Below are 93,240 nucleotides of genomic sequence, written 5' to 3'. Positions count from 1 at the left end.
TGGTCAGGCCGCTGCCTTGCGCTTGCATCACGCGCTTACTGGTGTAGTTCTCCGACGCGATCAGCTCGATGTGATCTTCCTGACGTTGCTCCTCGGCATTCATCGCCGCCAGCAGTGCATCGTCGTAGCCCTGGATCTGGTCGTGCTTGCTGAACATGGTGTGGTCCTCGTGTGGAAGGGTTGGGCTTCAAGCGTCGGCGTGCTCTGCGGTCAGGCGTTCGTAGGCGTCTTGATCGAGTAAATCGCTCAGCGCCAGGGCATCGACCGGTTTGAAGCGAAAGAACCAGCCTTCGCCCAATGGGTCTTCGTTGACCCGTTCCGGGGTGCTCTCCAGCGTGGCGTTCACCTCAACTACTTCACCGTCCAACGGCATGCCGATGCTGCTGGCGGCTTTCACCGATTCCAGCACCGACACTTCAGCGCCCGCATCGAAGGCGCCCAGTTCAGGCACCTGAACGAACACCACATCCCCCAGCGCCTGCTGGGCAAACGCGGTGATGCCGACGGTGATCAGGCCATTGCTCTCAAGGCGTAACCATTCGTGATCGACGGTAAAACGCAATTGGCTCATCTCAACTCCTTATTGTTTTAAGGCTCGTGGCGGGGCGACGAGCGGGGTTGCAGGAGTGATAGCAAGGGCGGTGCCAATGTTGATTAGTTGTTTTAAATCAACGGCTTGATGTGTTTGTATGAAGTGCGAAAGATTTCATTCGTATTGAAATCAATACAGACAAGCAGGGCTGTGGGCGCAGACGCTGTAAATGCGGGGTGGGAAAGGTTTTGTCTTGATTTCGCTACGCTGTATCGATTTGCAGACAAAGAATTCAACAGCAACACTGACCCCCCTGTGGGAGCGAGCTTGCTCGCGATGAGGGCGTGTCAGTCAATATCAATGTGTCTGTCATACGGCAATCGTCGGAACGCCGCCCGGAGCAAGCTCGCTCCCACAGGGGGAATGTAGTGTCGGTGAGAAAGTGTTCCGGCAGATCACTCAGGGCTTGGCGGGAATCCCGTATTTGCGCAAGCGAATCGCAATCGCGCTATGGGACGTCTGCAACCGCGCCGCCAGCAAACGGCTGGACGGATAGCTGCGATAAAGCTGTTCCAGCAGGTTCTTCTCAAAGTCGCCCACAGCCTCTTCCAGGCTGCCGACTTCGCCGTCGTTCTGCCGCTCCACCGCGGTGCGGGCGATGTCTAGGTCGTCGATGTCCACCAACGGGTTTTCGCAAATCGCCGCCGCGCGAAAGATCACGTTTTGCAGTTGCCGCACGTTGCCCGGCCAGCGGTTGCCGAGCAGGGCGCTGAAGGTGCTCGGTGCCAAACGACATGCCGGTCGCTGGATCTGCGCACAGGCCTGCTGCATGAAGTGATTGGCCATCAGCAGGATGTCGTGCCCGCGCTCGCGCAGCGGCGGCACTTGCAGGTTCAGCACGTTGAGGCGGTAGAACAGGTCCTCGCGAAACCGTCCTTCGGCGACCATTTTTTCCAGGTCACGGTGGGTGGCGCTGAGCACCCGCACATTGACCCGCACTTCCTTGTCGCCACCGACCCGGCGGAAGCAGCCATCGCTCAAAAAGCGCAGCAACTTGGCTTGCAGATAGGGCGACATTTCCCCCACTTCATCGAGGAATACCGTGCCCTGATCGGCCAGTTCCAGCAGGCCGAGCTTGCCGCCCCGTTGCGCGCCGGTGAAGGCACCGGGGGCGTAGCCGAACAGCTCGCTCTCGGCCAGGCTCTCCGGCAGCGCGGCGCAGTTCAGGGCCAGGAACGGCGCATCGTGCCGTGGGCTGATGGCATGGCAGGCACGGGCCACCAGTTCCTTGCCGGTGCCGGTTTCACCCTGGATCAGCAATGGCGCATCAAGGGCCGCCACCCGTTGCGCGCGGGCCTTGAGCGCGCGGATCGGCGGTGATTCGCCGAGCAGCGCATCGAAGCCTTCGGCATGGTCATGGTGCAGGGCCGACAGGCGTTCGCCGATGCGGTTGGGTTGGTACAGGGTGAGCAGGGCGCCGGCGTCAGTGATCGGCATCGCGTCGAGCAGCAAGGTCTGGCCGCCGAGACTGACCTCGTGCATCGGCAGGCGGAAATGCTGAGCGATCAGGGTGCGCTGCAATTGGGCATCGTCGAACAGCGTGGTCAGCGATTCACCGGCCGGTTCGCGCCCGCAGAGGGCGATCAGCGCCGGGTTGGCCAGCAGCACATGGCCGCGATCATCCACCGCCAGCACCGGGTCGGAACTGGCGGCCAGCAGGGCGTCCAGTTGCAGGCGCCGCCGCTGCCCCGGAAGGATGTCGACCAGGGTCACGGCCTGCACGCCGTGCACGCCGAAAAGCGCCTCGCGCAACTCTTCCAGCACCTCGGCACCGAGGGTCGGCGCATCGATGTAGACGTTCGGCGGCACCATCTCCACGGCGTCCAGGTTGAAACTGCGACCACCGAGCAGGGCCAGCACTTCCTGGGTGATGCCGACGCGGTCGATGAAGGTGACGTGGATGCGCATGACGGGCCTGCAAGGTTGGCGAACCGAATCAGTATGCCCGGCAAAATTTGGATTTGGCGAGCGTCACATCACGGCTGGCCGGTTTTACGGGCGCTGGCGGCAAGGTCCTCGAGGAACGCCTGGAGGATCGGTGGCGGTGCCGTGCCGCGTCGGGTGATCACGTCGAACGGCGATTTCAAACGCAGACTCCCGGGGGCCAACTGGTGCATCTCGCCGCTCTTGACCCACTGGGCGGCGAAGTGCTCCGGCAGAAAACCCAGATAGGCGCCGGAAATGATCAGGATCGCCGTGGCTTCGATGTTGTCCACGGTGGCGGCCGCCTTGCTCACGCCCAGGTGTTCGAGGTCGTATTGCTGCATGTAGCCGCGCACGACGATGCGCCCGGCAGCGACTTCTTCGAGCAGTTCCTCACCTTCGGCGTGGCTGCCATACAACGGGTGACGCCGCCCGCAATACAAGCCCAGCGCTTCCTGGTACAGCGGCGTTTGCAGTAACCCCGGCACATGGATCGGAAAGTGCCCGATGGCCAGGTGCAGGCGACCGTCGAGCACCCGTTCTTCGAGTTCCGCCGGGGTGCCGACGTACACGTTCAGGTGCACGTCATGCCCGCGGGAGACGAAGCGCTGGGTGGTGCGCGGAATCGGCGAGTCGGGGTCGGTGATCGTGGTGTCGATGATCCCCAGGTTGAGCTTGCCACTGATGTGCTGCTTGAGCACGTCGGCGTCCATGCAGAAGTTTTCCACCGCCGACAGCAGGCGCTGGGTGGCTTCATGAATCGCCACCCCTTGTTCGGTCAGGCGGAAGCCACTGCGCCCGCGCTGGCAGAGCTTTACCCCCAGGCGGGTTTCCAGATGGGTCATCTGTTCGCTGATGGTCGACTGCCCGGCATTGAGCGCCGCCTGCGCGGCCGAGAAGCCGCCGCAGCGGACGATCGTGGCGAACACCCTGAGCAGTTTCAGGTCGACATCGTGCAGCTGGATCATCTTGGACCTCCGGCCTGTGGATGCATCGGGAATACCGATATGAGTATCTGATGTTTAGCATTTTTTCCACGAAAACCTGCGCCCATAGTCTTTCCAACGGCGGTCGCCTTGCAGTCCGTCAAGCCGATAACAAGAAGTGGAGAGGCTAGAAATGTCGAACAACGGTTATGAATCCGGTCGCCTGAACCTGCCATTCGTGGGTCATTGCACCTTTGGCAAATCCCCGGTGTGCACCGATTGGGATGCCCTGGATGCCGACGTCGCGGTGCTCGGCGTGCCCAACGACATGGGCACCCAGTGGCGCTCCGGCGCACGCTTCGGACCACGCGGGATTCGCGAAGCATCGACGCTGTTTTCCTTCGGCCACGCCGGCGCCTACGACCACGAAGATGACGTGATGTACCTCACCGCATCGGATGTGCGCATGGTCGACGTCGGTGATGCCGACATCGTCCACACCGACATGGCCACCAGCAACAAGAACACCGAATACGCCGTGCGCAAGATCCTCGATGCCGGCGTGATGCCGGTGGTGCTCGGCGGCGATCACTCGGTGCACGCGCCAGTGATCAAGGCCTTCGAAGGCCGCGGCCCGATCCACATCATTCACTTCGATGCGCACCTGGATTTCGTCGACGAACGCCACGGCGTTCGCTACGGCCACGGCAACCCGCTGCGCCGCGCATCCGAAATGAACCACATTGTCGGCATGACCCAGATGGGCATCCGCAACGTGTCGTCGTCCAACCGCGACGACTACGAAGCGGCCCACGAAGCCGGCTCGAAAATCCTCTCGGTGCGTGACGTTCGCCGTCTTGGCGTCGAGGGCGTGCTGGCGCTGATCCCGCAGAACATCAACTACTACATCACCATCGACATCGACGGTTTCGACCCGTCCATCGCCCCCGGCACCGGCACCCCGAGCCATGGCGGCTTCCTCTACTACGAAGTGCTGGAAATCATCCAGGCCCTGGCCAAGCGCAGCAAAGGCAACATCGTCGGCATGGACCTGGTGGAGGTTGCACCGGTGTACGACCCGACCGGCATGACTTCGATCCTCGCCGCGCAACTGCTGCTCAACAGCATCGGCTTCATCTTCCACGAGCGGGGCAAGGTGCGGGCCGCCGCCGAGAGCGAAACCACTCCAGCCTGATCATCGAAACCACATAACCCGGCAGTGCCTGACTGCCGGGCAGAGAGAATAAAAATGGACACGATCGTCAAGAATTACCTGCAAAAATTCGGCGTCAGCGAAGCCACCCAGACCTTCCTCAGCAAGGTCCAGAAGATGTTCATCGGCGGCGCCTGGGTCGAAGCCAGCGACGGCCAGACTTCCGATGTGATCGAACCCTCGACCGAAGGCCTGATCACCCGCATTCCCATGGGCACTGCCGATGACCTGGACCGCGCTGTGCAAGCAGCCCGCGCGCAGTTCGACGGCGGCGCCTGGCGCCAGGCCAAACCGGCCGAGCGCGAGCGCATGATGCAGCGCCTGGCCGACCTGATCGAGCAGAACGCCGCTGAACTGGCGGAAATCGAATCCATCGACATGGGCAAGTCCGTGGCCTTCGCCAAGGACGTGGACATCCAGGGCACCGTCGATACCCTGCGTTACTTCGCCGGCTGGGCCACCAAGCTGCACGGGCGTACCGTCGAACCTTCGCTGCCGGGCAATTACCTGGCCTATACCCGCAAGGAAGCGGTCGGCGTGGTCGGCGCCATCGTGCCGTGGAACTTCCCGCTGCAAACCATGGCCTGGAAGCTCGGCGCGGCGCTGGCGACCGGTTGCACCGTGGTGGTCAAGCCCGCCGAGCTGACTTCGTTGTCGGCCCTGCGTTTCGCTGAGCTGGTGCAGGAAGCGGGCATTCCGGATGGCGTGATCAACATCGTCACCGGGCGCGGCAGCGTGGTCGGTGCGGCCATGGCCACCCACCCTGGCATCGACAAACTGACCTTCACCGGCTCGACCCCGGTCGGCCAGACTGTCGGCCGCGCAGCGCTGGATGACATGAAGCGCCTGACCCTCGAACTCGGTGGTAAATCGCCGGTCATCGTCTGTGCCGACGCCGACATCCCGGCCGCCGCCCAAGCGGTCGCCAACGGCGTGTTTTTCAACTCCGGGCAGGTATGCGACGCCGGTACACGGGCCTATATTCATAGCGGTGTCTACGACGAATTCCTGCGTGAGCTGATCGCCTACACGCGCACCCTGAAAATGGCTCCGGGCCTGGACCCGGACTGCTTCATTAGCCCGCTGGTCTCGGCCCTGCAAAAGCAGCGCGTGACCGAGTACATCGAAACCGGCAAGGCCGAAGGCGCCGAACTGGTCTACGGCGGCCAACCGGTCGAAGGCCCTGGCTTTTTCGTCGAGCCGACCATCTTCGCCAATTGCCGCAACGACATGCGCATTGTCCAGGAAGAGATCTTCGGCCCGGTGCTGGTCACCGCACCGTTCGACGATGAAGAAGAGGCACTGGCCCTGGCCAACGACTCGCCTTACGGCCTGGCGGCGGCGCTTTATTCCAACGACCTGGGCAAGGTGCACAGCCTGATACCACGTTTGAAGGCAGGCTCGGTCTACGTCAACGCCCACGGCACCCTCGATCCGTCGATGCCGTTCGGTGGCTACAAGCAGTCCGGATTCGGCAAGGACCTGGGCGCCGAGCAGCTCGACTACCTGCTCGAAACCAAGGCGGTGTGGATCACGCTGCCGGGCTGATGTTGATCAGATAAGACAAGGAACAATGCAATCCCTGTGGGAGCGAGCTTGCTCGCGATGACGGTTGCACATTCAACATGTGTGTTGCCTGACCCGCCCCCATCGCGAGCAAGCTCGCTCCCACAGGTTTTGCATCTTCCAATAAGGCATCTGCAACAACGCCAGGTAGGCACGGGTAACACTGGACCTGTGGCCCTTGCCACAGGGGAGTCGTTCACCCGAAAGAACGCGGTTATCTCGTCATGATCTTCCAACAATAAGAGTCCATCATGAACACTAACGCCAAGTCCGCCACGAGCGTGTCCAGCCTCGACGAAAAATCCGTCGTCGAGGGGCATTCCATTGACTTCATCCCCGAGAACGAGCGCACCGACAAACTGTCGAGCCAGGGCCCGTTCTGGTTCCTCGGCAATTTCACCTTCTTCACCATGACCATCGGCTTCGTTGGCCCAAGCGTCGGCCTGACCGCGCTCTGGACCACGCTTGCCGGTACGCTGGGCATCATGTTCGGCACGCTGTTCATGGCGTTTCACGGCTCCCAGGGCCCGCACCTTGGCCTGCCGCAGATGATCCAGTCCCGCGCGCAGTTCGGTTATCGCGGGGTGATCCTGGTGCTGCTCGCCACGCTGTTCGTGTTCGCCGGCTTCAACATCGTCAACCTGGTGCTGATGATGCAGGGGCTGCACACGCTGTTCGGGTTCAACCCGGCGGTGATCGCGGTGGCGGTGACCATCCCGGCGGCGGTGCTGGCGATTCTCGGCCATGACTGGATGCACCGCAGCTTCAAATGGGCGTTGTACCTGTCGTTGCCGCTGTATGGCCTGGTGACCGTGGCCGTGGTGATGGGCTGGGTGCCGGATGCAGTGCTGCCGGCACTCGCCGAGGGCGAAGTGGCCCGGGAGCCGCTGGGTTTCAACTGGACCGGTTTCATCGCGCAGTTTGCGGCGGCCGCCAGCTACAACATCGCCTATGCGCCTTATGTGTCGGACTACTCGCGCTACCTGCCGAAAAACACCTCCAGCGGCAAGCTGATCGCCGTGGTGTTCCTCGGGGCCTCGCTGTCCGGTGCGTGGATGATTTCCGTGGGCGGCTGGCTGGCCGATCACCTGCACTCCACTGATGTGCTGGTGGCCCTGGGGCAAGTCGGCAACACCGTGTCGCCGCTGGTGGGCACAGCGGTGGTGGTGGTCACCATCCTGGCGTTCCTGCCGGTGATCGCGATGAACATCTACAGCGCAAAGCTGACCACGCTGACCTGCGTCGACTCGATCAAGCACATCGAACCGACCCGCAAGGCACGCATCCTGGCCATCGGTTTCGTGATCCTGCTGCAATTGGGCGTGGCCCTGAGCATCCAGAGTTCCGGCAAAGGCCTGTCGGTACTGGGGATCTACCTGGTGGTGATGCTGTACTTCCTGGTGCCCTGGACCTCGGTCAACCTCACTGACTACTTCTTTGTGCGCAGGGGCCGCTATGCCATCCCGCACTTCTTCATGCCCCACGGCAACATCTACGGCAGCTGGGGGCTGCGCGGCATCGCCGCCTATGCCATCGGTTTTGTCTCGATGATCCCGTTCTTCTACATCTTCGACGGCGTTGAACAGCGCGAAGTGTATGTCGGCCCGCTCGCCAAGGCGCTGGGCAGCATCGACATCGCCTGGCTGGTCGGGTTGATCGTATCTGGCCTGGCGTACTACTGGCTGAGCCGCTCGATCGATCTGAAACGCGAAGAAGCGGTGATCCAGCAGATCGAGAAAAACTCCCCGCAATACACCACCGGCGACACGCTGACCCACAAACAGCAGCCACCGCGGGTATTCACTGAATCGACGGTCGGGAGATAGTCATGACCACGCAAAGAATGACCACGCAAAAAATGGCTACGCAAAAATACGACTACATCATCATTGGCGCAGGCTCGGCGGGTTGTGTGTTGGCCAACCGGCTGAGCGAAGACCCGGCCACCTCGGTGCTGGTCCTGGAATTCGGCGGCAGCGACAAGAGCGTAGTGATCCAGATGCCCAGTGCCTTCTCGATCCCGATGAACACCAAGAAATACAACTGGCGCTACGAGACCGAGCCAGAGACCCACCTCAACGGCCGGCGCATTCACTGCCCACGGGGCAAGGTGCTGGGCGGATCGTCGTCGATCAACGGCCTGGTGTACATCCGTGGCCACGCGCTGGACTTTGACGAGTGGGAGTCCCTGGGTGCCGAAGGCTGGGGCTATCGCAACTGCCTGCCGTACTTCAAGCGTGCCGAAAGCTACGAGTCGGGCGGTGACAGCTATCGCGGGCAGACCGGGCCGCTGCACACCACCAACGGCAACCACATGAAAAACCCGCTGTACGGCGCCTGGGTCGAAGCCGGCGCGGAGGCGGGCTACATCAAGACCGAAGACTGCAACGGCTACATGCAGGAAGGTTTCGGTGCCATGCACATGACCGTGAAGAACGGTGTGCGTTGCTCCACCGCCAATGCCTATCTGCGCCCGGCCATGGGCCGTCCGAACCTGACGGTGATCACCCATGCGATGACCCGCCAGATCATCCTCGAAGGCAAGCGGGCGGTGGGGGTCATGTATGACCACGGTGGCCAGACCCACCAGGTGTATTGCAACCGCGAAGTGCTGATTTCGTCCGGCCCGATCGGCTCGCCGCACCTGCTGCAACGCTCCGGCATCGGCCCGGCGGACGTCCTGCGCAAGGCCGGGATCGGCGTTCGCCACGACCTGCCAGGAGTGGGGGAGAACCTGCAGGATCACGCCGAGGTGTACATCCAGTTCGGCTGCAAGGAACCGGTGACCCTCAACAGCAAGATGGACCCATTGAGCAAGCTGATGATCGGTCTGCGCTGGCTACTGTTCAAGGACGGCCTGGGCGCCACCAACCATTTCGAGGCCGGTGGATTCATCCGCTCGGAGAAGGGCCTGCGCTGGCCGGACATCCAGTTCCACTTCCTGCCGGCGGCGATGCGCTACGACGGCAACAAGCCGATCAAGGGCCATGGCTTCATGGTGCTGACCGGGCCGAACAAGCCGAAAAGTCGTGGTTATGTCCGGGTTCGCTCGACTGATCCGTACGAGCATCCGGAAATCCGCTTCAACTACCTGGAGCGCGAAGAGGACCGCGAGGGCTTCCGCCGCTGCATTCGCCTGACCCGCGAGATCATCGGCCAGAAAGCCATGGACCGTTTCCGCGACGGCGAAATCGCCCCGGGTGCGCAGGTGACCAGCGATGAAGACCTCGACGCCTTTGTGCGCGACAACCTGGAAAGCACCTACCATCCCTGCGGTTCGTGCCGCATGGGCGAGGACGACATGGCGGTGGTCGATTCCGAACTGCGCGTGCGCGGCATCGCCGGTCTGCGGGTGATCGATTCGTCGGTGTTCCCGACCGAGCCGAACGGCAACCTCAATGCGCCGACCATCATGCTCGCCGAGCGGGCGTCGGATCTGGTGCGTGGCGCACAGATGTTGCCGTCAGCGGATGTGCCGGTGGGTCTGGTCGAAGGCTGGGAAAACAGCCAGCGGACCTCCTTGCCAGGGCGTAACGTGCGGGTCTGACCACAATCCGCGATCCAATGTGGAAATCTAATGTGGGAGCGAGCTTGCTCGCGATTGCGGTGGATCAGTCGGCTTCAATGTTGAATGAAATACCGCTATCGCGAGCAAGCTCGCTCCCACAGGAGTCTCGGTGCTTTCAGGAAAATAGTGCGTCGCTGTTGCCTCGCCATTGCTAGTCTGTAACTCCCTGAGACCACAATGGAGCACCCTCATGGCTATTCAGGCCCTGCGCGCCGACGCCTCGCACATCGACCAGATCGCCCCCTTGTTTGACGCCTACCGGATGTTCTACCAGCAGCCGTCGGACCTTTCGCAATCGCGCGCCTTCATCGCCGAGCGACTCGCCCGGGATGAATCGGTGATTTTTCTTGCCCGGGACAGCGACGGTGAAAACCTTGGCTTCGTCCAGTTGTTCCCGACTTTTTCCTCTATCGGCGCCCATCGCACCTGGCTGCTTGGTGATCTGTTCACCACGCCCGCCGCCCGGGGCAAAGGCGTCGGTACTTTGCTGATGAACACCGCCCGGGATTTTGCGAAGCTGGCCGGCGGCAAAGGCATGACCCTGGAAACCGCCACCGACAACTTCACCGCCCAACGCCTGTATGAGTCCCTGGGCTGGGTGCGCGACCCCGGTTACTACACCTACTGCCTGGATCTGAAAAAAGACTGACTCAGCGATCCTGCTCGCCAAACACCGGCCGCATGAATGAACGCTCGTAGCTGAGGATGAACTTCCTCTCTTCGGCGTACTTGAACGCCGCGATGCACTCCGGATCGCTCATCGATTGCTGCCGGTAATGTTCGTACGCTGCCAGGCTCGGAAAGGTGAACAGCGCCAGGGCTATATTGTTGGCGCCTTCCGAAGGCAAAAAGTAGCCGTGGTGCTGGCCGCCGAATTTTTCTACCAGGGGTATCCACAACTTGCCGTAGTGCTCGAATGCGTCGAGCTGGTAGGGGTCGAGTACGTATTTCAGGTAGCAAGTCACCATTGTTTCGTTCCTTGATCAGGTTTTGAGAGCAGTTGCCACTGTAGTCAACCGTGGGCGCCCGGCACAGACGCTTGTTCGACATTGACCGGTAAGTTTACGCCAGAGGCATGCACTGGCGCCCCCACACTATCGGTTCAGTCAATAGTCACCATCAAGAATCGCAAGTTCTGTTTTTTGCGCAAAGGCGGAAAATCGCCTGCATTGAACACGCTGCTCAAGGAACCTGCGCGATGAAAATCTTGACCCGACTGGCTGTGATTGCCCTGTTGCTGGGCAGTGTTGCATCCACCGCATCGGCCTACGCCGAGGACGCACGCGCCTGCCATCTGCCGCCCATCACCGGAAGCCAGGGCGGGTTGCAATACGGGCAGACGGTCGGAGTGCTCTACAGCGAGAACACCGTGGAAAACCTGCAATACCTTGAGCAATACCACTCGGTGGCCGTGAATGGCGCGAAAAACGCACTGGATGCGCGGATTCGCCAGGCGTTCGTCAACAGCTCCGATCCGGACCTGGCCATCGACTGGCTGATGACTTCGTTGCACCACACCTTTGTGTCGGTGACGGTCTACGACAACCTCGATGCCCTGGTGCAGGCCCATCCGGATGTGGTGGTGATGCTCGATACCCACAACCAGTTGCTGACCCAGCGTAACGATCGGGTCGAGGCACGATTCGCCGCGCGGTTCTACGACGCCAACCTGCAGTACATCGGCAAGGCCGAAGGCGCGGTGGAAAAACAACTGCCGTCGGTGTGGGTGCATGACAAGACCGCCCCCGAGATTGCCGCGCAAATCGAACGGCAACGCGACCTGCAACTGACCGCGCTGAAACAGTTCGATGCGTCGTTGAAGGCGCTGGTAACAGCCGGATTGACCGCAGCAACCAATTAATCAGCCCGATCCATCGTCGATTTCTTTTCAGGACCTGATTCATGCGCACTTTTTTTGCCCCGACCCTGGCCTTCGCCTCACTGCTGCTGGCCGGTTGTGCCACACCAAACGATCCTACGCTGACCTTGCAGACCAGCAAGTCGCCCGAGGAGTACACCCATTGCGTGGTGCCGAAGTTGCAGCACGATGCGCTGGCGCCCACGGTGTCGCAGACCCAGCGCAGCTACCGGATCGTCGTATCGAGCAAAGTGGCGGCGGACAACGTGCTGGAAACCTACAAGGCCTCGAACGGCGGCAAGGTGTTCCTGTACGAGCGCAAGCTGCTGGCCTCGGCGTTCGTGCCGTCGACGTTCGAGCGAGTGGCGCAGGAATGTCTGTAAGCGCCATTTCAGGCAAAAAAAAGCTGCCGGGAGTGGCAGCAGAAAGTTAAAGCACGCATTGAATGGCTTGAGTATGGCGCCCGGTTCATGACGATTCGATGACAGGCAAGCAATTGTGTTGAGCCTTGGGGTGCCATCAGTCAGCGGCGCTCGGAAAAATCTTCGAACACTGTCTACCCTCATCGGTCACAACCATCATGATGAGGGTGCAGACAGTGATGAAAACGGACAAGGTGGACTCAAACCAAGCCTCGATGCTGATTGACGAGCGAATCCGCGAACTGGCTGACTGGCGCGGTGAAACCCTGGCCCACATCTGCCAGATCATCCGCCAGGCCGATCCTGAAGTGATTGAAGAGTGGAAGTGGCGCGGCGTGCCGGTGTGGTCCCATGCCGGCATCATCTGCACCGGCGAGACCTATAAGCAGGTGGTGAAGATGACCTTCGCCAAGGGCGCTTCACTGGACGATCCGTCGAAGCTGTTCAACTCAAGTCTTGAAGGCAATACCCGGCGTGCCATCGATATTCGCGAGGGCGAGCAGATCGATGAAAAGGCACTGACAGCGTTGATTCAGGCGGCTGTTGCGCTCAATGCCTCGCGCAGCAAGTCAAAAAAATAAGCCACTGCACAGAACCCCTGTAGGAGCTGGCTTGCCAGCGATGGCGTCCTTAATGCACCGCTTTACTTGAAGGCCTCTTCGCTGGCAAGCCAGCTCCTACAAGAATGCACACGGCTGGCGGACATGTTCCAATAGCGAGCAATCGCAGACTGGAAACGGAACATGAAGAAAATCGCCGCACTGACTTTCGCTTCGCTACTCACCACAGGCCTGTTCAGCACACCATCCCTTGCGGCCGGCGATGTACAAGCCGGGGAAAAGCTGTTCAAGCGCCTCTGCAGCGGCTGCCATCAGATCGGCGAGTCGGCCCGTGCGTCCTTCGGCCCGCAACTCAATGGCGTGATCGGTCGTCAATCTGCCGTCACCACCGACTACGTGTATTCCGATGCGATGAAATCCGCCAACCTGGTCTGGAACCGCGAAACCCTGATCGCCTACCTCGAAGCGCCGAAAAAGGTCGTCCCCGGCACCCGCATGATTTTCTGGGGCCTGAGCGATCCGGAAAAAATCGAAGACCTGCTTGCCTACCTGCAAACCTTCCCGGCGGAATAATTCTACCCGGAGTGCAAGGTGGTGCAGCTCGACATCGACGCGATCTCCGCGGGCGGGGGCGGGATTCGCTGCGTGACCAGTCACCAGCCGATGGTCCAACGGTTCGCCCCCGATTTCAGGCTAAACACAAAACCTGTGGGAGCGAGCTTGCTCGCGATAGCGGTGGATCAGTGAACAAGACGTTGGCTGACATTCCCTCATCGCGAGCAAGCTCGCTCCCACAGGGATTTTGGGTGAGTCAGATAAATCAGCCCTTGCTGGCCTTCAGATAAACCCCCAACCGCCGCCCCATTTCCTCACCCAACGCCTGCAAGCCACTCAGCGGCCGCACCATCACTTCAAACTCGACAATCTTGCCCTGTTCGTTGAAGCGGATCATGTCGATGCCCTTGAGCTCTCTCTCGCCGACCCTGGCGCTGAATTCGAGACTCACGTTCAAGCCATCCGCCGTCGCCAGTTCGCGGTGATAGGCAAAATCCTCGAATACGTTCATGACTGTGTTGAGGATCATCGACACCACCGGCGCCCCGGGATATGGCGTGTGTGCCATCGGCGAACGGAACACCGCCTGCGGATCGAGCAATTCAGGCAAGCCGCTCAAGTCGCGGTTGCCGATCATCCCGTGCCACTGCTTCAGGGACGCTGCGACATGGGGGTTCAGGTTCAGCTCAGACATCTTCAACTCCTGTTTTTATTGTTGTGGTGCCGGCTTGTGTATCACAAGTGCGGCCGTGGAACGACAGGTTGCGCAGGTTTCAGGCCAGCAGCCGTTCAATCTGTGCCAGTTCCCAGGTACTGAGCAAATTCACCGGGTCGGTGCCAAAGCGTTGCCTATTGTCGAACACATATTCACGGCCATCGGGGCTTTGGCCATGCAGGCAGTGGCGCAAGTGGCCGGCGTCTACTTCCAGCGTCAGGCCCCAGCCATCGATGTCGACCCGTACATGGCTGGACTCGCCAGCGTCGTCGACTCGCTTGAAGGTGCAAATGCCTTGGGCGGCGTCACGCAACAGCTGGTAAACCTCGCGGGCGGTGAGGGTGGGCACAGGTATCTCCGGGGTGAAATCGGGGAGGCACAGGATAATTGATCTGCGTGCAAAAAAGCCCGGCTTGGGCGAGTCCATTGAATTACAGGCGGCCGTGAAAGGCCGCGTCGAAAATCTTTGCCACGCCGTCCCGGGTCAATGGCAGCGGGTTGCCGCCGGCGGAAGGGTCGACAATCGCCATGTCCGCGATCAGGTCGGCCTGCCGGTCATCCACACCCAGTTCCACCAGGGTATGGGGCACACCGATGTCCTTGCGCAGCTTGAGCACGAAGGCCATGAAACTGTCGAATCCGGGGGAGGGCAGGCGCAGGTATGCCGCCAGGCGGGTGATGCGCTCTTCGATGGCGGAGCGATTGAACTGCAGGACATAGGGCATGAAGGTGGCATTGGTCATGCCGTGATGGGTGTCGTACAGCGCGCCCACCGGATGCGAGAGTGCATGCATCCCGCCCAGGCCTTTCTGGAATGCCGTGGCGCCCATCGCCGCCGCCGCGAGCATTTGCGCGCGCGCCTCGAGGTCCGACGGCATGTGTACCGCCTTCACCAGCGAATTGGCCACCAGGCGCATGCCTTCCACGGCAATGCCGTCGGCCAGGGGGTGAAAACCGGGGGCGCAGTACGCTTCCAGGCAATGGGATAATGCGTCCATGCCAGTGCCGGCGGTGACCTTGGCGGGCATGCCGACGGTAAGGGCCGGGTCGCTGATCACCACGCGCGGCATCATTTTCGGGTGGAAGATGATGCGTTTGGTGTGGGTGCGCTCGTCGATGATCACCGCCGCACGACCGACTTCGGAACCGGTTCCCGCCGTGGTCGGCACGGCAATGACCGGGGCGATGCGGCTGTCGTCGGCGCGGGTCCAGTAGTCGCCGATATCTTCGAAATCCCAGACCGGGCGGGTCTGGCCGCTCATGAAGGCAATCAGCTTGCCCATGTCCAGGCCACTGCCGCCGCCGAACGCGATCACGCCGTCGTGCTGGCCGGCACGCCAGGCGTCGAGCCCGCCGGCCAGGTTGGCTTCCACCGGGTTGGGCTTGAGGTCGCAAAACAGCGCGACACCGAGACCGGCGGCGCGCAACGCGTCCAGCGCCGCCGTGGTGATCGGCGCGCGCGCCAGGCCGCTGTCGGTCACCAGCAAGGGGCGCTCGATACCCTGGCTGCGACAGACGTCGGCCAGCTCAGCGATGCGCCCGACACCGAACCGAACGCTCGTGGGGTAGCTCCAGTTTCCTGTCAGGTTCATCGTCTACACCTCGTGACGCAAATGAAAGGATTTGGCCCGGGTCAGGTGCTCGTAGCCCAGTGGCGACAGGGTGACGCCGCGCCCGCTGTTTTTTACGCCGGTCCAGGCCAGAGCCGGGTCCAGGTAATCGCAGCGGTTCATGAAAACCGTGCCGGTGGCGATCTCGTTGCCCAGGCGTTCGGCCGTCGCGAGGTCCTGGGTCCAGATGGAAGCGCTGAGCCCGAACTCACTGTCGTTCATCAAGGCGATGGCTTCTTCATCGCTGGCCACCGGCATGATGCCGACCACCGGGCCAAAGCTTTCGTCGCGCATGACCGACATTTGATGGCTGACATCGACCAGGACCTGCGGCGCGAGGTAGGCGCTGCCCGGTACGTCGGCGGCAAATGCCTGCGAATCGATCAGCGCCGTCGCGCCCTGGGCCAGTGCTTCGGCGATCTGGCCACGAACGAAGAAGGCGGCGCCCGGTGTCACCAGCGGGCCGAGGGTGGTGGCTTCGTCCAGCGGGTTGCCCAGTACGTACTGGCGGGTCAATTCGGTGAAGCGCTCGACAAACACCGGGAAAATTTTCTGGTCGACATAAATGCGTTCCACGGCACAGCAACTCTGCCCTGAATTGAAGAAGCTGCCGTCCACCAGATTTTCCACCGCCTGTTCAAGGTTGGCGTCTGCCCGGACATAGGCCGGGTCTTTTCCGCCGAGCTCCAGGCCCATGCCGATAAATTGTCCGCTGGCGACGCTTTCCATGACCTTGCCAGCCTCCACGGAACCGGTGAAGTTCACTTGCTGCACGCGCCCGCCAGCAATGATCGCCCCGGTCGACACATGGTTGAGCAGTAGATTCTGGAACAGCCCTTCGGGCAGTTTGGCGCGACGCATGGCCTCGGCGAAACGCTCGCCCACCAGCAGGGTTTGCGACGCGTGCTTGAGGATCACGCTGTTGCCGGCCATCAGCGCCGGGATGATCGTGTTCACTGCTGTCAGATAGGGGTAGTTCCACGGGGCGACCACCAGCACCGTGCCCAGCGGCTCGCGTTTGATGTAGCGTCGAAAACCCGCCTTGGGTGCAGGCTCTACAGCGGCCAGGGCCTGTGGAGCGATGGCGATCATGTGTCGGGCGCGTTCGGCAAAACCGCGCAGCTCGCTGGCGCCGTAACGCACCGGGCGACCCATCTGCCAGGCCAGCTCCGGCACGATGTCCGCCTGCATCGACAGCATCGCATCCACCGCGGCACTGCAATAGGCCGCACGCTCGCTCAGTGAGCGGCGTTGCCATGACGCCTGTGCATTGGTAGCGGCCGTCAGTGCCTGCTCGATCTGCTGCGCATCGGCCACCTCGCGTTCGACGTACACCCGGCCATCGACCGGGGAGATCAGTTGTACCTTCTCAGTCATGATGTTCTCAATAGCGCTCGAAACCGCGCTGCAATTCCCAGTCGGTGATTCGCCGGTCGTACTCCTTCTGCTCCCACTCGGCGGTATGCACGTAATGGTCGACCACCTCATCGCCGAACGCCTCGCGCAACATACTGGAGGTTTTGAGTGCGGCGCTCGCCTCGCGCAGGGTCTTGGATACTTCTGGCAAATGCTCGTCGAGGTAGGCATCGCCTTCGAACGGCGGCGCCAGATCGAGCTTCTCGTCGATACCCGCCAAACCTGCCGCGATCAACGCGGCGAAGGCCAGATAGGGGTTGAGATCGGCACCACCGATACGGCATTCGATGCGGATGGACTCGCTGCCCTCGGCACACAGGCGAAAGCCGGCGGTGCGATTGTCGCGGCTCCACACCGCTCGCGTCGGCGCAAAGGTGCCAGCCTGGAAGCGCTTGTAGGAGTTGATATAGGGCGCGAGAAAACAGGTGATGTCGTTGGCGTACTTGAGTTGCCCGGCGACCCAGGCCCGCATCAGTTTCGACATGCCGAACTCGGCTTTCGTGTCGAAGAACAGCGGTTTTTTGGCGTTCTTGTCCCACAACGAATTATGGATGTGACTGCTGGAGCCGGCGGCGTCGTAGCGCCACTTGGCCATGAAGGTGATCGCCTTGCCCTGCAACTGCGCGATCTCCTTGCAGGCGTGCTTGATGATGACGTGGTGGTCGGCCATGGTCATGGCATCGGCGTAGCGAATGTTGATCTCTTCCTGCCCCGGGCCCCATTCACCCTTGGAGTTTTCCACGGGTATGCCCGAGGCCTGCAAATGCTTGCGAATCGCCCGCAGCACCGGCTCTTCGCGGGTGGTCTGCAGGATGTTGTAGTCCTCGATGTAATGGCCGGCGGTTTTCGGTTTGTGATAGTTGCGCTTGTGGATCGCCTCGTAACTCTCATCGAACAGATAGAACTCGAGTTCCGAGGCAAACATGCCGGTATAGCCGCGCTCGCGCAGGCGCTCGACCTGCTTTTTCAGAATCGCCCGCGGGCTGTGGGGCAGGTCCTGGCGATGGTGGTGATCGAGCACGTCACACAGCACCAGCGCCGTGCATTCCAGCCAGGGCACGCGCCGCAGGGTGGACATGTCGGGCTTGAGCACGAAATCGCCGTAGCCCTTGCTCCAACTGGCCGCGGCGTAACCCGGCACCGGCTCCATGTCGATGTCATCGGCCAGCAGGTAGTTGCAGCAGTGGGTTTCTTCGTGGCCGCTGTCGATGAAAAACTCGACCTGGAAGCGCTTGCCGACCAGGCGTCCCTGCATGTCGACCATGCAGACCAGCACGGTATCGATTTCGCCGGCAGCCGCGGCGCGCTTGAGTGCATCAAAGCTGAGGAGGGGCTCGGTCATCACGGCAATCCTGCGTGAAAGGTTGGGGCCTGTCTGGGATAGCTGTTGCAGACGCTCTCCAGAAAAACCCAAAACCTGCAGAACCGAGCATCATGAGCAACGAGTTGCTCAAAGCTTAGCCTACGCTGTAGGAGCTGGCTTGCCAGCGAAAGCGGCCTGCCAGCCAACCAATCTCTTGCAGGCATACGCCGATCCACTGTAGGAGCAAGCTCGCTCCCACAGGGAAAATGAAGTGTTCTGACAGCCCTGTTTAAAAGCCGTCAGCTTCTATTCCCGAAAGCCACACCGCCTTGCGTCGTTGCCTACAACTACGCCAGAATCCGCCGGCTTGTGAGTCTTGGCCCTGATCTCTAACGTTCTCCACGTCGCTGCCCATGCAGCGATCGGGTTTAGCAGCTCGGTAAATTTCAAGGCTCGCCAGTGTCATCTTCAGATCGGTCCGATCTGCAATTTGGTGGCTGTGCGTGGGGCACTTCGGTGCGCCGGGTTCCTTGATCCCTGGTCTGCTAACCCGCGTACAGCCGCCACCCGACTCGTTTAGCAGCGACCTGCGGCGGCTCCATTGATCAAGGAGCTTGACCATGTGTAAACCCAGCCCCAATCCCCCGAAAGACCCGGCACCACCACACAAACCCAGCACGATGTTTGTCATCGCCCCCGACATCAATACCGAAACGCTATTGGCCCACGCCTGCGAATCCCTGGCCTCGGCCAGCATCATGGCCAGTGACCTTGCGGGGTTTCTGCAAAGCCCTCATCGCAATGCGCTGCTTGGCATTGCGCAGATCATCATGTTGGGCGAACTGGCGGTGAATCGGGCGCTGGATAATCTCGACCCGCAGGAATAACTCGGTAGAAGCAACAACAAATAAACCTGTGGGAGCGAGCTTGCTCGCGATGGCTGCATCACATTCAGCATGGATGTCGACTGTCCCGCCGCCATCGCGAGCAAGCTCGCTCCCACAAGGTTCTATATCGTTTGGCCGATCTCGGTCTTCCCGCAAACAGAGCACGTACATTCAATTTTTCCTGCTCCTTACCCGGCACTATCGAATCCAGTCCCGGTGCATCGACGCCGGTGGTTTTTCATTTGTATGGGTAGGCCATGGACGCTTCGCGACGCGATGATCGGGCGCAAGACTGGGGGCTGCTGTTTCTGCGGGTCAGCGGCGGGTTGTTCCTGTTGTGGGTGCACGGTTTGCCCAAGCTGCTGCACTACAGTGCCGAGTTGCAAAACATCGAAGACCCGTTCCACCTGGGCGCGAACCTGACGCTGGTGCTGGCGATTTTTGCCGAGGTCGTGTGCCCGCTGCTGATCGTCGGCGGGTTGCTGGCGCGTCTGGCGTGTTTGCCTATTCTGTTTGTGCTGTGGGTATCGATGTTGATCGTGCATCCGCAGTGGACCCTCTTCGAAGGCCAGTTCGGCTGGCTGTTGCTGATTGTCTTCACCAGCATTTTCATCGCCGGGCCGGGACGGCTGGCGCTCAATGTCCGTTTCGCCGGAGCCTTGCGTTATGTCTGAACTCAATCGCCGTGAACCGGCAAGTCCCGGGCCTGATGAGGTGGTGACCCTGATCGTCAAACACCGGGTCAAGGCCGGTTTCGAAGTGCCGTATGAAGCCTGGCTGCGCAACATCGTCAAGGTGGCCGCGCAGAACGTCGGGCATTTGGGCGTGGATGTGGTGCGCGGCAAGCACGCCGGCCTCGACACCTACACCTGCGTATTGCGCTTTTGCTCGACCGAAGCGATGCAGAACTGGCTCGATTCACCGCAACGCCAGGCACTGGTCGACGAAGCCGCGCCGATGCTCGCCGATGGCGACCAGACCGAAGTCAATCCGGTCAATGAGTTCTGGTTCTCGCCCCAGGCCGAAGCCGGGACGCCACCGCCGCGCTGGAAGCAGGCCGTGGTGACGCTGCTGGTGATCCTGCCGCATACCCTGCTGGTGCCGCTGCTCTGGGGGCCGCTGCTGCGGCTCAACGCCTGGCTCTCCAACTATGTGGTTGCCACGTTCCTGATCACCCTGACCATCGTGCTGTCGGTGGTTTACATCTTCATGCCCATGGCGACGCGTCTGTTTGCGCCCTGGCTGTCTCCCGCTACTTTGCACGAGGAACCGTGATGAACGCCGATCTGATTTTGTTCAATGGTCAATTCCACACCGTTGACCGCGAAAAACCGCTCGCCAGCGCCGTGGCGATCAGCGACGGGCGTTTTGTCGCGGTCGGCAGCGACGCCGAGGCCATGGCCCTGCGTGGCTCGAACACCCAGGTGATCGACCTCAAGGGTCGTTGTGTGATCCCCGGGCTCAACGACTCCCACTTGCACCTGATCCGTGGCGGCTTGAATTACAACCTGGAACTGCGCTGGGAAGGTGTGCCGTCCCTGGCCGATGCCTTGCGCATGCTCAAGGACCAGGCTGACCGTACGCCGACGCCGCAGTGGGTGCGGGTGGTCGGGGGCTGGAACGAATTCCAGTTCGCCGAAAAGCGCATGCCGACCCTGGCGGAACTCAACCAGGCGGCACCGGATACGCCGGTGTTCGTATTGCACCTGTACGACCGTGCCTTGCTCAACCGTGCAGCGTTGCGCGTAGCCGGTTACACCCGCGACACGCCGAACCCGCCGGGTGGCGAGATCGTGCGCGACGCCAACGGCGAGCCGACCGGCATGCTGGTGGCGCGACCCAACGCGATGATTCTGTACTCGACGCTGGCCAAGGGGCCGAAACTGCCGCTGGAGTATCAGGTCAACTCGACCCGCCAGTTCATGCGCGAACTCAATCGCCTGGGCCTGACCAGTGCCATCGATGCCGGCGGCGGTTTCCAGAACTACCCGGACGATTACCAGGTGATCGAACAGTTGGCCAAGGATGAGCAACTGACCGTGCGCATCGCCTACAACCTGTTCACCCAGAAGCCCAAGGAAGAGTTGACCGACTTCAAGAACTGGACCGGCAGCGTGAAGCTGCACCAGGGCGACGATTACCTGCGGCACAACGGCGCCGGTGAAATGCTGGTGTTCTCGGCGGCGGACTTCGAAGACTTCCTCGAACCGCGTCCGGACCTGCCGCAAACCATGGAAGCCGAACTGGAGCCGGTGGTGCGCCATCTCGTCGAGCAACGCTGGCCGTTCCGTTTGCACGCCACATACAACGAATCCATCAGCCGCATGCTCGACGTGTTCGAGAAGGTCAATCGCGACATTCCGTTCAACGGCTTGCCGTGGTTTTTCGACCACGCCGAAACCATCACCCCGCAGAACATCGAGCGGGTCAGGGCGCTGGGTGGCGGCATTGCGATCCAGGATCGCATGGCGTTCCAGGGTGAGTACTTCGTCGAGCGTTACGGTGCGAAAGCGGCCGAAGCCACGCCGCCGATCAAACGCATGCTGGCCGAGGGCGTACCGGTCGGTGCCGGTACCGACGCCACGCGGGTGTCGAGCTACAACCCGTGGACCTCGTTGTACTGGATGGTCAGCGGCCGCACCGTCGGCGGCATGGAGCTGCACGCCGAAGGCCTTTCACGCCTGACGGCGCTGGAACTGTTCACCCACGGCAGCGCCTGGTTCTCGTCGGAACAAGGCAAGAAGGGTCAGATCAAGGTCGGGCAATTGGCCGACGTCGCGGCCCTCAGCGCCGACTTCTTCAGCGTCGATGAAGAGGCGATCAAGTGGATCGAGTCAGTGCTGACAGTGGTCGGTGGCAAGGTGGTGTACGGCGCCGGTGACTTCGAGAAGCTCGGGCCGGCCAGTGTGCCGGTGCTGCCGGACTGGTCGCCGGTGGTGAAGGTGCCGGGCCACTGGCGCCCGACATCGCCGATGCAGGCCCAGGTTCACCATTGCAGCGGCCCGTGCGCGGTGCATTCCCACAGCCATGAACGGGCGCGCCTGTCGAACGCGCCGGTCAGCGATTTCGCGGGTTTCTGGGGCGCCTTTGGCTGCTCGTGTTTTGCCTTCTGACCCATTTTAAAAAGCGCCGGCCGAACAGGTCGGCGCTGACTGCAACAACCATCCATCAAGGAGTTTCCGATGAGCAACGTACCTTACAAGCGCCTGAACAAAGACGATGCCGTGGTATTGCTGGTCGACCACCAGACCGGTCTGATCTCGCTGGTGCAGGATTTCTCGCCCAACGAGTTCAAGAACAACGTGCTGGCCCTGGGTGACATCGCCAAGTTCTTCAAATTGCCGACCATCCTCACCACCAGTTTCGACAGCGGTCCGAACGGTCCGATCGTGCCGGAGCTCAAGGCGCAGTTCCCGGACGCGCCGTTCATTGCACGCCCGGGCCAGATCAACGCCTGGGACAACGAAGACTTCGTCAAGGCGATCAAGGCCACCGGTCGCAAGCAACTGATCATCGCCGGTGTGGTGACCGACGTCTGCGTGGCGTTCCCGACCCTGTCGGCCATTGCCGAAGGCTTTGAGGTGTTTGTGGTGACCGACGCTTCCGGCACCTTCAACACCACCGTGCAACAAGCGGCCTGGGCACGCATGTCGGCCGCCGGTGCGCACCTGCTGAACTGGTTCTCCGTGGCCTGCGAGCTGCAGGGCGACTGGCGCAACGACATGGAAGGCCTGGCCAACCTGCTGTCTGAACGCCTGCCGAACTATCGCAACCTGATCAATAGCTACACCAAGTTTACGGCCAAATAAGACCACTCAGTCGCTCCCACAAGGGATCCAGGCCGTTCACAGTATTTTGTGAATGACCCGGATCCAGTGTGGGAGCCTGCTCGAGATGGCGGCGACGCGGTTTGCCGCGTCACCGGTTCAAGGCGTGACGATATTGAACTGCGGCGCGAAGGTATCGAGGCTGCTCATCAACTCCCCAAGCTTCTTGCCATTGCCTTGCAACTTGATCAGGCCTTTCTGGATCGCCGTCGGGATATCCAGTTGCTTGAGGCTGATCTGTTCCAGGGTGGCCCTGGTCATGTTCACACTGGCGTCCGCCTGGGGATTGAGCCCGGCGCGGTGGGTCAGCACACCATTGCGCAGGGTCAGGTTGAAGTCCTTGTTCTGATCCTCGAAGGTCCAGTTCAGGGTCAGGTCATGGCCTACGGCCTTTTCACTGTCCAGACGCACCGCCAGGAAGTCGAAGAACATCTGCGGGCTCATCGCCCGCACCATGTCCACCGATACCGAACTGCTCGCTTGGGGCGGCACGCCGTTGCGCAGTTCCATGGCGCCGGTCAGGTACATGTTGCGCCAGGTGGCGTTTTCACTTTGATAGCCCATTTGCTCCAGCGCCTGGGCCTGGGCTTTGCGTGCATCGCCGTTGTCCGGGTTGGCGAACAGCAACTGATTGCCCAGTTGCGCGGCCCAGCGGTATTCACCCTTGGCCATTGCCGCCTGCATTTTCCCCAGCACGGCCGCGTCGCCGCCCATGGCTTCGACCGAACGCCTGGCCGTTTCTACCGGTGGCAGTGGATTGAGGTTGGCCGGGTTACCGTCATAGAAACCCATGTAGCGCTGATACACCGCGCGGGTATTGAAACTCAGCGAGCCGTAGTAGCCACGGGTGTACCACTTCTGGTCCAGGCTGCCGGGCAGTTTCTTGATCGAGTCGGCGATTTCCAGCGACGTCAGGCCCTGGTTCAGCAGGTGCAGGGTGCGGTCGTTGAGGAAAGCGTACATGTCGCGCTGGTCGGCGAGGAAGGTGCGGATGCGTTCGCCGCCCCAGGTCGGCCAGTTGTGCTGGGCGAACAACACATCGCTCTTGTCGCCGTAACGCGCCAGGCTGCCGTCCAGGTACTCGGCCCAGGCCTTGGCGTCCCGCACCTGCGCGCCGCGCGGGGTGAGGATGTTGTGCATCATTTGCGTGGCGTTTTCCGCCATGCACAGGGCGCGCAACTGCGGCAGGTACAGGTTCATTTCCGCCGGTGCTTCGGTGCCCGGGGTCAACTGGAACTCCACGTCGAGGCCGGCGATGGTGCGGGTTTCCAGTTCCTTTTCGATCAGGTCGGTGGGCGGGATCAGGGTGACGGTGCCGCCGCTCGGTGCGCTCTTGCCCAGGCCTGCATCGACCTGGCCTTTTTCGCCACGGGGCAGCAGGCTGCCGAACTGGAACTGCGCGCGGCGACTCATGGCGTTGCCGGCGTAGACGTTCTCGCTCATCACGTGTTCCATGAACCCGGCGGGGGCGAACACCTTGACCTTGCCGGCCTTGACGTCGGCCTCGTCGATCACCCCGCGCACGCCACCGAAGTGGTCGACGTGGGTGTGGCTGTAGATCACCGCCACCACCGGTTTGTGCGGCCGGTTCTGGTAGTACAGGTCCAGTGCTGCCCTGGCGGTTTCGGCCATGGTCAGCGGGTCGATGATGATCAGCCCGTCGTCACCTTCGATGATGGTCATGTTGGCGAGGTCAAGGCCGCGCACCTGATACAGCCGAGGGCTGACTTCGAAGAGTCCTGCGTGGGCGCTGAGCTGGGCCAGGCGCCACAGGCTCGGGTTGACCGACTCCGGGGCCTGATCCTTGCCGAGGAAGTCATAGGCCTGGATGTCCCATATGACCTTGCCCGAGGCGTCCTTGACCTGGCCCTTGAAGGGCGCGATCAGGCCCTTGGTGACCGACTCGTAGTCGGTGCGGTCGGTGAAGGGCAGTTGTTGCAGCACGGCGGCGTTACTGGCCGTGGTTTGCGGGCTGGCCGCGGCCGGTCCGTCGGCGGCGACCACCGATTGGGCAAGGCAGGCAGTGATCAGGCAAGCGAGCAGCCCACGAGGGCTCAAGGTGAAACGAGGCATGGCGTCTCCGTTTTTTATCGTTATGGTCAGACCGGCTTCGAGAGTAGGGCGATGGTCGGCCAGGACGATGAGCGTCAGCGGACAAAAACCATTCAGGGCCGCTATCCTTGGGCCACACATACCCAGCAGGTTGACCCATGCTTGAAGTCCATGGCGTTTTCAAAAGCTACGCCACACCGCAGGGGCCGCTGCCGGTGCTGCAAGGCGTCGACCTGACGCTCAGGCCCGGCAGCAGCCTGGCGCTGATGGGCGAGTCGGGCAGTGGCAAAAGCACCTTGTTGCACCTGATCGCCGGGCTGGACCGGATCGATCGCGGCAGCATTCGCAGTGGCGGGCATCGTCTGGAACAGATGAATGAAGGGCAACTGGCGAACTGGCGTCGTACGGAAATCGGCCTGGTGTTCCAGCAGTTCAACCTGATTGGCAGCCTGCGGGTCGAAGACAATCTGGCGATTCAGGCGCGTCTGGCGGGGCGCCATGACCCACACTGGCAGGCGCATCTGGTGCGGCGCCTGGGCTTGGGCGAGTTGCTGCGGCGCTACCCGGAACAACTGTCCGGCGGCCAGCAGCAACGGGTTGCGCTGGGCCGGGCGCTGGCGTCGCGCCCGCCATTGCTGCTGGCCGACGAGCCCACCGGCAGCCTCGATGAAACCACCGGTGCCGAGGTGTTGCAGTTGCTACTGGAATTGCTCGACGACAGCCCCACCAGCCTGTTGATGGTCACTCACAGCCCCGGCGTGGCGGCGCGGCTGGCGGAAAAAGCGCTGCTGTCTGGTGGTCGTCTGGCCAGTGCGGGTGAACGCTGACATGCGCATTTTCAGCGAAACCCTGCGTGCGCTGCTCAGCCACTGGCGGCAGCATCCGGTGCAGTTTTTCAGCGTGCTGACCGGGTTGTGGCTGGCCACCGCTCTGCTGACCGGCGTCCAGGCACTCAACAGCCAGGCCCGCGACAGCTATGCCCGGGCCAGTCAGTTGATCGGCGGCGAACCTCAGGCCAGCCTCAGTGCGCCCGGTGGCGGCACGTTCCCTCAGCAATGGTTTATCGATCTGCGTCACGCGGGGTGGCCCGTGTCACCGGTGCTGCAAGGCCGGGTTATGCTCATGGGCCATGAAGAGCAGCGCTTGCAGTTGATGGGCATCGAGCCGGTGTCGCTGCCGGCGGGCGCGGCGGTGGCCGGGCAGGCCCTGGCGATTGAGCAGGTGGTCGATTTTTTCAGCCCGCCGGGCACTACCTGGATATCGTTGCAAACCTTGCAGGAACTGGGTTTGCGTGAGGGTGACCGGCCCTTGAACCTGGCTGGCGTGGCACTGCCGCCGTTGCACGTGCAGGCCGACATGGCGCCCGGTGTGCTGCTGGTGGACATCGGTTTTGCCCAGCAGATTCTGGGAATGCCGGATCAGTTGTCGCGACTGCTGTTACCGAAGGATTTCACCGCACCGTTGCCGGATTCGCTCAAGGGCCAGTTGCAACTCAAGCGCGCTGGCGAAGAAAACAACCTGACGCGCCTGACCGAAAGCTTTCACCTGAACCTCGATGCCCTGGGGGTGCTGTCGTTCGTGGTCGGCCTGTTTATCGTGCACGCCGCCATCGGGCTGGCGCTGGAGCAACGCCGAGGCTTGCTGCGGACCCTGCGTGCCTGCGGCGTGAGTGCGCGGATGCTGATCGCTTGTCTCGCCGTCGAATTGGGCGGGCTGGCCCTGGTCGGCGGTGTAGCCGGGGTGGTCAGCGGCTACCTGCTGGCCGGTGTGCTGTTGCCCGATGTCGCCGCCAGCCTGCGTGGCTTGTACGGCGCCGAAGTGGCGGGGCAGTTGAGCCTCAGCCTGACCTGGTGGTTTAGCGGTATCGGCCTGAGCCTGATCGGCGCGTTGCTGGCCGGTGCCAGCAGCCTGCTGCGGGCGGCGCGCTTGCCCTTGCTGGCGTTGGCCGACCCGCAGGCCTGGCATCAGGCCCATGCCCACTGGTTGCGACGCCAGGGCGGGGTGGCGGCAATGGCCGGGGTGATCGCGCTGCTGGCGTTGACCTTCGGTGACAGCCTGGTCATTGGCTTCGTGTTGATGGCGGCGCTGTTGATCGGTGCCGCGCTGGCCTTGCCGGTGGTGCTCAGTTCACTGCTCAGTCTCGTTTCGCAGCGCAGTCGCTCGGTGCTCGGCCAGTGGTTTGTCGCCGATTGCCGCCAGCAACTGCCGGCGTTGAGCCTGGCCTTGATGGCGCTGCTGTTGGCCATGGCGGCGAACATCGGTGCCGGCAGCATGACCGCAGGCTTTCGCCAGACTTTCAGCGACTGGCTCGAGCAACGGCTGACGGCCGAGCTTTACCTCAATCCCCAGAGCCCGGCCCAGGCCAGGGAGCTGTACGGCTGGCTCGTCCAGCAGCCGCAACTTGCAGCGGTGTTGCCCAACTGGCAGGTGTCGATCCAGTTGCAGGGCTGGCCGACGGACCTGTCCGGGATCATCGACCACCCGACCTATCGCCAGCACTGGCCGTTGCTCGAGGCCTTGGGCGACACCCCTTGGGAGCGACTGGCCAAGGACGATGCGGTGATGCTCAGCGAACAACTGGCCCGGCGCCTGCGCGTGCAGCTCGGCGATCACCTGTCGCTGCCGACGCCAACCGGCCCGTGGTCGCCGCGGATCGTCGGAATCTACGCCGACTACGGTAATCCCAAGGGCCACATTCTGGTCAATATCGATCACTTGCTGCGCGGCTGGCCGCAATTGGCACCGAGCCGCTTTAACCTGCGCATCGAGCCGGCGTCGATCCCGACGTTCGTCACGGCGCTGCAGGCGCGTTTTACCCTCGACGACAGCCGCATCGTCGATCAGGCGCGGCTCAAGGGCTGGTCCACGCAAGTCTTCGAACGCACCTTCGCCGCCACCGCCGCGCTCAACAGCCTGACGCTGTGCGTGGCCGGGGTGGCACTGTTCATCAGTCTGTTGACCCAAAGCCAGAGCCGTCTCGGGCAACTGGCGCCGCTGTGGGCACTGGGTGTGACTCGTCGGCATTTGATGTTGCTCAACCTCGGGCAAACCTGGCTGCTGGCGCTGCTGACCCTGGTGCTGGCGTTGCCGCTGGGCATCGCCCTGGCGTGGTGCCTGGACACGGTGATCAACGTGCAGGCCTTTGGCTGGCGCCTGCCGTTGCGGGTGTTTCCATGGCAACTGTTGCAGTTGATGGGGCTGGCGCTGGTGGCGACGCTGCTGGCCTCGGCCTGGCCGTTGTACCGTTTGTACCGCACGCAACCGGCGGACCTGCTCAGGACGTTCGCCCATGAAGATTAAGCTCGGCGTCTTGCTCCTGGTGCTGCTGGCGAGCGGTTGTGATCAACCGGCACCGGCGGAAAAGGGTTTTGCCGGGCTGGGCAACCAGGCCGCTGCGTTCACCAAGGTGGTGCCCGGTCGGGTGTTCAGTTTTCCGGCGGATCACGGCCCGCACGACGGCTTTCGCATCGAATGGTGGTACGTCACGGCCAACCTGAAGGACGATCAGGGGCATGAGTTCGGCGCGCAATGGACGTTGTTCCGCAGTGCCTTGAAAGCCACCCCTGAGGTGGCGGGTTGGCAGAATCAGACGATCTGGCTCGGTCACGCGGCGGTGACGTCGGCGACGGTGCATTACGCGGCAGAGCGCTATGCCCGGGGTGGTGTCGGTCAGGCCGGTGTCAGTGTCGCGCCGTTCAATGCGTGGATCGACGACTGGCAGTTGCGCGGTCAGGCGACTGCCGACGACCCATTGGCCGACCTGCAGCTCAGTGCTCGTGACTGGCGTTTCAGCTACCGGCTGCGGTTGACCTCGACAGGTCCGCTGGTGCTCCAGGGGGATAAGGGATTCAGCCGGAAATCCGAGCAGGGTCAGGCCTCGTATTACTACAGTCAACCGTTTTTCCAGGCCAGCGGTACGCTGGACATCGACGGCCAGACCTTTCAGGTCAGTGGCCCGGCCTGGCTTGACCGCGAATGGAGCAGCCAGCCCCTGACAGGCAGACAGACCGGTTGGGACTGGTTCTCCCTGCACCTGGACAGCGGCGAGCAGGTGATGCTGTATCGCATGCGGCAAAAGGACGGCGAGCCTTACCTCACCGGCACCTGGATCGACGCCCGGGGCCAGACACAATTGCTGCACGCCGGCGACATCAGCCTCACGCCACAAGACACCGTCCGCGTGGCAGGACGCGAGATGCCTGTGCGCTGGTCGATCAAGATCCCGGCCAGGCATCTGGATATCGCCATCTCCGCGCTCAATCCCCAGGCCTGGATGGACTTGCGCATACCGTATTGGGAAGGCCCGGTGCGCCTCAGTGGCAGCCATGCAGGGAACGGATATCTGGAAATGACCGGGTACTAGGAAAATCACCGCCCCGGCGCGACCATTCGCCGAACAGCGTCTATGCTCTGCGCACACACGGCGTTGAACCCGGTTTCAACGCCGTTTGCTGCCATCAATCACAGGGAAAGTTCTGTCTATGAAACGCCACGCACTGACCAAAGCCATCACTCTCGCCACCTTGCTGTCTGCCGCCAGTTTTGGCGCAGTTGCCGCCGATATTCCGCTGTCCGAAGTCGTGGTAGCTGATCAGGTCACCACCACCGTCGTTTCGGTCGATGCCGCGAATCATTCCGTGGTCCTTAAAGGCCCTCAGGGTAATGAGTTCCCTGTACAACTGACCGACAAGGCGAAAAACCTCGGCAATCTCAAGGCCGGCGACTCAGTCGACATCAGGGTCACCAGCGCCGTTGCAGCCTACCTCGATACCGATATCGACAAAGGCCTGCCCGGCACCGCTGAAGCCATCGGCGAAATTCGCGCAGCGCCAGGCAGCGCCAACCCTGGCGGCGAAGCTTATCGTCAGGTGAAAGTGCAACTGAAAATCACCCACATTGACGTGAAGAAACACCAGGTGACCTTCGAAAACCCGGAAGGCCAATCCAAGACTGTCGACGTCAAACGTCCTGAAGTCCAGGCCAAACTCAAGGACTTGAAAGTCGGGCAAAGCGTGAACGTGGTTTATACCGATGTATTGACGGTGACCAGCAGGCGCTGAACCGGGCTCTAAACGGGTTGATTGTTTTTGTGCAGGTTTTGTATGGGAATAATCAACTCGCATGGTCGAACTGGTGAGTTCGTGGCTCGTTACGGGATAGAATTTAAGTCGACATTTTATTACATATCGTGTCGATAAATTTCATCTTTAGCCCACGGACATATTTAGCCACTTCTACTAAAATACTTTCCGTTCGCCCAGTGCAAGGCTCTTTACCAGTGCATGGATTGCCGAGGCCAGTGCACTGGGCGAACACTTTTTTGCTGTATTGAAAGATTCGGATATAAAAAAACGGGCGACCTGTTGGTTAATGCCGATCAGTTAAGCGAAAGGGAATCACTGTAGGAGCGAGCTTGCTCCTACAGAGTCCTTAACTGATAGGCATTAGACCTGTTGGTCGCCCGTTTTTTTATTGAGCAGCGAGAAGTGGTTCAGTCATGTTTTTTATTGACTTGAACAACATCGGCCAACGTCGCGAAACATTGCTCGATCGAACGGCGCTGGCTGTCGGCATACAGTTGCAGTTCATCGATCGTCGGCCGCCCCAGGGCCTGTTCGAAGGCTTGCTGGTTGGCGTGCACTCCGTAACGGGTCTGCGCCGCATCCCCAAGGTTCGACTGGAAAATCCCCGCCGCGCTGACTGGCAGGAAGTCTTCGTACACCAGCGGTTCAACCCGCAGGCAACCGCTGTCGAGCAGGTCTTCCAGGTCGGCGTTTGTCAGGTCACCCGCCGCCAGGCCTTTTTCCGTCACGAAATAGCGAAAGTAAGCCAGGCCCTGTTGGCGCATGCCTTCCCAGGTGTCAGGGAATTCGCTGAAGTGCTGCGCCATGAGCGCGTTGTAACGCGCGGCGTTGGCTTCGTTGGGAAAGTCCTTGAGTTCGTCCCGTGCGGCATTGAGCAAGCGGTCGTACAGTGCCCGGCCTTTGGGCGTTAGGGCGGCACCGCGCTGTTCGATCTCGCCGAAACGGGCGCTATGACTGCCACGAGCCTCGCTTTGATCGGTGAAGGCAATCGGCTCGTCCAGGGCCTTGAAGCTGGTCTGGCGCAACAGGATCGGGCATTGGCGGCGGGGCGGGCCTTCGATCACCGCCTTGGGGGTGATGCCATGGGCCGGCATTTGCGCCTGGACGATGTCGATGTCCAGGGTCCGTGGTGTCAGGTGGTTGATGTGCGGGCCCTTGAACGCCACCACGTCGGCGATCAGACGATGTTGGGCGCTGAGTTGTCGATACTGCTCGGCAGTGACGGTGGCGCTGTGGTGCCAGCGAAACGTTTCCAGGGCCTGTTCGACGAACTCGAGGGCTTCCTGCTCGGTCAGGCCACCCCGGGATTCGGCACGTTCGATCAGGGAGAGGGCCGTAGGGGTGAAGATCGCGCGCTGGTCGAGCATCGACTGGGCGAACGCTCGCAGCTCCAGGTCTTCGATCAGCTCCAGGCGCAGCAACGAGGTGAACACCCGGAACGGGCTGACCTGCAACGATGCTTCGTGCACCGCGCGAAAAGCCGTGGAATGCACCGGCACGCCGGCCGGTGTCAGGTCGTAGTAACCCACCGGTTGCATGCCCATGACCGCGAACAGGCGGGCGAGGGTTGCCAGTTCAGCGGCCGTACCGACGCGGATCGCCCCATGACGTTCCAGGTCCAGGCGCTCGATTTCGCCGGTGCTCGTGAGCTGTCGGGCGACCTGTGGATCGCTGTCCAGTACATGACGGTTGGTCTGCTCCACCAGTGCCATCAACGCGCCGTACAACGGCACTTCCTCGCGATACATGTCGGACATCGCTTTGGAGAAGCGTTGGCGGATCAGGTCTGGGCTGACGAAGTTCGGGTGGTTCATGAACAGGATTCCTGGCGCGGTGACGTAAAGGATGGACGAAAGATCGCAGCCTTGCGCGACGCCGACAAACGAAGTTTCTGACGAACTTCATTCTGCAAAGGACTGCCAGGGGGGATCTCCCTAGTGCAGTCGTTGATCCTGTGGGCTCTCCGAGCGCAGCGATGCCAAAAACTCCCGATACAGCCGCGCCGTACCGGTGGGGGCTTCGACCATGGGCATGTGCCCGACGGCGTCCCAGATATGCACGCGCAGGTCGGCGATGCCCTTGCTCCAGACGGCCACGCTGCTGACATCGATCAGCCGGTCCTTGCGCCCCCACAGCAACAGGGTCGGGGCGGTGATGTCGGGCAGGTGCGGTTCCATCGGCGGGCTGGCGCGCATTTCGCGGAAGATTTCTTCCAGCTCCTCGCGGGACTGTTCATAGCGCTGGGCGACAGCATCGAGAATCAGCTTCGGTACCCAGGGTGGCGACGCCATGGTCATGGCGTAGAAGCGCTGGAATTCTTCGCGCGAGTGAATCAGAAACGGGTTGTGGCCCTTGGCCAAATGCCGCTCGAGGTCGCTGGGCTCGGGCGCGGTGACACCCGCCGGGTCGATCAGCGCAACGGACACAATGCGCTCGGGGTAGGTGGCCGCCAGCCATGCGGCCATGTAGCCGCCCATGGAATGGCCGATGACGTGGACTTTCTCCACCCCGCACACGTCCAGCAACTGGATCATGCGCTTGGCCTGTAGCGGGATGTCATAGCCGCCGCCGGCCTTGAAGCCGGTTTCGCCATGGCCGGCGATGTCCGGGATGATCACCCGGTGGCTGCCGACAAAATGCCGGGCGAAACGCAGCCAGAGGTTCTTGTCAGCGCCGAAGCCATGGAGCATCAGCACATTGCTGGTGGCCTCGTACGGCCCGCCTTGCCAGGTCGAGACGGTCATCTCGGGGATGGGCACGACGATTTTGTGCAGCCGGTACAACTTGGCCTCGGCGGCCATGTTCAAGTCATAGAGCCAGTAGCCGATGGCCGGGTAGGTCAGCCAGCTCCAGGCGACGAACACTGCGAGAACGACGAATAACAAAAGCATCATGCGTCTCCCTTGTATCTGCTCAGGACAAAATGTGATCGGCGGGTTTCAGCGCTCGGGTCAAGCGGTGAAAGCTGAAGCTGAACCCCGGAAACATGGCGATCACATGACCGCTCCTGCTTTGATACCAACTGTGGCAGCCACCGGACTTCCACACGGTGCGTTCCATTTCCCGGTGGATCATTTCAGTGTAGGTACGTTCCGCCTCATGGCGAACTTCGATGCTGTGTAAACCTTGATCCTTCAAGGTGCGAATGCAATCGAGGATGTAATTCATCTGGGATTCGATGATAAACAGCGCCGACGTGTGGCCGATGCCGGTGTTCGGCCCGGTGACGATGAACAGATTGGGGAAGTCGGGCAGGGCGGTGCCGAGATAGGCCCGCGGATATTGTGCCCAGACCTCCTTGAGGCAGATGCCGTTTTTGCCCTTTACCGGGTAGCAAATCACCCCGTCGGTGGCATCGTAGCCGGTGGACCAGACGATCAGGTCCACGTCGATGTGTTGACCCTCCAGGGTAACGATGCCGGTTTCATCGATGGACGCGATGCCTTGTTCGCGGCTGTGCAGCGTCACGTTGCGGCGGGCCAGGGCCGGGTACAGTGTGCTGGACAGAATCACCCGTTTGCAGCCCATGGTGTAGTCCGGCGTCAGTTTGCGCCGCAGTTCGGCGTCCGGCACCTGGAGCTTGAGCAAGCGCAGGGCCCGGCGCTGAACCCTGTGCACGGCCGGCTTGGAATACTTGAAACCAAACACCCGGGTTTCAAATTGCCAGTAGATACCCCAGCGCAGCAACTTGTAGGCGGGTTTGAGCCCCAGCAGCCAGCGCTGGAAGCGGCCAAACCGGTGATCGGCCCGGGGCAATACCCAGTGGGGTGTGCGCTGGAACACATGCAAGTGCCCGACGTCCGGGGCAATGGCCGGAATCACCTGGGCCGCACTGGCGCCGCTGCCGACGATGGCCACGGATTTTTGCCGGTAGTCGTAGCCGTGATCCCAGTTGTTGGTGTGAAACGTCTTGCCCTGAAAGCGTCCCTGGCCGTCGAAGCACGGTACCACCGGTTGACTCAACGGCCCGGTCGCGTTGATCAGGAACTGCGCGCAATACGTGCCTTTGCCGACGGTGTAAACCGTCCAGCGCCTGTTGGCGTCGTCCCATTCGATGCGCTCGACATTCGCGTCCAGTTCCACCTTGTCCCGCAGGCCGAAGTGTTCCACCACATGGCGGGTGTAGCGGCGTAGTTCGGTCTGTTCGGCGAACATTTGTGTCCAGCGATAAGGGGCGAAAGACAATGAGTAAAGCGGCGAGGGCACATCGACTGCCGCGCCGGGATAAGTGTTCTGGCACCAGGTGCCGCCGAAAAAATCCCGGCGCTCCAGCAGGCGGAAATCGTCGATGCCGGCCTTGAGCAAATTGATTGCAGCACATTGGCCTCCAAAACCGCTGCCGATGATCAATACTTGAAAGGTCTGCATGGGCCTCCTCTTATGGTCATCGATCAACTCTTCTTTCATGTATAGCCGTTTCTGGAGACGAGGCTTTTGCTTTTATGCGAGCGTGATATCGCGATACTCAGCCTGTCAGTCGGTGGTGGCTATTTGATTTCACCCTGATAGACTCCAGCACACAGGCACAGGCTGTTATCGCATTCCGTCGAGTGGCACAGAGGCCCTATGGCAAAAACGGGAGGAAAGGGATCTTCATTGGCCAGGAGGCTCTACACATCGCGAATCCTGGGGGTGGCCCTGGGACTGGTGTGTGTGAGCGCGGCGATGTATCCACTCGATCCGGCGCCCTGGGTCTGGGGATTCATGTGGTTCAACGGCCTGGTCTGGCCGCACCTGGCCTACCAATGGGCGCGCCGGGCCAGGACGCCCTATCATGCCGAACACCGAAATCTGCTGATCGATGCCTTTCTCGGTGGCTTCTGGATTGCCGCCATGCAATTCAATCCACTGCCCAGCGCGACCACCATCTCCATGATGGCCATGCATAATGTGGCCATCGGCGGTTTGCGCTTCCTGCTGGCCGGGACGGCCGCGCAAGTGCTGGGCCTCTGCGTAGGCTTGCAGATTTTCGCCCCGGCGTTCATTCCTGCTACCAGCCCGGTGCAGCTCTATGCCTGTTTGCCATTGCTGTGCCTGTATCCGTTGGCGCTGGGCTGGTTCTGCTTCCGCCAGGCCCATACCCTCGGCCGTCAGAAGCGTGAACTGCTGGCACTGAGCCGCACCGACAGCCTGACGGGCCTGCTCAACCATGGCTCCTGGAAGGACCAGCTGGAGGTCGAGTTCCAGCGTTGCACACGTCAGCAAAAAGGCGGGGCGATTGCACTGATCGATATCGACCATTTCAAAGCCATCAACGATACCTACGGCCATGTCGCTGGGGACATCGTCCTGCGTCAGTTGAGCAAAATGCTCAGGCACAGCCTGCGAGCGACCGATGTGGCGGGGCGCTACGGCGGTGACGAGTTCTGCGTGATCCTTCCGGACCTGCCCCTGAACCGCGCCGCCGCCGTCATGGAAGCCCTGCGCGATCGCTTCGCCACCTTGGGGGACGAGCAGAACCCGGCGCTGAAAGTCAGCCTGAGCATTGGCCTGGCGTCATTCAACCCGGCCCACCCCGACGCGACGTTTTGGCTCAACGACGCCGACCATGCGCTATACGAAGCCAAGACCACCGGGCGTAATCGAGTGATCTGTTGCGGCAATGGCAAACCCCATCGCGAATTGCTCGATTCGGTGTGATCGTCCAGCGCAAAGTCTGTAGGAGCCGGTATTCCCCGCATCGGCGTTTGGCCGCAGTCCCTCTGTAGGCGCTGGCTTGTCGGGTCGCCGCATCGCAGCGAAGGCGTTCGATCAGCCGGTATCCACGTTGCTGACACACCGCTTTCGCTGGCAAGCCAGCTCCTACAGGTTTTTTGGATGAACGCAGTTTTTTGTACGCAAAAAAAACCTTGTTGGAGCGAGCCTGTTCGCGAGTGCGTCGATTCGGGCTAGACCGTCATTCCTTCACGCTCATGAATTCTTCCGCGTAGCGGATGTATTCCTCCGGTTGCGTGTAGGTGTGGGTCAGCTCGGTCGCGTTCAGGTCCGAGGTCTGGGTGAGTATCTGGCGTTGCTCACGCAGGCTGTCGTAGGTCGCCTTGATCGCGGCGAAGTACGCGCCATGGCCGTCGATGGTCACACGAACGCCCAGTTCCGCCAGGCGCTTGTCATCGCGTAGCAACGGGTTGCCGTAGGTCACCAGCATCAGCGGCACGCTCAGGTGCTCGGCGATCTGCTCCAGATGGTCGAAGTCCTTGACGCCCACCATGCAGATACCGTCGGCCCCGGCGCGCTGGTATTGCCGGGTGCGGCTGATGATTTCCTGCACCGGCGCAATCCCCGCATGGGTGCGGGCGATGATCGCCATTTCCTTGTCGCAGCGCGCTTCCAGTGCCGCGCGGATCTTGCCGACACCTTCGGCGACCGTGATCAGGTCGGTGGATTTGCGGCCAAACTGCGCAGGCAGCAGGGTGTCTTCGATGGTCAGCGCGGCGACGCCGGCCCGTTCGAGTTCGACGATGGTGCGCATGACGTTGAGCGCATTGCCGTAGCCGTGGTCGGCGTCGGCAATCACCGGCAACTGGGCGACACGGCCGATGCGGGTGGCCTGCTCAGCGAATTCGCTGAGGGTGATCAGGGCAAAGTCAGGGGCGCCCAGCACTTGCAACGAGGCGACCGAACCGCCAAGGATCCCGACTTCGAAGCCCAGGTCGGCGGCGATGCGGGCCGACATCGGGTCGAAAACCGAGGCTGTGTGGTAGCAAGTGTCGGAGGCGAACAATTGGCGAAAATTGCGGCGCAAATCTTGATGGGAAAGCCTGGACATATGAGTTCCACCAATGGAATGGAGGGGCTTGAGCAAAAGTGTCAACGCCTAAGAAATAAAAGGCTATCACGCGCGCAGGGGGACAATGATGACGAATTTGCCGGATCAGGCAGATTGATGTCGCAACGATGGAGCGGATAGGTCACGCCGCCTCGGCCTGTTGCCGTTGGTCAAGCAGCGGCACGGCGCGCACCGAGTCGCCCGGTTGCAGCTGCAAGCGCTTGGCGGTAAGGCGGTCAACCACCAGGCTGTTGCCCAACTGTCGTGCCGGGGCGCAGGTAATGCGGCAGTTTTCCAGGCGGCGGTTATGGATCAGCCAGAGGGGCGCTTTATCGTCCGGCGAGCCGATGGCCAGTGCCAGCGGTTGACTGTCGCGCACGGTGCGGATCCCGCAAACCGGGGCTTCAAGGACCGGTCCGCCGTCGAAGATATCGATGTAGCCCTTGTGGGCAAACCCTTCGGCGCTGAGGATTTTCAGGGCCGGCTCGGTATTGGGGTGGGCCTTGCCGATCACCGCCTGGGCCTGCTCGGTAAGCAGGCAGGTGTACAGCGGCTGGCGCGGCATCAATTCGGCGATGAACGATTTGTTGCCCAGCCCGGACAAGTGATCGGCGTAGCTGAAATCCATCTTGAAAAAGTGCCGGCCGAGGCTGTCCCAGAAAGGCGAGCCACCTCGTTCGTCGGCACTGCCGCGTAACTCGACGATGAGCCGGTTGCCGAACAGCTGCGTAAATTCGGCCACAAACAACAAACGCCCGAGCGAAAGCAAACGGCCGTTGCTGCCCTGGCGCTGATCGGGGCGCAGGTACAGCGAGCAGACTTGCGATTGCCCGGTCAATTCATTGCTCAGGAACAGGGTCGGGATCTGGCGCTCGATACCCAGGTCCGGTGCCGCACTGACCGTCAGCCCGACCCGGTAGTTGTACCAGGGTTCGCGCAGGCCGACGCCACCCGTCAGGGCGCTGACGCCCAGCACTTGCTGCTCGTCGTCCTCGAGCACGAACAGATAATCGGCATCGGCCCGATCGACCTGCCCGGCGAAAGTGCGTTGGGCCCAGCGGATCCGGTGGGCCAGGCGTTCTTCGTCGGCCGGCAGTCTGGTAAGTCCCGGAACCGCCTGACGCACCAGCGTGAGCAGGGTGGGCAGATCGGTGATCTGGACCGGACGGACAATCATGCGGCTGTTCCTTGTTCGTGTGTGCTCGGGCGGTGACGTCGCTGGCGGGTATTCACAGGGCTATCAGCCTGATCGTGCTGCCCTCGGTCACCTTCAGCGCCTTGCACATGGCTGCGTCCAGCGTGACGGGTTGCCCGGGGATGTAATCAAGATCGGCGACGATGGCCCGGTAATCCTTCAAGGAATCGTTGCTCACCAGAAAGCTGCCGCGGGCATCGATCACAGGTCCCGGCCGCGCGATAGCGCACTGGCTGTGGGCGATGGAACGAATGCCTGACGTGCGTGCATACAGGGTCGGGCCCCCATCGAACAAATCGATGTAGCTGTTGGTTTCGAAGCCTTCACGCTCGAGGATATCGAAGGCTTCCTGGCCGTCGGGGTGGATGCTGCCGATACAGTCCTGTGCCGCCTGGGGCAGCATGGGCACATAAATCGGATACTGCGGCATCAGTTCGGCGAGAAAGGTGCGGCTCTGCAGGCCGCAAAGCCGTTCGGCCTCGACGTAGGGCAAGTTGAAGAAATGCTTGCCCACTGCATCCCAAAATGGCGAGTGGCCTTCATCACTGCTGTAGCCGACGATTTCGGTGATCACCGTTTCGGAAAAACGCCGGGTGTGGGCGGCAATGAACAACAGGCGCGCCCGCGACAGCAGTTCGGAATGCGCGCTGCGCACAAGCGCGGCATCGATATGGAAGCCCCGCAACAAGGTGTGGCCACTGAGGTCGTGGCACAACGACAAGGCCGGTACACCGTGCTCGATGTTCAGTTCCCTGGAGGCACTGGTGAAGTGCCGGTTGCGCAGGCTGTAGAACGGCTCGTTGAACCCCGCCGTGGCGAGGATTTCCGAGCAGCCGACCAGGTGCTGCGTCGTCAGGTCTTCGAGCACAAAAAAATAGTTTTCCGGGCCATGACCCGCGACGTCCTTCTCGAACGAGGCACAGGAATCGAGGATTTTTCCGTGTAACCGTTCGCTATCGTCGGGCAGGGATGTAACGCCCACGAGGCTTTCACGAGCCAGCCTTTGTAACTGGGGCAGGTCGGCTGACTCGACTGGACGCAAGACCAGCATGGAGACACTCCTGTATCAAACGATTCGACGGTTTAGGCCGAACCTGACTATCACTGTCGGTTTTTCCACACATTCAACCGGTGGTCGTCTGAACGTTGTCAGGCGCCACTCTTTTTCTTGTCAGATGTTTATTGGAATGGACCGCATTAAACAAGAAATTGGCGATTCGGCGGCAGGCGATGCCTGGCCAGGTGCGTTGATCGGGTATTCGAGAAAGGGTGTCCGGGCTCCTGCTGGATGAGTGTGGAACATGATTTAACAGTCCGTTGAAAGGAGTATTTAATTATCGCGTCCTGCCTGTCTAGTGAATTTTCGCGCGGTCTGGCCGTGCCCGAAAAAGGGGCGAAGTGCCTGTACCAAGGGACTACGCCGATGTCGTAAAGTCTTGTAGGCAATTGCCTGAGTTGCGGTCAGACATCACAGGAAACCTGGCAGGAAATGACTGAAGGATCCGTTTCAAGCAGGAAAACTAAACACCCCCCGAGTCTGCTTTCTTGCGGCACAATTGCGCAATGGCGGTCACCTGACGCTGTCGTTCCTTTCCATTCATAGAGTGATTGCCGGTGCAGGCGACCCGTTTAACCCTGATTTGCCACGCTCGAACCGTTGCACAGAAATTGGCGCGGTTTCCTCTGGACGAACCGCTGGAGATGGATTGGCAAGCGCTCAGGCTTTCCCGTTGCAAGCAGTTCAAGGGCGCTGTGCGCCTTGTCTGCGGCCCGGAATCGCGTACGCGGCAAACCGCTGAACTGTTCGGCAGCGCGCCGCAGATTGTCGACGCACTGAAGGACTGCGACTTCGGGTGCTGGAACGGAATACGCATTAGCGATCTGCAAAAAAACGATTCCGAGGCGCTCCAGCACTGGCTGGGCGACCCGGCTTCGGCACCCCACGGTGGCGAGTCACTGGTGCAACTGGGCGAGCGGGTGGGCGCGTGGTTGACCGCGTTGCAGTCGACGCCGGGGCACATCGTTGCCATTACCCATCCATTCGTCATTCGCGCCGCGCTGACGCAGGTGTTGCAGGGGGGATCCTCCAGCCTGATCGACGTCGAACCCCTGTCCGCGGTCGAGTTGAGGTTCCATGGCCGCTGGCGGCTACGCTTGCCGGGCTCCGACGCCGAGGATTTGTCGTGATGAAAAAGCTCCTGGTTATCGGCATCGGTGCTGGCAATCCCGACTACATCACGATGCAAGCGGTGAAGGCGCTGAATCAGGTCGACGTTTTTTTTCTCATGGACAAGGGCGAGAGCAAAAACACACTCATCGATTTGCGACGCGAAATCTGCGAACGCTACATCACTGGCCACGATTACCGTTTTGTCGAGGCCCACAGCCCTGAACGCGAGCGCGGTGAGGTGGACTACAAGACCAGTGTCGACGACTTGAACCTGGCCAAACAGCAGACCTTCGAACGGTTGATCGACGAGGACATGTCCGACGGCCAGTGTGGAGGTTTTCTGGTGTGGGGCGACCCTGGGTTGTACGACAGCACCATTCGTATCCTCCAGGCCATTCAGGCTTCAGGCGCCTGTGCATTCGAGTTTGAGGTGATCCCCGGCATTACCAGCGTCCAGGCGTTGGCGGCACAGCACAAGGTGCCGCTCAACCAGATTGGCCGCTCGGTTGAAATCACCACGGGCCGGCGTCTGGCGGCAGGGCAGGTGAGCGATGCCGACAGCCTGGTGGTGATGCTCGATGCTCAGGATGCTTACCGTCAGGTGGTGGATCAGGACACCGAGATTTGCTGGGGCGCCTATTTGGGGACACCGGATCAAATCCTGATCCGCGGCAAGCTCAGGGATGTGGCGGATGACATCGAACGGGTGCGCAAGGCGGCGCGGCTGGCCAATGGCTGGATCATGGATACCTATTTATTGCGCAAGCCTTGAGTACTGAATTGCCCGGTCTGACGCCTTCGCGGGCAAGCCCGCTCCTACAGGGTTCGTGCAATCCTTGTAGGAGCGGGCTTGCCCGCGAAGAGGCCCTCGAGAACACCTCAAAAACCGGCATTACCCCCACGCCCAAACCGCTCCCGATACACCGAAGGCGGCACGCCAACCACCGTGCGAAAGGCCACCCGGAAGCTTTCCACCGAGCGATAACCACAACGTTCGGCGATCTGTTCGGTGTTCTGGTCGCTGCTTTCCAGCAGTTCGCGGGCACGCCCCAGACGTTCGTGCTGCAACCAGGTTTTCGGTGACTGGCCACTGGCTTCGGTGAAGCGGCGCAGGAACGTGCGTTCGCTCATGGCGGCTTCGCTGGCCAGGTCGCGCACCTCCAGTGGTTCGTGCAAACGTTCACGTGCCCACTGCATGACGCGGGAAAGATCGCTGCGCGGTGCAGGACTGACCGGCGTCGGAATGAATTGCGCCTGGCCACCACTGCGTTGCGGCGACATGACCAGGCGTCGGGCTACGGAGTTGGCCACCTGCGTGCCGAAATCCCGTGCCACCAGATGCAGGCAGGCATCGATGCCTGCCGCGCTGCCGGCCGAAGTGATCAATTGGCCGGAATCGACATACAGCACGTCCGGGTCCACCAGGATGCCGGGAAACCGTTCGGCCAGTTCCGAGGTATAGCGCCAGTGCGTGGTCGCGCCGCGGCCGTCGAGCAAGCCGGTAGCGGCGAGGACAAAAACGCCGGAGCAGATCGACAGCAACCGCGCACCCCGCGCATGGGCCTGGCGCAGAGCGGCGATCAGCTGCGCCGGTACTGCGGCGCTACGGTCGCGCCAGCCGGGGATGATGATGGTCCGCGCGTCGGCGAGCATTTCCATGCCGCCATCGGCCAGGACCTGGATGCCGCCCATGGCACGCATCGGGCCTTGATCGACGGCGACGATACGATGCTCGTACCACGGGAAATCGAATTCAGGGCGTGGCAGGCCGAAGATCTCCACGGCAATGCCGAACTCGAACGTGCAGAGGCCGTCGTAGGCCAGAATCGCAACCATTCCTGGGCTGGGGTGCATTTGGCGGAAAGTTCCCGGTGAGTGTCTTGTACGCCACTGTAGCTGCAAGTGGCTGGCGGATAAAGTCTTCCTGCACCCACCGATACCTTGGAGTACACAACATGAGCAGTCTGGTACGCGAAATTCCTGCCGCCCCATCGGCCATCGCCCTGATGCATTTCAGCAACCGTCTGACGTTCGAAACCGATTGTTCCGACGTCTACGGCAGCCAGCAGGCTGGCGAAGTCGATTTCATTCTGGTGGATGTTCGGGGGCCGCTGGCGTTCGAACGCGGGCATGTGCCGGGAGCGATCAACATTCCCGGGCGCTTGTTGAGCGCCGAAGGTTTGGCGGGTTATCCGAAAAACAGCCTGTTTGTGGTCTATTGCGCCGGGCCGCACTGCAATGGTGCCAACAAGGCTGCAGTGAAACTGGCGGCCCTGGGTTATCCGGTCAAGGAGATGATCGGCGGCGTGACCGGGTGGCTGGATGAGGGGTTTGAGTTGAGTGTCGCCGAGCAACGACCAGCCCGTGACATGATTGGCTGTGAATGCTGAGGCCCAAACACCATTGATCATTGTGGCGAGGGGGCTTGCCTGTGGCGAGGGAGCTTGCTCCCGCTCGGCTGCGAAGCAGACGCATTTTTTTGGGGCCGCTTCGCGACCCAGCGGGAGCAAGCTCCCTCGCCACAAGAGTGGTGTTACACACGGATCAGTGTTCGTTAGCGGCCGCCCACCACTCATCCAGTGTCGCCTGCAACCATGCCAACACATCGGCGTAGGGCGCATCGTCCTGCGGCCCCCGTGGCAATGGCGACTCCTCGCCAAAATGCGCATTGAGCAGGGCCACCGACTCGGCGTTCCATTCCGGGTGAAACTGCAACCCCAGCCGCGTCGGCCCGGCGCGGTACATCTGCTGTGCACATAACGCACTGCTGGCCAGCAGTTGCGCGTTGGGTGGCAGGTCGATGGCGTCTTCGTGCCACTCCAGCACCTTCAGCGTTTGCCCATCGATAAAGGTCACGCGGGTCCATCCGGTTTCGGTCTGCTCCATCCGCCGTACATTCCCTCCGAGACTCAACGCCAGCAACTGTGCCCCCAGGCATATCGCGAATACGGCCCCACCCAGTTCCAGACTGCCGTCAAGCCATTGCCGTTCGGCTTCCAGCCAGGCCGGACCGGCATTGGATTCATAAGGCCCGCCCAACAGGATCACCGGGTCGGCGCTGACGGGCGGCAATTGGCCGAGGTCGGCGCGAAATACGTTCAGCGCCACCCCTCGGGATTCGGCCCAGATGGCGATGGCACCCGGACCTTCGGCGGGGTGGTGCTGGATCAGGTTCAACGTGGGCATCGCGTTACTCTCGATGGGATGCAAGGGCGCTCAATGTGCCGCAAAACATCCGGCACCGCCAGTCGGCTCATTGGGTCGGATGAAGCCGCAAACGCTGCAGGTTTGTGCTGAAAACGCGACTTGTCTGACAGACTTTGCCCCGTGATGGCGCGTGCATCTCAATACCTCCATCCTGCCGCCACTTTTCTATAAATATTTGTCGCTTCGGCGTAATTTGCCCACCTGTAGCCGCTCTAGACTGCCGGCCACTTCGGCTTCCGCTCACGAAGCGATGACCGAACGCTGCCAATCGAAGCTGCCAATAAAAGCCTCCGCACACAGGAGTTATAAATGAAGAAGCTAGTGATGTTCGGTGCCCTGGCACTGTCGATGTTGTCCCTGACCGCCGTGGCCGCAGACGCCAAGCCGATCCGCATCGGTATCGAAGCCGGCTACCCGCCGTTCTCGATGAAAACCCCAGACGGCAAACTCACCGGTTTCGACGTGGACATCGGCGATGCCCTGTGCGAGCAGATGAAGGTCAAGTGTACCTGGGTCGAGCAAGAGTTCGACGGCCTGATCCCTGCGCTGAAGGTCAAGAAAATCGACGCTATCCTGTCGTCCATGACCATCACGGATGATCGCAAGAAGAACGTCGATTTCACCATCAAGTACTACCACACCCCGGCGCGCTTCGTGATGAAGGAAGGCAGCGACGTCAAGGACCCGCTGACCGAGCTCAAGGGCAAGAAAGTCGGTGTCCTGCGCGCCAGTACCCACGACCGTTTCGCCACTGAAGTACTGCAACCGGCGGGGATTGTCCTGGTGCGTTACGGCTCCCAGCAGGAAGCCAACCTGGACATGGTCTCCGGCCGCATTGACGCGTTGCTGGCCGACTCGGTCAACCTGGACGACGGTTTCCTGAAAACCGACGCCGGTAAAGGTTTTGCCTTTGTCGGCCCTGAGTACAACGATCCGAAATACTTCGGTGGCGGCGCCGGCATTGCCGTGCGCAAGGGTGATACCGCCCTGGCCGAGCAATTCAACACAGCGATCACCGCAATCCGCGCCAACGGCAAGTACAAGCAAGTGCAGGACAAGTACTTCAAGTTTGACGTATACGGCGAGTAAGCGTGCGGGTTGAAAAAGTGGCAACCGTTGACGCGGTTGCCATTTTTTTTGTGTTCCTGATTTATCCTGCCTGACACATATCCCAACTGTAGGAGTTTCCCATGCAACGCATCGACCACAAGCTTCCCTGGAGCCACCTGGGCACCGAGCGCACCCTGAGCGTGTTTCGTTATGGCGCGGGCACGCGCAAGGTGTATATCCAGGCCAGTCTGCACGCCGACGAATTGCCGGGCATGCGCACGGCCTGGGAGTTGAAGAAACGCCTGACCGAACTTGAACAGCAGGGGCAATTGAACGGTGTGATCGAACTCGTGCCGGTGGCCAATCCCATTGGCCTCGATCAGCACTTGCAAGGCAGCCACATGGGGCGTTTCGAGCTGGGCAGCGGCAAGAACTTCAACCGCTCGTTCGTCGAACTCAGTGCGCCGGTGGCCGGGTTGATCGGTGATCGCCTCGGCAGCGATGCCCAGGCCAACATCGCGCTGATTCGCCAGACCATGGGTCAGGTCCTCGACGACTTGCCAGCCGCGCCATCGCAACTGGAAGCGATGCACCGTCTGTTGCTGCGCCATGCCTGCGACGCCGACATCACCCTTGACCTGCATTGCGATTTCGATGCGGCGATCCACCTCTACGCCTTGCCGCAGCACTGGCCGCAATGGCAGTCCCTGGCGGCGCGTTTGAAGGCCGGCGTGGCGCTGCTGTGTGAAGACTCCGGCGGCAGCTCGTTCGATGAATCCTGTTCTGCGCCATGGTTGCGTCTGGCCAGAGCGTTCCCGACGGCGGTGATTCCACTGGCCAACCTGGCGACCACCCTGGAGCTGGGCAGCATGGGAGACACCCGCGTCGACCAGGCCCAGGCCAATTGCGAGGCCATTCTCGGGTTCCTTGCCGAGCAGGGATTCATCTCCGGCACATGGCCGGCGGCACCGGCCGAATGCTGTGAAGGCATGCCATTGGAAGGCACCCAATACCTGTTCGCACCGCATCACGGCGTGGTCAGCTTCCTGCGTGAAGCCGGGGAGTGGGTGGAGAAGGGCGATGCGCTGTTCGAGGTGGTCGACCCGTTGAACGACAAGGTCACCACCGTGCAGGCCGGCACCAGCGGTGTGTTGTTCGCCATTGACCGTGGGCGTTACACCCAGCCGGGGACCTGGCAGGCGAAGGTTGCCGGGCGCGAGGCGATTCGGGTGGGGAAGCTGGTCAACGACTGATCCTGGATTTTCCTTGTTTGTAATGGCCTCTTCGCTGGCAAGCCAGCTCCTACAACGGATTTGTGGCGTTCACTAAACCTGTAGGAGCGGGCTTGCCCGCGAAGACGGCTTCAGCTTCACCCGAGATGTTCCTGCCTGATTCACAGTGTTAGGCTCTTCCCCGAATCCTGCATTCCGTGAAGGAAGACCCATGTTGAAGATTCTCGCGCTGCTTACGCTTCTGGCATCCACTGTCGTCCACGCCCAAACCCCGCTGCAAACCGACTTGCCGCTCAAATACCTGGAGCAGGCCAACGCCGATTCGATCCATCAACCCCTGGTTATTTTCCTCCACGGTTACGGCAGTAACGAGCAGGACCTGTTCGGCATCAAGGATGACTTGCCCGAGTCCTACACCTACTTGTCGGTACGGGCACCGATTGTGACGCAGGAGGGCAGCTATCAGTGGTTTCGCAAGAAGGGCGAAGGGGCTTACAACGGCGAGACCGATGATCTGAAGTCCAGCGGCCAGTTGCTGCTGGACTTCGTTACACAGGCCACGAAGAAATATCACACCGAACCGGAGAAGGTGTTCCTGGTGGGGTTCAGCCAGGGTGCGATCATGTCCTACGAAGTGGGTCTGCGGCATCCCGAGGCGCTCGGTGGCATCGCCGCGTTGAGCGGACGGATTCTGCCGGTGCTCAAGTCCGGGCTTGTACCGGATGAAAAACGCCAGTCGCTGGCAATTTTCATCGGTCATGGCGAGCAGGACAAACGCCTTCCCTACAGCGACGGTACGGAAGCCAACAGCCTGTTGCAGAGCGTGTCACTGGAACCGGAGTTCCACGGCTACCCCGGTGTCGGCCACAACATCAGCGCCGACGAGATCCAGGATTTGAGCGCCTGGTTGCAGCGTCTCAACCCCTGAGCCTTATTTTCCGCTGACGATCTGTTTGATCAGGGTTTCGTGGGCCGCCATGTCGCCGGGACGGGAAATCACCTGGATCACCGCCATGCGGGTGCCGGACGCGGCCATCAGCGTGGTGGTGAGGGTCATGCCGCCGCCCCGGGTGGCAGTACCATCGACCTGGCGCAGGCCCAGCCCGGTTGTCCGGGTCAGGCTTTTCTCGCTCAGTTTGTTGTAGTCGGGCAGGGACTTGTGTTGCGCCGAATCGAAGTCAGCCACTGTGCCATCGAGGAACCCGCCGTCGTTGTCCTTGACGCTGACACCGTTGGGCAGGGTGTTTTCAGCGGCGATCACCACGGTCCTGGTGGTTTCATTGCTGTACAGGGTGCCACTGGCACCGTCCGGGCTGGCCGGCAGCGGGTTGGCGCTGAAACCCTTGGGCAGGTTGAAGGTAAACTTGCCGCCGAGCATCGAGACTTTCCGGGTTGGCGCGTTATCGCTGGACGGGGCCTTGGCGGCCTGCGCATTCAAAGCCCCAAGGCCGGTAGCGGCTGCCAGCAGCAGGACGAGGGCTTTTTTACTCAACAATGACATCGGAATCTCCAGGGATGGGCGCGCGGTGGGGCGCGATCATCCCATGGAGGTTGTGATGCATTCCAGCGTGCTCTACCCAGCGGTCACCTTGGCCGAGCACCCACCTCTGCTGAGGACAGCCCGATGAGCCGATACGGGCTAGCGTTTGATGGCAGCTCCTTCAGTGTCCGTCGTCGGGCCGGCCGGCCGCGCCAGCAGGCGTTTGGTCACGCCCAGCATGGCCACCGATACCGCGATGCCCAGCACAAAGGCGTTCATTCCCATCGTCGGCAGGGCCAGCGCCAACACCAGGCAGAAGGCGGCGAACGAGTACATGCCGGTGGCGGTGGCGCGCAGCAACGCGGCGGTAAAGGCCGGGCCACGGGTTTGCTGGGAGAACACCGCCATCACGCTACCCAATACCGGGAACACCGCCAGCAGGCCGCTCCAACGGTCGCCGACAGTGCTGGCCAGCAGGGTTACGACCAGCGTGAGCAAAGCACCGGCCAGCATTCGCAGCAGGAGCTTGTCGGATTTCGGTGCCGGGCCATTGAGCACCGGTTGCACGGCGGGAAACAGGTACGGTGCGGCGAGCAGCGCGGTGGCGGCGGCGCACACCGAAAACACCAGGGAGGCCGGGATCAGCGACAGGGCGATCGCCACCAGCGCCCAGACCGACAGCGAGATCAGCAACGCCAGCGGCCAACCGGCCCGTTGTGCGACCTGAGCGTAAGTCACGCAAAACGCAATCATCGCGAACATGGCCGACAGCGCAGCAGTGGCCGATTGCGCAGCGAACGCTTCGCCTTGTTCAAGGGCGAGGAACAACAGAATCGGCCCGACCACCACCGGCAACCCCGACAACCAACCGGCCACGCTCGGCCCCCAGCGTTTGCCAGCCAGGGAAATCAGTAGCAGGAAGCCTGGAATCACCAGCAGTTTAAGGATCAACACGCGCACGTCTCCGACCTGAGTGAGGTGGCAACGGTAGCATTAATCCCGAGTTGCGCCGGCAGTTGCTGGGCGCGGCCCCGTAAACTTTGCGATGATCACCACAGTTTTGCCTGCCTTCCCACCTTTTGATGGATCATCGTGTGAAATTCAGTTTTCTGCCCAAGACCGCCACTGCGCCGTTTTGCCCGCCGGAAGTGGCCGGTAGCGTCGCCGTCGACCCCCGCGCGTCGTTCTTCAAGCGTGTCCTGCGTTTTGCCGGGCCGGGGTTGCTGGTGTCCATCGGTTACATGGACCCGGGCAACTGGGCGACCGCCATCGAGGCCGGCTCGCGGTTCGGCTACAGCTTGTTGTTCGTGGTGTTGCTGGCAAGCCTGTCGGGGATGGTCGTGCAGTGCCTGTGTTCGCGCCTGGGCATTGCCACCGGGCGTGATCTGGCGCAGTTGTCCCGAGAGCGCTACAGCACACGCACCGCTCGCACCCAATGGTTTCTGGCGGAGATTTCCATCATCGCCACCGACCTGGCCGAGGTGCTCGGCTGCGCCCTGGCGTTCCATTTGTTGCTCGGTTGCTCGCTGACCTTCGGCATCACCCTGACGGCATTCGATACCCTGTTGGTGCTGGCCTTGCAGAACCGTGGATTCCGCCGACTCGAAGCAATCATGCTGGTGCTGGTCGGCACCATCGGCGTGTGCTTCTTTGTCGAGTTGCTGCTGATCAAACCCTACTGGCCCGATGTCGCCCGCGGCTTCACGCCGTCGCTGTCGGCCATCGGCGATGCGGCGCCACTGTACCTGGCCATCGGCATCCTCGGGGCCACGGTGATGCCGCATAACCTGTACCTGCACACGTCCATCGTGCAAACCCGGTTGATCGGCAAGGACCTGGCCAGCAAGCAGGACGCGGTCAAACTGGCGCGCATCGACACCATTGGCTCTCTGGCGCTGGCACTGCTGGTCAACGCGGCGATCCTGATTCTGGCGGCGGCAGCTTTCCATCAGTCCGGTCACGCCGATGTCGTGGACATCCAGGATGCCTACCACTTGCTCGACCCTCTGGTGGGCGGGGCGTTGGCCAGCGTACTGTTTGGCGTGGCGTTGCTGGCCTCGGGGCAGAGTTCGACCTTCACCGGCACCATCGCCGGCCAGGTGATCATGGAAGGTTTCCTGAACCTGCGCATTCCCTGCTGGCAACGACGCCTGATCACTCGCGGGCTGGCGTTGATCCCGGCGTTCATCGGCGTGTGGCTGATGGGTGACGACGCCATCGGCAAGTTGCTGGTGTTGAGCCAGGTGGTGTTGAGCCTGCAATTGCCGTTCGCGCTGTACCCGCTGATTCGCATGACCAACGATCATGCCCTCATGGGGCCACTGGTGAACCGGCTGCCGACACGGGTGTTGGCGTGGGGGTTGTTCGGGGTGATCAGTGGGGCGAACAGTTGGTTGATTTTGCAGTTTCTGGGGTGAGAGAACCGGGCTCATCGCGGTCTACCTGAAAAAGCGTAGGCAAAAAAGAACCCGGGATGTGGCGAGGGGGCAAGCCCCCTCGCCACAGTTTTCCAGACGGTCACGGATCTTCGTGGGTCCCCGCGCCATCTGTTGAACGCTGTTGGCTTACGCCCGCTCGAGCGCCAGCGCCACGCCCTGACCACCACCGATACACAAGGTGGCGAGGCCTTTTTTGGCGTCACGCTTGAGCATTTCATGCAGCAGGGTCACCAGCACACGGCAACCCGAAGCCCCGATCGGGTGACCGAGGGCAATGGCGCCGCCGTTGACGTTGACCTTGTTCAAGTCCCATTCCAGGTCCTTGGCCACCGCCAGGGATTGCGCGGCGAAGGCTTCGTTGGCTTCGATCAGGTCCAGTTGGTCGATGTTCCAGCCGGCCTTGTCCAGGCAGCGGCGGGTGGCCGACACCGGGCCGATGCCCATGATCGCCGGATCGACGCCTGCGTTGGCGTAGGCAGCGATTTTCGCCAGCACCGGCAGGCCCAGGGCCTTGGCTTTTTCAGCGCTCATCAGGATCACGGCCGCGGCACCGTCGTTCAGCGTCGAAGCATTGCCGGCGGTTACCGAACCGTCTTTCTTGAAGGCCGGCTTGAGTTTGCCCAGGGATTCGGCGGTGGTGCCGGCCCGTGGCTGTTCGTCGGTGGCGAAGGACAGCGGGTCGCCCTTGCGCTGCGGGATCAGGATCGGGGTGATTTCATCGACGAAGCGCCCGGCTTCGATGGCGGCCACGGCTTTCTGTTGCGAGGCGGCGGCGAATGCGTCCTGCTGCTCGCGAGTCAGGCTGTACTTCTCGGCCAGGTTCTCGGCGGTGATGCCCATGTGGTAATCGTTGAACGCATCCCACAGACCATCGCTGATCATGGTGTCGACGATTTGCGCATGGCCCATGCGCAGGCCGGTGCGGGCGCCGGGCATGACGTAGTTGGCCAGGCTCATGTTTTCCTGGCCACCGGCGATGATCACCTCGGCATCGCCGCAGCGAATCGCCTGGGCGCCCAAGTGCAGGGCCTTGAGGCCCGAACCGCAGACCTTGTTCAGGGTCATGGCCGGTACGGCGAACGGCAGGCCAGCCTTGATCGCGGCCTGGCGCGCAGGGTTTTGCCCGGCGCCGGCGGTCAGCACCTGGCCCATGATCACTTCATCGACCTGCGCAGGATCCAGGCCGGTTTGCGCCAGCAATTGACGGATCACCGCAGCGCCCAGGTCAACGGCAGACACATTGGCCAGGGATCCCTGGAAGCTGCCGATCGCGGTACGCGTGGCGGCAACAATGACGACTTCTTGCATGGAATGATTCCTCACTGGGCAGCGAACTGCATTTGCGGCACATGGTCCGGCACGATCAGTTTACCGGCAGTCTTGGCGACGATCTCTTCGACGCTGACACCCGGTGCGCGCTCTTTCAGAATGAACGCGCCGTTTTCGATTTCCAGGTAAGCCAGGTCAGTCAGCACGCGCTTGATGCAACCGGCGCCGGTCAGCGGCAGGCTGCATTGGGACAACAGCTTGGACTCACCATCCTTGGACGCGTGGGTCATGATGACGATGATGTTGTCGGCGCCGGCAACCAGGTCCATCGCGCCGCCCATGCCCTTGACCAGTTTGCCGGGGATCATCCACGAGGCGATGTTGCCCTGCACGTCCACTTCGAACGCGCCCAGCACGGTCAGGTCGACATGGCCACCGCGGATCATCGCGAAGGATTCGGCGGAGGAGAAAATCGACGCGCCGGTACGTGCGGTCACGGTTTGCTTGCCGGCGTTGATCATGTCGGCATCGATGGTTTCTTCAGTAGGAAAAGGACCCATGCCCAGCAAGCCGTTTTCCGACTGCAGCATGACTTCCATGCCTTCGGGGATGTAGTTGGCGACCAGGGTCGGAATGCCGATACCCAGGTTCACGTAGAAGCCGTCCTGCATTTCGCGGGCGACGCGTTGAGCCATTTGTTCGCGGGAAAGTGCCATTGTCGTTATTCCTTCATTCGGTCCGGGGGGCAGGGGATCACTTGCGTACGGTGCGTTGTTCGATGCGCTTCTCGAACGTGCCGCAGATGATCCGGTCGACGTAGATGCCAGGGGTGTGGATCTGCGCCGGGTCCAGCTCGCCGGGTTCGACGATTTCTTCGACTTCGACCACGGTGATCTTGCCGGCGGTGGCCGCCAGCGGGTTGAAGTTCTGGGCGGTGTGGCGATAGATCACGTTACCGAAATGGTCGGCTTTCCAGCCTTTGACGATGGCGAAGTCGCCGGTGATGGATTCTTCCATCAGGTACTTGCGGCCATGGAATTCGCGGACTTCCTTGCCGTCGGCGACAGGCGTGCCGACGCCGGTGGCGGTGAAGAAGGCCGGGATGCCGGCGCCGCCTGCGCGCATTTTTTCAGCGAGGGTGCCTTGCGGGGTCAGGATGACTTCGATTTCGCCGTTGAGCAGTTGCTCTTCGAACAGCTTGTTTTCGCCGACGTAGGACGCCACCACTTTGCTGATCTGGCGGTCGGTCAGCAGTACGCCAAGGCCGAAACCGTCGACGCCGCAGTTGTTGGAGACCACGGTCAGATCGCGAGTGCCCTTGCGCTTGATCTCGTTGATCAGGTTTTCCGGGATCCCGCACAGGCCGAAGCCGCCAGCGATCACGGTCATGCCGTCTTCAAGACCTGCCAACGCTTCCTCGTAGGAACTCACGCGCTTGTCGAAACCTGCCATATGCACCTCTTTTATTCTTTGTGGGCGGCTGGCTAGCCGAATGGGATGGAGTGTCTCGCTGGAGTATTGATTTGTTAAGTTGTTTTTTAAGGTTGATTAATAGATAAAACTCAACAATATGTAGGAGCTGCCGAAGGCTGCGATCTTTTGGATCAAGATCAAAAGATCGCAGCCTTCGGCAGCTCCTACAATAGCCGGGAGAAATCGAGTATGACCGTCAAGCAGATCCGCGCCTTTCTGGCCGTGGCCCAGAGCCTGAGCTTTGCCGTGGCCTGCGAGCGCCTGCACCTGTCGCAATCGGCCCTGAGCCTGACTATCAAGGCGCTGGAGGAAGGCTTGGGCGGGCGCTTGTTCACCCGCAACACGCGTAACGTGGCGCTCACCGCCGAAGGCGAAACCCTGGTGCCGCTGGCGCGCCGCTTGATCGCCGACTGGGACAATGCCGAGGATGAGTTGCGCCAGCGCTTCACCCTGCAGCGCGGTCGCGTGACCCTGGCGGCGATGCCGTCGTTCGCCGGCAACCTGCTGCCGCCGATCCTCAAGACTTTCCGCGCCCGTTATCCGAACGTCAACGTGACGGTCAATGACGTGATCAACGAGCAGGTGCTGGAAATGGTCCGTGACCGCCAGGTGGAACTGGGGGTGGCGTTCGAGCCGACCATGAGTTCGTCGCTGCAATTCACGCCGTTGTACATCGACCGATTCGTCGCAGTGGTGCCCCTGGATTCGGCACTGGCCGAGCTCGATGACATCGACTGGCAGACCCTGCTCAAGGAACCGTTCATTACCTTGCAGCGGCCGTCCACCGTGCGGGTCATGCTAGAGGAGCATTTGCAGGCCCGCGGGATGAAACTGCCGGTGGAGTTTGAAAGCCATCAACTGGCGACGGTCGGGCGCATGGTCGCCAGTGGCCTGGGCGTGAGCGCGGTGCCGGCCTTGTGTGCCGGGCAGATGCGTGAGCTGGGCGCGCGTTGCATTACCTTGCGCGATCCGGTGGTGGAGCGGGCGCTGGGGGTGTTGACGTTGCCCGGGGGAGAGCTGTCGGCGGCGGCGCAGGCGTTGTTTGATGTGCTCAAAGAGGAAAACCTGGGCGAGCGACTGACTTGAATTGAACGGACCCTGTAGGAGCCGGCTTGCCGGCGAAGGGGCCGGTACATTAAACATGGTTGCTGGCTGACAGACCGCCTTCGCCGGCAAGCCGGCTCCTACAGGTTTTTGGGGTCAGGAAGAGAGGCGTTGAGCCAGTAACGGCAACAACCGCTCGCACGCGCCCTCGATCTTCAAATCCAGCATCTCATCGGCCCGGGTCTTGCCCAGGTTGATCGCGATCAACGGCTTACCCTGATCCACCACCGCCCGGCACAAGCGAAATGCCGAATAGGCCATCAACGAAGACCCGAGTACCAACAACCCGGCAGCCTGCTCAACGGCCGCCATCGCCTTGGCCGCCGTGGCCTGTGCAACGTTCTCGCCAAAGAACACCACATCAGGCTTCATCCGTTCCCCGGCGCAATGCGGGCAGTGCGGGACCTGGAAGCGTGCCTCGAAGGCCGGGTCGAGCAAGGTGTCGCCGTCCGGCGCCTGTACCGCGTCGACGCCGGCCAGGTACGGGTTCTGTGTTTCCATCAGGCGCTGGATCGAATCGCGCTGGCTACGCCGACCGCAATCCAGGCACAAAACCCGGTGCAGACTGCCGTGGAGTTCGATCACGTCATGGCTGCCGGCCTGATCGTGCAAGGTGTCGACGTTCTGGGTGATCAAGCCGCTGATCTGCCGCGCGCCTTGCAAACGGGCCAGGGTGTCGTGGGTCGCGTTCGGCTGCGCCAGACGCACCCGTGGCCAGCCGAGCATCGCCCGCGCCCAGTAGCGTCGCCGGGACTCCGGGGCGGAGAGAAATTCCTGGTACATCATCGGCTGCCTGCCACGCCGCACGCCCTGGTTGTCGCGATAATCCGGAATGCCCGATGGCGTGCTGATACCGGCCCCGGTCAGTACGGCAAACGGCTGATCCGCCATCAGCTGATGGAGGCGATCGAGTTGGTCACGGGGCTGGCGGTCGAGCATGTCTAATACACTGCAGGGCACTTGAATACCTGCAGCGTAGCATTTGCCAATCGCTGGCCACGACCCTGGCGCAAATCACCCTGTAGGAGCTGGCAAGCCAGCTCCTACAGGGGGTCATTTACGCGCCTCGAGAATCAGGTTGAACGGCGTTTCCGTGGCCCGGCGAAAACGGGTGAATCCAGCCTCGCTGAACACTTTGCGCAACCGCGCTTCACCGGCCTGGGCGCCGAGGCCGAGGCCGACTTCCTGGGACAGCGAGTTGGGCGTGCAGATGAAGGTCGAGGCTGCGTAGAACAGGCGTCCAACCGGGTTGACGTTGTCGTCGAGCAAGTCGTTGGCGTAGGGCTCGACCAGCAGCACCGTGCCGTCGTCCTTCAGCGATTCATAAGCATGTTTGGCCGCTCCCACCGGGTCGCCCATGTCGTGCAGGCAGTCGAAATAGCAGATCAGGTCGAAGTCGCTGCCAGGATAGCTTTTGGCCGTGCCCTGGAAGAACCGGGCCCGACCGGACACACCGCCTTCTTCGGCGCGTTGGGTGGCGACGGTAACGGACGGCGCGTGGTAGTCGAAACCGACGAAGCGCGAATCCGGAAAGGCCTGGGCCATGATCACCGTGGAGGCGCCATGGCCGCAGCCGACGTCCGCCACTTTGGCTCCGGCTTCCAGTTTGGCCACCACACCGTCGAGGGCCGGCAGCCATTCGGCGACCAGATGGGCTTTGTAGCCGGGGCGGAAGAAGCGTTCGGTGCCGCTGAACATGCACGGATGGTGGTCGCCCCAGGGCAGGGCACCATTGCCGCGCATGGCGTTGACCAGCTTGTCCTTGTCATGGAAAAACGACGCGACCACGCTGATCCCGCCCGCCACATAGACCGGTGAGTCTTCGATTGCCAAAGCCATGGCTTGCTCTTCGGGCAGACGGAACTGGCCGTCATGATGTTCCATGTAGCCGGAGGCGGCATGGGCGCTGAGCCATTCGCGCAGCAGGCGGGTGTTGCAGCCGGTTTTGGCGGCGAGTGCTTCCGGGGTCATTGGCTGGCTGTCGGCCATCGCCCGGTACAGCCCGAGCTCTTCGCCGAGGATGACGTTGGCAAGCATCGCCGCGCCGCCCATGTCATTCACCAGTTTGCCCATGAAATCGTTGAGTCTGGCCTCGTCCATCATGTGCGCTCCTTGAGCAGGATCACGGTCCAGGGGCGGTGTCTGGCGAGGTGTTCGCCGCTGGGCGGTGGTCGTGGGAATGTGCAGGACACTAGGCTGATCCTGTGTGCGTTGAGTTTAGTTCGGGCCTTGCACTGCGTGGTCTGGTGCGACGAAAGCGACGATTTTCCTGCCGGCACATGACCCCTGTGGGAGCGGTGGCCGTCGGTATTGCATGTATCTCACTGTATCTCACCCGCCTTTCGATACAGTCCCGCGCAACTTCAGGCCCCAGCCGAACACAGTCCCGATACACCCGTTCGATCAACTGTGTCTCAAGGCGGGCACCTGCCCGCAATCCTGGACACATGCGAGATCGACACCATGCAGACATCCATTGCCCCCGTAGCCAGGGCCAGCGCAGGGCTTGGCCTGCGCCGCGGTTTACTCAAAGAACTGCAAGCGGCCCCAGCCGGACATTTCGACTTTCTGGAAGTCGCGCCGGAGAACTGGATCGGCATCGGCGGTGCCCACGGTGCGGCGCTGCGGGTGCTGGCCGAGCGTTATCCGTTGTCCTGTCACGGCCTGTCCCTGTCCCTGGGCGGGGCGTCGCCGCTGGACGTCGGGTTTTTGCAGGAAGTCCGGGATTTTCTCGACCACTACAACGTGCCGTTGTACAGCGAGCATTTGAGCTATTGCAGCGATGACGGTCACCTGTACGACCTGTTGCCGCTGCCGTTTACCGAAGAAGCGGTGCACCACGTCGCCGCGCGTATCCGTCAGGCCCAGGACATCCTTGGCCGGCGCCTGGCGGTGGAAAACGTCTCCTACTACGCCGCGCCCCAACAGGACATGGACGAGGTGACGTTCACCAATGCGGTGTTGCGCGAGGCTGATTGCGACCTGCTGCTGGACGTCAACAATGTCTACGTCAACTCGATCAACCACGGTTTCGATCCGCAGGCGTTTCTCGCGGGCATCGATGCGGGCCGGGTTGTGGCGATGCATATCGCCGGGCATTTCGACGAGTCCGATACCTTGAAAATCGACACCCATGGCGCCTCGGTGAAACCGGCGGTGTGGTCGTTGCTGGCCCAGGCTTATGTCCGGTTTGGCGTACAACCGACCTTGCTGGAGCGGGATTTCAACTTTCCGGCATTCGCCGAACTGGTGGCGGAGTTGCAGACCATTCGCCGCCTGCAACAGGAGGTTTGAGCCGTGGAAAAGTCGAGTCTTTTGCAGCAACAAATCACCATGGGCCTGTACCTGCGCGATCCTGAGCAGCACGCGCCTCCCACCGAAATGGACCCGGTGCGGGCACAGGTTTACCGCGATCTGGTGTTCGCCAACCTGTCGTCCCTGCTCAGTGGCACCTTTGCGGTGCTGCTGAAGATTCTGGGGGGTGAGCGCTGGCGTTCGCTGGTGCGCATCTTTCTGCGGGACTACCGCGCCCGCACGCCAAAATTCGGCGAGATCGCCCAGGAGTTTGTCGAGTTTCTCGTGACTGAGCCTCAAGCATCGAGCGATGGGCCGTGGCCAGCGTTCATGGTGGAGCTGGCGCATTACGAGTGGGTGGAAATGGCCTTGCAACAGTCCGACGCCGAGCCTCTGGTTAGCGGTGATGCTGCGTTGCTGCTGGAGCGGCCGTTGCAGGTGTCGGCGCTGGCCTGGCCGTTGGCGTATGCCTGGCCGGTGCAGCGGGTGGGGCCGGATCATCAGCCGGACGCTTTGCCCGATCAGCCGACATTGCTGCTGGTGCGGCGGGCGGAGGACTGGAGTGTGAGGTTTTCTGAACTGAGTCCGTTGGCGTGGCGGTTGTTGCAGAGAATTGACGAGTTTCCCGAAGTGACCGGGCGTGAGCAGTTGCAAGGATTGGCGGTCGAGGCGGGGCAGGTTGGTTCATCGGCGTTTTTCGAGGGTGGTCTGAGGTTGTTGCGGCAGATGCATGGGGATGGGGTTGTTGGGGTTGTTTGACCTTGGCGGCCTCTGGGCAGCGAAAGCGGCCCGCCAGCCAACCAGTCTCTCACAGACAAACGCCGATTCACTGTAGGAGCCAGGCAACGTTTTGAGTTCGTTCACCCGCATCCGTCCGGCTGACGCGATCTGCTCCATTCGAGCGTTGGTCCGCCAGCGAGCAGCCAAAGTGCGTGATCAAGCTCAGGCATTGAACAGAATTCAAAAAGCGCTCAGCCAGATGAATATTCAATTGGCCAATGTCATCAGCGATATTTCCGGAATGACTGGAATGAGAATCTTGCGAGCCATCATTGTCGGCGAGCGAGATCCGCAGAAATTGGCAAGGATGATTGATCGCCGGTTCACTTGAACAATTGCCTGCGCACGAAGATGCGCCAAAGCCTTCGCGCAAAGTGTTGCGTAGCCCGCACCGATGTGCGGCAGATCAAGCTGCTTTGCATCAGGCGTTGTGGCGAGTAATGGGGGCGATTTAACGGCTATCCCTACGATTGGCGTCGATACTACGGGCTGAATGCGGCGCTCTTGAGTCCTTCGCTGGCAAGCCAGCTACAGGTTAGCGACCTTCACTCCGGCAACCCCGCCAGCCGCAGTCCATCGACGAAACGGGAGAAATCCTCAGGCCGTTGAATGGGCAGCCAATCCTTTAGAGTACCCAGGCGCAAAGAGCAATCCAGTTTTTGCAGACGTAGCATCGCCCACTTCGCTTTATCCATTCGACCGCCGAGCGCATGACTGGCCGCCACCAGCGCCGCCGCGATCAGCAGACTGGGCAGATTGCCCAGGGCCTTTTCCGCCCAGTCCGCAGCGGCATCGAAGTGCCCGGCGAAGAAATGCGCGAGCGCCATCCCGACCTGCATCCTGAACATTTCCGGATCCAGCGGGCTCAAGCGAACGGCATGGTTCAAATGCTCGATGGCGGCGTCCGTTTCACCGTGCAGTGCACGCAGGATACCGCCCAGAAACCAGGCGGGGGCGAGGTTGGGATTGAGCAGCCGCGCCCGGTCGAGCAGTGCAATGCCGGCGTCGACTTCGCCGGCCAGGTGAGCCAGCGCATGTCCGCCCCGGGTCAGCGCGACGGCATCGTCGCGGCCGAGTGTCACCGCCAGACGCGCCAGCCGTATGCCCTCGGCGATTTCTGCTGGTCGATCGGTCATCCAGCCATTGAGCTTGCGCCAGAAATGGCACCAGGCGGCCATGCCATAGGCCGAGGCAAACTCCGCATCGAGTTCGATGGCCCGGTAGAACATCGGCAGCGCCTGCTCGATGGCTTCCCGGCTGCCGCTGTGCAGTTTTGCCATGCCGCGCAGGTAGTAGTCATAGGCGTCCAGGCTTTCCGTCGGCTTGCGTTTGGCGCGTTCGATTTCCGCGCGTTCCAGTTGCGGCGCGATCGCGCCGACGACGCTTTCGGTGATTTGGTCCTGCAGCTCGAAGATATCGTCGAGCAGGCCTTCGAAGCGCTCCGCCCAGATGTGCGTCCCGCTCGTCGCGTCGATCAGTTGTCCGGTAATGCGCAGTTTGTTCCCGTACTTGCGCACGCTGCCTTCGAGCACGTAGCGAACGCCCAGCTCCTGGCCAACGCCTTGGGGATCTACCGCCCGGCCCTTGTAGGTGAAACTCGAATTGCGCGCGATGACGAACAGCCAGCGAATACGCGACAGGGCGGCGATGATGTCCTCCACCATGCCGTCGGCGAAGTACTCCTGCTCCGGATCGCCGCTCAGGTTCTGGAAGGGCAGGACGGTGATCGAGGGTTTGTCCGGGAGAGCAAGGGTAGCCAAGGGGATTTGCTTCGGGGCAGCGCTAGTGCGTTCGTCGATGTCAGGCTGTCGCGCTTGCCCGGTCATGGCGCCGTTGACCCGGCCAACGAAGCGGTAACCCTTGCGGGCGACGGTGCGCACCAGGCGCTGCTCTTCACCGCTATCACCGATGGCCTTGCGCACCGCATTGATATGGCTGGTGATCGTCGATTCGGAAACGATCCGGCCGCTCCACACCGAATTGAGCAATTCGTCCTTGCTGAGGACCCGATCGGGATTGTTGACGAACAGCAGCAACAGGTCGAAGACCTGCGGGCCGACGGCCACGACCTGCCCGCGCAAGGTCAGCTCCCGGCGCTCCTGATCGAGTACGTAGTCTTCAAACGCGAATGACAAGATAAGCATCCCCTGGCGAAGCGCCCTCAACGCCGTGTCCCAGGCGGCTGGCGGTTGGTAACAGGGGAGGATGATACGGCAGCTCGACACCCGCTGCACCGTCCGCGCCAGGGCGTGCTGGACGAACAGCCTCTTCTTTGGACATAAATCCAAGCGCTCGCCAAGGTAAACCCAAGCCCGACGCAAGGACTTGCCTCACCGGTGCAGGCAATCTTTCTCTACACCGACGCAATCGTTGCAGTCGACAAGTGGAGAAAAGCCATGAAGATCGTCGTCATCGGAGGCTCCGGCCTCATTGGATCGAAACTTGTGAACACCCTGCGCGAGCGCGGCCATGATGCGCTCGCCGCCAGCCCCAGCACGGGCGTGAACAGCATCACCCGCGAAGGCCTGGCCGAAGCGATGGATGGCGCTGACGTTGTGGTCGACGTGGCGAACGCGCCGTCGTGGGAGGACCAGGCCGTTCTCGATTTCTTTGAAACGTCGAGCCGTAACCTGCTGGCCGCCGAAGCCGCTGCCGGGGTCCGTCATCATGTTGCCCTGTCGATTGTCGGCAGCGAACGGCTTCCCGATACCGGCTATTTCCGGGCCAAGGTCGCGCAGGAAGCTCTTATCAAGGCGTCCGGCATGCCTTACACCATTGTGCGTGCCACGCAGTTCTGCGAGTTTGCCGGCGGCATTGTCCAGTCGTTCGCCGTTGGCGATGAGATTCATGCTTCGCCGGCGTTGATCCAGCCGATTGCGTCCGACGACGTGGTGGCGGCGTTGACCGATGTCGTACTGGCTGCACCGGTCAATGGCACCGTTGAAGTCGGCGGCCCGGAAACCCTGCCGATCGACGAAATGGCCAGGCGCTTTCTGCGAGCGACCCAGGACAACCGCAAGGTCGTAGCGGACGTGCATGCGCGTTACTTCGGTGCCGTGCTCGACGATCAATCGCTGGTCACTGGCAAGAATGCCCGCCTGGGCGTGATCCGCTTCGACGACTGGCTGGCCCGGTCGACAGCGCAGTAACGGCTCGCACCCTCGCATTTCCTTACGAATCCAGGAGAAATCCCATGGTTACCCGATTGCTAATGGCCGCTGTCTTTGCAGCACTCTCGATCAGCGCCGCATCGGCCGCCGAGCCGCCCCACGGCAAGGTGACGGTGGTGTTCGACCGTCCCATTCCCAACATCCCTGGCAAGAGCATGAGGGGCGTGGTCGTCGAGTATGGGCCGGGTGCCGCGTCGCCGGCCCACACCCATCCGAAAACCGCCTTCATCTATGCAACGGTGCTGGAGGGTGCGTTTCGCATCCAGGTCAAAGGTCAGCCGGAAAAGATCTACAACGTCGGCGAAAACTTCGTAGAGGAGCCGGGTTCCGTGCACCTGGTCAGCGCCAACGCCAGCGACACCCAACCGGCGCGCCTGTTGGCGGTGTTCGTCCTCGACACCGAGGAAAAGGTGCTCGTGACACCGATCAAACAGTGAGCCACGAAAAAGCCCGGCTGTTGCGGCCGGGCTTTTCGTTGAGTCCTGCGGTAAAGCACTGCATTCAGACAGCGCGGCTTTCGATCAGACGGTCGGAACCGCCTTCGGCAACTCGGTTTTGCAGCAGCTTGTCGGAACCGCCTTCAGCCACTCGATTCTCGATCAGACGATCGGAACCACCCTCGGCCACACGGCTTTCAATCAGACGATCCGAGCCGCCTTCAGCGACCACAGGTTGAGCAGAAGTTGCGGCGAAAGCGTTAACTGCGAAAACCGAGAAAGCGATGCTGAGGAGGGTCTGGCGTTTCATGATGGTGTGCTCCGGGGTGCTGATGGGTTGGTATGGAGCAGATGTTACGCCGGGGATTTTTTAAGAGAACTTCATTGAAATGATGGTGACTATCGATGCAGTCAATGGCTCGCAGATCCCTGTGGGAGCGAGCTTGCTCGCGATTGCTGTGTGTCAATCGACACATCTGTTGAATGTGAGACTGCCATCGCGAGCAAGCTCGCTCCCACAGGTTTTCAAGTGCCTGACAACGGGGCTCAAGCCTCACTGATCTGGCTCACGCTGGTGATCTGCCCATTCCAGACCATCTCGTAATGCGCCGCCTGCACAATCGACGAAACCGGCCTCGGCGTCATCAGCGCCCAACAATGACTGCCCGGCATACGCACCGAGTGATAACGCAGTCCAGGGCAACCGGTCTTGCGAACATCCAGACCAAGGTGCCGGGAATCGCTGTAGTCGTCCAGCGCATACACCGGATCGGTCAGCGGCAGGGCGGTAGCATCCTTCATCCCGCCATCGCCAAAGGCACACGCCAACCCCCGAAACACAAACCGCTCATAGTTTAGGCTCGGCACCTTCGACCAATACAGCGCCTGGTGATGCCGCACCTCGGCCAGTGCCGTTTCCATCGAATCCGCCAGGTACAACACGCCAAAACTGCCGTCACTGAAGCGCGAACCCGCCGGGTTGACATGGGTAAAGGGCGCAATCGCGTAAGAGCAGCCCGCGATCCCGAACGGAATCTCGCTGCGCGCAATCAACTCAAGCTGTCCCAACTCATTCTTCAACCGCGGATTGGTCAACGCCTGAATCTCGAACAACACCTCGAACTCGTCGGCATCCGCTACATCATCAAATAACGCAATGGGCGGAAACTTCGAATTGACCAGGCGATAAGCCTGCAACGACTGACCGGCTAACACCTCCAGCTCACTCGCCATCACCATTGCGCACCCCGCAGCATATCGATGCGGCGGAAGGTTTCATACAACGCAATCATGTCGCCCTGGGCCATGATCTCCAACGGCGAACGCCCGTTGAAAAACTCGTTGTCATTGGCCATCGAGGCAAAGCCATACACGTTGTCCGGGTTGTCGAACACCAGCCGCAACGTCGCGTGAATGTTCAGCACAAAACTGATGCGCTGCATCTGGTCCGCATCCAGCGCCACCGCCCAATCAGGGTCCCGCTGCCGGGCGCGGGTGTAGGTGCTGCGGGAAATACGCAGGATGCGACAGGCTTGGTCGCTGGTGGCTTTCCACTTTTCCAGAATGCTCACGGCGGCGCGCAGGCCAGTGACGCATTGGTTTTTGCTGAAGGATTGGGGTTGCAGGGGGACGGCCATGATCAACACCTATCTTGAGTCTATAGACTCAAAGATAGATATGTTGAATCTGTAGATCAAATCAGTTCGACCAACGGAAAACCTCCCGCGTCGAGCATCACTGATGAAACGTACGCCCCAACGCATCCAGCCGAGTGGCAATCGGCGGCAAACGCCGACTGCTTAGCGCCAGTGTCTCCACGTCATCCGCCGTGTTCTGCGCAATGCTCTGCACCGACTGCAAGCGCCCGAGAATCTCGAAACTCGCCATGGATTGTTCGCGGGTGGTAGTGACAATTCGCCCATTGAGCTCATCGATCTGCGAGATGTCGCTGCCCACCGCCTGCAACGTCGCCGCCGCCAGTTGACTGTCCTCGACACAGGTCCTTAGTGACGGGGAGTACGACAGGCTCAGTTGCAAAGCCTGTCGTACACCCGAGGCAACTACGATTTCTTCGGCGGATAGTTACCGCGCAAGCGACCAGACTTTTTGCCTGTTTTGCTCGGCAGGTTCGGCACCAACGGACGGGATCTGGGTTGGGGGTTCGAGCGGCTTTGGGGTTGAGGTTGTTTGCTCATGATTCGCCTCCTGAATTTTCAGGGATTCGCGAGGTGGTTTACTGATGAAGTTTAGCTAATCGACTGTGGGCTGGGTTGATTGGCGCTTGGGGTTGTGTTGTGAGCGATCGGCTTTTCTTTTTCGGTCCCGTTGTTTGATCCCCTTACGCAATTCTCGGATTTTTCCTACGACTTTGGCAGGAGTAACCCGCTATTCGAAAGATGAAAAACGGTAAATATTGACGGCGCAGAAAGGGGGGATAACCGGCTGTTCGGGGGGGGGGGCTTCATCGGCGGCACTTGAGTTATGCCGTTGCGCAGCCCACATTTCCCAACATGGGTTCACACAGCAGACACGACTCGTGACCCACACAGGAAGTAGCAGTATGCCCACACAACCTACGAATCAAGCCAGCATTGAACAACTGCACCGCGACGTTGCAGCTTTTGTCGAAGAGATGCGTAGTCCCGCCCCGAATGCCATCCGCTCTGCTGTGGTGCCGTTCAGCATCGGTGCCGGGCTGGCACTGGCAATCTTTGTTGTCGTCGCCCTGGTAGTCCGACTGATCTAGTCTCTTAGCCTAGCGCCGATGGTTGGGGCGCTTGGGTGAAACAGGTGTAAATCTGTTTCAGGACTAGACCAAAAGAAGAACACAGGCGCCTTAGGCGCCCAAATGTAGTCACTCTCTCACCTGCGCCTGCAACTGCCGCTCATCATCTTCCGCGCGCGACGTATGCAGTAAATATTGAAGTATTGAAATTGCTACGTTGTTGCGGCATAACTTTTGTTCTGTCTATTTAATGGAATTAATATTGTTGCATGGAGTGCTATATGCAAAAACCAGTTACTCATTATTCACCTTCAATAACGTCTGGGTCTCTGCCGGTTCAAGCTGCGCAAGCCTCAGTTTTTCCTTCAATCTTCGATAGTATTTTGTTTTGGGATGGGAATGTCCCGGCGGTTACTACGCCGCATAGTATTGAGGGCGTCAAAAAAACCAGAAACGAATACCAACAATTAGTGGCGATATTTCTTTCGGCGCACGATCAGATATCGAATGTTTTTTCGGGTGGTGCACCGAATATTCGAGATTATCTAGAGAAACGCATAGCCGCAGGCATTGACTCCCAAGAGTTAAATGCGCTGGAAGCTGCCTTAAAAAAGAAAGTGATCATCGTTGAGCTTTTGCAAAGGGTCACAATGCACGGAAGTTGGCACGATGCAATGTTGCATATTGGCGTGGACGCATTGTCGCTAGACAGAGAAACAATTGCCGAGTTTTTTGCAAGTGATGTGGAGTCAGAAAGAGATGATGAAGTACGACTAAGTTTTTATGAAGAATTCCTGTTGTCGCTAACTGCCGCCTACGTTAAACGAATCCTTATCGAGGCCGTTCGCATTTTGGAGGACGCTTCCGCAACTGCAGACGCTGAAATCCATCGCGCCTTGGCAAGGGGCGAAGTCGCCTACACCTACAGATTGCCCATTGGTCATGGCGAAGAGGCAGGAACCGTGGCGGGTGCCATTGCCATCCATTTCGCCGACGGTTGGACCTTCGGGGCGCGAATCCAGGGAGGCATTAGGTTATTGGCAGGGTTGGGGGAAGCACTAATCAGTCGGGCCACTGCTGTTGGGATCGGAGCCTTGTTCTATTCACCTGCTCTTGCTAACGGCGAACGCTTTCCTCAAACAGCTCTCAAACTACCCGGTACCACTTTTTTACCAAAGCTGCCGTCAAACCTGAATGAAATCGCCGCTACCGAAGGAACCATTGACCTTCCTTATCGGATTTATGGCGACCTTAACCAATACACACTCGTTGCAACCCCGGCTGGAGGGAGTGTCTCGGCAAAAGTGCCAGTACGAGCATTGGCATTCGATCCAACGACCAGCAGCTACAGTTTCACGTCAAACGATACACCGCCCATTATCCTCAGTTTTCCAATTATTCACTTGGGAAACGGTTCGACAACTTCGCCTGCCCGACCTGCGCAAGTACCGACATACACTGGAGTTACGCTGTCGCCATTGCTTGTGCAGCCTGAAACCTTGCCCGCGGTCGAATTGCCTGATTTCAGGGATTGCATTTACTGCTTTCCGATTGAAAGCGGTCTACCACCAATCTACGTCGTTTTTAATAGTCCTTATGAAGGAGCAACCACAAGAGGAAAATACAGTGGTCGACTTTTCAATCCTGCCAAAGCTGGAGGCCCAATCCTTGATCTCGATTGGACAAGTGCTACGGTGACCCAAGCGGGTATTGACCTGATCAAATTACATACGGGACGTTTCAGATCTTCGGATGCCAATGCCATCATGATTGATCGCTTGAAAAAAATTCTGCTGGGTGAATTGGTAATCACAGATGTGGACAAACGCTTCTATACTCATGAAATCAGAGAGCTGGAACGTTTCAGAGCATTAGGTGTAGCTGACGGTGTAAACTCGGATGACGGTGTTGTTTGGAACAACACTCACGCCGCGACGCTGGAGGACTACAAAGTCAAAGATGCTTTTGAATTGCTCTATACGCCTGATGCTTTAGAAGCGGATGAAAAGCAAAGGGAACGAGAGTACAAGGAACTTGGAGGGATAAAATAATGAGCGTCATTGCAACCATCGTGCTTAACGAGAAACCTGAAGAGGTAATTCTATTTGTAACCAAAAATCAATTAGGTATTTCCTTTCCTCAGCTTGATGGCCTTTATAATCGGGCTAACTGGGCGCATGTGGAGAACAACATAGGGCTATTGAACCTTGTCCACAAAATGTGTGATGCCGGTTTTATCAAATATAGTGGGGGCGGAGTTGTGAGAGGGCCCAACTGGAGAGAACCGGCATTCATGCTCGAAGGCAAATATACCTTTGATTGACAGCACCAAGTGCCTGAATGCAGGTGCCAGAGAACGGTGACAGTAGCCATCATTTCGTGGTCGTCCGGTTCGTTGTCCAGTCGTTTAAATCATCGAAGGTTTCCCAGGTTGAGCCGTTGCCGCAGCGGCTCTTCTCTTTGTTACGGGCATATTGAGTATCTTCGCCCGTTTTTCTTTACTCCGCAGCCTGCGCCCGCAGCCGGCGACCAATCACATCCATCAAATCACAACCATCGCGCAACGGAATGACCAGCAGTTTGCAGAAGTCCTCCAGTACCACCGTGTCGCAACCGAGTTCGGATCGGTAGGCGATGTTTTCCAGTACCTGCGTGACCGTACGAATACGGTAATCCGCCATGGCTTGCAGGGCGTCGAGTGGAGCTTGGGTGTCGATGAGCAGGGAGGCCGGAACCAGGTCGATTCCGGTGAGAGGCATATATCGATTCATTGTGAAGATCTCTGTTTGATTGGCTCAAGGCCGTCACGCAGTCGTCGCCAAACGATTGGGTGGCAGCTGTGCGCAGGTTGGCGAACCGGCACAGAGAAAACCGGCAGACCCGAAGGCCTCCCGCGCACAGCCGCCATAACAGCGGCTTTGCGGGTGCGATGATACCTGCAATGAAGCGGATAGCCTTCGCATTCTCTGAAGTCAGGTCGCCAAACCCGAATCGCCTTTTGGGCGACGGCGCCGACTATAAGCCGCATGAGTTCAGCGCGGGAAGGTGAGGCATTCCGAGCTTTGTGTAGGACCGGTGACGATGAATCTTCAGACCTTTCACATCTCATCACTGGAAATGTAAACCCAGACCTGAGATGTTCACCGCCCCTTGGTTTCAGCCACCAACGCTATCCTTACTCATCGCTCTCGCCGTCGAGATGGACCTTCCCGAATGCAAACCCCAAACCCCCAACGCCCCCTCTGGAAAACCTACCTGTTGTTCCTCGCCCCAATGGTCCTGTCGAACTTCCTGCAATCCATGTCCGGCACGGTCAACAGCATCTACATCGGCCAGATGCTTGGCACCCAGGCCCTGGCGGCGGTGTCGGGAATGTTCCCCATCGTGTTCTTCTTCATTGCTCTGGTGATCGGCCTTGGCGCCGGCGCGGGGGTGTTGATCGGGCAGGCGTGGGGTGCGCGGGAGACGCATTTGGTGAAGGCCATCGCCGGGGCGACGCTGTTGTTGGGGGTGTTGATCGGGTTGGTGGCGGCGGTGGTGGGCAGTGTGTTTGCGCGGTCGGCGTTGGTGGGGTTGGGGACGCCGGCGGATGTGCTGGACGATGCGGTGGCGTATGCCCATGTGATGTTGTGGATCATGCCGTCGCTGTTGGTGTTTGTGTTGTTCACGCAGTTGCTGCGCGGGGTCAGCGATACGTTGTCGCCGTTGTTGGCGCTGGTGGTGTCGACCATGGTGGGGTTGGCGCTGACGCCGGCGTTGATTCGCGGGTGGTTGGGTTTTGCGCCGATGGGGATTCAGAGTGCGGCGGTTGCCGGGTTGGTGGGTAACCTGGTGGCGATGGGGTTGCTGGCGTGGCGCTTGCTTGGCAAGGGCCATCCACTGGCGCCGGACCTCGAGTTCTTTGCGGCGATGAAGCTGGACATGGCGATTCTCGGCAAGGTGCTGCGCATCGGTTTGCCCACAGGCTTGCAGATGGTGGTGTTGTCACTGTCGGAGCTGGTGATTCTGGCGCTGGTGAACCAGCACGGCTCCCGGGCGACAGCGGCGTATGGTGCGGTGACGCAGATCGTCAATTACGTGCAGTTCCCGGCGCTGTCGATTGCGATCACCGCGTCGATCCTCGGAGCGCAGGCGATCGGGGCCGGGCGCATCGAGCGCATGGGACCGATTTTGAAAACCGGGCTGATGATCAATGTGTGCCTGACCGGTGGTCTGGTGGTATTGGGGTATTTGCTGTCGCACTGGTTGCTGGCGTCGTTCCTCACCGAAGAGGCGACGCGGATCATGGCCCGGCACCTGTTGCACATCATGCTCTGGAGCCTGTTGGTGTTCGGTTTCCAGGCGATCATCGGCGGCATCATGCGCGCCAGCGGCACGGTGATGGTGCCGGTGGCGATTTCGATTGTGTGCGTGGTAGGCGTGCAGTTGCCGGCGGCGTATCTGCTGGATGCGAAGTTCGGGTTGCAAGGGGTGTGGATGGCATTTCCGGTGGCGTATCTGGGGATGCTGGTGTTGCAGACGCTGTATTACAAACTGGTGTGGCGGCATCAGAAGATTGAGCGGTTGGTGTAGGCGGAACGCCGCGGGAGGGGCATGCTGTTCACTGAACTCTGTGGCGAGGGAGCTTGCTCCCGCTTGAGCGCAAAGCGCTCACAAAAATCGAGAGTTACCTTGAGGTTTTTGGGGCCGCTGCGCGGCCCAGCGGGAGCAAGCTCCCTCGCCACAATTGGGTGATTTGGCTGAAGTTCGCAGGCGTGTTCGCCTGGGGAGGTTTTCAAATGAGCCCCTTATCGCATTCCATTTTTCAGAACCGGCCAGCGGCGGGGCGACGGCTGGTAGAGCCGCTGCTGCCTTACGCTAACCGCCCCGATGTGATCGTTCTGGCCTTGCCCCGTGGCGGTGTGCCGGTGGCTTATGAGGTGGCCACGGCGCTGAAGGTTCGCCTGGACCTGATGCTGGTGCGCAAGCTCGGCGTGCCGTCCCACCCGGAGTACGCCATGGGCGCGATTGCCAGTGGCGGTATCCAGATTCGTAATGAAGAGGCGCTGCGGGTGCACCCGATCGATCGCGCCGCGTTCGACGCCGTGGTCGAACGGGAAAGCCGCGAACTGCTGCGCCGCGAGAAGGTCTACCGCGGTACGCGGCCGCCGGTGCAGCTCAAGGATCAGGTGGTGATCCTGATCGACGACGGCCTGGCCACCGGCGCTTCGATGCGGGCGGCGATCCAGGCGCTGCGGGTGCAGGCGCCTTCGCGCATCGTGGTGGCGGTGCCGGTGGCGCCGATCGAGACGGTGCAGGCCTTGCGCAGTGAGGTGGACGAACTGGTCTGCCCGCTGCTGCCCGAGTGGTTCACGTCGATTGGGCATTGGTACCTGGATTTTACCCAGACCTCGGATGCCGAGGTGATCGAACTGTTGCAGCGGGCGTGGCAGCGCGGGGAGTGCGGGTAGTGCCGACGGCCATCTGCAGGTGGTCGCAATTCACCGCGTGAGGTGGAATAAACGCCGGTTGTTTGCTTAAGTCATTTTGATGCCACCCGACCTGTGCGGCACCCCAATTCAAGACGGGAGCCCTCCCGGAGAGTGCCATGAACCTTCGATCCGCGCGTTGTGTCGTTCTGGCCGGTACGTTGGTGTTCGGTCCGGTGCAGTTCAGCCTGGCGCCGTTCGCTGAGGCCGTGGAATACAAGAAAGTGAACGCCAAGGCCAGCACCTTGAGTTTCACCTATCAGCAGATGGGTTCGCGAAGCTACGGAACCTTCGGCAAGTTCGAGGCCAATCTCGACTTCGACACCGATAACCCTGGTGCCGCCCACGCCACGCTGACCATCGACCTCAACAGCATCGACGCCGGCAGCAGCGACGCCAACACCGAGTTGCAAAAACCGGCGTGGTTCGACACGGCGAAGTATCCGGTAGCGACGTTCGAGTCGACGTCCATCAAAGCCCTGGGCAATAACCGCTACGCCATCACTGGAAAACTGTCCCTGCGGGGGCTCACTCGAGAGGTGAGTGTGCCGGTGCTGCTGAAACCGGAGAGCTCCATTGGCATCTTCGAGGGCCAACTGGTGGTCAAGCGTGACGACTTCAAGATCGGCGAGGGCGAGTGGGCGGACAGTGTGGTGTCCAACGAGATCAATATCCGCTTCCGGATGGTGGCGCCGCAGCGGTGACACGGGCTGAACGTTAACTTCCGGTCGACGACATGCCTCCTGTGGAAGCCTGCTCGCGATGGCGGCAGCACATCCAACATCCACGTGGCTGACCCACCGCCATCGCGAGCAAGCTCGCTCCCACAGTTTGATTGGTGTCGTACGCAGCATTTGTGCTCGCTGGAGATCCCCTGAGGGAGCGAGTACGCCGCACAAAAAAGCGCCCGATCCACATTGCGCGGACCGGGCGCCGATCAAACCGCTCTACTGCGCCACTATTGGCACCGTCACGGTTTTGCCGAAGGCTGATTTGACGGTCGCCGTCGGGCTGGGCGACGGGCCACTGCCGACGGTAGTCACTGCTATATTCCAGCGCGCGCCTGTCGCCGTAGGCGTCAGGGTGGCGGTGCCAAGGTTCGCCGTACCGGTTGTGACCGTGGCAGTCGCCGTGATGGTGTTGCCCGTGCCACGCGAGGTGGTGCCGGACAGGACCCAATACCAGCGGCTGTTGCTGCGGGCGGTGACGGTAGCGCTGGTGACGATCAGGTTCTCGACGACCGCTGTCGAGACCGCCACGGATACCGTCGCCGGTGCCGACTCTGCGCCCTTGGCATCGGCGGCCTTATAGGTAAAGGTCGCAGTGAACGGCGCGGTGACCGTGGCCGGTGGTGTGTAGGTCACGCGCGTACCATCGGTGCTGACCACGCCTGTGCCGGAGTTCGGTTGCTCCAGCCCCACCACTCTAAGTGGCACGTTGCCGTCCGGGTCGGTGTCGTTGGCCAGGACGTTGATGATCACCGGTTGGCCGGTGCTGCTGATGGCGCTGTCGGGGTTGGCGATCGGTATTTGGTTATTGCCGTCGTTATTGGCACGGGTATCGCCAGTGCGGAAGGTCGGCAGCGCAGAGGAGTTGACGTAGGTAACGCCGTCCCAGCCGGGCAGGGGCGCTGGCATCAACTGGAACTGGCCGGGGTGCTCGACATCCCAGCGCAGCAGCATGGACGTGTCCTCGTGCTGGGTGTTGTGGCAGTGCTCCATGTAGGTCCCGGCGAATTCCCGAAAGCGGATCGCCATTTCCACGTCCACCGAGCTGTCGATGCCTTCGCCGATGCGATAGACGTCCTTGCGGGCCCATTTTTCCCATTCCGGCGGTGGGTTGCCATCGCGGTGGAGGATGATCCCCTCTTCGAAGTGCACGTGCACCGGGTGGTTCCAGCCGTTGCCGCCGCTCTTGATTCTCCACACTTCCAGGGTGCCGTCGCCAGAGAACCCGGCAGGGGTCGGGCCGTTGGCCAGTTGCGGAGCGGCGCTGATGACTCGAGGGTCCATGGGGAAGCCGAATTGACCACCGTCGGTCTTGATCGTCCAGGGGGCTTCGTCGGTGCCGTCGGAGCGGCCGAAGATGAACTCGCGATGCCGTGCCACCTTGAGCTTGGCCTGCACCACCGGATCGTCACGGTTGAGGGTCAGCGGGATCATGGTCTTGCCGGCTGGCTTGCCCGGTTTGGCGGGTTCGTAGTCGGCGGGGTTCATGCTCACGTCCTGGCCGGCATAAGGCTGGACCACCAGTTGCAGGAACTTGCCAACTCCCGGGTCGCCGCCGGTCCATTCCAGCCCTTTGCTGCCCAGCTTGATCACCGCCTTGTACGTCCCGGACAGCACGTCGGCCAGGCTCAGCAGTGTAGCCTCCGGCCCCTTGCCGTCGTGGTGCTCCATCAGGTTGACGAAGTACAGTTTGTCGCCGGTGTTGATCCCGTTTTTCGCGAAGTTGACGATGATGTCGTAACGCTCGGCAATGCCCATGGTGGGCAGGATGGCGTTGTGGTTCTGCAGGTCGCCGTTACCTTCCAGGTCCATGGTGCCATCGAACGGCACAGCATGTTCCATCAGGTTGCCGTCGTTGGCGATCATGTGGAAGGGTACGCGGCTATAAGACAGGCCGGAACCGGCCGGGCCGGGGAATTCGCCGCCGGTGCCGACTATTTCACGCACCAGCGCGATCCTGAAGTAGCGCGACACCGAGCCATTGAGGATGCGGAAGCGATAGCTGCGCGCCCGTACGTTCAGGCGCGGCTGGTACTGCCAGTTGACCAGGACCTGATCGCCGAGGAAACCGTCGGTGTTGAACGGGTTGAACCACAACTGGCCATTGGCGTCCCAGGCCTTGTCGGCCACCATCAGGTTCACATCGTAGTCGCGGTTGCCCCAAGGCAACGCCGAACCGCTGGGCAGGCGCAGGTTGACGCCGTCTTCGAAGGCTTCGTTACCGCGGTCCAGGGCGCTGTAGTAGTTCATCATCACCGCGTTGCCCTTGTAGACGTTCTGCGCGGTGAAATCGACCATGTGGTCATGGAACCAGTGGGTACTCATGGTTTCGCGCCAGTCGCCACGGATCTTGATGCTACCGTTGTTGCACGTCTTCAGGCCCGGCGTGGCATCGTTGACGAACAGGGTTTCGTCCGGGGCGCAAGGGAACGCCGCGCGCGGATCCTGGGCGCTGGTGTTGATGGTGTCGTAACCGGCCAACTGGATCGGCCAGCGATAGTCGTAGTACTGCCCCGGAAAGAAAAACGCACCGGAAAAGCCATCGCTTTCGGCCGGGGAGTGGCCGTTGTGTTCGTGGGTGGTGAGGGTGTGCAGGCCGAACCCCATGTTGGCCGCCGGATCGATCGGCAGGGCGTTGTAGTGGCGCATCAGCGCGGCTTGACCGTAACGCACCATCAACAGTTTTGGAGGAAAGGTGCCATCGAAGGTCCAGAGCGCCTTGTGATTCTGAATCGGCATGTTGGGGTGAAAACGGACATTGATGCCTTTGGTGGTGCCCGCAATGACCGGGGTAATCGAGGTCTGGTTGTACAGCCCGCCCGGCCCGAACTCACCGACGGCGTAGTTGTGCAACTGTCGGCGGTCGCGCATGCCGCTGTTGATCTGGGCACCCGCTTGTACGGTTTTGAAGCCGACCTGCGGGAAGAATTCGTTCCAGCGCTGGTGCGACCAGCCTTTTCCTGGCGGCCGGCCTTCGGCCGGCGAGCCGACCGGATGGCGGTTGAGGAAGGCTTCGATCTGCGCTTTCCACGGGTTGCGGTCCAGTACGTTGGAAAATTGCGACGGAAACGGGAACAGCCCCGGCTGGCGCATGAAGGCTACCAGCGCCGTGGGCGAAGGGCCGCTGCGGGCGATGTTGTTCGGGTCCTGCGTGGGCGCCGGGCCGACGAGCGGAACCGGGAAGGTCAGGGGCGGTGCCGGCAGTGTCGGGTCGAGTTTTTCCGTGCCGAACTCTTCGAACAGCAACAGTTGCTGCGTGTACGGCTGGGCCCCGAACAATGGGCTGGGCTTGCCATTGGTGGGGATTTTGAAGGATGTCTGCAGGGCTGGCGGCAGCACGTTGTCGGTTGTTGGCGTGGTGAGGCGGGCACCAAAAGCGCCATTGGGCAGGGCGATGGCGCCCTGGTAGACGGGTGGCATGGCCCGCAAGGCAGCCGCCGCGGCATCGAGGTCGGCCGGAGGGTTGCTAAACGCCGAGGGGTCCGTCGGGGGTGGCGGGCCGAAATCATCCAGCGGTACGGCATTGGCGGTGCCGAGGCTGATGTTGATCAGCATCACAGCGGCGATACTCGGTTTCATGAAAAAGCCGAGCGACTTGAGGTCAGGTGTGTTTTTCATCTTGTGTCCCTTGGCGCGCGCTGGTGTGGCTGATATTCGCAATTCGCCCGTTGCAAGAGGTGCGCCAAACGTGAGGGGATCCGAGGGGAGAGAAATAGCTGTTTGATATCAAACGCTTGATGGATTGGACTTTGGTCGCAGTAGCGCAACGGGTGGCAATCCTCACAATTGGGGGGGCTTCACCCACCGATTCCCCCCCACTCACACCACAGGCTGTTGTGGTGGTGGTCGCTTTCGCGAGCAGGCTCGATCCCACAGAAAAACGAGTTGTGGGCAAACCGCTGTCCCTGGGGGATCGAGCCGGTTCGCGAAGGCGCCTGTTCATCCAGCACAAAGTGTGCCGGACCCTGCTGCGAGCCTTGAAAACGCAACGCCTGCGGCCATAAAGCAAACACCGGCGACGCTCATGGCGCCTGAATGGGGAATGTCTGTCCATCACCCTTCGGACCGCACCTGTCAGGCGCGCTATGATAGGCGGCCCTTGCCTCCCGGAGCCCGTCACTGCAATGCCCCTGATCAGCCACTTCAAGACCCCGTGCCCCGAGCACATCAATAGCCAGATCCTGCAGATGGTGGTCGACAACCTGACCGACATCAGCATGGTCGCGATCCCGCCCAGCAACCTGCTGTACAACCTCTATCAATACGCGATCGGCTATGAGGTGCACCTGTACCTGGAGGCGCTGAACGGTGAAAAGGGCATTGCCGTGGAGTTGATCGTCGCCACCGACGAAGACGATCCGCAAAAGGTGATTGGCTTTGTACTGTACCTGCCGGTGCAGGACGACCCCGAGGCGTGTGGCGTGGCGTACATGGCGGTGCAGGCCGAGTATCGGCGCCAGGGCGTGGCCCGGCGGATGCTGCGGGAAATGGTCGGTCGCTATCCCCATGCCGAGCTGACCTGTGCGGTGGCCAAGGTGCCGTATTTCGAGGCGATGGGCTTTGAGGTGCTGGGCGTGCGTGCGACCCAGGTGTTGATGAACACCCGCGACCACGCCACCGATGGCTTGATGGCGCTGCTGGATGTGGCGTCGATCTACAGCTCGCTGGAAGTGCGGCAGATTCACACCTATCTGCTGCAAAAGCATGGCAAACGGGCCATGACCGACGCGGAAAAACAGCGCGACCGGCATCTGGACCAACTGACGCGCAAGGCCAATGAGTTTGTGCGAGGGCGGCTCGGAGAAGATGCCGTACCCGCCAGCGGACCTCGATTGCGACTGGTCTGACCGCATTTTGCTCAACCCCACAAATCCACTGTAGGAGCCGGCTTGCCGGCGAAAGCGGTGTGTCAGCCAACAACCACGGCGACTGACACGATGCCTTCGCTGGCAAGCCAGCTCCTACAGGGATCGGTTGTTCGTGAGCGCCGGGGCAGTGCTTAAGTCAGCTTCACATTCATGGTAATCCGCGCCGTGAACACCTTCTTGCCCTCGGCATCGTGAATGTCCACCGGCACGATCTTGTCGCCGTCGGTGGTCCAGTCCACGGCATCCCCCGCGGCCACCGCCGTCACATCGCTCTTGGCCTTGGCCAGGTATTCGACGGTCATGCCTTTGGGTATCCAGCGCGCGCCGGCGGGAATGGAAACGTCGGTCATCATCCCGGCAGCCAGCTCGGCGGCATTGCACATCGCTATCGCATGCACCGTCCCCAAATGATTGGTGATTTCCCGGGCAAACGGAACCTGCACGGTGGCCGAGCCTTTGCGCAAATCCTTGACCAGCGGGTTGATGGTGGAGAAGTAGGGTGCCACCTGGCAGGCCATTTGGCTGAACGCTTGCGGGCCTGCGCTGTTGAACATGCTGAGGAACTGACTCATTTTTGATGCCTCTTGAGGATGACGATTTACAGAATAGTATTCTGTAACGGAATAATATTCCGTGACGGAACAGTATTCCGTTCGTTGGAAATCTGTCAACCTAGCGCCACTTGTTCGTTGGCAATCGCCAGCCCCCACCGATGACTTTTCCGGACTGTTTTTACGCATGGAAACCACCGACCTGCTCGAACGCCGCTACCCCGGACGACGCGCCGAACTCAAGCGCGACATCTTCAGAAAGGCCCTGGGCCTGTTCAACGAACAGGGGATCGAGGCCACCACCATCGAAATGATCCGCGCCGAATGCGATACCAGTGTCGGCGCGATCTATCACCATTTCGGCAACAAGGAAGGTTTGGTGGCGGCGCTGTTTTTTACCGCCCTGGATGATCAGGCGCGCCTGCGCGACAGCTACCTGGCTGATGCGCAAACCACGCAAGCGGGGGTGCACGCGCTGGTGCACAGTTATGTGGATTGGGTCGACAGCCAACCGGAGTGGGCACGGTTCCAGTACCACGCGCGGTTTGCCGTCACCAAGGGACCGTTCAAGGACGAACTCGCCACCCGCAACAAGGCGCGCAACAAGCAGTTGCTCGAGTGGCTGGGCGCGCACGGTAATGAGCTGGGGAGTTTTCCGGCGGAATTGATACCGTCGTTGATCGTCGGCCAGGCAGACAGTTACTGCCGCGCCTGGTTGTCGGGCCGGGTCAAGGGCAGCCCGAAGGTGTACCGGGACATGCTGGCGGAGGCGGCATGGCGGTCGCTGTGCATCGCCGATACCCGCTGAAAATCCCCCTGTAGGAGCTGGCTTGCCAGCGAAAGCGGTGTCCCTGCCAACAACGGTGGCGAATGACACGACGCCTTCGCTGCGATGCTGCGACCCGACAAGCCAGCTCCTACAGGCGAAATGTGTGTTTTTCAGAGGTAAAAAAGAGCCTCAAAGCTCTTGATGGGGAGGAAGTGGAGCCGAGAGGCTCAAGATGCGCGTGAAGCAGGCGGTGAGCTTGGTAGGGGTTCAGTGCACTCACCACCTACGCAGCGGCTTGAGCAAGCAAGCGGCTGCGCAGGTTCATCCTAGAAAGACCGAGTGTTGTACTCAAGTACCGCTAGTCGCATCCCCCGGCCAACCGGCGCGACGCAACGCCTTGAGCAAGGTTTCGGCATCCAGCCCCGGCACCCCATGCCCGTTGCCTTCGGCGGTGTCGGCGGCGAGCAAGGCATTGATGATGGCTTCTTCCACGGCTTCGGTGGCGGCCAGGAACAGCTCGCTGATGTGATCGTTGTTGACCATGCTCAGGTTGTCGGTGGTCGTTGCTTTTTTGCTTTCATAGGCGGCCGGCGGCACGTGATCGTTACCGGTGGCGAAGGCGATGAAGATGTCGCCGCTGTGGTCTTCATTGCCGCCGCCGGTGCGGGCCAGGCCGAGGCTGGCGCGCTGCGCCAGGCGGGTGCACTGGTGCGGCAGAAACGGCGCATCGGTGGCCAGGCAGACCACGATCGAACCCATCCCCGGGTGGGGCAGCGAGGCCTTGAGGAACGGCGAATCGACCTGTTCCATGTAGCGCCCGACCGGGTACCCGTCAACGCGCAGTTCGTTGCGAATGCCATGATTGGCCTGGACGATCGCGCCGACCGTCCAGCCACCCTGGGCGCTGTTCAACCGGCGCGACGCAGTGCCGATGCCACCCTTGAATTCGTGGCAGATCATGCCGCTGCCACCGCCGACATTACCTTCGGTTACCGGACCGCCCGCCGCCGAACAAACGGCCTGGGCCACGTGTTCCGGCTTGACGTGAAAGCCGTTGATGTCGTTGAGCAGGCCGTCGAAGGTTTCCAGTACCACTGGCATGTTCCAGTAAAGGCGCCCGTCATCCGGTTGCTGCTCGCGGTCGAGCACGATCAATGCATCGCGCACCACGCCCAGACTGTGGGTGTTAGTGAAGGCAATGGGGCTGGTCAGCAAGCCCGCTTCGCGAATCCACTCCAGCCCCGTGGCATCGCCGTTGCCGTTGAGCACATGCACGCCGGCAAAGCATGGTTGCCCGCTGGTGGAACCGGCACGCGGTTCGATGACGGTGACGCCGGTGAGGATGTCGCGGCCGGTGGCAGTGCGTCCTCGTACATTGCTGTGGCCGACCCGAACGCCGGGGACGTCAGTGATGGCGTTGAGCGGGCCGGGTTGCAGTTGGCCGATAGGGATATTCAGGTCGCGGGCACGTGGTTTCATGGGTTTTCTCATTTTCGATTCGTGGCAGAAAAATGCGGTCAACACCTGTAGGAGCTGCCGAAGGCTGCGATCTTTTGATCTTGAAAAACTGCTGATCGACAAAAACAAAAATCAAAAGATCGCAGCCTTCGGCAGCTCCTACCGGCCGTTTTTGACCTTGCTCCACACCCGCGTGCGCACCCGTTCGGTGGCTGGCGGCAGGGGCTGGAGGGTGAACAGGGTGGCCATGGCTTCGGCTGGCGGGTAGACGGCCGGGTTGCTGCGGGTCGCTTCGGCAACCAGCGTGGTCGCGCTGCGGTTGCCGTTGGGGTAGTTGAGGTGGTCGCTGACCGGGGCGATGACTTCAGGGCGCATCAGGTAGTCGATGAAGGCCATCCCTTGTTCCGGGTGCGGAGCGTCCTTGAGCAGCACCAGCGTGTCGAACCACACCGGAGCGCCTTCCTTCGGCAAGCTGTAGGCGATCCTCACGCCGTTACCGGCCTGCTCGGCGGTGTTCCTGGCTTCGAGCATCGCGCCAGACCAGCCGACCGCCACGCAGATATTGCCGTTGGACAGGTCGCTGATGAACTTCGATGAGTTGAAGTAGGCAATGTGCGGACGCAGTTTGAGCAGCAACGCTTCGGCCTTCTTGTAGTCCTCGGGGTTGGTGCTGTTGGGCGGCAGGCCGAGGTAGTGCAGGGCAACCGGCAGCATCTCCGACGGCGAGTCGAGCATGGCCACGCCGCATTCGCCGAGTCTGGCCAGGTTCTCTTCCTTGAACACCAGGTCCCATGAATCCACCGGCGCCTTGTCGCCCAGCGCCGCGCGCACTTTGTCGACGTTGTAGCCGATGCCGTTGGTGCCCCACAGGTAGGGCACGGCGTACTGGTTGCCCGGATCGTTGTTGGCCAGTTTCGCCAGCAGGTCGGCGTCCATGTTCTTGAAGTCCGGCATCTGCGCCCGGGGCAATGGCGCCAGAGCACCGGCCTTGATCAGCGTGGGCAAACTGAAGTTGCTGGCAACCACCACGTCGTAGCCGCTGCGGCTGGTGAGCAGTTTGCCTTCGAGCACTTCGGCGCTGTCGAAGGTGTCGTAGACCGGCGCAATCCCGGTGTCACGCTTGAAATCCTGCAGGGTGGTGGGGCCGATATAGTCGTACCAGTTGTACACGTGCACGGTCTGGGCTTGGACGGCAAAGGCCGGCAGCGACGCCGCCAGGCAGGCGCCAAACCCCAGATTGAAATACAAGCGGTGACGACTCATGATGCGGCACTCCTGGCCTGTTGCGGCCGGTGGTAATCAGGAGTTTGCAGCGTATCGACCGGGGTGGCCTTCACCCATTCCCATCATGGGTTACTCGAAAGGGGTAGTGCGTGGACGCGTTGTTGAAAGAGTTGCCGGTGCACCAGGGGCTGGCACGGGTTTTCACGGCAGTGGGGCGGGACAGCTTCTGGCGTGCGCTGGTCGATACCCTGCGCTTGCTGGTGCCGCTGGACAATGCGCTGGTAGCGCTGATGCGCCCGGGGCATGTGCCGCGCCTGCTGATTGACTTAGATGCCATGGGCAGCACCGACGAGCATGAAGAACTGGCGGATTACAGCGCCGGCATGTACCTGCTCGATCCGTTCTATCAAGCCGCCTGCGCCGGCATCGCCGACGGCTTGCACAGCCTCGAATCGGTGGCCCCCGACCAGTTCCAGCACAGCGAGTACTACCTGAGTTACTTCAGCTCCGTGGTCGGTGGGGACGAGTTGCAGTTCATGGTCAACGTCGACGGCGCCGTGCTCGGCCTGTCCCTCGGGCGTTCGACGCGCTTCAGCCTCGAAGAGCAGGGCCGCTTGCTGTGCGTGCGTGACTGGGTGCTGGCGGCGATGCGCCGACACCTGGATTTGCTGCCGCCGCAAGGGCCGGCCGCCGAACCACCGGCCGGTGATCTGGCCAGCCTGCTCGATCGCTTCGACGCGCGCCTGACGCTACGGGAAATCGAAACTGCGCGGCGGATTCTCCAGGGCTTCTCCAGCAAGGCCATCGCCCAGCAAATGGGCATCTCCCCGGAGACGGTGAAAGTGCACCGGCGCAACCTCTATCACAAGCTCAATGTGAACGGGCATGGCGAGTTGTTTGCGCTGGTGTTGCAGCCGCGCTGAGATCCCGGTCTGAAGACCGCGGGCTTCGCCAGCCCCTACGGAGCTGTGCATACCGCCGTAGGAGCTGGCTTGCCAGCGAAGGCGGTGGATCAGGCGACATGGAGGCTGGACGTGCCGGCCTCTTCGCTGGCAAGCCAGCTCCTACAACGTTATGTGGTGTTCCCGGCATTGGTGCCTTGCTGCGATCCCTGTAGGCGCTGCCGCAGGCTGCGATCTTTCAGCTCTGCAGCGTAAACACCAACGCTTTCAACCCACACTGGACATCAGCATCCGGAAACTCCGGCGGATTCTCCAGCCGCTGCACGAACCGCAAGCTCGGCGCCTCACGGGTCACGCCGTCGATCAGGAAGTCGGCACCAAACGCCGGGTCGTTCATGCAGGCCAGTACGGTGCCTTGAGGGCTGAGTAATTCCGGCAACCGGCGCAGTACGCGCTGGTAATCCTTGGTCAGCAAAAAGCTGCCTTTCTGGAACGACGGCGGGTCGATGATCACCAGGTCGTACGGCCCCTTGCCAATCACCTTGCCCCAGGATTTGAACAGGTCGTGACCGAGGAAGCTGACCTTGCTCATGTCGTGGCCGTTGAGCCGGTGGTTGTCGCGGCCACGGTTCAAGGCGGGGCTCGACATGTCGAGGTTGACCACATGCGTTGCGCCGCCTTCGATGGCCGCCACCGAAAAGCCGCAGGTGTAGGCGAACAGGTTCAATACCCGCTTGCCCTCGGCATTGGCGCGGACCCACTCGCGGCCGTAGCGCATGTCGAGGAACAGCCCGGTGTTCTGCTTGCGGCCCAGGTCGACCCGGTATTTCAGACCGCCCTCAGTGATCGTCAGTTCGTCGATTTCCTCCCCCAGCAACCACTCTGTGGTGCTTTGCAGCAGGTAGCGATGTTGCAGCAACAGCGTGTGGGCGCCGGATTGGGCCCATTGCTCAGACCGGGTGACCGTCATCAGCACCTGTTTCAGGTCTTCCAGTTGCGCCGCTTCCGGCTCCTTGAACAGCGCCACCAGCACCACACCCTGCAGCCAGTCCACGGTCACTTGCTCCAGCCCCGGCCAGCAGCGGCCACGGCCGTGGAACAGGCGGCGGGTTTCGGCAGGGACGGTGGCCAGGGCGGTCAGCAGGTGCTGGTTGAGGGTGGCGAGGGCTTCAGGGTTCATCGGGTCGGGTCGGTCATTTGTGGGGGGCGGCATTTAACCATAATTGCGCCATCGGCGGACCAGCACAAACCCCTGTAGGAGCGAGCTTGCTCGCGATGGAGTGTCAGGCGCCGCTGTGTTGACTGATACACCTTCGCGAGCAAGCTCGCTCCTACAGGTACCCGGCGGCAGTTATCACGATTAATTTAACTTTACGTGAGGATTTGGCGATCTTCCGGCTCCCATACTCGGCTCCAACGAACAACAACAATCCGGAGCCGGACATGTCGCAGACCACTGCTTCACCCAAGTCCACTCATCCACGCTGGCTACGCCTGACCCATTGGCTCAATGCCCTGGCCGTTCTGGTCATGGTCACCAGCGGCTGGCGCATCTACAACGCCTCGCCGATCTACGACTTCAGTTTTCCCAAGTCGATCACCCTTGGCGGCTGGCTCGGTGGCGCGCTGCAATGGCATTTCGCGGCGATGTGGTTCCTGGCGATCAACGGCCTGATCTACCTGGCCTTCAACCTGTTCAGCGGACGTCTGAAACGGCGTTTCTTCCCGGTTTCACCCAAAGGCGTGCTGCAGGACCTGTGGGCCGCCTTGCGCGGAAAACTCGGGCATGCCGACCTCAGTCATTACAACCAGGTGCAACGGGTCGCTTACCTGTTCGTGATGGTCGACATCTCGCTGCTGGTGCTCTCCGGGCTGGTGTTGTGGAAGTCGGTGCAGTTCCCGCTGTTGCGTGAATGGCTGTTCGGTTATGAAGGCGCGCGTCGTGTGCACTTTTTCGCCATGGCGCTGTTGGTGGCCTTCGTGGCAGTGCATCTGCTGATGGTTGCGCTGGTTCCGAAAACGCTGTTGGCCATGATCGTCGGCCGCAAGGAGCAGGTATGAAAAAGCGCATTCAGGTCCCCGGGCTGGACGAGGCTTCTATCCTCACCGACGCCCGCAAGATCCTCGCCCCGCAAATCGAAGACCGCTCGCGCCGCTCGTTTCTGCTGCGTGGCCTGACCCTCGGCGGCGTGGCCATGCTGTCCGGCTGCAACATCACCGACAACGAAAGCGTCGAGACTGCGCTGTCATCCATGTCGCGCTTCAACGATCGGGTGCAGGGCTGGCTGTTCAACCCCAATGCGATGGCGCCGACCTATCCGGCGTCGATGATCACCCGGCCGTTTCCCTTCAATGCCTTTTACGGCATCGACGAGGCGCCGGTGGTGGAGGAGGAGGGTTATCGCCTGGAAGTCACCGGCCTGGTCGCCGACAAACGCAGCTGGCGCCTCGAAGAGCTGCGCGCCATGGCCCAGACCGAGCAGATCACCCGGCACATTTGCGTCGAAGGCTGGAGCGCCATCGGGCGCTGGGGTGGCGTGCGCTTCAGTGACTTCCTCAAGCGCATCGGCGCCGACACCGATGCCAGATACGTCGGTTTCAAATGCGCCGACGACTACTACACCAGCATCGACATGGCCACCGCCCTGCACGCGCAAACCCTGCTGACGCTGACATATGACGGCGCGGTGCTGCCACGCGAATACGGTTTCCCGATGAAGCTGCGCATGCCCACCAAGCTTGGCTACAAGAACCCCAAACACATCCAGGCGATTTTCGTCAGCGACACCTACAGCGGCGGCTACTGGGAAGACCAGGGCTACAACTGGTTCGGTGGCAGCTGATGAACGCCCGAAACATTCACCGTCCGTAAATCCACGCTCCAAGGAGTTTCATCATGAAAAAGTTGACCACCGTTGTTCTGTCCATGTGCCTGGCCGTTGGCGCTGCCTCTGTATTCGCAGCCGACACGATGAGTAACGACAGCATGAGCAAGGATTCGATGTCCAAGGACGCCATGTCCAAGGATGCGATGAAAAAAGACGCGATGAAGAAGACCGACTCCATGTCCAAAGACAGCATGTCCAAGGATGCAATGTCCAAGGACTCAATGAAAAAAGACGCCACGTCCAAGGATGCAATGAAAAAAAGCGAAATGTCACAGTAACTCCAGACACCACAGACCCTGTGGGAGCGAGCAAGCTCGCTCCCACACGGATTTTGCAAACGCCACAGATCTCCGTAGGAGCTGGCTTGCCAGCGAAAGCGCCCACGAGGTCACTACAAAATCCGGATCGGTCACCTGGCTGCATCAAAAATGAATTTCCGTCGAGTCCGCTGCTCATACCTTTAAGGTAGCGGGTCAGAGCCCGCGAAATCATTGAGGCTATCAGGGGGCGGCACGGTCATGAGTCGAGTACCGACGGCGGGTGGAGATCTTCCTGGCGGGTTGATTCTGGTGGTTGAAGACGACCCGCTGATTCTGGATTTTCTGTGTGAAATTCTTCAGGAGGAAGGTTTTGTCGTTGCGCCGCAAACCAGTGCGGACGCGGCAGTGATGTATCTGGAGCAGCATGCGCCGGAGGTGGGCATGCTGCTGACGGACATCACCATGCCCGGCACGCTCAATGGCGCGGACCTGGCGAACCAGTTCGGCGATCGCTGGCCGGACAAGCCGATCATGATCATGTCCGGTTTCGAAACCCCTGAAAGCGCAGGCGTGCGGCATGAGGTCTCCTTCATCAAGAAACCCTGGATGATTGGCGGGCTGCTCGATTGTGTGGGCCAGACCTTCAAGTCCAAACGACTCAACTGACCTGCGCGCAGGTGTTACATTGCCAGGCAAATCCGTCTGGCACCTGCGAGGTTCTTTTCCTTGTCTGATCACACTGTTTTCAACTCGACTTACCGTGCCTTTCTGTTCGACATGGATGGCACCGTGCTGACATCCATTGCCGCCGCCGAGCGGGTCTGGGCAACCTGGGCGGTGCGCCATGGCGTCGATGTCGACACTTTCCTGCCCTCCATCCACGGCGCCCGCGCCGTCGACACCATCAGGCGCCTGGGCTTGCCCGGGGTGGATGCCGAGGCCGAAGCCGCGTGGATTACCGAAGCGGAAATCGACGACGTCGACGGGGTATTGGAAGTGGCTGGCGCGGCGAAGTTCTTGCGGTCGTTGCCTGCCAGCCAATGGGCCATCGTCACTTCCGCCCCGCGGGAACTGGCGTTGCGGCGTATGGCGGCGGCGGGGATTGTCCAACCCGCCGTCATGATCACCGCCGAGGATGTGACTGCCGGCAAGCCGGACCCCGCCGGTTACCGCCTCGCGGCTCGGCGCCTGGGTGTCGAGCCCGGACAGTGCCTGGTTTTTGAAGACGCCACGGTGGGGATTCTGGCGGCCGAGGCGGCGGGGGCGGATTTGATGATTGTCACGGCGACTCATGAGCAGCCGATCAAGACGTTGCATGGGACGTTAGCAAGTTATGAATCGGTGGGGGTTCAGGTGGATGCCGGTGGTCTACGCCTGCACGCCGTCTAATGTGGGAGCGAGCTTGCTCGCGATAGCAATTTTCCAGTCACATCAATAGTGAACAGGTTGACGCCATCGCGAGCAAGCTCGCTCCCACAGGGGCCTGTGTTCCTTCAGTAAAGTCCCGGGATCAGCCGCCAGGAGCGGGCGCAATAGGCCTCGTATTCGCTGCCGAACTGCGCCCGGAGCAAGGCTTCTTCCGAGTGAATGCGCGCGATCAGCGGGATCAGCGTCAGCGCCACCAATATCAGCCCGACAGCAGAACGAAAGGCCAGTGCCCAACCCATGCCGATGACCATCATCCCCAGATAACTGGGGTTGCGCAGGTTGCGGTAGATCCCGTCGGTGACCAGCCGATGCCCCGGTTGAATGGCCACCAGCCCGCTGAAGCGCTTGCCCAGCACAAACACCGGCCACAACCGCAGCGCGCCGCCGACGACGAACAACAGTGCGCCGAGCCAGCGCACGCCTTCACCGCCAAAGGTCCAGAAATCGATGCGGTCGGTATAAGCCGGCAGGAACCCGCTCAGCAACCCGATCACGCCGAAGGCCGGAATGACCCAGCGGTTGTCCCGGTCTTCGCGTTCCCCCGAACTCAGGTTGACCTCGGTGAACAGAGAAACGACAGCCATGATCAGAGTGGCCAGGGCAACGACGACCAATGAGCCGTGGCTGAAATAGGCTGCGAAACCACCCAGTCCCCAGATCGCCAGGGCGAGGTAGGCGAGGGTGCTGACGACGGCGAAAAATGCCAGTTTTGCCGAAATTTTCATGGTGCCTCCGGGAACAGGCTTACGCAGGAACTGCCGTAGGCTGCGATCTTTTGATCGTTCTTTGGCCTTCGAGTTTCCATCTGTAAAAGATCACAACCTGCGCCGGACCGCCGGGACGGTCGCCCGCAGGCCTGGTGAACTAAGCTTGGGAGAGTGGACCGTTCACCGTCGGCTCGCACGAGTTCGACGAGCCGGTGGCGTGAAACAGGAGCCTGTATGCTTCACATCCGCACGCCTTTGATCCTGCACCCTGGCCTGTCGACCCCGACCCGCCGTATCTGGCTGAAACTGGAAAACCTGCAACCTGGCGGCTCGTTCAAAATACGCGGCATCGGGTTGCTGTGCAGCCGGGCGGCGCAGCAGGGCAAGCGCAAGGTGGTCTGTCCCTCCGGCGGTAACGCGGGGCTGGCCACGGCCATGGCCGCTGCATGCCTGGGGCTCAAGGCATGCATCGTGGTGCCGCACACCACGCCACAAAGCACCCGGGCGCGGATCAGCAATACCGGCGCCGAGGTGATCGTGCACGGCAAGGTCTGGGACGAAGCCAATCTACGGGCACGGGAACTCGCCCAGGACCCACGCAGTGAATTCGTGCCCGCCTTTGACCACCCGGTGTTATGGGAAGGGCACAGCACCCTGGTCGATGAAATCCTTGAAGACTGCCCGCCAGTGGATGTACTGGTGACCTCGGTGGGCGGCGGTGGCTTGCTGGCCGGGTTGCTCACCGGCCTGATCCGTCATCGGCACACCGATTGCCGCGTCGTGGCCTGTGAAACCGAAGGCGCGGCGTCTTTCGCCGCGGCGGTGGCGGCCGGGCACCCGGTCAAACTGCCGAAAATCGACACCGTCGCCACGTCCCTGGGCGCCGCGCAGGTGGCTGCCTGGCCGGTCAGGCACATCGGCGATTTCTCCCATGAGTGCGTGGTGCTCAGTGATGATGAGGCGATCATGGGCGTGGTGCGTTACGCCAATGATTTGCGTCAGCTAGTCGAACCGGCGTGCGGGGTTTCATTGGCGATTGCCTACCTGGACCACCCGGCGATTGCCGACGCCAATGACGTGGTGATCGTGGTGTGCGGCGGGGTGAGTATCAATGCGCAACTCGTGGCCGGGTGGGCACGCTTGTCCACTGGCACGCACGCGAGGTAGGGCCGCAAACGCTATCCCGGTGTCACAAGCCCCACCACTGGCGATGACGATCTTCAGTGACCGGCGGTAACGCCTTCCTGGACGAGGATGGCGCGGGCCAGGTCTTCATCGCTTGCGTTGTTGAGGGCGGGGTTGTCCTGACGGACTTTTTTCAACAGTGCCTCCAGATAAGCACCACGAATCGCACCGCCGCTGGCGACGAAGCTGGAAGCGTCATCCCGGGCGGGAATCATGAGTTTGTCGTCTTTGAACGTTGAGTACAGCGAAGCGGAAACCCCGGCGGAAGTGGCGACATCACCAGCATCCACTTTGGCCAGAGCGGAACCGGCGGGCAAACAAAGTAGCAGGGACGAAAGGATAAACATGCGGCGCATGATGGTGTCCTCCAACAGCATGGAGCATAAGGGAAATACCACATAGTTTAGGATGCGTGGCAGTCGCCTGGAGTTCCCTGGCACTGCCGACTGTGCATTTGGACGGGGACTTCATGGCCTTGTCACTGGCGATTTTCTCCAGCCTGATCGACTATCGGCAGCGTGAACGGGTGTGAGAGGGCAGGGGCGTTGAACGTCGATATTCAAAGCGTGGTGATCGGGGCTGGCGTCGTCGGATTGGCAGTGGCCAGGGCCTTGGCCATGAGCGGGCGCGAAGTGCTGGTGGTTGACGCGGGCGGGGGCATCGGCACGGGCATCAGCTCGCGTAACTCGCAAGTGATTCACGCCGGTATCTATTACCCGGGCGGCAGCCTCAAGGCGCGGTTATGCGTGGAGGGCAAGCAGCTTCTCTACGCTTATTGCGATGAGCGCGGCGTTGATTGCCGACGCATCGGCAAGCTGATCGTGGCCACCGATGAGCCGCAGCGCTCGGCTTTGCAGCGTCTGTTGGCGCAGGGGCGTCTCAATGGTGTCGATGACCTGCAATGGCTGGATGGCGCACAGGCCCGGGCGCTTGAACCGGCGTTGTCCTGCGTCGCGGCACTGTGGTCGCCGTCTACCGGCATCGTCGACTCCCACGCCCTGATGCTGGCGCTTCAGGGGGATGCCGAGCGGTTCGCCGCGACGCTGGCCTTGCGCACACCGCTGCTGTCGGCCCGTTGCATGGAGCAGGGCTTCGAGCTGCGCATGGGCGGCATTCAACCCATGACCCTGCGTTGCCGCGAATTGATCAACTGCGCGGGGCTGTCCGCGCCCGAGGTGGCGCGCGCTATCGTCGGTCTGCCCGGGCACTTCATTCCCCGGGCGCATTTGTGCAAGGGCAGTTATTTCAGTTTCAGCGGCCGGGCGCCGTTTCGCCACCTGGTGTATCCGGCCCCGGAGAGCGCGGGACTGGGTGTGCACATGACGCTCGACCTGGGTGGCCAGGCGCGCTTCGGGCCGGATGTCGAATGGGTCGAACACGTCGACTACCGCGTCGAACCCCGCCGGGCCGCAGGATTCTATCAGGCGATCCGCCGGTATTGGCCGGGTTTGCCGGACAACAGCCTGCAACCGGCCTACAGCGGCATTCGCCCGAAAATCAGCGGACCGACGGAGCCGGCCGCCGATTTTCTCATCAGCGGGTGCGCCGTACATGGTGTGCCGGGGTTGGTGAATCTGTTCGGCATCGAATCACCGGGGCTGACCAGCTGCCTGGCGCTCGCCGAACAGGCAGTAAAACGCCTGGACGACCGATGATCAGGGCTGGCACTGCCTTGCGGGTATTGGGTCTATGCTAGGGAGTGCGCTTACTGCCATCGGAGAACTCTGATGATCACCGTACGCACTGCCTGCCTGCTGGCCGATTACAAACGCTGGGCCAATCAGCGCCTTTTTGACAGCCTCGCAGCGCTCCCTCCGGGCGAAGTCAAAAAAGAACGGGTGTCGGTGTTCAAAAACATGATCGGCACCCTCAATCACGTCTACGTGGTCGATTGCATCTGGCAGGCGCACCTTGAAGGCCGGGGGCATGGCTTCAAGACCTCACACGACCTGCTGCATTCCGATCTGTGCGAACTGCGCATGGCGCAAAAAGAGATCGATCGCTGGTACTGCGACTGGAGCGCCCGGCAAACCGATGCCTCCCTGGACAAGCCCCTGGAATTCACCTTTGTCTCGGGCGAAAGCGGCACCATGAGCGCCGGCGCGATGTTGATGCACGTGGTCAACCACGCCAGCTATCACCGTGGCTGGGTGGTGCAGATGTACTTCGAGATTCCGGCCATGCCACCGGTGACCGACATGCCGGTGTATTTGCGCGAGGCCGAGCCGGTAATCCTGCAGTCGATCAATTCCCCGATAGTGGCGCCGCCATGTGCTGTGCAATTTTCGAGCGCAACCAGCGTTCTGCCGGATCGTTATCGTTGACCCCGTTCCAGACCATCGACAGTTCGGACAGCTTGATATCGAACGGCGCGTCGTCTGCCCGCAGTTGACTGCTGCCTTCGTCAGATCGCGCAACTTTGCCAGCGACGCGCTGACAGCGGGCTGGCCGAGGAACAGCTTTTCCCCGGCCCGGGTCAGGTTCTTCTCGAACATCAGGGTTTCGAAAATCACCAGCAGGTTCATTTCCACGCGGCGCAGGTCGTTGCGGTTCATGGTGAAGGGCTCGCTGGGGTTTGGGGTCTTTTCAGTAAAACACCAAACCCTGCGGAATCTGGAATTCGCTGAATACCTGTGGGAGCTTGCTCGCGATCGCGGTGGATCAGCCACATGGATGCTGGATGTGCCGCCGCCATCGCGAGCAAGCTCGCTCCCACAGGGGATCTCCAGCGAGTACAAATGCTGCGTACGACACCAATCGATTGTGGGAGCGAGCTCGCTCCCACAGTGATGAGGTGGATTCAGGCTTCGTCAGCACCTTCCTGAATGACTCCACCAGAGGCCGCAGGTTGATCCGGTGCCACGCCGCCCATAAAGGCGCGGTGAAGTTTGATCTGAGCGAAGCGCAGTCGGACGGTTTTCTGCTGGCGGGTCGCTACACTCTTCTGGGCCATGAACGCGCCTTACAGCGCTTGATGGACGTTGCCCTGGCGCAGAACCTCGAGATCGTGGTCGGCGGCCCGTACAGTTCGGGCATTCTGGCCGGTGGCGCACACTTCGAATACCTGAAGGCCAGCCCGACGATCATCGGCAAGGTCGAGCAGATCAAACGCATCGCGGCGGTCCACGGCGTTGATATCAAGGCTGTGGCGTTGCAATTCTCATTGGCCAACCCGGCAGTGGCCGCGGTGATTCGCGCTGCGTTCTGGCAGGCGATGCGTGAGGCGAAGCTGGTTTCCGAGCGTGCACCCTTACCCCTCATTGGAGCTTGAACATGAAGATTGATTTGAGCGCAAAACTCGCGATCGTCAGCGGCAGCACCGCTGGCATTGGCCTGGGCATCAGCCAGGCACTGGCCGAGGCCGGCGCCACGGTGGTGGTGATCGGCCGCGAAACGGCCAAGGTCGAACAGGCGTTGGCGAGCATTCGCCAACGCGTACCCGGCGCGCAATTGCGCGGCGTGACCGCCGACCTCGGTACCGCCGAAGGCGCCGAAAGATTGTTCGCAGCCGAGCCTCGGGCGGACATCCTGGTGAACAACCTGGGGATCTTCAACACGGTGGATTTCTTCGACGCCCCGGACAGTGAGTGGACACGCTTCTACGAGGTCAACGTGATCTCCGGCGTGCGTCTGTCGCGGTATTACACACCGCAGATGGTCAAGCAGGGCTGGGGGCGGGTGATCTTCCTGTCTTCGGAATCCGGCGTGGCGACACCGGCGGACATGATCAACTACGGCGTGACCAAAAGCGCCAACCTGGCGGTGTCCCATGGCCTGGCCAAGCGCCTGGCCGGCACCGGCGTGACGGTCAACGCGATCCTGCCCGGCCCAACCTTTACCGATGGCCTGGAAGACATGCTCAAGGACGCCACCGCCGAATCCGGGCGTAGTGCCCGGGACGAAGCCGATGCGTTCGTGCGCAAGGCCCGGCCGACCTCGATCATCCAGCGCGTGGCGGATGTCGAAGAGGTCGCCAATCTGGTGGCCTACATCGCTTCGCCGTTATCCTCGGCCACCACCGGTGCTGCCTTGCGGGTCGACGGCGGTGTCGTCGACAGCCTGGCCATCTGAATCTTATTGATTAGAGAGAATATTTCATGGCAACAGCATCAGCCTTCATCGACATCCCGGCTTCGGCCGAACAGGTCTGGCAATTGATTGGCGGTTTCAACTCGCTGCCGGACTGGCTGCCGCTCATTCCCAAGAGCGAACTCAGCGAAGGCGGGCGGGTGCGCAGCCTGCAAACGGCGGACGGTGCGGTGGTGGTCGAACGCCTGCAAGCCTTCGACAACGCCGGCAAAACCTACAGCTACTCGATTTTGCAGGCACACTTTCCGGCGACTGATTATCTGGCGACGATCAAGGTTCAAGCCCAAGGCGAGGGCGCGCGGGTGACCTGGTCCGGGCGGTTCGAACCGGTGGGTGTGAGCAACGAAGAAGTGGAGGCGTTGTTTAACGGTATCTATCAGGGTGGGCTTGAGGCGCTGCGGGCCAATTACCCCGCCTGATCCCCCCAGCGGAAAACACCACCAATCCCCTGTGGGAGCGAGCTTGCTCGCGATAGTGGCGTGTCAGGTGATACATTTTTACCTGATACACCGCCATCGCGAGCAAGCTCGCTCCCACAGGTTTTGTGTCAGTTCAGGCAGATTTTTATCGGGCTTGAGGAATCAGACTCTCCCGACAATCGAGCACCAGCTGCGCGCCACCTAGTTCGCTGGTGCCCACCTCCAGGGTGAACCCGTGCAGGCTGACAATCGCCGCAACGATAGACAGCCCCAGCCCGAAGCCGCTTTTTTGATTGCCCGCTTCGGCGCGATAAAAACGCTGGAACACCGCCTCACGTTCCGCCTCGGGAATGCCCGGGCCGGAGTCGAGCACTTCGATCCGCGTGTGCCCGTCAGCATTGACCCCGCGCAGGGTCACCGCGCCGCCGGGCGGGGTGAATTTGATCGAGTTGCTGAGCAGGTTCGCCACCGCTTCGAACAGCAGTGCGCGGTCGCCATGGAGGGGGGGCAATGACGCGGGCAGGTGCAGTTGGAACGCCAGGCCGCCGTCTTCCGCCAGGGGCAGATAGAACTCATGCAGCTCTTGCAACAACGACACCGGGTCCAATTGCACGAATCCGGAGCGACGTTGGCGATCTTCCAGTTCGGAAATCCGCAACAAACCACGGAAACGCGCCATCAACGTGTCGGCCTCGGCCAGCACCAGGTCCAGTTGCATGGCCTGCGGTGAACCTTCGCCGGCTTGCTGCTGCATGCGGTAAAGCTGCGCGCGCAGACGGGTCAGGGGCGTGCGCAGGTCATGGGCGATGTTGTCGCACACGCCCTTGACCTCGTTCATCAAGCGCTCGATGCGTTCGAGCATGGCGTTGACGATGGCGGCGAGCATGTCCAGTTCGTCACGCCGGTTGGACAGTGGCAAACGCCGGCTCAGGTCGCCAGCGACGATGGCTTCGGCGCTGGCCTGGATCCCGCGAATGCGTCGCAACGGCCGGCGCCGCAGTAAAGACCAGCCGACGATGCCCGGCACGATGGTCAGGGTCACTCCCCAGAACAGGGCGTGAAGGATGATCCGGGTGACGGCGAACAGCGAGCCGTTGTCGCGAACCAGAATCAGCCACCAACCGTCGCGGGTCTGGGTCGCCACGGCGTCGCAGCTGTCATTGGGCAGGGTCGGGTCGTCGGACTCGGCGCAGTCGCTGAGCGTGTGGATCTTGCCATCGAGCGGCAAGCCGTCCGGAATGTAGCGCAGGGCACCGCTGAGGTAACGGTGCCGGGCATCGAACAGGCCGTAGGCGTCGATGCCACGGATATCGAAGGTCATGCTGACGGCGAGGGCGTCCACCAGTTGCTCGCCCGAGAAGCGCGAAAACAGGTGCTGGCGTTGCATCAGCGAATGCTTGGCCAGGTTGTCCAGGTAAGCGGAAACCTCGTAGTACATGACCCCCATGAGGATCCCGCTCCAGATCACGAACAGCGAACTGTAGAGCGCCAGCAAACGGCTGCTGGAAGAGCGCCAGCCTTTAGACGGGTTCGGCAATGACATAACCCGAGCCTCGCACGGTCCGAATCAGTGGGGCATTGCCAGGCGGGTCGATCTTCTTGCGCAGACGGCCAATGTGGACGTCGATCAGGTTGGTGCCGGGGTCGAAGTGGTAACCCCAGACTTCTTCGAAAATCATCATCCGCGAGAGGATTTGCCCGGTATTGCGCATCAGGAATTCCAGCAGTTTGTACTCGGTGGGCAACAGCGTCAGCAGTTGACCGTCGCGGCTGGCTTCGTGGCTGATCAGATTGAGCTCCAGATCCGCCACCCGCAGGGTAGTGGCCTGGGCGGTCACGGTGTTCTGCCGGCGCAGCAGGACTTCGACCCGGGCGGCCATTTCATCGGTGGCGAAGGGTTTGGTCAGATAGTCGTCGCCGCCGGCACGCAAGCCGCGCACGCGCTCATCGACGTCGGACAGTGCGCTGATCATCAGGATCGGCGTGGCCACACCCATGGTCCGCAGCGTGGTGACAATCGCCAGGCCATCGAGCTCGGGCAACATGCGGTCGAGGGTGATCAGGTCATAGTTGCCGTTGACCGCACGTTCCAGCCCCTCGCGGCCATTGTCGACCCAGTCGACGTCGAGACCGTGGCTACTCAGTTCGGCGACAATTTCCCGGGCGGTCACGGCGTCGTCTTCGATGGTCAATATGCGGGTCATAGAGCTGGCCTGATAAACAGTTCATTACGAAGTTGCGAGCATTTTGCCAAGAATTGCCCGCGACTTAATAAATTAACTTTCATCTAGCTCGCGATAGCGGGCTGACAGGCAATTCATGTGTCGACTGACACGACGCCATCGCGAGCAAGCTCGCTCCCACATGGATTGAGGTCGTACACAAATTCCACGTACGACGCAGACTACTGTGGGAGCGAGCTTGCTCCG

At 61.1% G+C, this 93,240-nt stretch carries 88 protein-coding genes and 7 pseudogenes; 52 read left to right on the top strand and 43 right to left on the bottom strand.

All coding sequences use genetic code 11. The features are described from left to right. The 4 genes and pseudogenes from glyA to KGA81_RS12240 all read right to left on the bottom strand — a co-directional run. Positions 1-157: pseudogene (gene glyA, locus KGA81_RS12255) on the bottom strand (serine hydroxymethyltransferase); the annotation flags it as partial. Positions 158-187: 30 nt separating this feature from the next. Continuing rightward, on the bottom strand, positions 188-571 hold the full coding sequence (gcvH, locus tag KGA81_RS12250; protein ID WP_223546039.1) for a glycine cleavage system protein GcvH: 384 nt from the start codon (positions 569-571) through the stop codon (positions 188-190). 420 nt (positions 572-991) lie between these two features. Then, positions 992-2,500 (bottom strand): sigma-54-dependent transcriptional regulator, encoded by a 1,509-nt coding sequence (locus KGA81_RS12245; protein ID WP_223546037.1) that lies wholly within the window; start codon positions 2,498-2,500, stop codon positions 992-994. Positions 2,501-2,568: 68 nt separating this feature from the next. Next, a complete protein-coding gene (locus KGA81_RS12240; RefSeq protein ID WP_223546035.1) occupies positions 2,569-3,483 on the bottom strand; it encodes a LysR family transcriptional regulator in 915 nt (304 codons plus the stop codon). 151 nt (positions 3,484-3,634) lie between these two features. Here KGA81_RS12240 and speB point away from each other — a divergent pair, with 151 nt between their 5' ends. The 5 genes from speB to KGA81_RS12215 all read left to right on the top strand — a co-directional run bounded on the left by speB (position 3,635) and on the right by KGA81_RS12215 (position 10,437). Beyond that, a complete protein-coding gene (gene speB / locus KGA81_RS12235) occupies positions 3,635-4,636 on the top strand; it encodes an agmatinase (protein ID WP_008049320.1) in 1,002 nt (333 codons plus the stop codon). A gap of 54 nt (positions 4,637-4,690) precedes the next feature. Further along, on the top strand, positions 4,691-6,202 hold the full coding sequence (locus tag KGA81_RS12230) for an aldehyde dehydrogenase family protein (RefSeq protein ID WP_223546034.1): 1,512 nt from the start codon (positions 4,691-4,693) through the stop codon (positions 6,200-6,202). Between the two features lie 269 nt (positions 6,203-6,471). After that, positions 6,472-8,046 (top strand): purine-cytosine permease family protein, encoded by a 1,575-nt coding sequence (locus KGA81_RS12225; protein WP_223546033.1) that lies wholly within the window; start codon positions 6,472-6,474, stop codon positions 8,044-8,046. Between the two features lie 32 nt (positions 8,047-8,078). Beyond that, positions 8,079-9,767: a choline dehydrogenase gene (gene betA, locus KGA81_RS12220; RefSeq protein WP_223546065.1), complete on the top strand. Its 1,689-nt coding sequence runs from the start codon at positions 8,079-8,081 to the stop codon at positions 9,765-9,767. A gap of 211 nt (positions 9,768-9,978) precedes the next feature. Continuing rightward, the gene (locus KGA81_RS12215) at positions 9,979-10,437 is read left to right on the top strand and encodes a GNAT family N-acetyltransferase (protein WP_223546032.1); all 459 of its coding nucleotides are present in this window, start codon (positions 9,979-9,981) and stop codon (positions 10,435-10,437) included. Position 10,438: 1 nt separating this feature from the next. On the opposite strand, the gene KGA81_RS12210 is transcribed toward KGA81_RS12215, so the two are convergent. Next, complete coding sequence (locus KGA81_RS12210; protein WP_223546031.1) at positions 10,439-10,756, bottom strand: NIPSNAP family protein; 318 nt, start codon at positions 10,754-10,756, stop codon at positions 10,439-10,441. 230 nt (positions 10,757-10,986) lie between these two features. Here KGA81_RS12210 and KGA81_RS12205 point away from each other — a divergent pair, with 230 nt between their 5' ends. The 4 genes from KGA81_RS12205 to KGA81_RS12190 all read left to right on the top strand — a co-directional run bounded on the left by KGA81_RS12205 (position 10,987) and on the right by KGA81_RS12190 (position 13,201). After that, on the top strand, positions 10,987-11,649 hold the full coding sequence (locus tag KGA81_RS12205) for an ATPase (RefSeq protein ID WP_223546030.1): 663 nt from the start codon (positions 10,987-10,989) through the stop codon (positions 11,647-11,649). Positions 11,650-11,690: 41 nt separating this feature from the next. Continuing rightward, on the top strand, positions 11,691-12,029 hold the full coding sequence (locus KGA81_RS12200) for a hypothetical protein (RefSeq protein WP_223546029.1): 339 nt from the start codon (positions 11,691-11,693) through the stop codon (positions 12,027-12,029). Positions 12,030-12,247: 218 nt separating this feature from the next. Beyond that, positions 12,248-12,649: a DUF1801 domain-containing protein gene (locus tag KGA81_RS12195; protein ID WP_223546028.1), complete on the top strand. Its 402-nt coding sequence runs from the start codon at positions 12,248-12,250 to the stop codon at positions 12,647-12,649. Between the two features lie 162 nt (positions 12,650-12,811). Beyond that, positions 12,812-13,201 (top strand): c-type cytochrome, encoded by a 390-nt coding sequence (locus KGA81_RS12190; protein WP_223546027.1) that lies wholly within the window; start codon positions 12,812-12,814, stop codon positions 13,199-13,201. 247 nt (positions 13,202-13,448) lie between these two features. Here KGA81_RS12190 and KGA81_RS12180 read toward each other — a convergent pair whose 3' ends face one another. The 5 genes from KGA81_RS12180 to KGA81_RS12160 form a co-directional block, all read right to left on the bottom strand. Continuing rightward, the gene (locus KGA81_RS12180; RefSeq protein WP_223546026.1) at positions 13,449-13,877 is read right to left on the bottom strand and encodes a nuclear transport factor 2 family protein; all 429 of its coding nucleotides are present in this window, start codon (positions 13,875-13,877) and stop codon (positions 13,449-13,451) included. Between the two features lie 79 nt (positions 13,878-13,956). Continuing rightward, on the bottom strand, positions 13,957-14,247 hold the full coding sequence (locus tag KGA81_RS12175; RefSeq protein WP_223546025.1) for a hypothetical protein: 291 nt from the start codon (positions 14,245-14,247) through the stop codon (positions 13,957-13,959). Positions 14,248-14,329: 82 nt separating this feature from the next. Next, a complete protein-coding gene (locus KGA81_RS12170; protein WP_223546024.1) occupies positions 14,330-15,490 on the bottom strand; it encodes an iron-containing alcohol dehydrogenase in 1,161 nt (386 codons plus the stop codon). 3 nt (positions 15,491-15,493) lie between these two features. Further along, positions 15,494-16,885, bottom strand: coding sequence for an aldehyde dehydrogenase family protein (locus tag KGA81_RS12165; RefSeq protein WP_223546023.1), 1,392 nt, complete (start codon positions 16,883-16,885; stop codon positions 15,494-15,496). A 7-nt stretch (positions 16,886-16,892) separates the two neighbouring features. Then, positions 16,893-18,266, bottom strand: coding sequence for a glutamine synthetase family protein (locus KGA81_RS12160; protein WP_223546022.1), 1,374 nt, complete (start codon positions 18,264-18,266; stop codon positions 16,893-16,895). A 581-nt stretch (positions 18,267-18,847) separates the two neighbouring features. Between KGA81_RS12160 and KGA81_RS12155 the strand changes: the two genes are divergently transcribed. The 5 genes from KGA81_RS12155 to ycaC all read left to right on the top strand — a co-directional run bounded on the left by KGA81_RS12155 (position 18,848) and on the right by ycaC (position 22,923). After that, entirely contained in the window at positions 18,848-19,114 is a 267-nt protein-coding gene (locus KGA81_RS12155) for a DUF6124 family protein (protein ID WP_223546021.1), read from the top strand. A gap of 257 nt (positions 19,115-19,371) precedes the next feature. Continuing rightward, the gene (locus tag KGA81_RS12150; RefSeq protein WP_218432098.1) at positions 19,372-19,788 is read left to right on the top strand and encodes a DoxX family protein; all 417 of its coding nucleotides are present in this window, start codon (positions 19,372-19,374) and stop codon (positions 19,786-19,788) included. Next, a complete protein-coding gene (locus KGA81_RS12145; protein ID WP_223546020.1) occupies positions 19,781-20,389 on the top strand; it encodes an antibiotic biosynthesis monooxygenase in 609 nt (202 codons plus the stop codon). The genes KGA81_RS12150 and KGA81_RS12145 overlap by 8 nt, the downstream gene beginning before the upstream one ends. Then, a complete protein-coding gene (locus KGA81_RS12140) occupies positions 20,389-22,227 on the top strand; it encodes an amidohydrolase (protein ID WP_223546019.1) in 1,839 nt (612 codons plus the stop codon). Before KGA81_RS12145 ends, KGA81_RS12140 begins: the two co-directional genes overlap by 1 nt. A 69-nt stretch (positions 22,228-22,296) precedes the next feature. Next, positions 22,297-22,923, top strand: a complete 627-nt coding sequence (gene ycaC, locus KGA81_RS12135) for an isochorismate family cysteine hydrolase YcaC (RefSeq protein WP_095942850.1) — start codon at positions 22,297-22,299, stop codon at positions 22,921-22,923. Between the two features lie 117 nt (positions 22,924-23,040). Here the strand turns inward: ycaC and KGA81_RS12130 are convergent, their stop codons facing one another. Then, the gene (locus KGA81_RS12130; RefSeq protein WP_223546018.1) at positions 23,041-25,014 is read right to left on the bottom strand and encodes an alkyl/aryl-sulfatase; all 1,974 of its coding nucleotides are present in this window, start codon (positions 25,012-25,014) and stop codon (positions 23,041-23,043) included. Positions 25,015-25,151: 137 nt separating this feature from the next. Here KGA81_RS12130 and KGA81_RS12125 point away from each other — a divergent pair, with 137 nt between their 5' ends. The 4 genes from KGA81_RS12125 to KGA81_RS12110 all read left to right on the top strand — a co-directional run bounded on the left by KGA81_RS12125 (position 25,152) and on the right by KGA81_RS12110 (position 30,053). Then, positions 25,152-25,820, top strand: a complete 669-nt coding sequence (locus KGA81_RS12125; RefSeq protein WP_223546017.1) for an ABC transporter ATP-binding protein — start codon at positions 25,152-25,154, stop codon at positions 25,818-25,820. Position 25,821: 1 nt separating this feature from the next. Beyond that, positions 25,822-28,293, top strand: coding sequence for an ABC transporter permease (locus KGA81_RS12120; RefSeq protein ID WP_223546016.1), 2,472 nt, complete (start codon positions 25,822-25,824; stop codon positions 28,291-28,293). Continuing rightward, entirely contained in the window at positions 28,283-29,356 is a 1,074-nt protein-coding gene (locus KGA81_RS12115; protein WP_223546015.1) for a lipocalin-like domain-containing protein, read from the top strand. The genes KGA81_RS12120 and KGA81_RS12115 overlap by 11 nt, the downstream gene beginning before the upstream one ends. Positions 29,357-29,474: 118 nt before the next feature. Beyond that, the gene (locus tag KGA81_RS12110) at positions 29,475-30,053 is read left to right on the top strand and encodes a hypothetical protein (protein ID WP_223546014.1); all 579 of its coding nucleotides are present in this window, start codon (positions 29,475-29,477) and stop codon (positions 30,051-30,053) included. 431 nt (positions 30,054-30,484) lie between these two features. On the opposite strand, the gene KGA81_RS12105 is transcribed toward KGA81_RS12110, so the two are convergent. The 3 genes from KGA81_RS12105 to KGA81_RS12095 form a co-directional block, all read right to left on the bottom strand. Then, positions 30,485-31,891: a VOC family protein gene (locus tag KGA81_RS12105; RefSeq protein ID WP_223546013.1), complete on the bottom strand. Its 1,407-nt coding sequence runs from the start codon at positions 31,889-31,891 to the stop codon at positions 30,485-30,487. Between the two features lie 120 nt (positions 31,892-32,011). Further along, complete coding sequence (locus KGA81_RS12100; protein ID WP_223546057.1) at positions 32,012-32,968, bottom strand: alpha/beta fold hydrolase; 957 nt, start codon at positions 32,966-32,968, stop codon at positions 32,012-32,014. Positions 32,969-32,990: 22 nt separating this feature from the next. Continuing rightward, entirely contained in the window at positions 32,991-34,445 is a 1,455-nt protein-coding gene (locus tag KGA81_RS12095; protein ID WP_223546012.1) for a flavin-containing monooxygenase, read from the bottom strand. A gap of 198 nt (positions 34,446-34,643) precedes the next feature. Here KGA81_RS12095 and KGA81_RS12090 point away from each other — a divergent pair, with 198 nt between their 5' ends. Beyond that, on the top strand, positions 34,644-35,717 hold the full coding sequence (locus tag KGA81_RS12090) for a diguanylate cyclase (RefSeq protein WP_223546011.1): 1,074 nt from the start codon (positions 34,644-34,646) through the stop codon (positions 35,715-35,717). Between the two features lie 256 nt (positions 35,718-35,973). Here the strand turns inward: KGA81_RS12090 and KGA81_RS12085 are convergent, their stop codons facing one another. From KGA81_RS12085 to KGA81_RS12075, 3 genes are all read right to left on the bottom strand, one after another. Next, complete coding sequence (locus KGA81_RS12085) at positions 35,974-36,843, bottom strand: oxaloacetate decarboxylase (protein ID WP_108219687.1); 870 nt, start codon at positions 36,841-36,843, stop codon at positions 35,974-35,976. A 142-nt stretch (positions 36,844-36,985) separates the two neighbouring features. Continuing rightward, a complete protein-coding gene (gene astA, locus KGA81_RS12080; RefSeq protein ID WP_223546010.1) occupies positions 36,986-38,020 on the bottom strand; it encodes an arginine N-succinyltransferase in 1,035 nt (344 codons plus the stop codon). Between the two features lie 52 nt (positions 38,021-38,072). Continuing rightward, entirely contained in the window at positions 38,073-39,089 is a 1,017-nt protein-coding gene (locus KGA81_RS12075) for an arginine N-succinyltransferase (protein WP_223546009.1), read from the bottom strand. 563 nt (positions 39,090-39,652) lie between these two features. Here KGA81_RS12075 and KGA81_RS12070 point away from each other — a divergent pair. Together KGA81_RS12070 and cobF are read left to right on the top strand one after the other, a co-directional pair. Further along, the gene (locus KGA81_RS12070; RefSeq protein WP_223546008.1) at positions 39,653-40,225 is read left to right on the top strand and encodes a histidine phosphatase family protein; all 573 of its coding nucleotides are present in this window, start codon (positions 39,653-39,655) and stop codon (positions 40,223-40,225) included. After that, positions 40,225-40,980: a precorrin-6A synthase (deacetylating) gene (cobF, locus tag KGA81_RS12065; RefSeq protein ID WP_223546007.1), complete on the top strand. Its 756-nt coding sequence runs from the start codon at positions 40,225-40,227 to the stop codon at positions 40,978-40,980. Before KGA81_RS12070 ends, cobF begins: the two co-directional genes overlap by 1 nt. Positions 40,981-41,087: 107 nt before the next feature. On the opposite strand, the gene ftrA is transcribed toward cobF, so the two are convergent. After that, positions 41,088-42,062 (bottom strand): transcriptional regulator FtrA, encoded by a 975-nt coding sequence (ftrA, locus tag KGA81_RS12060; RefSeq protein ID WP_223546006.1) that lies wholly within the window; start codon positions 42,060-42,062, stop codon positions 41,088-41,090. 101 nt (positions 42,063-42,163) lie between these two features. On the opposite strand from ftrA, the gene KGA81_RS12055 reads away from it, so the two are divergent. Continuing rightward, complete coding sequence (locus KGA81_RS12055) at positions 42,164-42,598, top strand: rhodanese-like domain-containing protein (protein WP_223546005.1); 435 nt, start codon at positions 42,164-42,166, stop codon at positions 42,596-42,598. Between the two features lie 154 nt (positions 42,599-42,752). Here KGA81_RS12055 and KGA81_RS12050 read toward each other — a convergent pair whose 3' ends face one another. Further along, entirely contained in the window at positions 42,753-43,394 is a 642-nt protein-coding gene (locus KGA81_RS12050; RefSeq protein WP_223546004.1) for a type 1 glutamine amidotransferase, read from the bottom strand. Between the two features lie 330 nt (positions 43,395-43,724). On the opposite strand from KGA81_RS12050, the gene KGA81_RS12045 reads away from it, so the two are divergent. From KGA81_RS12045 to KGA81_RS12035, 3 genes are all read left to right on the top strand, one after another. Then, positions 43,725-44,504 (top strand): ABC transporter substrate-binding protein, encoded by a 780-nt coding sequence (locus KGA81_RS12045; RefSeq protein ID WP_223546003.1) that lies wholly within the window; start codon positions 43,725-43,727, stop codon positions 44,502-44,504. A gap of 101 nt (positions 44,505-44,605) precedes the next feature. Then, entirely contained in the window at positions 44,606-45,718 is a 1,113-nt protein-coding gene (locus KGA81_RS12040; RefSeq protein ID WP_223546002.1) for a succinylglutamate desuccinylase/aspartoacylase family protein, read from the top strand. Between the two features lie 190 nt (positions 45,719-45,908). Further along, positions 45,909-46,625 (top strand): alpha/beta hydrolase, encoded by a 717-nt coding sequence (locus tag KGA81_RS12035; RefSeq protein ID WP_223546001.1) that lies wholly within the window; start codon positions 45,909-45,911, stop codon positions 46,623-46,625. Positions 46,626-46,628: 3 nt separating this feature from the next. Here the strand turns inward: KGA81_RS12035 and KGA81_RS12030 are convergent, their stop codons facing one another. Then, a complete protein-coding gene (locus KGA81_RS12030) occupies positions 46,629-47,198 on the bottom strand; it encodes a hypothetical protein (RefSeq protein WP_223546000.1) in 570 nt (189 codons plus the stop codon). Between the two features lie 138 nt (positions 47,199-47,336). Further along, on the bottom strand, positions 47,337-48,131 hold the full coding sequence (locus KGA81_RS12025; protein ID WP_223545999.1) for a hypothetical protein: 795 nt from the start codon (positions 48,129-48,131) through the stop codon (positions 47,337-47,339). Positions 48,132-48,271: 140 nt separating this feature from the next. Here KGA81_RS12025 and KGA81_RS12020 point away from each other — a divergent pair, with 140 nt between their 5' ends. After that, positions 48,272-49,594 (top strand): Nramp family divalent metal transporter, encoded by a 1,323-nt coding sequence (locus tag KGA81_RS12020; protein ID WP_223545998.1) that lies wholly within the window; start codon positions 48,272-48,274, stop codon positions 49,592-49,594. 147 nt (positions 49,595-49,741) lie between these two features. Here KGA81_RS12020 and KGA81_RS12015 read toward each other — a convergent pair whose 3' ends face one another. From KGA81_RS12015 to KGA81_RS12005, 3 genes are read right to left on the bottom strand one after another with little or no spacing between them, the layout of a single operon-like run. Next, positions 49,742-50,923, bottom strand: a complete 1,182-nt coding sequence (locus tag KGA81_RS12015; RefSeq protein WP_223545997.1) for an acetyl-CoA C-acetyltransferase — start codon at positions 50,921-50,923, stop codon at positions 49,742-49,744. Positions 50,924-50,934: 11 nt separating this feature from the next. Further along, a complete protein-coding gene (locus KGA81_RS12010) occupies positions 50,935-51,600 on the bottom strand; it encodes a CoA transferase subunit B (protein ID WP_223545996.1) in 666 nt (221 codons plus the stop codon). 37 nt (positions 51,601-51,637) lie between these two features. Beyond that, positions 51,638-52,336, bottom strand: coding sequence for a CoA transferase subunit A (locus tag KGA81_RS12005; RefSeq protein ID WP_223545995.1), 699 nt, complete (start codon positions 52,334-52,336; stop codon positions 51,638-51,640). Positions 52,337-52,546: 210 nt separating this feature from the next. On the opposite strand from KGA81_RS12005, the gene KGA81_RS12000 reads away from it, so the two are divergent. Next, the gene (locus KGA81_RS12000; RefSeq protein ID WP_223545994.1) at positions 52,547-53,443 is read left to right on the top strand and encodes a LysR family transcriptional regulator; all 897 of its coding nucleotides are present in this window, start codon (positions 52,547-52,549) and stop codon (positions 53,441-53,443) included. 114 nt (positions 53,444-53,557) lie between these two features. Here the strand turns inward: KGA81_RS12000 and KGA81_RS11995 are convergent, their stop codons facing one another. Next, entirely contained in the window at positions 53,558-54,400 is an 843-nt protein-coding gene (locus tag KGA81_RS11995; protein WP_223545993.1) for an NAD-dependent protein deacetylase, read from the bottom strand. A 114-nt stretch (positions 54,401-54,514) separates the two neighbouring features. Next, positions 54,515-55,561 carry a class I SAM-dependent methyltransferase gene (locus KGA81_RS11990; protein WP_223545992.1) on the bottom strand — a complete coding sequence of 349 codons (1,047 nt, stop codon included), beginning with the start codon at positions 55,559-55,561 and terminating at the stop codon, positions 54,515-54,517. A 363-nt stretch (positions 55,562-55,924) separates the two neighbouring features. On the opposite strand from KGA81_RS11990, the gene KGA81_RS11985 reads away from it, so the two are divergent. The 3 genes and pseudogenes from KGA81_RS11985 to KGA81_RS11975 form a co-directional block, all read left to right on the top strand. After that, a complete protein-coding gene (locus tag KGA81_RS11985) occupies positions 55,925-56,755 on the top strand; it encodes a DUF692 domain-containing protein (protein ID WP_223545991.1) in 831 nt (276 codons plus the stop codon). 3 nt (positions 56,756-56,758) lie between these two features. Next, complete coding sequence (locus KGA81_RS11980; RefSeq protein WP_223545990.1) at positions 56,759-57,514, top strand: DUF2063 domain-containing protein; 756 nt, start codon at positions 56,759-56,761, stop codon at positions 57,512-57,514. 112 nt (positions 57,515-57,626) lie between these two features. Then, positions 57,627-58,019, top strand: a pseudogene (locus KGA81_RS11975) (IS110 family transposase); the annotation flags it as partial. A 61-nt stretch (positions 58,020-58,080) separates the two neighbouring features. Here the strand turns inward: KGA81_RS11975 and KGA81_RS11970 are convergent. Next, entirely contained in the window at positions 58,081-59,670 is a 1,590-nt protein-coding gene (locus KGA81_RS11970; RefSeq protein ID WP_223545989.1) for a winged helix-turn-helix domain-containing tetratricopeptide repeat protein, read from the bottom strand. 261 nt (positions 59,671-59,931) lie between these two features. Between KGA81_RS11970 and KGA81_RS11965 the strand changes: the two genes are divergently transcribed. Both KGA81_RS11965 and KGA81_RS11960 read left to right on the top strand, forming a co-directional pair. Further along, positions 59,932-60,684 carry an SDR family oxidoreductase gene (locus KGA81_RS11965; protein WP_223545988.1) on the top strand — a complete coding sequence of 251 codons (753 nt, stop codon included), beginning with the start codon at positions 59,932-59,934 and terminating at the stop codon, positions 60,682-60,684. Positions 60,685-60,728: 44 nt separating this feature from the next. Beyond that, on the top strand, positions 60,729-61,142 hold the full coding sequence (locus KGA81_RS11960; RefSeq protein WP_218430537.1) for a cupin domain-containing protein: 414 nt from the start codon (positions 60,729-60,731) through the stop codon (positions 61,140-61,142). A gap of 73 nt (positions 61,143-61,215) precedes the next feature. Here the strand turns inward: KGA81_RS11960 and KGA81_RS11955 are convergent. The 4 genes and pseudogenes from KGA81_RS11955 to KGA81_RS11940 all read right to left on the bottom strand — a co-directional run. After that, a pseudogene (locus KGA81_RS11955) lies at positions 61,216-61,452 on the bottom strand (phage infection protein); the annotation flags it as partial. Positions 61,453-61,688: 236 nt separating this feature from the next. Further along, positions 61,689-62,381 (bottom strand): RES family NAD+ phosphorylase, encoded by a 693-nt coding sequence (locus tag KGA81_RS11950; protein WP_223545986.1) that lies wholly within the window; start codon positions 62,379-62,381, stop codon positions 61,689-61,691. Further along, positions 62,375-62,779 carry an antitoxin Xre-like helix-turn-helix domain-containing protein gene (locus tag KGA81_RS11945; RefSeq protein ID WP_223545985.1) on the bottom strand — a complete coding sequence of 135 codons (405 nt, stop codon included), beginning with the start codon at positions 62,777-62,779 and terminating at the stop codon, positions 62,375-62,377. Before KGA81_RS11945 ends, KGA81_RS11950 begins: the two co-directional genes overlap by 7 nt. Before the next feature lie 97 nt (positions 62,780-62,876). Further along, positions 62,877-63,143 (bottom strand): annotated as a pseudogene (locus KGA81_RS11940) (methyl-accepting chemotaxis protein); the annotation flags it as partial. A 559-nt stretch (positions 63,144-63,702) separates the two neighbouring features. Between KGA81_RS11940 and KGA81_RS11935 the strand changes: the two are divergent. From KGA81_RS11935 to KGA81_RS11925, 3 genes are all read left to right on the top strand, one after another. Next, positions 63,703-63,888, top strand: a complete 186-nt coding sequence (locus KGA81_RS11935) for a hypothetical protein (protein ID WP_223545984.1) — start codon at positions 63,703-63,705, stop codon at positions 63,886-63,888. Positions 63,889-64,148: 260 nt separating this feature from the next. Beyond that, positions 64,149-65,918: an S-type pyocin domain-containing protein gene (locus KGA81_RS11930; RefSeq protein ID WP_223545983.1), complete on the top strand. Its 1,770-nt coding sequence runs from the start codon at positions 64,149-64,151 to the stop codon at positions 65,916-65,918. Beyond that, complete coding sequence (locus KGA81_RS11925; RefSeq protein ID WP_102685608.1) at positions 65,918-66,190, top strand: hypothetical protein; 273 nt, start codon at positions 65,918-65,920, stop codon at positions 66,188-66,190. Before KGA81_RS11930 ends, KGA81_RS11925 begins: the two co-directional genes overlap by 1 nt. Before the next feature lie 175 nt (positions 66,191-66,365). On the opposite strand, the gene KGA81_RS11920 is transcribed toward KGA81_RS11925, so the two are convergent. Further along, positions 66,366-66,638, bottom strand: coding sequence for a hypothetical protein (locus KGA81_RS11920; RefSeq protein WP_223545982.1), 273 nt, complete (start codon positions 66,636-66,638; stop codon positions 66,366-66,368). A gap of 442 nt (positions 66,639-67,080) precedes the next feature. Here KGA81_RS11920 and KGA81_RS11915 point away from each other — a divergent pair, with 442 nt between their 5' ends. The 3 genes from KGA81_RS11915 to KGA81_RS11905 all read left to right on the top strand — a co-directional run bounded on the left by KGA81_RS11915 (position 67,081) and on the right by KGA81_RS11905 (position 70,039). Beyond that, positions 67,081-68,439 (top strand): MATE family efflux transporter, encoded by a 1,359-nt coding sequence (locus KGA81_RS11915; protein ID WP_223545981.1) that lies wholly within the window; start codon positions 67,081-67,083, stop codon positions 68,437-68,439. Between the two features lie 206 nt (positions 68,440-68,645). Next, entirely contained in the window at positions 68,646-69,317 is a 672-nt protein-coding gene (locus tag KGA81_RS11910; RefSeq protein ID WP_223545980.1) for a phosphoribosyltransferase, read from the top strand. 137 nt (positions 69,318-69,454) lie between these two features. Next, positions 69,455-70,039 carry a YceI family protein gene (locus KGA81_RS11905; protein ID WP_223545979.1) on the top strand — a complete coding sequence of 195 codons (585 nt, stop codon included), beginning with the start codon at positions 69,455-69,457 and terminating at the stop codon, positions 70,037-70,039. A gap of 243 nt (positions 70,040-70,282) precedes the next feature. Here the strand turns inward: KGA81_RS11905 and KGA81_RS11900 are convergent, their stop codons facing one another. Then, complete coding sequence (locus KGA81_RS11900) at positions 70,283-73,681, bottom strand: Ig-like domain-containing protein (RefSeq protein WP_223545978.1); 3,399 nt, start codon at positions 73,679-73,681, stop codon at positions 70,283-70,285. Between the two features lie 506 nt (positions 73,682-74,187). Between KGA81_RS11900 and KGA81_RS11895 the strand changes: the two genes are divergently transcribed. After that, on the top strand, positions 74,188-74,910 hold the full coding sequence (locus tag KGA81_RS11895; RefSeq protein WP_223545977.1) for a GNAT family N-acetyltransferase: 723 nt from the start codon (positions 74,188-74,190) through the stop codon (positions 74,908-74,910). A gap of 152 nt (positions 74,911-75,062) precedes the next feature. Here KGA81_RS11895 and KGA81_RS11890 read toward each other — a convergent pair whose 3' ends face one another. Then, positions 75,063-75,503 carry a hotdog fold domain-containing protein gene (locus KGA81_RS11890; protein ID WP_223545976.1) on the bottom strand — a complete coding sequence of 147 codons (441 nt, stop codon included), beginning with the start codon at positions 75,501-75,503 and terminating at the stop codon, positions 75,063-75,065. A 166-nt stretch (positions 75,504-75,669) separates the two neighbouring features. Between KGA81_RS11890 and KGA81_RS11885 the strand changes: the two genes are divergently transcribed. Further along, positions 75,670-76,290, top strand: a complete 621-nt coding sequence (locus tag KGA81_RS11885) for a TetR/AcrR family transcriptional regulator (protein WP_223545975.1) — start codon at positions 75,670-75,672, stop codon at positions 76,288-76,290. A gap of 309 nt (positions 76,291-76,599) precedes the next feature. Here KGA81_RS11885 and KGA81_RS11880 read toward each other — a convergent pair whose 3' ends face one another. After that, entirely contained in the window at positions 76,600-77,730 is a 1,131-nt protein-coding gene (locus tag KGA81_RS11880) for a P1 family peptidase (protein ID WP_223545974.1), read from the bottom strand. Positions 77,731-77,868: 138 nt separating this feature from the next. Then, a complete protein-coding gene (locus KGA81_RS11875) occupies positions 77,869-78,972 on the bottom strand; it encodes an extracellular solute-binding protein (RefSeq protein WP_223545973.1) in 1,104 nt (367 codons plus the stop codon). Between the two features lie 110 nt (positions 78,973-79,082). On the opposite strand from KGA81_RS11875, the gene KGA81_RS11870 reads away from it, so the two are divergent. Further along, the gene (locus KGA81_RS11870; RefSeq protein WP_223545972.1) at positions 79,083-79,856 is read left to right on the top strand and encodes a helix-turn-helix transcriptional regulator; all 774 of its coding nucleotides are present in this window, start codon (positions 79,083-79,085) and stop codon (positions 79,854-79,856) included. A gap of 217 nt (positions 79,857-80,073) precedes the next feature. Here KGA81_RS11870 and KGA81_RS11865 read toward each other — a convergent pair whose 3' ends face one another. After that, the gene (locus KGA81_RS11865) at positions 80,074-81,015 is read right to left on the bottom strand and encodes a class I SAM-dependent methyltransferase (RefSeq protein ID WP_223545971.1); all 942 of its coding nucleotides are present in this window, start codon (positions 81,013-81,015) and stop codon (positions 80,074-80,076) included. A gap of 263 nt (positions 81,016-81,278) precedes the next feature. On the opposite strand from KGA81_RS11865, the gene KGA81_RS11860 reads away from it, so the two are divergent. From KGA81_RS11860 to KGA81_RS11840, 5 genes are all read left to right on the top strand, one after another. Next, the gene (locus KGA81_RS11860; protein ID WP_223545970.1) at positions 81,279-81,896 is read left to right on the top strand and encodes a cytochrome b/b6 domain-containing protein; all 618 of its coding nucleotides are present in this window, start codon (positions 81,279-81,281) and stop codon (positions 81,894-81,896) included. Continuing rightward, positions 81,893-82,678 (top strand): molybdopterin-dependent oxidoreductase, encoded by a 786-nt coding sequence (locus KGA81_RS11855; RefSeq protein WP_223545969.1) that lies wholly within the window; start codon positions 81,893-81,895, stop codon positions 82,676-82,678. Before KGA81_RS11860 ends, KGA81_RS11855 begins: the two co-directional genes overlap by 4 nt. 53 nt (positions 82,679-82,731) lie before the next feature. Further along, the gene (locus tag KGA81_RS11850) at positions 82,732-83,001 is read left to right on the top strand and encodes a pentapeptide MXKDX repeat protein (RefSeq protein WP_223545968.1); all 270 of its coding nucleotides are present in this window, start codon (positions 82,732-82,734) and stop codon (positions 82,999-83,001) included. Positions 83,002-83,241: 240 nt separating this feature from the next. Further along, the gene (locus tag KGA81_RS11845) at positions 83,242-83,649 is read left to right on the top strand and encodes a response regulator (RefSeq protein WP_223545967.1); all 408 of its coding nucleotides are present in this window, start codon (positions 83,242-83,244) and stop codon (positions 83,647-83,649) included. Positions 83,650-83,709: 60 nt separating this feature from the next. Further along, entirely contained in the window at positions 83,710-84,372 is a 663-nt protein-coding gene (locus KGA81_RS11840; RefSeq protein WP_223545966.1) for an HAD-IA family hydrolase, read from the top strand. Between the two features lie 104 nt (positions 84,373-84,476). Here KGA81_RS11840 and KGA81_RS11835 read toward each other — a convergent pair whose 3' ends face one another. Next, entirely contained in the window at positions 84,477-85,136 is a 660-nt protein-coding gene (locus tag KGA81_RS11835; protein ID WP_223545965.1) for a methyltransferase family protein, read from the bottom strand. A 216-nt stretch (positions 85,137-85,352) separates the two neighbouring features. Here KGA81_RS11835 and KGA81_RS11830 point away from each other — a divergent pair, with 216 nt between their 5' ends. Beyond that, positions 85,353-86,285, top strand: coding sequence for a pyridoxal-phosphate dependent enzyme (locus tag KGA81_RS11830; RefSeq protein ID WP_223545964.1), 933 nt, complete (start codon positions 85,353-85,355; stop codon positions 86,283-86,285). A gap of 53 nt (positions 86,286-86,338) precedes the next feature. Here KGA81_RS11830 and KGA81_RS11825 read toward each other — a convergent pair whose 3' ends face one another. Beyond that, a complete protein-coding gene (locus KGA81_RS11825) occupies positions 86,339-86,659 on the bottom strand; it encodes a DUF2388 domain-containing protein (protein ID WP_223545963.1) in 321 nt (106 codons plus the stop codon). Between the two features lie 189 nt (positions 86,660-86,848). Here KGA81_RS11825 and KGA81_RS11820 point away from each other — a divergent pair, with 189 nt between their 5' ends. Beyond that, positions 86,849-87,958, top strand: a complete 1,110-nt coding sequence (locus tag KGA81_RS11820) for an NAD(P)/FAD-dependent oxidoreductase (protein ID WP_223545962.1) — start codon at positions 86,849-86,851, stop codon at positions 87,956-87,958. Positions 87,959-88,030: 72 nt separating this feature from the next. Continuing rightward, the gene (locus tag KGA81_RS11815) at positions 88,031-88,627 is read left to right on the top strand and encodes a DinB family protein (protein WP_223545961.1); all 597 of its coding nucleotides are present in this window, start codon (positions 88,031-88,033) and stop codon (positions 88,625-88,627) included. Here KGA81_RS11815 and KGA81_RS30075 read toward each other — a convergent pair. Together KGA81_RS30075 and KGA81_RS11805 are read right to left on the bottom strand one after the other, a co-directional pair. Beyond that, positions 88,548-88,858, bottom strand: a pseudogene (locus KGA81_RS30075) (LysR family transcriptional regulator). The gene KGA81_RS11815 and the pseudogene KGA81_RS30075 overlap by 80 nt on opposite strands. A gap of 241 nt (positions 88,859-89,099) precedes the next feature. Further along, positions 89,100-89,192 (bottom strand): annotated as a pseudogene (locus KGA81_RS11805) (LysR family transcriptional regulator); the annotation flags it as partial. Between the two features lies 1 nt (position 89,193). Here KGA81_RS11805 and KGA81_RS11800 point away from each other — a divergent pair. The 3 genes and pseudogenes from KGA81_RS11800 to KGA81_RS11790 all read left to right on the top strand — a co-directional run. Then, positions 89,194-89,574, top strand: a pseudogene (locus KGA81_RS11800) (aldo/keto reductase); the annotation flags it as partial. 2 nt (positions 89,575-89,576) lie between these two features. Beyond that, positions 89,577-90,374, top strand: a complete 798-nt coding sequence (locus KGA81_RS11795; RefSeq protein ID WP_223545960.1) for an SDR family NAD(P)-dependent oxidoreductase — start codon at positions 89,577-89,579, stop codon at positions 90,372-90,374. A gap of 26 nt (positions 90,375-90,400) precedes the next feature. Continuing rightward, positions 90,401-90,811, top strand: coding sequence for an SRPBCC family protein (locus tag KGA81_RS11790; RefSeq protein WP_223545959.1), 411 nt, complete (start codon positions 90,401-90,403; stop codon positions 90,809-90,811). 145 nt (positions 90,812-90,956) lie between these two features. On the opposite strand, the gene KGA81_RS11785 is transcribed toward KGA81_RS11790, so the two are convergent. Together KGA81_RS11785 and KGA81_RS11780 are read right to left on the bottom strand one after the other, a co-directional pair. After that, complete coding sequence (locus KGA81_RS11785; RefSeq protein ID WP_223545958.1) at positions 90,957-92,354, bottom strand: sensor histidine kinase; 1,398 nt, start codon at positions 92,352-92,354, stop codon at positions 90,957-90,959. Further along, the gene (locus tag KGA81_RS11780; protein ID WP_046043625.1) at positions 92,332-93,015 is read right to left on the bottom strand and encodes a response regulator transcription factor; all 684 of its coding nucleotides are present in this window, start codon (positions 93,013-93,015) and stop codon (positions 92,332-92,334) included. Before KGA81_RS11780 ends, KGA81_RS11785 begins: the two co-directional genes overlap by 23 nt. Positions 93,016-93,240: the final 225 nt, after the last annotated feature.

Source organism: Pseudomonas sp. A-B-19, from assembly GCF_019947515.1.
Classification (GTDB): Bacteria; Pseudomonadota; Gammaproteobacteria; order Pseudomonadales; family Pseudomonadaceae; genus Aquipseudomonas.
This window is presented reverse-complemented; position numbering and strand designations above follow the sequence as displayed.

What these genes read in the sequence shown, in the direction of transcription:
- KGA81_RS12045 (WP_223546003.1), top strand. Translation starts at nt 43,725, where the DNA reads ATGAAGAAGCTAGTGATGTTCGGTGCCCTGGCACTGTCGATGTTGTCC.
- KGA81_RS12095 (WP_223546012.1), bottom strand. Translation starts at nt 34,445, where the DNA reads ATGCAGACCTTTCAAGTATTGATCATCGGCAGCGGTTTTGGAGGCCAA.
- KGA81_RS12225 (WP_223546033.1), top strand. Translation starts at nt 6,472, where the DNA reads ATGAACACTAACGCCAAGTCCGCCACGAGCGTGTCCAGCCTCGACGAA.
- gcvH (WP_223546039.1), bottom strand. Translation starts at nt 571, where the DNA reads ATGAGCCAATTGCGTTTTACCGTCGATCACGAATGGTTACGCCTTGAG.
- KGA81_RS11855 (WP_223545969.1), top strand. Translation starts at nt 81,893, where the DNA reads ATGAAAAAGCGCATTCAGGTCCCCGGGCTGGACGAGGCTTCTATCCTC.
- KGA81_RS12005 (WP_223545995.1), bottom strand. Translation starts at nt 52,336, where the DNA reads ATGGCAGGTTTCGACAAGCGCGTGAGTTCCTACGAGGAAGCGTTGGCA.
- KGA81_RS11815 (WP_223545961.1), top strand. Translation starts at nt 88,031, where the DNA reads ATGATCACCGTACGCACTGCCTGCCTGCTGGCCGATTACAAACGCTGG.
- KGA81_RS12130 (WP_223546018.1), bottom strand. Translation starts at nt 25,014, where the DNA reads ATGCCTCGTTTCACCTTGAGCCCTCGTGGGCTGCTCGCTTGCCTGATC.
- speB (WP_008049320.1), top strand. Translation starts at nt 3,635, where the DNA reads ATGTCGAACAACGGTTATGAATCCGGTCGCCTGAACCTGCCATTCGTG.
- KGA81_RS12125 (WP_223546017.1), top strand. Translation starts at nt 25,152, where the DNA reads ATGCTTGAAGTCCATGGCGTTTTCAAAAGCTACGCCACACCGCAGGGG.
- KGA81_RS11780 (WP_046043625.1), bottom strand. Translation starts at nt 93,015, where the DNA reads ATGACCCGCATATTGACCATCGAAGACGACGCCGTGACCGCCCGGGAA.
- ftrA (WP_223546006.1), bottom strand. Translation starts at nt 42,062, where the DNA reads ATGCACCCCAGCCCAGGAATGGTTGCGATTCTGGCCTACGACGGCCTC.
- KGA81_RS12075 (WP_223546009.1), bottom strand. Translation starts at nt 39,089, where the DNA reads ATGCTGGTCTTGCGTCCAGTCGAGTCAGCCGACCTGCCCCAGTTACAA.
- KGA81_RS11885 (WP_223545975.1), top strand. Translation starts at nt 75,670, where the DNA reads ATGGAAACCACCGACCTGCTCGAACGCCGCTACCCCGGACGACGCGCC.
- KGA81_RS11875 (WP_223545973.1), bottom strand. Translation starts at nt 78,972, where the DNA reads ATGAGTCGTCACCGCTTGTATTTCAATCTGGGGTTTGGCGCCTGCCTG.
- KGA81_RS11835 (WP_223545965.1), bottom strand. Translation starts at nt 85,136, where the DNA reads ATGAAAATTTCGGCAAAACTGGCATTTTTCGCCGTCGTCAGCACCCTC.
- KGA81_RS12205 (WP_223546030.1), top strand. Translation starts at nt 10,987, where the DNA reads ATGAAAATCTTGACCCGACTGGCTGTGATTGCCCTGTTGCTGGGCAGT.
- KGA81_RS11900 (WP_223545978.1), bottom strand. Translation starts at nt 73,681, where the DNA reads ATGAAAAACACACCTGACCTCAAGTCGCTCGGCTTTTTCATGAAACCG.
- KGA81_RS12010 (WP_223545996.1), bottom strand. Translation starts at nt 51,600, where the DNA reads ATGGCACTTTCCCGCGAACAAATGGCTCAACGCGTCGCCCGCGAAATG.
- KGA81_RS12170 (WP_223546024.1), bottom strand. Translation starts at nt 15,490, where the DNA reads ATGAACCTGACAGGAAACTGGAGCTACCCCACGAGCGTTCGGTTCGGT.
- KGA81_RS12200 (WP_223546029.1), top strand. Translation starts at nt 11,691, where the DNA reads ATGCGCACTTTTTTTGCCCCGACCCTGGCCTTCGCCTCACTGCTGCTG.
- KGA81_RS11785 (WP_223545958.1), bottom strand. Translation starts at nt 92,354, where the DNA reads ATGTCATTGCCGAACCCGTCTAAAGGCTGGCGCTCTTCCAGCAGCCGT.
- KGA81_RS12120 (WP_223546016.1), top strand. Translation starts at nt 25,822, where the DNA reads ATGCGCATTTTCAGCGAAACCCTGCGTGCGCTGCTCAGCCACTGGCGG.
- KGA81_RS11790 (WP_223545959.1), top strand. Translation starts at nt 90,401, where the DNA reads ATGGCAACAGCATCAGCCTTCATCGACATCCCGGCTTCGGCCGAACAG.
- KGA81_RS11965 (WP_223545988.1), top strand. Translation starts at nt 59,932, where the DNA reads ATGAAGATCGTCGTCATCGGAGGCTCCGGCCTCATTGGATCGAAACTT.
- KGA81_RS11880 (WP_223545974.1), bottom strand. Translation starts at nt 77,730, where the DNA reads ATGAAACCACGTGCCCGCGACCTGAATATCCCTATCGGCCAACTGCAA.
- KGA81_RS12040 (WP_223546002.1), top strand. Translation starts at nt 44,606, where the DNA reads ATGCAACGCATCGACCACAAGCTTCCCTGGAGCCACCTGGGCACCGAG.
- KGA81_RS12105 (WP_223546013.1), bottom strand. Translation starts at nt 31,891, where the DNA reads ATGAACCACCCGAACTTCGTCAGCCCAGACCTGATCCGCCAACGCTTC.
- KGA81_RS12210 (WP_223546031.1), bottom strand. Translation starts at nt 10,756, where the DNA reads ATGGTGACTTGCTACCTGAAATACGTACTCGACCCCTACCAGCTCGAC.
- KGA81_RS11915 (WP_223545981.1), top strand. Translation starts at nt 67,081, where the DNA reads ATGCAAACCCCAAACCCCCAACGCCCCCTCTGGAAAACCTACCTGTTG.
- KGA81_RS11990 (WP_223545992.1), bottom strand. Translation starts at nt 55,561, where the DNA reads ATGGACGAGGCCAGACTCAACGATTTCATGGGCAAACTGGTGAATGAC.
- KGA81_RS12085 (WP_108219687.1), bottom strand. Translation starts at nt 36,843, where the DNA reads ATGTCCAGGCTTTCCCATCAAGATTTGCGCCGCAATTTTCGCCAATTG.
- ycaC (WP_095942850.1), top strand. Translation starts at nt 22,297, where the DNA reads ATGAGCAACGTACCTTACAAGCGCCTGAACAAAGACGATGCCGTGGTA.
- KGA81_RS12215 (WP_223546032.1), top strand. Translation starts at nt 9,979, where the DNA reads ATGGCTATTCAGGCCCTGCGCGCCGACGCCTCGCACATCGACCAGATC.
- betA (WP_223546065.1), top strand. Translation starts at nt 8,079, where the DNA reads ATGGCTACGCAAAAATACGACTACATCATCATTGGCGCAGGCTCGGCG.
- KGA81_RS11895 (WP_223545977.1), top strand. Translation starts at nt 74,188, where the DNA reads ATGCCCCTGATCAGCCACTTCAAGACCCCGTGCCCCGAGCACATCAAT.
- KGA81_RS12180 (WP_223546026.1), bottom strand. Translation starts at nt 13,877, where the DNA reads ATGTCTGAGCTGAACCTGAACCCCCATGTCGCAGCGTCCCTGAAGCAG.
- cobF (WP_223546007.1), top strand. Translation starts at nt 40,225, where the DNA reads ATGAAAAAGCTCCTGGTTATCGGCATCGGTGCTGGCAATCCCGACTAC.
- KGA81_RS12195 (WP_223546028.1), top strand. Translation starts at nt 12,248, where the DNA reads ATGAAAACGGACAAGGTGGACTCAAACCAAGCCTCGATGCTGATTGAC.
- KGA81_RS12100 (WP_223546057.1), bottom strand. Translation starts at nt 32,968, where the DNA reads ATGCTTTTGTTATTCGTCGTTCTCGCAGTGTTCGTCGCCTGGAGCTGG.
- KGA81_RS12050 (WP_223546004.1), bottom strand. Translation starts at nt 43,394, where the DNA reads ATGCCCACGTTGAACCTGATCCAGCACCACCCCGCCGAAGGTCCGGGT.
- KGA81_RS11850 (WP_223545968.1), top strand. Translation starts at nt 82,732, where the DNA reads ATGAAAAAGTTGACCACCGTTGTTCTGTCCATGTGCCTGGCCGTTGGC.
- KGA81_RS12165 (WP_223546023.1), bottom strand. Translation starts at nt 16,885, where the DNA reads ATGACTGAGAAGGTACAACTGATCTCCCCGGTCGATGGCCGGGTGTAC.
- KGA81_RS11925 (WP_102685608.1), top strand. Translation starts at nt 65,918, where the DNA reads ATGAGCGTCATTGCAACCATCGTGCTTAACGAGAAACCTGAAGAGGTA.
- astA (WP_223546010.1), bottom strand. Translation starts at nt 38,020, where the DNA reads ATGATTGTCCGTCCGGTCCAGATCACCGATCTGCCCACCCTGCTCACG.
- KGA81_RS11905 (WP_223545979.1), top strand. Translation starts at nt 69,455, where the DNA reads ATGAACCTTCGATCCGCGCGTTGTGTCGTTCTGGCCGGTACGTTGGTG.
- KGA81_RS12245 (WP_223546037.1), bottom strand. Translation starts at nt 2,500, where the DNA reads ATGCGCATCCACGTCACCTTCATCGACCGCGTCGGCATCACCCAGGAA.
- KGA81_RS11825 (WP_223545963.1), bottom strand. Translation starts at nt 86,659, where the DNA reads ATGCGCCGCATGTTTATCCTTTCGTCCCTGCTACTTTGTTTGCCCGCC.
- KGA81_RS11930 (WP_223545983.1), top strand. Translation starts at nt 64,149, where the DNA reads ATGCAAAAACCAGTTACTCATTATTCACCTTCAATAACGTCTGGGTCT.
- KGA81_RS12145 (WP_223546020.1), top strand. Translation starts at nt 19,781, where the DNA reads ATGTCTGAACTCAATCGCCGTGAACCGGCAAGTCCCGGGCCTGATGAG.
- KGA81_RS12055 (WP_223546005.1), top strand. Translation starts at nt 42,164, where the DNA reads ATGAGCAGTCTGGTACGCGAAATTCCTGCCGCCCCATCGGCCATCGCC.
- KGA81_RS12110 (WP_223546014.1), top strand. Translation starts at nt 29,475, where the DNA reads ATGAAACGCCACGCACTGACCAAAGCCATCACTCTCGCCACCTTGCTG.
- KGA81_RS12155 (WP_223546021.1), top strand. Translation starts at nt 18,848, where the DNA reads ATGTGTAAACCCAGCCCCAATCCCCCGAAAGACCCGGCACCACCACAC.
- KGA81_RS11935 (WP_223545984.1), top strand. Translation starts at nt 63,703, where the DNA reads ATGCCCACACAACCTACGAATCAAGCCAGCATTGAACAACTGCACCGC.
- KGA81_RS12115 (WP_223546015.1), top strand. Translation starts at nt 28,283, where the DNA reads ATGAAGATTAAGCTCGGCGTCTTGCTCCTGGTGCTGCTGGCGAGCGGT.
- KGA81_RS12015 (WP_223545997.1), bottom strand. Translation starts at nt 50,923, where the DNA reads ATGCAAGAAGTCGTCATTGTTGCCGCCACGCGTACCGCGATCGGCAGC.
- KGA81_RS11945 (WP_223545985.1), bottom strand. Translation starts at nt 62,779, where the DNA reads ATGGCCGTCCCCCTGCAACCCCAATCCTTCAGCAAAAACCAATGCGTC.
- KGA81_RS11795 (WP_223545960.1), top strand. Translation starts at nt 89,577, where the DNA reads ATGAAGATTGATTTGAGCGCAAAACTCGCGATCGTCAGCGGCAGCACC.
- KGA81_RS11890 (WP_223545976.1), bottom strand. Translation starts at nt 75,503, where the DNA reads ATGAGTCAGTTCCTCAGCATGTTCAACAGCGCAGGCCCGCAAGCGTTC.
- KGA81_RS12000 (WP_223545994.1), top strand. Translation starts at nt 52,547, where the DNA reads ATGACCGTCAAGCAGATCCGCGCCTTTCTGGCCGTGGCCCAGAGCCTG.
- KGA81_RS12230 (WP_223546034.1), top strand. Translation starts at nt 4,691, where the DNA reads ATGGACACGATCGTCAAGAATTACCTGCAAAAATTCGGCGTCAGCGAA.
- KGA81_RS12035 (WP_223546001.1), top strand. Translation starts at nt 45,909, where the DNA reads ATGTTGAAGATTCTCGCGCTGCTTACGCTTCTGGCATCCACTGTCGTC.
- KGA81_RS12140 (WP_223546019.1), top strand. Translation starts at nt 20,389, where the DNA reads ATGAACGCCGATCTGATTTTGTTCAATGGTCAATTCCACACCGTTGAC.
- KGA81_RS12030 (WP_223546000.1), bottom strand. Translation starts at nt 47,198, where the DNA reads ATGTCATTGTTGAGTAAAAAAGCCCTCGTCCTGCTGCTGGCAGCCGCT.
- KGA81_RS12190 (WP_223546027.1), top strand. Translation starts at nt 12,812, where the DNA reads ATGAAGAAAATCGCCGCACTGACTTTCGCTTCGCTACTCACCACAGGC.
- KGA81_RS12160 (WP_223546022.1), bottom strand. Translation starts at nt 18,266, where the DNA reads ATGACCGAGCCCCTCCTCAGCTTTGATGCACTCAAGCGCGCCGCGGCT.
- KGA81_RS12150 (WP_218432098.1), top strand. Translation starts at nt 19,372, where the DNA reads ATGGACGCTTCGCGACGCGATGATCGGGCGCAAGACTGGGGGCTGCTG.
- KGA81_RS11950 (WP_223545986.1), bottom strand. Translation starts at nt 62,381, where the DNA reads ATGGTGATGGCGAGTGAGCTGGAGGTGTTAGCCGGTCAGTCGTTGCAG.
- KGA81_RS11865 (WP_223545971.1), bottom strand. Translation starts at nt 81,015, where the DNA reads ATGAACCCTGAAGCCCTCGCCACCCTCAACCAGCACCTGCTGACCGCC.
- KGA81_RS11985 (WP_223545991.1), top strand. Translation starts at nt 55,925, where the DNA reads ATGCAGACATCCATTGCCCCCGTAGCCAGGGCCAGCGCAGGGCTTGGC.
- KGA81_RS11860 (WP_223545970.1), top strand. Translation starts at nt 81,279, where the DNA reads ATGTCGCAGACCACTGCTTCACCCAAGTCCACTCATCCACGCTGGCTA.
- KGA81_RS11995 (WP_223545993.1), bottom strand. Translation starts at nt 54,400, where the DNA reads ATGCTCGACCGCCAGCCCCGTGACCAACTCGATCGCCTCCATCAGCTG.
- KGA81_RS12240 (WP_223546035.1), bottom strand. Translation starts at nt 3,483, where the DNA reads ATGATCCAGCTGCACGATGTCGACCTGAAACTGCTCAGGGTGTTCGCC.
- KGA81_RS11960 (WP_218430537.1), top strand. Translation starts at nt 60,729, where the DNA reads ATGGTTACCCGATTGCTAATGGCCGCTGTCTTTGCAGCACTCTCGATC.
- KGA81_RS11830 (WP_223545964.1), top strand. Translation starts at nt 85,353, where the DNA reads ATGCTTCACATCCGCACGCCTTTGATCCTGCACCCTGGCCTGTCGACC.
- KGA81_RS11910 (WP_223545980.1), top strand. Translation starts at nt 68,646, where the DNA reads ATGAGCCCCTTATCGCATTCCATTTTTCAGAACCGGCCAGCGGCGGGG.
- KGA81_RS12090 (WP_223546011.1), top strand. Translation starts at nt 34,644, where the DNA reads ATGGCAAAAACGGGAGGAAAGGGATCTTCATTGGCCAGGAGGCTCTAC.
- KGA81_RS11845 (WP_223545967.1), top strand. Translation starts at nt 83,242, where the DNA reads ATGAGTCGAGTACCGACGGCGGGTGGAGATCTTCCTGGCGGGTTGATT.
- KGA81_RS11920 (WP_223545982.1), bottom strand. Translation starts at nt 66,638, where the DNA reads ATGAATCGATATATGCCTCTCACCGGAATCGACCTGGTTCCGGCCTCC.